The sequence below is a fragment of the Streptococcus tangpeifui genome, assembly GCF_011038795.1.
Lineage (GTDB): Bacteria > Bacillota > Bacilli > Lactobacillales > Streptococcaceae > Streptococcus > Streptococcus tangpeifui.
Map to the genome: position 1 here is coordinate 230,257 of NZ_JAAKDU010000001.1, position 115,343 is coordinate 345,599.

Below are 115,343 nucleotides of genomic sequence, written 5' to 3' on the forward strand. Positions count from 1 at the left end.
GCTAATAAAATTGATCAAATAAATAAGGCTGAGAACTTTTGTCTTAGCCTTATTTATTAAGTTAGTTGAGGTAGTTGAGTTTGCCGCGGAAATCCTCAAGACTGTGGTAGCCTTTTGCTTTCATAATTGCCTTGAGTTCCTTGGTGATTCGTTCAAAGATGGCCGGTCCTTCTTGATGAAGGGCGGTTCCGATTTGGACCATGCTGGCACCGCAGAGAATATGCTCGAAAGCATCACGACCGGATTTAACCCCGCCAGTTCCGACAATTTGGATAGAAGGGTTGAGACGTTGGTAAAAGGCGTGTACATTGGCTAGGGCGGTTGGTTTAATGTAGTCACCACCGATACCACCGAATCCATGCTTAGGTTTAATAACCACGGTTTCGTCATTAATAACTAGGCCGTTACCAATCGAATTGACGCAGTTAACGAAGGCTAATGGATATTTATTGAAAATAGCAGCAGCCTGATCAAAGTGAGCAATATCAAAATAAGGGGGCAGCTTAATTCCCAGCGGCTTGGTAAAGTAGGAGAAGACCTCGCTTAAAATGCTATCAGTCGTCTCGAAATCATAGGCAATCTGAGGTTTGCCAGGAACATTTGGGCAGGAAAGATTGAGTTCAATCAAGCCCTCGTAGTCGCTGTCTTGAACGGTCTTAAGGATAGTGTGGGTTTCCTCTTGGCTCATTCCGACCAGAGATAAGAAATGATTCTTGCTTGTCGGTTCTTTCTGCAATTCTGTGACATAATCGAGGTAGTAGTGGAATCCCTTATTGGGAAGGCCCATAGAATTGATAGAACCAAATTGAGTATCAGCGTAGCGGGGTTCGGGATTGCCAGAGCGTGCTTCTAAGGTTCCAGTCTTGGTGACAAAGGAACCCGCAGCAGAATCCTCGATTTCTGCTAACTCTTCTTTGGTCATGCAGTAAACGCCTGCCGCATTCATCAGACAGTTATCAAAAGCAAATTGGCCTATTTTTGTTGCTGTAGAAACCATTGTGTCCTCCTTGAATAGATGGTTTGGAATTACTTACATTCTACTATTTCGGTTTGTTAAAGACAAGTTAAAACGAAATATTCAGCAACATTCTTATACTAATATTCGCTTTTTACTAGTGACAAGCTGATTAACTTAGTTTGATTCAATTCAACTGGGACTTTTATCCGAGATTAGACTAGCTTTTTTAGTGATTTTCTTGTAAAATATAGGAGTAATAGCGTAATGCTGTAACCTAAATTAACCTTCGGGGCTATATTTTAAAAGGAGAATGACTAATGGTAAAATTGGTTTTCGCTCGCCATGGTGAGTCAGAATGGAACAAAGCTAACCTTTTCACTGGTTGGGCAGATGTTGATCTTTCAGAAAAAGGGACACAACAAGCGATTGATGCTGGTAACTTGATTAAAGAAGCAGGTATTGAATTTGACCTTGCTTTCACATCTGTTTTGAAACGTGCAATCAAGACAACTAACCTTGCTCTTGAAGCTGCTGATCAACTTTGGGTACCCGTTGAAAAATCATGGCGCTTGAACGAACGCCACTATGGTGGTTTGACTGGCCAAAACAAGGCAGAGGCTGCTGAAAAATGGGGTGATGATCAAGTTCATATTTGGCGCCGTTCTTACGATGTGTTGCCGCCAGCTATGGCTAAAGATGACGAATATTCAGCACATACTGACCGTCGTTATGCATCACTTGATGATTCTGTTATTCCAGATGCAGAAAACTTGAAAGTTACTTTGGAACGTGCGCTTCCATTTTGGGAAGATAAAATTGCTCCAGCCCTTAAAGATGGTAAAAATGTTTTCATTGGTGCTCATGGGAACTCAATCCGTGCCCTTGTAAAACACATCAAGCATTTGGGCGACGATGAAATCATGGGTGTTGAAATTCCTAACTTCCCACCACTAGTATTTGAATTTGACGAAAAACTCAACGTTACAAAAGAATATTATCTTGGAAAATAGGGAATGAGATAAAATCGCAACTTTCTAGAAATCGATTTTGTTCTTGCCCCTACAAGACTGATTCAGCTTGTACTATGAGTAAAGAAGCTGAAAATCAGTTTAAAGATAATAGAGGAAAAGCAGGCTGTGAAATCTAAAGTTTCAAGCTTGTTTTCTTTTGTACAAAACTTCTGAGATGAGTTTTTTAAGGAAATTAAGATGAACAATGTGATTTCCTAGAAGGTTATTTTCTGGCTATCGTAAGACGATAGGCTTTTGCTGTAATGCTAAGTAGTCTCAGTTATTGTAAAGATAATAGTGATAATAGTAACTAAAAGAATTGCTGATCCGTTTTTTTAGCTAGAGCATTTGGAATCTTGGTTTTCGAACGGAACAGCCTTTAAATGCTTTTAATCCGATTTTTAACTAGCTTTTTGGTAATCAAATTTTAAAAATTCCTTACTGAGAAGCTAAGTTTTTTTACTTGATTTGTGATAGAATAAAATCATTAGATTTTATCGAAATGAGGAGACTATGGATCTGAAGAATCTGTTTAAAAAAAGAAAAAAGAAAAGCGATAAACCTGAAACCAAAGTGGAAAAAACATTGGCTAGAACTACTCGAAAAAAACTGAGAAAGCGAACGGGTTTTCTTTCTAGCTTAACCAGCCGTCTTTATATTATTTTTGCCTTGGTTTTGACTCTGCTGACGGTGCTCATTAGTCGCTTAGCTTATATGCAGATTAGCCACCATTCTTTTTATTTAGGTAAGCTCAATAAACAGACCACTTATACGGTTAAGCAGTCTTCTGAACGGGGGCAGATTTATGATGCGACAGGACAACCCTTGGTTGATAATGAAAAGAAGACTGTTGTAACCTACACGCGCAGTAATAAGGCAACAGCTGCTGATATTCTTAAAAATGCTAATGATTTAGCTAAAATGGTTAATTTAACTGAAACCAAAGTGACGAATCGTCAGAAGCGGGATTATTACTTGGCCAATCCGAAACATTATCAATCAGTGGTAGATAAACTTCCTGATAAGAAAAAGTTCGATAATTATGGTAATAATTTGACCGAATCGAATATTTATAAGAATGCAGTCGATGCAGTCCCTAAGAGTAAGATTAATTATTCGGAGGAAACGCTCAAAAAGGTTTACATCTTTAATCAGATGAATAACGCTTCCAATTTCAGTACCGTCAATCTGACAACTGGAGATTTGACAGATGATCAGATTGCCTATATTACTGCTAATAAATCTAAATTGCGCGGTATCAGTATTGGGACAGACTGGAATCAAGAAGTAACAACCTCTTCTTCATCTCTGTCAGATATTATCGGAACACTGTCAAGTGAGAAGACTGGTCTGCCAGAAGAAACGGCCAAGGAATACTTGGCTAAGGGCTATTCTCTTAACGACCGTGTAGGAACGTCTTACCTGCAAAAGCAATATGAGGATATTCTTCAAGGGAGTCGAACAACAAGAAAAATTAGTGTCGATAATGATGGAAATGTTGTTAAGACTAAACAAACAACCAAGGGAAGCAAGGGCAATAATCTGAAACTGACAATTGATCTTGGCTTCCAAAATGGTGTTGAAGGTATTCTCAACCAATTCTATGGCTCAGAGGTTTCTTCTGGAACAGCAGCTAATTCGGAAGGGATCTATGCGGTTGCCCTCAATGCTGATACAGGATCCGTCCTGGCCATGGCTGGTCTGGCTCATGACAAAGATACCGGTCAACTATCCTCGAATGCTCTGGGCAATGTCACAAACGTCTTTGTTCCGGGGTCTGTGGTCAAAGGAGCAACCTTAACAGCTGGTTGGGAATCTGGTGTGCTAGAAGGCAATCAAACCTTGACCGACCAAACCATCAGTGTCAATGGTTCTAATCCTATCAAATCGTGGTTTACCGACCAAGGCAGTCGTTCTATCACAGCTACTCAGGCTTTGGAATATTCATCCAATACTTATATGGTTCAAGTGGCTCTTAAGATGATGGGACAAGACTACTATCCTGGAATGAGTCTTAGCGATGATGGTGTTGACAGCACAATGGAGAAACTTCGCAGTGTCTATGCTGAGTATGGTATGGGAACTAAGACAGGTATTGACCTACCTAATGAGTCCGAGGGCTACACGACCAAGGACTATAAGCCTGGTAACGTCTTAACAGAAGCCTTCGGTCAGTTCGACAGCTATACGCCTATGCAGTTGGCTCAGTATGCTGCAACAGTTGCTAATGGTGGCAATCGCGTCGCTCCTCACCTCGTTCAGGGTATTTATAATAACAATGCTGATGGTGGCTTGGGCGATCAAATTCAAGCAGTTGATACTAATGTTCTTAACAAGGTAAATATTTCTGATGACCAAATGAGTTTGATTCAACAAGGTTTCTATTCGGTGGTTAATTCATCTTCTGGTTATGCGACTGGTAAAGATATGGCCAGCAGTTCGATTTCCATCTCTGGTAAGACTGGTACAGCTGAAACTTTTGCTAGTGATGGTAATGGAAATACTGTTCCAACTGTAAATCTCAATGTTGTTGCCTATGCAACAGCTAACGATGGTACTCGTGTGGCCGTAGCGGTTATGTATCCGCATGCTGCTAATTCAGAAACCAAGGCTCACCAAAATATTGCGCGTGAAATTTTAAATCTTTATCAATCCATGTATGGTGGTGGCCATTAAGAAAGATAAACGCTATAATAGAAAGGCTGGAAGAATTTCCAGACCTTTTTAGTTGAAGGAGAGAGAAGTGCTGTATCCAACACCTATTGCAAAATTGATAGATAGTTTTTCTAAGCTGCCTGGTATCGGAACCAAGACTGCAACCAGACTGGCTTTCTATACCATTGGTATGTCAGATGAAGATGTCAATGATTTCGCTAAGAACCTTTTAGCGGCTAAACGGGAGCTGACCTATTGTTCGGTCTGTGGTAATTTAACTGAGGAGGATCCCTGTGTCATCTGTACCGACGAAACTAGAGATAAATCAACTCTCTTAGTCGTCGAGGAGAGCAAGGATGTGACAGCTATGGAAAAAATCCAAGAGTACCACGGTCTCTATCATGTCCTGCACGGCCTTATTTCTCCGATGAATGGTGTAGGACCTGATGATATCAATCTCAAGTCACTGATTCATCGTCTGATGGATAGCGAAATTAGCGAAGTCATCGTGGCGACTAATGCTACAGCTGATGGGGAAGCAACGTCCATGTATATTTCTCGTGTTCTTAAACCGGCGGGTATTAAGGTTACTCGTCTAGCGCGTGGACTGGCTGTCGGCAGTGATATTGAATACGCTGATGAGGTTACCCTCCTTCGTGCTATCGAGAATCGAACAGAATTATAATCGTTAATGTGGTATCCATTAATCTGTTATATCTAAGGTTATTAAAACGAGGCTGAACGTTTGTTTCAGCCTCGTTTTATGTTATAGATTTTTTGCTTTTTGAATAATTTTATTTAAGGCTTTTTGTCGCTCCTGATCAGAAATTTTTTCAACACCCGTAATTTGACTAATGGTAACGGGTGAAATGCCACAGGATTTAAGGATCTGATTTTTCAGAACTTTACCGTAATCTTGTGCTAATGGGGTGATAAAGGACGGGGTGTTGTGTGTGATAATTATCCACGCTTTGCCCTTGAGATGGCCCTTCAGGCCGGTCTTAGTGTTGTGATAGGCAAAACCGGCGACAAAGACCCGATCAATAAAGCCTTTGAGCATTGCCGGCATTCCCGACCACCAAATGGGAAAGATAAAAATGAATTGGTCTGCCCAAGTTACCAAATCACGATATTTGGCGGTTTCAGGATCAGAGGCCAAGTCACGCCTACGATGTCTACTATCAAAACGCAAAATGGGATCAAATCCTTCAGCATAGAGGTCTATTACCCGAAGTTTATGGGATTTATTTAAGTTTTCTTGCACTTGTTTTGCAATATAGGCATTAAAACTTTGTGGGTTAGGGTGAGCGGTAATCATTAAAATATTCATGCGTTTTCTCCTTTGATGTAAATGTCAAGCATATTTTCGATCATGGTTCGAAGAGATGCTTGTGAAAAGTCCGTTCCAATAGGACTTTGTGACAAAATGGCCAGACCAGAAATGAAGCTCCAGAAGTGAAAAAGGGTTTCAGCTTCACTATTGTGGAATCCTTCCTCCTGTCTTAAATTGAGAACAATACGCTTAAAAGCATCAAAACCGGGTAAGTCTTTGTCTGCTAAAATAGTATCTTCAGAAAGCTCCATGTATTTAAAAGGATATTTAATAAAAAGAGCTTCAAAGACATAAGGATTTTTTTGTGCGGCTAAAACAAAGTTAAATCCCATTTGAATCAATTCATCTCTCGCTGGTGAGGATGACTTGATGTTTACGGTCATCTCATTGGCCCAGAAATTAGAGAGACGTGATAGAACGATTCTGAGATAACCATCTTTACTGCCAAAGTGTTTATAGGGAGCACCATGTGTGACACCACATTTTTGTGAGACGGTCCTTAGCGATAGATTATCTATGCCATGCTGGCAAATTTCTTCTATTCCTGTTTGAATCAAATTTTCCTTGAGCTGTGCTGTATTTCGTTTCACATAATCTCCTTTCTCAAAAAAAGTATACATTGACTACTTTATAAATAAAGTATACGCTGTCTACTTTTGTATGTCAAGAAAAAATTTGACAACCTACTGCATCTTTGCTATTTTGTTAAGTAGTTTAACAAAACAAGGAGAAAAACAGTGGCAGATAAGATACTCGATTTGAGCCAAGACTTGCAGATATTTGTAGAAAGATATAAAAAACTGGAGCAGGAGCAGCACCATATACCTAATAAAGATCTGACGATGGCTGAAGTTCATCTGCTAGTCTTAGTTGGACAAGAGAGCGGTATTGGTTTATCACAGATTGCCAAAAAACGGCAAATTTCCCGCAGCGCTGTCACCCAGCTGGTCAATAAGTTAGTCCTAAAAGGCTATCTGCAAAAGAAACTTTCGCCATATAAGAAGAGTGCCTATGGCGTGATTTTAACAGAATTAGGGCAGGAAATTTATCAGATACACCTCTACCAGCATGAGTTTCTAAGGCAAAAGCTGCAAAAGATTTTCGCAGCTTATCCTGAACATTTTTTAGAAGGAGTAAGACAGTTGATGTCGGATGTAGAAGGTGTCTGGGATGCTTTAGCACAGAAAAATCAAGAAGGCTGGAGTAATGAAAATTAGACTTATTAGCGACAGTGTTCTGGCTGATAGCACTTTTGATCTCATCATCAGTGGGTTAAAGCCATTTAGTTCCTATCGGTTAGAAATGACTCTTGAAAATTACTACAATATCAATGCTCCCATGGACTTAAGTTACCTAGTTCCATGGCGAGCTAGCGGCCTTTACTATTCGGATCAGCAAGGCTCTATCAGCCTTAACGAAACTGTTTGCCAGTCTGGTTCCTATCAAGGTCAGTATCCTATGGGGCTGTTTTTTAACAGTAGGCCAGACAAAATAAGGAAGATGAACTTGCCTTCGCGTTTAGAAGACATTCCATTAAATGAACGTTTTGACGTTCTTTTGGAAGTGTTCGAAGGGAAGCAAAAGCTGGGAGAACTGAGGTTTCAGCGTTATTATCAATTGCTTCATATCAGTAGGCAAGATGTTTCCTTTTCCCAAGCTAAAGCCAGACTTTTTTACCCAGAAAAGGCTCGCAATTTACCAGCTATCGTTGTATTGAGCGGCAGCGACGGTCGGATTGAAAAAGCCCAAAATATAGCTCAATTACTGGCCAGTCATGGTTTTGTTACTCTAGCTGTAGCCTATTTTGGTTTGGAGGGCACTCCTGAAGCTTTAGATAGAATTGACTTAGGTTTTATGGAAGAAATCCTACCTTATCTTAGCTCTATGTCTCAAGTTGATAAAGAAAGAATTGGGATTTATGGGCGGTCCAAAGGGGCCGAATTAGCTCTGATGGCGGCTGCTTTTTTCCAAGATTCAAATGTATTGTTGTTAATTCCCCCTCTTGTGCTGTACTTGAAGGTATGAAGGGTTATCGCAACTCGGGCCATTCGTCTTGGGTCTATCGAGGACAGGAGCAGCCTTTTACTAAATTTTTGCTCAGAGATTTTTTGGTAAGTAAATTATCGAGAAAACCGCAAATTCATTATCAGGCAGATAGTTATATTCCAGTTGAGACCATTCAAGGGCATCTCTTATTGATAGGAAGTAAGCAGGATGAAATCTGGCCAGCTAATGAATCTATTGAAAAAATTTCAGAGCGATGGGCGCAAAGAAAAGATCAGATGTATCATTTAGAAAAACTGGTTTTAAACCATAGCGGTCACATGCTGACGGTTGCCTACCAGCCTAATAATCGTTATAAAAAAATAGCTTGGCAAGAAATTTTGTCTGATAGTTTGCGGTCTTGGCAAGCTACGATAGGATTCTTTCCAAAGTATTTGTGAGCTCAAATTTGCTTCCCCCCACTTTTGTTTTATGATATAGCAGTATTTCAACACGAGGTAGAAAAAGGCTCAGTACGGTTATGCTGGGCGTTTTTGACATCGTTTACGCTTACGGAGCGGTTTTATCTACCGATTCCAAACTCCCTGCAATTTATGCTATAATAAAGGGCGAATAATTTGCTAGAAAAGAGAAATCATGTCAAAGAAAACTCTGATTTTATTGTATGGTGGACGTTCGGCAGAGCGTGAGGTTTCGGTCTTATCGGCTGAAAGCGTTATGCGTGCCGTTGACTATAATAAGTTTACTGTCAAGACTTACTTTATCACCCAAGCTGGTGATTTTATCAAGACGCAAGAATTTACCAGTCAGCCTAGCGAAGCAGAAAAGCTCATGACTAATGCGACTGTGATTGCTAGTCAGACTATCAAACCTAGTGATATTTATGAGGAAAATGCGATTGTCTTCCCTGTTCTTCACGGACCTATGGGGGAAGATGGTTCCATTCAAGGCTTCCTTGAGGTGTTGAAGATGCCCTATGTGGGAACGAATGTCCTCTCATCTAGTGTTGCTATGGACAAGATTACCACTAAGCATGTTTTAGAATCAGCCGGTGTTCCTCAGGTAGCTTATGTCACTTATATGGAGGGACAGGATATGGCAGCCACTATTGACCAAGTGGCTAACAAGCTTGTCTATCCCGTCTTTGTCAAACCGGCTAATATGGGATCTTCTGTGGGGATTTCTAAGGCTGAAAATGATGGGGAATTGCGTGCTGCCCTTGAACTAGCCCTCAAATACGACAGCCGCATCTTGATTGAGCAAGGTGTCAATGCGCGTGAAATTGAAGTTGGGATCTTGGGTAATAGCCAGATTAAAACGACTCAGCCTGGTGAAGTCGTCAAAGATGTGGCCTTTTACGATTACGAGGCCAAGTATATCGATAACAAGATTACTATGGACATTCCAGCCAAGGTATCTGAGGAGATTATGGCCAAGATGCGGACCTACGCTGAGACGGCCTTCCGAGCTATCGGTGGCTGCGGTTTGTCTCGCTGTGATTTCTTTCTAACTGAGAGCGGTGAGATTTATCTCAACGAGCTTAACACCATGCCAGGTTTTACCCAATGGTCAATGTATCCCCTACTTTGGGAAAACATGGGTCTTCCATATAAAGAGTTGATTACTGAGCTGGCCCATCTGGCTCAGGAAGTGTTTGACAAACGAGAAAGTCACTTATTATAAAAATGGAAAGCGGAGAATTGTCTTCGTTTTTTCTTTTGGAACAGGATGTAGTTAGCACTTGTTTGAAATGTTTTTGGAAAAGGATATTGAATTTGCTAAAATTTCTGCTAGATTTTTGAAAAGATAATTTAAAAAATATTTTGAAAATTACAACAAATAGGAGTACAATAGGGGTATTCTTATTAATTAAACATGCCTACACTCTGTGAAATTAGGCTTACCTTTCTAGAATTTTTAGTGATTCTTTATCTGGTTTTCTAATTGCTTTGAGTTGTTTAAAGGCTTAATATCTTATAGGAGGTTCTTATGCAAAAAGTTGAACAGTTTAGCAAATGGCTTAGCAAATGGTTCACGGTCATTGTTATCATTTGGGCAGCGTTTAACTATGTCCTGCCGCAAACGAGTACTTGGGTTATTCCCAATACATCTTATCTACTGGGAATTATTCTGTTTGGGATGGGTTTGACCTTGACGACAGAGGATTTTGTTCGTATCTCAAAAAGACCTATTCCTGTCATTTTGGGGACAGTAGCCCACTATATCATTATGCCGGGCTTGGCTTGGCTGCTCTGTCTGCTTTTCCACCTAAAGGGGGCAACAGCAGCTGGGGTTATTTTAGTTGGCTCTTGCCCTAGTGGGACATCATCCAGTGTTATGGCCTTTCTTGCTGGTGGAGATGTTGCCTTAGATGTCTCCATCGAAGTCTTATCGACCTTGCTTGCCCCCTTGATGCTGCCGACTCTCCTGTCCCTTTTGGCAGGTCAATTTATTGCAGTACCGGCGGCTAAGCTCTTTCTATCAACGCTCCAAATTGTTGTTGTTCCAATCGTTTTGGGGGTTATCGTCCATCGGCTTTTAGCTCATAAAATTGATTTAGTTATTAAACTGATGCCTCTGATATCACAAGCAGCTATCCTTTTGATTATTGGTGCAGTCGTATCAGCTAATCATGCTAATATCTTTACTTCAGCAACGGCTTTAGTTATTCCTGTTGTGATGCTGCATAATCTTTGTGGTTATGGCTTAGGCTATGGCTTTTCTAAGTTACTGCGCTTGAAAGAACCTCAGCAAAAAGCCATTACTTTCGAAGTCGGTATGCAGGATTCAAGTTTAGGAGCAACACTGGCCATTAAATACTTTGCTCCCCAAGCAGCCATTCCTTCAACCATTTTCTCTATTTGGCATAATATCTCTGGTTCGATATTATCATCCTGGTGGAAGAATCATTCCAAAGAAACCTTGATGAAAGAGGATTAATAAACTTTAGCTTCATCACGAATGTGGTGAAGTTTTTTAGTCCCCCTGTTTAGTGGCCATTAACCTTATAAAAGTTAAACAACAGCCTAATTGCTATTTATTAGGCTGTTTTGCTGCGATTTTAGCTTGTCTCGCTCCGATAGATATAAAGCAAATAAACTACTCGTTTAACAAGTGAGCATTATTATCCACTTTGAGTACAATATATGTGGTAACTTCTTTAGCTCATTAAAAATAGAAAAAAAGCGTGCACATGTCACATTTCGATAGCTATTAATATTTTAATTTTGATACTGAAACGTCTTGATAAGCTAAATCAAATACACTATTTTCTAGAAATCCTGTTTTAACATCTAATGAATTAGCAGTTCCTGCTGCGGAACCATATTTTAATACATCAACAAAGGATCTGTTCTTATCAATAGCAGACAAGATACCTCCAACGGTTGCATCACCGGATCCCTGCGTATTAATAGCATTAACTTTTGGAAATGTAATTTGATAGAATTCATTTTCATATTTGATAAGTGATCCATTAGCCCCTAATGATACAAAAATGACAGGGATATTAGAAAGCAACTCATCAGACATAATGTTTTTTTGCAGTGTTTCCACATCGGCTGTTATTTTCGTATTGAGTAATTCAGCAATCTCAGTTTCATTAGGTTTAATAATATCTGGTAGAAAACCTGAATCTAGGCAATCCTTTAATGCATTACCGGAAGTATCTAACAAAATTTTTATATTCTGATTTAATCCCCTGATTTTTTGTATTAAATCAGAATAAAAATGACGCGGACAATCTAGTGGCAGGCTGCCATTAATTGAAATTGCTGTGACCTTTTTAGTTTTAACATAAGATTCAATTTTTCCATCCAGTTCATTTAAAACCGATTGAGTAACGCTTGCTCCTAATTCATTTATTTCTGTTTTCATATTTTCTTTATCTAAAATGACATAGCAGTTCCTAGTTTCATCATTTGTACGAATAAAATCTGATGTGAACTTATCATTTTTTGTTTGAGAAAGGATGTAATCTCCATTCATTCCGCCAATAATACTGATAGCAGTGGCTTCTGTGCCAAGTATTGCAGAAACGCGTGCAGCGTTAATTCCTTTTCCTCCTACCATTTTGGTTATTAAATTTACTCTGTTTAATTTCCCTGGAGATAAGCTATCAACTTTATAGAGGTAGTCTACAGAAGGGTTCATGGTAAGTGTGATAATCATATAAGATTCCTTTCCAGACATTATAATATATTGACATATTTTGAGTACTCTTCTTTTTTTATGGGATCCCAGTTATCATCGCTGACTAAGCTATCAAATGCTTCCAGAGGAGCAAATGTTATCATATCAGATATTCCAATTTTTGATGTATCTGCTACAATGATTTTTTTATCCGCACATTCCATAGCGGTTAACTGTATGCTTCCCTGTGTAGAATTGCTTGTTGTAACTCTATTTTTGCTAATACCATTTGTTGAACAGAGAGCAAAGTCAATGTTTAGGTCTTTAAAAGAAGCTTCGGCAATTGGTCCTAAAAACTCGCCGGTTTTTTTATAAAACTCACCGGCAGTTAATACGATCTGATTGTCATATTCCAATAGTGCTTGAAAAGCAGGGTAACTGTTGGTGACAAATCGTATATTTTTAGTGGCTAAGTGCGGTATTGCTAAAAGAAGTGTGGTACCTGCACCGAGATATACAGTGGAGTTGCTGGGAATTAAATTACCTAGCTTTTTTCCTATACTATTTTTCTTTTCGACATTAAGTAGCAGTTTCTCATCTGTTGAAAATTCAATATGTCTTGAACGATCAATGGATAAGGCTCCACCATGCTCGCGTTTTAGTTTTCCGTGTTCTTCTAATTGTTTTAAATCGCGGCGAATGGTGACTTCAGACACCCCAGTTATGGAAGCAATTTCAGAAGTTGTCATCATTCCTCCGTTCATATTGATTAAATCAATGATTTTATTCCATCGAATATTTTTAATCACTATCTCTATACCTCTCGTTAATGTATTTGCTTTTATTATAGTATACAATGAATCAATAATCAATAAATAATCATCTTCAAAAAAAAACATTCAAAAAAGTTTCGAAAATGATTGACTTATGAATTATTTTGATTATAATTAAAGATGTAAGCGATATCATTCAAGGGAGGAGAGATTACCATGATTAGTGAAATGTTCAAAGAAGATTTGATTGACTTGGATGTTATTGTATCCGATGAGGCACAGCTGTTCGACTTAATAGGAATGAGAGTTATAGAAAAAGGTGTTGCAGAATTAGGATACATTGCTGGTTTAGAGAAGCGAGAGTTATCATATCCGACAGGATTACAATTTCCTGAGATATCTGTTGCATTCCCACATGTAGATAGTAAGTATATCAAAGAGCCATTTATCTACATTGCAAGGAACAACGGCGTCTTAGAGATTAGGCAAATGGGCGATGCAGCTGAAATGTCTTCCAGAGATTTCCTGTTTTTAGGAATCAAAGATGGGTCGAAGCAGCCACAATTATTAGCAAATATGATAGCAGCGTTTCAAGATAGTGAATTTGTGAATAAATTTAAAAACGTTACAACCAAAGAAGAAATGTACGATTTGGTTGTCAGCAATTTTGAAGAATAAAAGGAGTACTATTATGAAAACAATTCTGGTGTGTTGTGGTTCGGGTGTCGCTACAAGCCCCCAAGTAACGAATAAAGTGAATGAATATCTGACTTCAGTAGGACTAGATGGATATGCTAAGGCAGCTCCTAAACCTATTGAAACAGCTAAATCAACTATTGAAAGCGATCCAAGTATCATCATATATATCGGCATTGCCCCAGCGAATAAAGAACTTCAAGAAGTACTTGATGAACATGATGTTGTTGGAATGGTCGGCTTGCCATGGCTGACAGGTATGGGACAAGATGGGGCAAACGAACGTATTAAAGAAGTCGTTGAAAAATATAAGTAAGTATAATTAAAATTTATAGAATTCTCAGGGGGAATTTATTATGAACTGGAATGATATTGTTCAAGCAATATTGGGAGTTGGATCTACTGTTCTTATTCCCATCTTTATTGCTATTCTGGGTTTAATCTTCGGAATGAAACCTTCTAAAGCTCTGCTGTCAGGTCTTTATCTAGGGACTGGTTTTATTGGGATGAGCTTAGCTATTAATCAGTTAACTGCAGCAGTTAGTCCAGCAGCGAAAGCCTTGGCGAAAAACACAGGGATTAACTTGCCAGTTGTTGACTTTGGATGGACAGGAGCTTCAGCAATTACTTGGGCTTGGCCACTTGCATTTACATTCTTTGCGGTTGAACTTGGGATTAACTTAGTTATGCTGCTTAGTAAAATGACCAAAACATTGAATGCAGATATGTGGAATGTATGGGGAGTTGCTCTGACTGGTTACATTGTATATCAATTCTCTGGTAATCTTGTTTGGGGCTTTATTGTTGCTGGTATTCAGGTCATTATCGCTCTGAAATTGGGAGATATGTGGGCAGATGAAATTAAAGATATGTTAGGTTACGAGGGTGTAACTGTAACACACATAGAGACATTTACTGCTGTTATTATGAGTCCTGTCAATAAATTGATGGATTATATCCCAGTGTTTAATAAAAAATGGGATGCCGATGCCTTAAAACGTAAAATTGGAATTTTGAGTGAGCCTGTTGTGATGGGGGCAATTATTGGCTTGCTTCTAGGACTGATTGGACAATACGGGATTGCTAATTCATTGAATCTTGCAGTCACAACTGGTGCTGTAATGGCAATCTTTCCAGTAATGGCTAAATTCTTCATGGATGCGTTGACGCCATTTGGTACCACAATGAGCGACTTCATGAAGAGACATGTAAAAGGTCGTGAGTTTGTTATTGGTTTAGACTGGCCAATTGTTGGTCAAAGTACAGAACTTTGGGTAACGATGGTACTTTTGATTCCTGTATCTATTCTGTTTTCTGCGGTGTTGCCAGGCAATGAGATCTTGCCTCTTGCTGGTGTCATTAACTATTGCCTAGGTGTAGGTGGTCTTTTGTTGACAGGTGGCAATCTATTGAGAATGCTTGTCCTAGGTATTATCTATGAACCGCTGTTTTTATATGGATCAACTTATTTTGCAGGCATCTTTACAAAATTAGCCAAGAGTACTGGTGCTATCAATGTTCCTAAGGGATCAGAAGTTTCATGGAGTTCTATCGAAGCACCAGATTTCCGCTTCTTAGCAGGCTGGGCTGGTCGCGGCAATGTTATGGCAATTGTTGGTTTTGTGGCACTGTTAGCTTTGTTCTATATTTTATACAGGGGATTTAAGAAAAATCCAATTCCAACAAATAAATACAAAGACTAGTAAATTTTTAGAAGGGACTGAGTATGACTGTAAGATCTAAAGCATTTTGGACTTTCCTAAGTTTTCTGGCATTTTTACTATTTATAGTAGCTATTTACACAAAATTATATTGGTTAAATATTTTTGTGATTGTATTGGGTCTACTAGTAAATAAAGAGGGAACGTCTATTTTGTTCCCTAACTATTTGGAAAAGAAAAAGATTGTACTGGAAAGAAGTAAAGTAATACATGAATCTAAAGGAAAATAGAAAGGTCGATTAGTTATGAGATATCCAGCAGGTCGTATTCCATTTGAATATGAACGTGAAGATTTAGCAAAAGTTGTTAAAACAGTTATGGATCGTCGTGATACCAATATTGTTGGCGGAAATATTAGTATTCGTGTGACAGATGAAGAAGGGAACGACTATTACGTAATGACTCCAACAATGATGTCGGAAGCTTATTTGGGCCATTTAACGGCTGATCAAATTTTGGTCATTGAACCACATACGCGAAAGGTCCTTTCAGGTAATGGTAAGGTGACGCGCGAAATTAATATGCATGAAGCAATTTATGATGTTAATCCAGATATTAAATGCGTATTCCATTCACATGCTGATCAGTCGATGTTTTGGGCTACTATTGGGCTAAGTATGCCAAACTTGACAGAAGCAACTCAAAAATTAAAAGAAATCCGAACATTGGACTGGCACCCTATGTGTTCTGAAGAACTAGCAGAATATGTTGCTGAAGAAATTAAAAAAATTGGCGATAAAGCTTTACGAAATGGTTTCTTATTGAATTCTCACGGGACCTTATTCACATCTGGTGGAAAGGATATGGATCCAATTACGGCTCTACATAAATCTCTAGCAGATGTTGATATCACAGAGTGGAATTCTAAAGTAGCCTATGAGCAGACCATTTTACAACACGAAGGTATTTTAGATGGTTACTATTCAGAAGGTGTTAAAATCGGAACATGGGAAGATGTTAAGGCTGGTAAAGCTTTATATAATACTGTGACTGTCCAAAATAAAAATGGGGATTAATCATAAGGAACTGCCAGAGTGCTATACTTTTCTTAAAATAGACACTAAAGAATAAAAATTTAAAAGTGAAAAGCACCCTAACCAAAATAATTGCACGGTTAGGGTGCTTTTCTAATGAAACTGTTTACTGGACAGAGAAATTTATTAAAAATCGAGATTTTATAACGGTTATTTTGGATTAATATTAATTAATTGTCGCCAGTCTCTTAACTTTTGCAGCTGGGTCATCACTAGCATAGTTAGAATGACACGGATTGGAATTTCAAAGATTTTTAACCAGCGGCCTGAGATAAATTGGGCGGCAATAGGCACTTTGTAGTAGATTTGGATCAAAAGAGGTGTAAAAATAAAGCTTCCAATGCCCATAATGATTAGCGTTGCTACGCTGACATAGGCCCAGTCTTTTTTAGAGGTCCAGCTTAGTGGTTTTCTATAGAAAAAGAAGCCGTAGAGGGCACCTTGAACAGCTTCCAGCAGGGTCCACCAGATAATGAAGTTGGCTGTTCCAGCTGTCATCATATCAATCAGATCAATCAAGGCTAGGATAATAAATCCATAGGCTGGACCGCCGATAGCACCGATCATAGTTGAGATGATGAAAGTCAAGCTGATGACCAATTGCTGGGGAATGATAGGAATGGACAGTTTTCCCATCACGATAGACAGAGCCATGAGCATAGCCAAGCTAACCAAGTGTTTGGTTGATAATTTTGGAAAAAAGGGTTTAGAAAACATAAAAAGCTCCTATTCTAAATTAAGTGGAGCTGTTTAAAATGGAGACGCTCCAGTCCTAAAAATGAGAAAATCAGGATTGAGCGTCCTTAATTAAAAACAGCGGATGCAGTGATTTACCGCGCTCTTGCTTCGTTATGTGACAACATCCCATTCACATACACTTAACGCAAATCACTTACTCTGTATTTTGAATACAGTTCTAGTCTAGCATGTTTGCAGGAGTTTTCCTAGATTTTCAGAGAATTCCATAATTATTGTTCGTCTTTTCTTAGTCGCTTTCAATGGCATGGCCTATTTTGAGTCAGATTTTTGTGGTATAATTTCAGAGAAAATCACTTTTATACTATAAGAATAAGGAATACTAATGAAATTAAGTTTATATGAAATTGCTGAAGTAGTCGGGGCACGCAATGATGTTTCCCAGTTTGAGGATTTTCCCATCCATGCTATTGAATTTGACAGTCGCAAGATTACTTCTGGCGACCTCTTTTTACCCCTCAAGGGGACTCGTGATGGTCATGAATTCATTCCGACAGCCTTTGAAAATGGGGCAGTGGCAACTTTTTCCCGTATTGAACTGGATGAAGTCCCCTACATCTTGGTTAAGGATCCTTTAGCTGCCTTTCAGGACTTAGCCAAATATTATTTGAAAAAGATGGCAGTTGATGTGATTGCAGTGACAGGTTCAAATGGTAAAACGACGACCAAGGACATGATTCATGATGTCTTGGCGACGACCTATAGGACCTACAAGACTCAAGGCAATTACAATAATGAAATCGGCTTGCCTTATACTGTTTTTCACATGCCAGATGATACTCAGAAAATTGTTCTTGAGATGGGGCAGGATCACTTGGGGGATATTGACTTGCTGTCCAAGATTGCTCAGCCTAAGATTGGCATCGTGACCTTAGTCGGTGAAGCCCATCTGGAATTTTTTGGCAGCCGTGAGAAAATTGCTCAAGGAAAGATGCAGATTGTTAATGGTATGGCGGCAGATGGAACCTTGATTGCTCCGGCAGATAAGATTATCAATGATTACTTACCTGTTGATCAGAAGGTAGTCCGCTTTGGTCCTGATCAAGATATTTTCTTGACAAAGCTAGTAGAACGGAAGGACAGTCTGCAGTTTTCGGTCAGCTTTATGGACGATCTGATTGAACTGCCTGTTACAGGTAAGTATAATGCCACTAATGCTATGTTGGCGGCCTATGTTGGTCAACTTGAAGGAGTAGCAGATGAGGTTATTGCTTCAGCCTTGAAGCATTTGAAGCTGACTAAAAACCGAACGGAGTGGAAGAAGGCCAGAAATGGGGCTGACATTTTAGCTGATGTTTATAATGCTAATCCGACAGCCATGAAATTGATCTTAGAAACCTTCCTAGCCATTCCGGCTAATGAGGGCGGAAAGAAGATTGCTCTCTTAGCTGATATGAAAGAGCTGGGAGAAAACTCGGTTCAGATGCACAGTGATATAATTATGGCCATCAATCCGGAGGATTTGGATTATCTAATTTGCTATGGAGAAGATATTGCCGAGCTGGCTCAATTAGCTAGCCAGATGTTCCCACTTGGCAAGGTATATTATTTCAAGAAAACAGATCAAGAAGACCAATTTGAGGATTTGGTTAAGCAGGTTAAGACTCTCTTGCAGCCGGCCGATCAAATTTTACTTAAAGGATCGAACTCTATGGACTTAGACAAGGTTGTCAAGGCTTTGGAAGAATAGCGTTAATTGAACACGGGCTGTGGACTTAGCTAAAAAGATAGTTTCTCTTATTTTAACTGTGCCCACGGATGCCCTCTGTATCTTAGATAGAGGAGATAGATACTGTGACAGAATTTTGGCAGAATTTTTTTACAACTCAGCAAACAACCGTACCGATCATTTCGGGCTTCTGGTATGGTATGATTGTCTTGGGAATGGTTCTTTTGATTTGGTTGTCTTATCGCTATCATCAAAGTGTTGTTTATATCCGCCTTTTTAAGGGGATCCAATTGGTTCAATTATTAGCACTCTATGGTTGGTATTTAGTTTATCGTATTCCACTGGACTACAGTCTGCCTCTCTACCATTGCCGTCTAGCCATGATTGGGCTAGTTTTTTTGCCAGACAGATGGTCGTTTAAACAGTACATCGGTCTGATGGGCTTTAGCGGGGCAATTTTTGCCTTGGGCTATCCGGTCATGGATCCTTATACTTTTCCGCATATTACAGGGATTTCTTTCTTGGTTGGTCACTTTGCTCTTTTTGCCAATGGCTTAACCTATCTGCTTAATTACTTTAACAGGGATAATCTCAGTCTGACTGGTACTGTGGTCTATACTTTTGTGCTGGATCTCTTCTTGGTTGGAGTGAATCATCTGACTGGAGGAAATTACGGTATTCTGCGAGAACCTCCTTTTATTGATAATAGCAATGTCTGGTTCAATTACCTCGTTGTTTCAAGTATTCTGAGTTTGGCTTTGGTCTTGACAGAACTTGGTTTTAGACGATTTAAAAAAGTTTCCTTAAAAATTTAGATAGTGGATTTATTTGGTAAGTCAACTTATTATGGCTTCATGCTATTCTGAGTCATTACCTCATTTCAAGCCTTCGAGACCTTGATTTTAGCCTCAGTCTGACAGGTGGTACTAATATTATACTAACGGGTCTAGGGCAACCTTATGATTTTGTGACTTATTCAGCCTAGATAATTTGTAAGCCTCACAACTGCTTGGATATCCTGTTCACTATTTCTAGAAAATCACATGCATGATTTTACGGAATTCAAAAAAGTGCCTAGGCTGTTTGTCTGAGAAAAGCCTTGTTTTTGTGTTGGAATATCTAGAGTTTCTCGGTTTTCATAAAAATACCTTTGTTTCAGCTAGGAATTCGAGACATCGTTACTTGACTAATAAAAACACCTCAACGGAGAGATATGGCTATTCCTAAATCATTATATCGTCATATAGTATTAAAACTTATATTTTTCTACTGGCTATTGTATATTTAATCACCTTTGGACATGTGTTAACTAGGAAATGGGAAGACAATTATAATAATGAAATGGAATAAAAATGATAAATGATCAGTATTTATTTGAAATCTTTCGGCTATTAGACAATTCTTTTGATGACTTAGGCTGGTATCCTGGTGATAATGAGACTGAAAAATTACTTGGTATGATTTTAGTTCAAAATACGAACTTTACTAATGTTCGTTATTCAATTAGGAATTTAAAAGATTTTTTTCTGTTGAAGCTCTCCTTGCGTTAAAGCCAGAAGAGCTTCAAGAAAAAATCAAACCAAGTGGTTTTTATGTTCAAAAAAGTAAAACCATACGTGAGGTGTTTGGCTTAATCCAGACTTGTGGTGGCTTTGAAGCTCTAAAAGCCATTGATATTGATTGGTTTAGAAAGCAGCTTTTGTCAGTAAAGGGCATTGGAGATGAAACGGCAGATGTTATCTTATTATATTTGCTAGATTGTAAAAAATTCATCTCAGATGCCTATGCTAGAAGAGTGTTTGGACGTTGTCTTGGATTAAAATTTCGTCGTTATCATGATATGGGACAGGTTAGTGATTATTATCTAGAAAACTTATCAGTCAATCAATTGCAGCAGTTTCATGCGATGATTGATGAGCTGGGAGGTAACTTTTGCAAAAAACGACCGATTTGTTCTTTATGTCCTTTGCGACCACTTTGTGATTTTTATAAAGGGAACTATGACTCTGAGGTATTGAGGTAGATATGACATGGAAGATAGTTTTGAGCATTTGATGTTTAGTGATACTGTGGCTACGGCTAAGGCTTTGCTTGGCATGGAGCTCTACTTAGAAGATAGACTGATTGGAAGAATCGTAGAAACAGAGGCTTATCTAGGCGCTAAAGATAGTGCCTCTCATAGTGCAGGTGGTAAGCGAAGTAAGAAAAATGAATCTATGTATCTTTCTGCTGGTCATTGGTATGTGTATCAAATGTATGGACATCACATGCTTAATTTGGTCACCAGGAAAAGTGGCATTGCCGAGGCTGTACTGATTCGTGCGTTAGAAGTTAAAGAGGAGCAATCAGTTGCCAATGGACCAGGGAAATTAACTCGCTTTGCTCACATTACTAAGAGTTTTGATGGTCAACCTATTGATAATTGTGCTTTATCGCTTAAGGAGGGTGTAAAGCCTGTATGTATTGATAGCCGTGCTAGAATAGGTGTAACCTGTACAGATCATTGGAAGACAGAGCCACTTTGCTTTTATGTCCGAGGCAATAGGCATGTTTCGAGGATAAAAAAGAAAGGCCTATTGATGGATAATGATACTTGGTTGCCCATTGATTAAAGGCTTGTGTGGAAGAGTATCTTTATCTGTTGCCTAATTTGTCATCTCTTGTATATGAAATCAGTAATTTCATAACACTTTCAAAGGGGACATGGCTTACAAGGATTAATTAATGATGTCGAGGGACTGTTGTATCCAATAGGAGGTATTTCATATTTGGCCATCAGAATCTTATTTGTGTTGATACCCAATAAATGTCACGAAAAGGCTAAAATAAGTCGTGAACGGGATTTTATTAGAATAATCTGTGGTTTTTAATTATGTTTTTCTATACTAGAATCCAACTTGACCATCTCCTTCCCCCGACGGTTTGCTTCTATTTATGCTATAATACAAGGGACTGTAATTCGACTTAGCTAGGCCAGTCATAGAAATTGGATCAGTTAAGGACCGTTGGTAAAGAATAAGATGACAGTTTGGTCATCAGCAAGAATAAAATATTTTAAAGGAGTTTATCACCATGAGTGATATTAAAATTATTGCCCTAGGTGGGGTGCGTGAAAATGGTAAAAACCTCTATCTAGCAGAGGTTAATGAGTCCATTTTTGTTTTGGATGCTGGGCTCAAGTATCCTGAAAATGAACAGCTGGGGGTTGATGTGATCATCCCTAACATGGATTATTTGGTTGAAAATAGGAAACGCGTGCAAGGGGTCTTCCTGACTCATGGGCATGCGGATGCCATCGGTGCCCTGCCTTATCTTTTGCAAGATGTGCGGGTTCCTGTCTTTGGTTCTGAGTTGACCATTGAATTAGCTAAATTAGTGGTTAAGAATAATTCTCAGGTCAAGAAGTTCAACAACTTTCATGTGGTTGATGCTGGGACGGAAATTGAATTCAAGGATGCGCTTGTTTCTTTCTTTAGCACTACTCACTCTATTCCTGAAAGTTTGGGAATTGTCTTGGGGACTGACCAAGGAAACATTGTCTACACTGGGGACTTCAAATTTGATCAAGCAGCTAGTCCAGGTTATCAGACTGACTACGGCCGTTTGGCTGAAATTGGTCGCGAAGGTGTTCTGGCTCTCTTGGCGGACTCAGCCAATGCCGACAGCAAGGTGCAGGTAGCCAGTGAAGCAGAAGTTGGCGAAGAAATGGATGATGTCATTTCGGATGTTCAAGGACGCATTATTGTTGCTGCTGTTGCCAGCAACTTATCTCGGATTCAGCAGGTCTTTGATGCAGCTGCCGAGTACGGCCGCCGCGTTGTCCTGACAGGATTCGATGTGGAAAATATTGTCCGTACAGCTATTCGTTTGAAAAAACTCAGTGTTGCTGATGAAAAGCTGATTGTGAAGCCTAAGGACATGCATAAGTATGAAGACCATGAGCTGATTATCTTGGAAGCTGGTCGGATGGGGGAACCAATCGAGGGGCTCCGCAAGATGGCTATTGGTCGCCACCGGTATGTGGAAATCAAAGATGGTGATTTGGTTTATATTGTTACCACCCCTAGTGTTGCTAAGGAAGCCGTTGTGGCACGTGTGGAAAATATGATCTATAAGGCCGGCGGTTCTGTTAAGTTAATTACACAGAATCTGCGCGTGTCCGGTCATGCTAACGGCCGTGATTTACAGCTTTTGATGAATATTTTACGTCCGAAGTACCTCTTCCCTATTCAAGGGGAATATCGGGAATTACAAGCCCATGCAGATTTGGCTGAAGAAATCGGTATGCTGCCTGAAGACATCTACATCATGAAGCGGGGAGATATTATGGTTTTAGGTGATCAAGGCTTCATGCATGAAGGCGGTGTGCCTGCCAGCGATGTTATGATTGATGGGAATGCCATCGGTGATGTTGGTAATATTGTTCTGCGGGATCGTAAGATTCTTTCTGAGGACGGTATTTTCATTGTAGTTATTACGGTCAATAAGAAGAAAAAGACCATTGTTTCCAGAGCAAAAGTCCACACCCGTGGTTTTGTCTATGTGCGTAAGAGCCGTGATATTTTGCGGGAAAGTGCTGATTTGGTCAATAAGACGGTAGAAGATTATTTGGCAACCGATGGTTTTGATTGGAGTGAGCTTAAGGGTTCTGTCCGTGATGAGCTGGGCAAATTCCTCTTTGATCAAACCAAACGTCGTCCAGCTATTTTACCAGTGATTATGGAAGTGCGATAAGTCTCTGCTTAGTTTTGACGGCTTTTTGGAAAACTTAACTATTGAACGCAATTATAAAAAACAAAAAGAGGTTAGGCTTGGTCTCACCTCTTTCTTATAGGAGTCAATTATGGCATTTTTTCAAATCGAATATCATTCAAAGGTTCTTGGTTTTGAGCGTCAAGTCAATGTGATTTATCCAGATAGTTTTGAACTGACTCAAGAAGAAGCAGACAGTAAAGATGTTCCCGTTCTCTACCTCTTGCATGGCATGGGGGGAAATCAGAATTCTTGGCAGAAGCGGACTCATATTGAACGCCTTCTGCGTCACACGAATCTGATTGTCGTTATGCCCTCAACGGATCTGGCTTGGTACACTAATACAGCTTACGGTCTCAAGTATTTTGATGCAATTGCCAAGGAGCTTCCTCAGGTTATGCATCGCTTTTTTCCCAATATGACGACCAAGCGAGAGAAAACCTATATTGCTGGTCTTTCCATGGGTGGTTACGGAGCTTATAAGATGGCTCTTTTAACCAATCAATTTGGTTATGCCGGCTCTTTTTCAGGTGCCCTCAGTCTTGATATGGATAGTCTGCAGAATGATGTTGATGAGAATCTAGATTACTGGCAAGGAATTTTTGGTCATCTGTCTGCTGTGGATATTGACCGACATTATTTGACTAATATGGTGGCCTCTCATGATATGAAAACTAAGTTCTATGCTTGGTGCGGCCAGGAAGATTTTCTTTATCAGGCTAATGAGAAGGCTGTTGCCGATTTTAAAAAATTGGGTTTGGATATCACTTACAGCACAGCGCCTGGTAGGCATGAATGGTACTATTGGGAAAAGCAGCTAGAAGCCTTTTTACGCTGGTTACCGCTAGATTACCATGAAGAAGAGCGTTTGTCTTAAACTTATCACTTCTCTAACAAAACAGTGACAGCTGGGCTGTGACTTGAGTTTTGAAACTGAGCTTGTTATACTTGTGGACACTTGAAAGATTAATGAAGAGGGAGAGAATAGTTATGAAAAGTTTTTTCAAAATTCTATGGGCCATTCCTAGGGCCGCTCTCAGCTTTATTTGGCATTTTTTCTGGGGCTTCATCAGAACTTTGGCCATCTTTGCCATCATTGTTTTTGGTTTGGCTTGGTATGCGAATCACAGTCAGTCTCAATTTGCGCAAACCTTACAGACTGGCTTGACTAACGTTACTAGCCATTTTTCACCTAAGGCTGATTTTAAGCAAAATCTCCAAAATCTGGCAACTGATGCAGCATCTGACCACCAAAACCAAGGGGCTCGTTGGGAGACCAACTCGGCGACAGTTTATCTTGATTCAACAGATTCAACTTTTGTCTCAGCCTATAAAGAAGCTGTCGCAGCTTGGAACGACACCGGTGCTTTTACTCTCAATTTTGTGTCGGATAAGGACTCGGCTGATATCATTTTGACCGATCAGTCTGATAGTTCCAGTCAGGCTGCCGGTGAAGCTAAGACAACTACAGAATCTCTGTCCAACCGTATGACTCATGCTGATGTCTATCTCAATTCTTATTATCTGCTCAATGATGCTTATGGTTACAGTCAGGAGAGGATTGTCAATACAGCAGAGCACGAATTGGGCCATGCTATGGGACTGGATCATAATGACGGTCAGGCCTCAGTGATGCAGTCTGCAGGTTCTTATTACTCTATTCAGACGGTTGACATTGATGCCCTGCAAAAACTTTATGCGAACTAGGAGTGCTTATGTTTTCTGTGTTAAAAAATTGGGCTGGCCGTTATCCTGAACAAGCCTTTCTGTTACTTTTTAACAGTGGGGTCTTTGTTTGGTTGCGGCTGGCTGGAGCAGCGGTTTCAAATAAGTTGGCTTTAGGCTGGGACCATCTGGCTCATTTGCCCAATTGGCTGGTTAGTTTGAGTCAACATAGTCAAGCTGGCCTGCAAGGCTTCTTTGGTCATACGGCTATCACTTGGCTGATTGTGTCTATGGTCTTGACTCTCGTCCTGCATTTTATCAAGGGTTTAGTTAAATTTCTGCTCTTCTTCTTGATTGTAGGTGTAGGGGTCTATCTAGTTTACCGCCATCAAAGTATTCTGGGGCAGCTACCTGGTTAAAATGAGATTAATAACTCAATGACTGCAACTCCTATCCTACTGGAGTTGCATTTTTTCTAGTTTAACAGATGCAGGGTTACTAACAGTGTAAGAAAAGTAGTCCTTTCTTTTTCTGATTCTCACCGTCAGCAAAAGTGCCTAGAAGACTGATTTTTGCTATAATGATTCTATGATTATTTTACAAGGAAATAAGATTGAACGCTCCTTTTCAGGAGATGTCCTTTTTGAAAATATTAACATTCAAGTTGATGAGAGGGATCGGATTGCTCTGGTTGGCCGAAACGGGGCTGGAAAATCAACTCTGTTGAAGATTTTAGTGAAGGAAGAAGCTCCAACATCGGGTGAAATTAATACGAAGAAAGACCTCAGCTTATCTTATCTGGCACAGGATAGCCGTTTTGAGTCTGAAGATACTATTTATGATGGCATGCTGCGGGTTTTTGAGGATCTGCGTCAGCAGGAAAAAACTCTGCGGACTATGGAGATGAAAATGGGAGAGCTATCTGGTGCAGAGCTGGATAAGCTCATGCAGGACTATGATCGTTTATCTGAGAACTTTCGAGCTCAAGGCGGTTTTACCTACGAAGCTGATATTAAAGCAATTTTAAATGGCTTTCAATTTGATGAGACGACTTGGCAGACCCCTATTTCGGAACTATCTGGTGGTCAAAACACTCGTTTGGCTTTAGCTAAGATGCTTTTGGAAAAGCCCGAGCTTTTGGTTTTGGATGAGCCGACCAATCATCTGGATATTGAGACTATCGCTTGGCTGGAGAATTATTTGGCCAATTATCAGGGGGCCTTGATTATCGTCAGCCATGATCGCTATTTCTTGGATAAGGTAGCAACGGTAACCTACGATTTGACGCCTCATTCGCTGGATCGTTATATGGGGAATTATTCCGCATTTATGGATGCTAAGGCTGAAAAATTGGCCAGTCAGGAGAAGGCTTATGAAAAACAGGCTAAGGAAATTGCTAAGCTAGAAGATTTTGTTCAAAGGAATATTGTCCGAGCCTCTACGACTAAACGGGCCCAAGCCCGCCGTAAGCAGTTGGAGAAGATTCAACGACTGGATAAGCCTCAAGCCCAGCAGAAGTCAGCCAATATGACCTTCCATGCGGATAAACCGTCTGGTAATGTTGTTCTGACAGTTTCGGAGGCTGCTATCGGTTATGACAATCAGATCTTGTCCCAACCCATTAATTTGGATGTTCGTAAATTTGACGCTATTGCTATCGTTGGCCCCAACGGTATTGGTAAGTCTACTCTAGTTAAGTCTATTGTTGGTCAAATCCCTTTTATTAAGGGGCAAGGCCACTACGGAGCTAATGTCGAAATGGGTTATTATGATCAGACCCAGTCTAATCTGACTCAAACCAATACCGTTCTTGATGAGCTATGGAATAATTTTTCGACCACAGCGGAAGTGGAAATCCGCAACCGTTTGGGCGCTTTTCTTTTCTCAGGTGATGATGTCAAGAAGTCTGTGGCTATGCTCTCTGGTGGGGAGCGGGCTCGATTGCTTCTGGCTAAGCTCTCCATGGAAAATAACAATTTTTTGATTTTGGATGAGCCAACCAACCACTTGGATATTGACAGCAAGGAGGTTTTAGAAAATGCCTTGATTGATTTTGATGGCACTCTGCTCTTTGTCAGTCATGACCGTTATTTTATCAACCGAGTGGCCACCAAGGTGTTAGAAATTTCGGAAGCTGGTTCTAAACTTTATCTGGGGGATTATGACTACTATCTGGAGAAAAAGGCCGAGGAAGAAGCCTTGGTTCAGTTAACTCAAGCAGAAGCTGACAAAGATATTTCTATTTTAGCTGAGTCTGGTGGTAACTCAAGTCAAGATTACCAGATTCAAAAAGCTAATCAAAAAGAGGCTCGCAAACTGACCCGTCGTATAGAACAGGTAGAAAATGACTTAGAAGATATTGATAATAGGGTTGCAGCCATTTCAGGGGAAATGGAGCAAACAAATGACACTCAAGACTTAGTGGATTTGCAGGCAGAGCTTGATAAACTCACCCAGCAGCAAGACAATCTTATGTCAGAGTGGGAAGAATTGAATGAACAGTTAGAAAAAATTTAGTAAAAAGTTTGGATTCCTCGTCCTTAGATTTACGGTTGGACGGGGAATTTTTTAGTTTGTGAAAAAATATTCAATTTTGTTTTGAAATCCCTTTCTTTATTGTGATATCAATGAGCGTCTTTTTTGCAGTTTGTGAAATTTTTGGATAGAATAGGCTTATAAAGGATTATGGGAGGTCGTTATGACACAACTTTCTAAAGAACAGTTATTAGACTTGTACTTGAAAATGGAACGCATTCGTGAGTTCGATACGCGTATTAATAAATTAGTTCGTCGTGGCTTTGTTCAAGGGATGACCCACTTCTCAGTGGGTGAAGAAGCAGCCAGTGTGGGTGCTATTGCTCATCTGACTTACGACGATATTATTTTCTCAAACCACCGTGGTCATGGTCAGTCTATCGCTAAGGATATGGACCTCAATGGTATGATGGCTGAGTTGGCCGGTAAGGCTACAGGTGTTTCAAAGGGTCGCGGAGGTTCTATGCACTTGGCTGACTTTGAAAAGGGTAACTATGGAACCAATGGTATTGTTGGCGGTGGTTATGCGCTCGCAGTCGGTGCAGCCCTTACCCAACAGTACAATGACACTAACAATATCGTCGTAGCTTTTTCTGGTGATGGAGCGACCAATGAAGGGTCTTTCCATGAGTCTGTCAATATGGCAGCAACCTGGAAGCTCCCGGTTATCTTCTTCATCATCAATAATCGCTATGGCATCTCAATGGATATCAACAAGGCGACAAACACCCCTCACCTCTATACCCGTGCAGAAGCTTATGGTATCCCAGGTTACTATGTCGAAGACGGTAATGATGTCATGGCTGTCTATGACAAGATGAAAGAAGTTGTCGACTATGTCCGTGGGGGCAATGGCCCAGCTATTATAGAGGTTGAGTCTTACCGCTGGTTCGGCCATTCAACAGCCGATGCTGGTAAGTATCGCAGCAAGGAAGAAGTAGATAGCTGGAAGGCGAAAGACCCGCTTTTGAAATTCCGTGACTTTGCGGCTAAAGAAACAGATATCACAGCAGAAGAGCTGGATACTATCCATGAGCAAGCGGTTAAAGAAATTGCCGATGCTTATGAATTTGCTCAAAATAGTCCGGATCCAGAGCTTTCAGTAGCTTTTGAAGACGTCTGGGTAGATTAAGTTGTAATCATTTTTCGAATGTAGTTGATAGATTAATGGAGAACACAATGACAGAAACAAAAACTATGGCCTTGCGCGAAGCTGTAAACCTCGCAATGACAGAGGAAATGCGTAAAGATGAAAAAATTTTTTTAATGGGTGAAGATGTCGGTATCTACGGCGGTGACTTTGGTACCTCAGTTGGTATGTACGACGAGTTTGGCCCCAAACGCATCAAAGATACGCCAATCTCAGAAGCTGCTATTGCTGGATCAGCTATTGGGGCCGCTATCACAGGACTGCGTCCTATCGTGGATATCACTTTTATGGATTTCTTGACGATCGCCCTTGATGCGATTGTCAATAATGGTGCTAAGAATAACTATATGTTTGGTGGTGGTCTCAAGACCCCTGTCACTTTCCGCGTGGCATCGGGTTCTGGTATCGGTTCAGCAGCCCAGCACTCGCAATCTCTGGAGGCTTGGTTGACCCACATTCCAGGCATCAAGGTGGTTGCCCCTGGCAACGCCAATGAAGCCAAGGGCCTCCTCAAGTCAGCCATTCAAGACAATAACATTGTTGTCTTCATGGAACCAAAGGCCCTCTACGGTAAAAAAGAAGAGGTTAATCTCGACCCTGATTTTTACATTCCGCTGGGAAAGGGAGAGATCAAGCGCCAAGGAACTGACCTGACTGTTGTGACCTACGGTCGCATGCTTGAGCGTGTCCTGCAGGCCGCTGACGAAGTAGCAGCACAAGGTATCAATGTTGAAGTTGTTGACCCTCGCACTCTCGTGCCACTTGATAAAGAACTGATTATTAATTCGGTTAAGAAAACGGGTAAGGTTATGCTGGTCAATGATGCCTACAAGACAGGCGGCTTTATCGGTGAAATCGCAGCTATGATTACTGAGAGTGAAGCCTTCGATTACCTTGATCATCCAATCGTACGTTTGGCCAGCGAAGATGTGCCAGTTCCTTATGCGCGTGTTTTGGAACAAGCCATCTTGCCAGATGTCGAGAAAATTAAGGCTGCAATGATCAAAATGGCAAATAACGGAAATTAAGAACATCACTCTAACAGCATTAGAAAGGATGGTAGCAAGCCAGCTCAGAAAGCGTCGTGCTTGCAAAAAATAGATTATGGCAGTAGAAATTATTATGCCCAAGCTCGGTGTTGATATGTCTGAAGGCGAAATCATCGAGTGGAAAAAACAAGAGGGTGATACTGTTGCTGAAGGCGATATCCTTCTTGAAATTATGTCGGATAAGACCAATATGGAAATTGAAGCCGAAGACTCTGGTGTCTTAGTCAAAATTGTCCACCCTGCTGGTGATACTGTACCCGTTACCCAAGTTATCGGGTATATCGGTGAGGCTGGGGAAGTGATAGAGGCTAGTTCAGCTAGTCAATCAGTCTCAGCTGCTGTTCAAAAAACAGCATCGATGACAGTTCCTCAAGAAGTGCCGCAAGCGACTGAAACTCAAGCAAAAGTGCCGGTTCAAGAGTCGGCTCCGCAAGTGCAAGCTGGTTCTACTCCTACCGCCAAACCGCAGGGTTCTGGTAAAGTTCGTGCAACCCCGGCAGCCCGTAAATTGGCAGCCGAGCAAGGAATTGATCTTGGACAAGTACCTGGAACTGGTCCTCATGGCCGTGTCCATAAGGACGATGTTGAGAACTTCAAGGGTACTCAGCCTAAGGTAACACCTTTAGCTCGTAAGATGGCAGCTGATCTAGGTGTAGACTTGACAAGCATTTCGGGTACAGGAATCTTTGGTAAGGTGACTAAGAAAGATATTTTAGCTGCTAGCCAAGTGACAGCGCCGGCTCAAGCAGCTACGCCGACTTCCGAGGTACTTAAAGCTAAAGCAAGTCTTCCAGAAGGTGTTGACATTAAGCCAATGTCTGCGATGCGAAAGGCTATCGCTAAGGGTATGACAAATTCTTATCTGACAGCACCAACCTTTACACTTAATTACGATATTGACATGACCAACCTTATGGCGCTTCGTAAGCAAGTCATCGACCCAATCATGGAAAAAACTGGGCAAAAAGTAACTTTTACCGACCTGATTGGTTTAGCTGTTGTTCGTACTCTAATGAAACCAGAGCACAAATACCTCAATGCTTCTCTGATTAATGATGTCAAGGATATCGAGCTGCACCGTTTTGTCAACTTAGGCATCGCAGTTGGTTTAGATGATGGTCTTGTAGTACCAGTCGTTCATGGTGCTGACAGGATGAGTCTGTCTGAATTTGTCGTCGCTTCAAAAGATGTTATCAAGAAGGCTCAGGATGGTAAGCTTAAGGCGGCCGAGATGTCTGGTTCAACCTTCTCTATTACTAATTTGGGAATGTTTGGAACCAAGTCTTTTAACCCAATCATCAACCAGCCAAACTCAGCTATTTTGGGTGTGGCAGCAACAGTGCAGACACCTGTTGTCGTTGATGGTGAGATTGTTATCCGTCCAATCATGCAGCTCTGCTTGACCATTGACCACCGGATTGTCGATGGTATGAATGGCGCTAAATTCATGGTTGACCTCAAGCACATCCTTGAAAACCCAATGGAATTGTTGATTTGACGGCGAAATAACGAGATAGGCTATCAGTAGAAGAATTTTTAAACAAAATCACAATAAAGAAAGGATGTAGAGCGAGAGAAAGAGGAAACTGAACTCGAGCGGGAAGCTCGGACAAAAGACCAGTCGTTTGGAAAATCAGGATTTTCTACGATTTCCTAGATTCAGTTGCTTTCTTTTCGCTCTTGGTATCTTAAATATGGCAGTAGAAATTATTATGCCCAAGCTCGGTGTTGATATGTCTGAAGGCGAAATCATCGAGTGGAAAAAACAAGAAGGAGACACCGTCCAAGAAGGGGATATCCTCCTTGAAATCATGTCCGATAAAACCAATATGGAAATCGAAGCGGAAGACTCTGGTATCTTGGTTAAAATTGTCCATCAAGCTGGTGAAACAGTACCAGTGACCGAAGTTATTGGTTATATTGGTGCGGAAGGTGAAGTTGTGGATACTGGTACTGCGTCAGCCCCTGCTTCTCCAGAGCCAGTTGTCGAAGAAGCGACTGCTAATTTAGAAGCCGCAGGTCTGCAAGTTCCTAAGGCTCCGGTTCCTGATGCTGTACCAACCCCTGCAGCCCTAGCTGATGATGAGTATGATATTGTTGTGGTCGGCGGCGGTCCTGCTGGTTACTATGCCGCTATTCGTGGTGCTCAGCTAGGCGGAAAGATCGCTATCGTTGAAAAAGCAGAGTATGGCGGTGTCTGCCTCAACAAAGGCTGTATCCCGACCAAGACCTATCTGAAAAATGCAGAAATTTTGGATGGTCTAAAGATTGCTGCAGGCCGCGGCATTAATCTCGCATCAACTAACTACAGCATTGATATGGACAAGACTGTTGACTTTAAGAACTCAGTGGTTAAAACATTGACTAGTGGTGTTCGCGGTCTCCTCAAGGCTAATAAGGTTACCATGTTCAATGGTTTTGCCACAGTAAATCCCGATAAGACCGTGACAATTGGCTCTGAGACAATTAAGGGTCGCAGTATCATCTTGGCAACGGGTTCAACAGTCTCTCGTATTAATATTCCGGGTATTAATTCTTCATTAGTATTGACTTCTGATGACATTTTAGACCTGCGTGAAATGCCTAAGTCGCTAGCTGTGATGGGTGGTGGCGTTGTTGGTATTGAGCTAGGTTTAGTATGGGCCTCTTATGGTGTTGAAGTTACTGTTATTGAGATGGCTGATCGTATCATTCCTGCTATGGATAAAGAAGTATCGAAGGAACTAGAAAAAATCCTGACGAAGAAAGGGATGACAATTAAGACACAGGTCGGTGTCTCTGAAATTGTTGAGGCCAACAATCAACTGACGCTTAAACTTAATAATGGCGAAGCAGTAGTTGCTGAAAAGGCTCTTCTATCTATCGGCCGAGTACCACAGTTAAAAGGTTTGGAAAAACTTAATTTGGAAATGGAGCATGGTCGTATCAAGGTTAATGATTACCAAGAAACTTCTATTTCTGGAATTTACGCACCGGGCGATGTTAATGGTATCAAGATGTTGGCCCATGCTGCCTACCGCATGGGTGAGATTGCTGCTGAAAATGCTATTTGGGGTAATGTCCGTAAGGCTCATCTTGATTATACACCGGCTGCCGTTTATACTCATCCGGAAGTGGCCATGTGTGGTATCACAGAAGAAGATGCCCGTCAACAGTATGGCAACATTTTGGTCGGCAAGGCTAGCTTTACTGGCAATGGTCGTGCTATTGCGTCAAATGAAGCTCAAGGTTTTGTAAAAGTCATTGCCGATACCAAGTATCATGAAATTCTTGGTGTTCATATTATCGGTCCGTCTGCTGCTGAAATGATTAATGAAGCTTCGACTATTATGGAGAATGAACTGACCGTTGATGAATTGCTCCAGTCTATTCATGGACATCCAACCTTCTCTGAGGTACTTTACGAAGCCTTTGCTGATGTGCTTGGAGAAGCCATCCATAATCCACCGAAACGCAAATAATATGCTGATTCTGCTCATTTATGTATAATAAAGGAAGAAAGAGTTCTGGTTGATCTGAACTCTTTTGTTTTGAAAATCTTGTTAAATCGTAATATTAACAAAATTTGAATGAGATATGAGGAGTTACTACATGAAATATATCGTCAATAAGTCTAACAATCCTGCCTACAATGTTGCCTTGGAAGCGTATGCCTTTCGAGAATTAGTCGATGAAGATGAAATCTTTATTCTCTGGATTAATGAGCCAGCTATTATCATCGGTAGGCACCAAAACGCTATTCAGGAGATCAATAAAGAATATACGGATGCGCATGGTATCCATGTTGTTCGTCGTTTATCTGGTGGTGGTGCTGTCTACCATGATCTTAACAATCTCAATTACACCATTATTTCTAATAAGTCTGATGAAGGGGCTTTTGATTTTAAAACCTTTTCGGAGCCTGTGATTGCAACATTAGCTGATCTGGGGGTTACAGCAGAGTTTTCTGGCCGTAATGATTTAGAAATTGATGGTAAGAAAATTTGCGGGAATGCCCAAGCTTACTATAAGGGGCGGATGATGCACCATGGCTGTCTACTATTTGATGTGGATATGACCGTCTTAGGTAATGCTTTGAAAGTTAGTAAAGATAAGATTGAATCTAAGGGAGTCAAATCTGTGCGTTCACGCGTGACTAATATTCTAAGTGAACTGCCAGAGAAGATTACAGTTCAAGAGTTTTCTGATAAAATTTTGGATAAAATGAAAGGAATGTATCCTGATATGACTGAGTATGTTCTCAGTGCTGATGAACTGGCTAAAATTCAAAAATCTTACGAAGAGCAATTTAATACATGGGATTGGACTTATGGTCAGGCACCAGAATATACCATTGAACGCAATGTTCGTTATCCTGCCGGTAAGATTAACACTTTTGCCAATGTTGAAAATTCAATCATTAAAGGAATTAAGATTTATGGTGATTTCTTTGGTGTCTTGGATGTTGCCGCTGTAGAGAATATCTTATTGGGGTGCCGATACGAATATATGGATATTTTGGAGCGCTTGAAAACGGTGGATATCAGTCGCTATTTCTCTGGTATGAGTGTTGAAGAAGTCGCTAAAGCAATTGTAGTTTGATAGAAAAATTACACCAAAATAACAAATATTACTTTGGAAATACGAAAATATTGAGTTTTTTTATAAAATATCCTTAAACGCCTCCTGAGATTGATTTTTAATAACTAATTTGTTACACTGTTTGACATAGCAAATCTTTTACAAATAAAATAATTTTGTAACAATTGCTAAATTTCTATAATCAAGAAGGGTTATTAAAATGGGAAAGAAGAAATTGACTCAGTATTCACTTCTTAGCGGTTTAGTTTTAACTTCAATCGCTGCTGGCCAACAGGTATTGGCTGATGAAGCAACTGATACAACTGCTAATACAGCAGCTGATAATCAAGCGTCACAAGTTGCGACTACTGGACCTCAAGTTAAAGTTGTTGATCAACAAACTGAAGGTAACAAAACAACGACGACATCAGAAGTTACTTCACCTGAGTTGACTCAAGCTGTCAATGATGTTAATAACTTCAATGAAGCTAACAAACCATCAACTGGCAATACTGATAAAGGTGATGTCAACAAAGATGGGGCTCAAGATGCTAATACTACACAATCAAATGTAGTTGTTCCGCCTGTAACTATTTCGCAAGGTGAAACTAAGACTTATGATACTGTTGAAGAAGCAGATGCTGCTAATAAGGCGCAAGCTGAAGAAGTTAAAAATACTTTGACTCAGTATCAAAAAGATGTTGCTGATTATAAAGAAAAATTAGCTAATTACAACAAAGAAAATGAAAAGTACATTGCTGATAAGGCTGCTTATGATGAAAAAGTTAAGGCTTACAATGACTACCAAGCTAAAGTAAAAGACCTATCAAATCCTGAAAACGCAACAGTTGCTAAGGGACTTATTTATAACAATGAACCAAACGCAGTGGTTTCTATTGACGGTGTTAGCCAATATGTGACTAAAGAAGCACAAGCTAACCACGTTCAAGATGAAATTCTTCAACAATTTAATACGGATAAGTATCCAGGATCTGACTTCACATCAGAAAATCCATACGCTAATAATGAAGATGCATGGTTCAAGATGAATGTTGGTGATACCGTTACGGCTACTTACACTGGCCTTGAAAATGCAACTTACCTTGGTACTAAGATTGGTAAGGTTGTCGCAACTTATAAGTTGAACAGTACGACTAGCAATGATAACACTGCTATTGTAAAACTTTATCATGACCCAACCAAGACAATCTTTATTGGTGCTCAAACATCAGATGATCCTTCTAAGGAAATCACTGCTGATTTGCAAGTGAAGTTCTACGATGAAAATGGTCATTTGATTAATATCAATGGTGACAACTCAGTTATCAGCTTGTCTTCACTCAACCACTGGACAACTGAATACGGTGATCACGTTGAGAAAGTTCTTAACATTGGTGAGAATAAATTTGTTGGCTTTAAAGATTCATCTGTTAAGATTAATCCTGATGGTGCTATTTATTCACCATCTGATAATGAATTTGTTGCTAATGGTGCCGCTCTCAATAGTGACGGTGAAGACGGTTGGGATAAGATCAATCCAGATGGAGAAAAACGGACCAAAACATCTGCTTATGGTGCCGCAGCAATGACTTATAATGGTGAGCCATTCACCATTTCAGCTTCTGGTAACAATGTTGGAGTTCCAACAGCTATCTGGTTTGCTGTGAACTCCTTGGCTGTTAAAGCTCCGGGTGAAGCTCCAAAAGAACCAGAGAGACCTAAGCTATCTGCTGTGAGCGTTAAGTATAACAAGGCTATTGTTAAGGCGGTTGCTGAAATGCCAACTCCAGGACAACCAACGCCGCCAACACCAACAACACCAGGTGAACCAACGCCTCCTACTAGTCCGGAACCTCCTAAGTCACCAGCACCTTCGCCAGCTCCTAAAGTGCCAGAAAAGCCTGTTACAGCTGCTCAAGGTGCCCAAGCTACTCCAACGATGCAGAAAGCTCAAGCTCTGCCGCAAACTGGTGATGCTAACAGCTATGGTGTTGCTGCCTTCGGTGCTGGAATTGTAGCCTTCTCTACTTTAACACTTCTTGGAAGTATGAAACGTAAAGAAGACTAAGCTCAGTTTCTATATTGATAAAATACTTAAAAGATCTGCTCATCATTTGGATGGTGGGTCTTTTTTATGGCTCTCTGTCAACGGTGACTTATAGCTAGACACGAGAAGAGCTTTTTTTATTAGGGCTTCCAGCTTTTCTAAGAAAACCACCGGCTAAACTGGTGGCTGATAAGGCTTCTAACTTCCATTTATTGATTTATAATGGTCAATTGCTAATTTTTTTGCTAGACTAAACTTATGATGTTTGAATCGAGAAATAATCCTGCGCTTACTAATCATCAAGAGGAACGGTGCCATCAGTTTCAGACTGAGAAGGTCAAAGAGGCCAGTATCCTGTTTATGGGAGATTCCATTGTTGAATTTTTCCCTTTGAAAAAATATTTGGGGCATAATTTTAATTTTGTTAACCATGGTATTGCTGGTATTTCGGCCCATTGGCTGGCTGATCATATTCCAGAAGTTTTGGGACATCAGGAGCCCGATAGAATTTTTTTGCTGATTGGCACCAATGATATTGGTATGGGATATGATGTGCCAGCTATTGCTGAAAAAATTGAAGAATTGATCCATCATATGCAAATTGAAGCTGTTGGCTGTCCTATCTCGCTCCTATCTGTTCTGCCAATAAATGAAGCGGAAAGCTATCAAGCTAAAGTTAAAATTCGGCGCAATCAGACTATTCAAGCTTTGAACCGAGAGCTGCTGAACATACCAGCAATTGAGTTTGTTGATGTCTATGATGCTCTGCTTGATGAGCAAGGACAACTAGCAGAACCTTATACCCAAGAAGGGCTACATTTAACGCAAGAAGGGTACAAAGCTTTATCCAAAGCCCTGAAATCCTACCTTTAAAGGATAAGTCTAGGATAGCAATAGCTTGAATTAGGTAAGCATTAAAGATTACTAGGTGGGATAAACGCACTTTTTAAAATCCTTTTTTGAAATGAAATTCTTTGTTTATCTGTTAAGATCGTTTTCTTTTGATGGAGCTGCTAATCCAGTTGACTTGAGTGATACTAATCATGAATTTCTTGAGTTTGCTGCTAGTACTTTTACTTTGGTGTTTCTATTTTAACAGGTCTTAAATACAAAGAGAATACCCCTTCTGCATAACTCTTAAGCGTCTAAAGCTTTCAGTTCCTGGCTGGAGGTTTTTTAGATTTCTTTTTTGTGAGAAAAGTGGTAGACTAGGTCAGAACGAAGCGTAAATTTTTGAAATGGGAGGAAATCAAATATGACAGCGGATGAAAAAATTTTAGCTTTGGTAAAACCAGAATATATGGAAAGAATTCCTAAAATGTTTCGGGGACATGCTACCAAGGCAACGGTAAAAAAGATTGCTCAGGAACATCCAGACCTTTATGCTAAGGTAGAGGAAGCTGGGGAATTACCAGATGACTTGGCTCAAGAATTGTCCAGTATTATCAATGGTATCTTTGAAGCTAAGATGAAAAAGCACAATTTCTAAATTTTTGTTTTGAAAGCCGGTTCAGTTTGGGACTGGTTTTTTATTTTACTGCAACTTTGATGGAGTGACAGATACAGACAATAGCAATGGGAAGAAGATAAAGCTCAGTAGGGCGGAATAAACTCAAAAATTATTTGAATATTAAAGAAATTTTTACTATAAAATATTTTCAGTAAACAAATTAGTTTACAAAACAATTACTGAATGTTACGATAGGAAAGATGAGATAACGATTCAATGTGTGAGAGTGTTGAATGAGTTATGGGAGCTCATCGAATAAATAAACTTTTTTAATTTTAATTATCATTGGGAGGATAATGAAATGTCAACAAAAAAATTCAAGAGCTACACGCTCTTTAGTAGTTTACTTTTGGCTACTGTTTTTGCAACGAATACAGCTTTTGCTGATGAAGCCGCGAACGGCAGCGATCAAACGAATCAGCCAGCGGTGTCACAGGAGCAGGCAGCACAGTCTGGGCAAGCTCAAGGCGGTCAAAGCCAAGATGCTCAAACTGATAGCAACAATCAAGCAGTGCCTGTCACTGATCCAACCGTTACAGAAATTGACAGGCAAGATAATGGTGATGGAACGTCAACCACGACATCAGAAGTGATTTCACAAGATTTGGAAACAGCGAAGGCGGATGTTTCTCAGTTTAACGAAGATAATGTGGCTACTGTTAGTCCAGCTGTAAATTTTTCAGAAACTGACGTGAAAGAACAGCCTTCTGTAGAAGCAGCACATGCTGATAATCAAGCGCAGGCTAAGGCGATTGAAGACGCTTTAACAGCTCAAAAAGGGAAACTTGACCAATATAAAACTGATATGGAAAACTATCAACGTGAGCTTGATCGTAAACCAGAGTTGGAAAAGAAATATCAAGAAGCTTTAGCTAAGTATGAAGAAGATCTTAAGGAATATGAGGCTCAAAAAGCTGCCTACGAAGAATACCAAAAGCTACTTGCTGAAGGTATTGATGCTGGTCGTATTGAGAAGGCACAAGGTTTGATTTACCAAAATGAACCAAATGCTACTATCGCTTTAGAAGGTGTTAGCCACTTCTTGACGAATGAAGCTGTTGCTAAGCACCATGCAGATGGTATCTTAGACCAATTTAATACCGATAGGTACCAAACTAACGGCAAATATAATGCTGATGAATTTACTGACAAAAATCCAACAACTGGTAAAGAAGATGTTTGGTTCCGCATTCCAGTTGGAAAAACCATAACAGCAACCTACACTGGACTGGAAAATTCTTACTACGATGGCAAAAAATTGAGCAAGGTTGTCATTAACTATACACTTAATAGTACAACTAATAACGATAATGATGCCTTGGCTAAACTTTTCCACGATCCAACTAAGACGATTTTTATTGGGGCACAGACATCGAAGGAAGGCCGTGGTGATAAGATTAGTATCACTATCCATCCAACCTTCTTCGATACTGATGGGAAACAAGTTGATTTGAGTACCAACAAGGCTATCATGGGCTTATCTTCTCTTAACCACTGGATTACTGAATACGGTAATCACTTGGAAGCAGTAGAAGTGGGTGATAACGAATATATCCAAATTCCAGGGTCATCTATTCAAAATCACAATGGTTCAGCCTATTCAGAAAATGATAACCAATACAAGACCAATGGTTCGGCCTTCAATGGTGACGGTGAAAACGGTTGGGATGCTATCAATGATGATGGTACCCCACGGTCTAAAACAGCATTCTACGGTGCTGGTGCCATGACTTATAAGGGGCAACCATTCACAGTTACTGCTGGAGGTAACGATCAATACCTGCCAACAACCATTTGGTTTTCTGCTAACTCAGTTGTTTCAGTGCCGAAAGATCCAGGTCAAGCTCCTGAAAAACCAGAACCAGTCGAAGATCCTAAGAAGCCTGAAGCTCCAAAAACTTTAGAATTAACTTGGCATAAAAATATTGTCAAGAAAACCGCAGTGAATCCGATACCGGTTATTCCAATTGTTCCGACAACAATTACAACTGTTAAAACACCAGATCCGCAGCCTCAGCCACAAACACCAACCACTCCAATCCCGGTGAAGATGGCTGAACCAAAATCTGTTGCTGGTTCAGTTCAAAAACAAGCAGCTCTTCCACAAACGGGTGATTCAAATGGTTATGGTCTTGCAGCATTTGGTGTTGGTATTGTTCTCTATGCAGCTCTTACTTTACTTGGTAGCCGTAAAATGGATGAACATGAAGACTAAGTAGGCCTAATAAGAAGTAGTAGAGGACGTCTTACGTTAAGATTATAAAACTTCCATCTCATAAAAGGTGGAAGTTTTTGCATGTTTTCAGAACAATTTTAATAGGCACTTAATGGCACAACAAAAGCCCAGCAAGTTCTTGGGCTTTCTTAACATCTAAATTCAAAAATAGTGGCAGTGGTCTGGTCTTATTTTTCGAACTCAGCCTTGCTCTTAACGTCTGCGTATTCTTCGGGGACTTCTTGGGATAAGATGTCATCGTAGCTGGCCAGCTTGATGTCTTGACCGTATTTGTTTCGTAGCGCTGTTGTAACTAAGCGATAGGCTAGGTTAGCATTGCGAGAAAGGATTGGGCCATGGAAGTAAGAACCAAAGACATTTTTGTAGTGGACCCCCTCGGTGCCGTCTTCTTTGTTGTTACCATTACCGTAGAGGCAGACGCCTAAAGGCTTTTCATTATCGGCAAGGAAGGTACGACCTTGATGATTCTCAAAGCCATAATAGGTTTCATCAAATTCCTCATTGTGAATCTTGATGTCACCGATATAGCGATTGTTTTCTTGATTGAGGGTATAGTGGCCCATGACACCGATGCCGTCGATTTTTTCGCCATTAGCTTGAACATAGTATTGACCTAGTAATTGGAAGCCACCACAGATGGCTAGGAGAACCCCGTCATTTTCGATATAATGTCCAATAGAGTTCTTAATGCGAGGGAGATTTTTGGCGACAATAGATTGTTCATAGTCCTGACCGCCACCAAAGAAGACTAGATCGTAGTAGCTGTCATCAAAGTCGTCATCCAAGGAGACGATATCAACAGAGATCTGGGCTCCCAACTTTTCAGCCACGTATTTGAGCATAAGGATATTGCCGTTATCGCCGTAAGTATTCATGAGGTTGCCATAGAGGTGGGCAATATGAAGCTCAAAATCATAATCTCGATGACTAGGAGACTGTAAGGAAGTATAAACCATTAATGCATCTCCTTTCCAACAGCATGTTGGCTGGCCAAAATGTCTCTGAATTCCAGCATGGCTGTGTAGGTGGCTAGAATGTAGGCATGCTCTTCATCCTGCTGTTTAATCAAGGTCATGATGTCCTTGAGACTCTCAGCTTGGGTAATTTTGTCTTCGGGATAACCGGTGACCCGTAAACGTCTGGCAATTTCAGAGTGACGGACACCACCGGCATTGATTTCTGGAATATTCATGTCTAGGATAGACTCGAAATTAGCATCCCAAATCCAGCTGGTATCAATACCATCAGCATAATTGGCATTGAGCAGAACAGAGAGACTGAAAGGATAAGGGGCTAACTTAATCATATCTAGGGCCTGACTGGCACCAACAGGGTTCTTAATCAGGACCAAAGTACAGGACTTATCACCGATTTTAAAAGTTTCTTGACGCCCAAAGACTGCACGGCTTTTATCGAAGCCAGCCTTGATTTGACTTGGTTCCACACCAAAGAATTCGGCTACAGCCACAGCAGCTAGAGCATTGTAGATATTGTAGAGGCCGCCAACATTGATTTTATAAGCTTGACCATCAATGATGAACTTAGAGGTCGTATTGGTGATTTCAGTTAACTTCGTAAGCGCATAGTCTAATTTTGGCCGTTCAAAGCCACAGTTAGGGCAGATATAGTCTCCTAAATTGGCATAGGTATTGAGACGGTATTCCAAAATATGCTGACACTTGGGGCAGAGAATGCCTTCAGTGTTATAGTGAGCCTGTTTAGTCTCCTCTTTGTCTGTAGCAAAACCGTAGAATTGCACAGGGTTGACAACCTTTTTGGAATGAAAGAGAGGGCTGTCCCCATTGGCCAAAATAGTGGCCTGAGGAGCTTTGGCAGCCCCATCTAAAATCATCTGGTAGGTTGTGTAAATCTCTCCGTAGCGATCCATTTGGTCGCGAAAGATATTTGTAAAAACAAAGAGACTAGGAGTGAGGTAATCTGTGATTTTTGGCAGACTGGCTTCGTCAATTTCCAGTACTGCAATTTTCTTGCCAGACTTGGCTTTCTTGGCTGTCAAAAAGGTTGATGTGATGCCAGTAATCATGTTAGCACCACTCGGATTGGTTACAACTTCCCCAAAGGCCTCTTTAAGAATACCGACAGTTAAGGCGGTTGTTAAAGTTTTGCCATTAGTTCCTGTTATGACCACGATTTCGTAGTCCTTAGCAATACTATCTAAAATATCCTTATCAAATTTTAGGGCTAGTTTACCAGGCAGGGTTGACCCTCGTCCCATCTTACTGAGCATGAAATGTGCTGACTTTCCCGCCGTAATCCCTAGTAATGTTTGTAATTTCATAAGAATATTTTATCATAAAAAAATAGTCCAGTGGACTATTTTTTCCCGAGCATGGAAATAAGAAAGCGAGGCAAGTCCAGTGGACTATTTTTTCCCGAGCATGGAAATAAGAAAGCGAGGCAAGTCCAGTGGACTATTTTTTCCCGAGCATAGAAATAAGAAAGCGAGGTAAGGAAGTGTTAGATAATTTTCTGCTTCCTCTGCTGTTAAATCCTTGAGAGTAGGACAAAAATTGGTCAATCACTATTTCATGGCAGTTTTGATTTTTCTCCCAATTTTAAATCGGTAGGCTTGGGTGGCAGTCTATCTCTGGACTGCCAAACACCACCACTGAGATATCGCTCCTATCTTCGTACAGTTTTATCAAGATACAAAGCCGTTAAGCAGTGCAAAGGGATTTGGGAAGATCACCGCAGGTGATAAAACACCTAAGAGATTTTCTGCTTTCAGTTGCCATATTTGTAAGAACAACAGCTAGGGATCTAATTTCACAGCACTGCAGGCGCGTTCAACTATTAATTATCACTTGCATGGTAGGTAAGTCTGGGACCAAAGTCCAGACTCGTTAGCGTGGTTTTAGATTTACTAGATTGATGCAGTGGTTGATGAGGACAGGTAAAAACTTGTCCAGTATTTCCGTTTTGGAATAAGCTCTTGACGCGCAGTGATTAGCTGGTTTTCCTTTTGTCATAAAGCCAAAGCCGAAAGTCAGTCAACTGTGCGGTTGTGGAAATATGAACCAGAAATTTCAGTTTTTGGAGTAATCCCCTTCTCAATGACTGCGGAATAGTTAACACACAGAGGAACTTTTGGTTCAGCCTCGCTATCATTCACAAAAACATAAAATAGGGAAGCTAGTTATCACTGTTTTGTTAGAGTAGAGCGCACTCTGGCTATTCTTTTATACAACTTTAAAATGGAGCTGATTATGTGTTAGACCACTTTTGTTTATTTAATCCAAGAAAAAGGAAACAACGGCAATGACGATAACTGCCCCAGCAATGGAGGGAATCAGAGCCATACCAGCCAGCGATGGTCCCCAGTAGCCAAAGAGAGACTGCCCGACAAAGGATCCAATCAAGCCAGCAATGATATTGGCTAAACAGCCCATAGAATCGCTCTTTTTTGTAATAGCTCCGGCCAGCATTCCGATAATTGCTCCAACGATAATTGAACCTAGCATAATTTCTCCTTTTTAGTGAATTAATTTGTTGCTATTGTAACTAATTTTCTGATGTTTGACAAAGCCTAGCCTCAGATTAGGATAAATTGGAGCTCTCCATATTCTTAGTAATATAGAGGAAATTCTGACCTACAGAATTAAATTTCCTAAAAGGTAGAATTTTGGAGAGCATTGATTATTAAAACTCGGCTCTTCTCTTTATCAGAATGATAAGGAAAAACCTATTAAAAAATGCTATAATAAAAGGTGCTGATTTTTACAGTAGAAAAATAAGAAGAGAGGAATTCATGAACGATTTAATCAATTTAGATCCTGACTTTTGGCGGTCCATCTTTGATTCCCCTTGGGCTGTTGTTGTCAATATCCTAGATATTTTAATCGTTGCCTATCTCATCTATAAGTTTATCAATGCTCTGGCCGGAACGAAAATTATGTCACTCGTTCAAGGCGTTGTCCTCTTTGTTCTTTTGCGTTTTTTAGCGCAGATTATCGGTCTGACGATGGTTACTTACCTGATGAATCAGATTATCACTTATGGAGTTATTGCAGCGGTTGTTATCTTTGCACCGGAAATTCGGACGGGGTTGGAGAAGTTTGGACGAACACCTCAGGCTTTTATTCAAACGAATAATATGACGGAAGATGAGCGCTTAGTTGATGCTCTGATGAAGGCTGTAGCCTATATGAGTCCGCGAAAAATTGGGGCTTTAATTGCGATCGAAGGGACACAGACCTTGCAGGAATATATTGCAACTGGTATTGTTCTGGATGCTAATGTGACCAGTCAACTGCTGATTAATATTTTCATCCCTAATACACCGCTGCACGATGGTGCTGTTATTATTCAAGGAAATAAGATTGCGACAGCTTGTTCTTACTTGCCTCTCTCTGAATCTGGTAATATTTCTAAAGAATTTGGAACCCGCCACCGGGCTGCCATTGGTTTGTCGGAAAACTCCGATTCGTTAACTCTGGTTGTTTCTGAAGAAACAGGTGGTCTATCGGTGACCTATAAGGGAGAATTCCTTCACGATTTAAGTCGGGATGATTTAGAAGATTTTTTGCGGGATAAACTGATCAAGGCTGAGCCTAAAAAAACAAATCTCCTAGACCAGTTAAGAGGAGGTCGTCGCCATGAAAAATAAGAGATTGCGCTGGCATCAAAGGCGCCGATTAATCCGACAGGTTGGTACTGGAATATTCTCTCTATTTTTAGCTATTCTAATCTTTATGACTGTAGTCAGTGGCGATGGTATCAACAAGGGAAATTCGAGCGGAGTTAATTCGTCTAATTTTAGTGATACTGTTGAAAATGTTCCTATCAACTTTAAGTATGACAGCAATGAGTACTACATTTCTGGCTATGCTTCAACAGTCACGGTGACGTTGAGTTCATCTAATCGAGTTAATCTGACAACAGAAACTAATAAGTCAACTCGCAATTTTCAGGTAACTGCAGATTTGACTAATCTAAAAGAAGGGACGTCCAAGGTACAACTGGATGTTCATAACTTGCCGGCTGGTATGACGGCTAAGATTTCGCCGAATACTGCGACAGTTACCATTGGTAAAAAGGAAAGTAAGACTTTTGCGGTCAAAACAGAAATTTCTGATGATCAGGTAGCCAAGGGCTATGCAGTAAGATCAACAAATTTAGACATTGATGAGGCTAAGGTGACTAGTAATGAAGCAACAATTGCTCAGATTGACCATATCAGAGCAACTCTGCCTGATGATGAGCCAGCTTTGACTGAGGATTATGACGGTAAGGTCAACCTACAAGCGGTTGATAGTAATGGCAATGTTTTAGGGGCTACAATTTCGCCAGAGACAGCTGACCTCTCTGTGGAGGTTGTTCTTCTGACAAAGAAGGTTCCCAATGTTCATTAAAGTCAAATTTTCAGGAATATGAGTAATGCCTTATCTAATATCAGTTATTCCCTTGATCGCTCGATGGTTCTGGTGCATGGCAATCCAGTCAGTCTTAATAATATTAGTGAACTAACGGCTGTTTGGGGGATTTCTAATGTGACCGAAACTACAAAAAAGATCAAATTATCGGCGAATGGTGCAACAGTTGATCCACCTGAGATTGATGTCAAGTTGATCACCACAAAGAACTAAGAAAAATTGCAAGATTAGGAATGGAGGAAAGTGCTTAGCACTAACATCTTATGGGAAAATATTTTGGAACGGACGGAGTCCGTGGAGAAGCAAATATTGACTTGACACCAGAATTGGCTTTTAAACTGGGTCGTTTTGGCGGTTATGTCCTCAGTCAGCATGAAACCGATCGTCCGAGTGTTTTTGTAGCTCGTGATACCCGAATTTCAGGAGAAATGCTAGAATCTGCCTTGATTGCTGGTCTGCTATCAGTTGGAATCGAAGTCTATAAGTTAGGTGTCCTAGCAACTCCAGGTGTTTCTTATTTGGTAAGGACGGAAAAAGCCAGTGCTGGTGTCATGATTTCAGCCAGCCATAATCCTGCTCAGGATAATGGTATCAAGTTTTTTGGCGGTGATGGTTTTAAGCTGGACGATGACCGAGAAGCTGAAATTGAAGAACTGCTAGACGCTCCAGAAGATAAGCTTCCTCGTCCCTCGGCCCAGGGGCTGGGGACTCTGGTTGATTATCCAGAAGGTCTGCGTAAGTATGAAAAATTCTTGGTTGATTCAGGCACAGATTTAGAAGGTATGAAGATTGTCCTTGATACAGCAAATGGTGCGGCTTCAGTTTCTGCCCGTGATGTCTTCCTAGATTTAAATGCTGATATTACGGTTATAGGAGAAAATCCAGATGGTCTCAATATTAATGATGGTGTCGGTTCAACCCATCCCGAGCAGCTGCAGAAAGCTGTTAAAGAAGCAGGGGCAGAAATCGGTCTGGCCTTTGATGGCGATAGCGATCGTTTGATTGCTGTTGATGAAAACGGTCAGATTGTCGATGGTGACCGGATTATGTTTATCATTGGGAAGCACCTGTCGGAACAAGGTAAATTGGCTCAGAATACTATCGTGACTACCGTTATGTCCAATCTTGGTTTCCACAAGGCTCTTGATACGCAAGGAATTAACAAAGTTGTCACAGCTGTTGGTGACCGCTATGTGGTTGAAGAAATGCGGAAGAATGGCTATAATCTCGGCGGTGAGCAGTCTGGTCATGTTATTATCATGGATTATAATACGACTGGAGATGGTCAGCTGACGGCTATCCAGCTGACCAAGGTGCTCAAAGAAACTGGTAAGACCTTATCGGAGTTAGCAGCCCAAGTGACCATTTATCCGCAAAAATTAGTCAATATCCGTGTAGAAAATGGTATGAAAGATAGAGCTATGGATGTGCCGGTCATTGCTAACGTTATCGAAAAAATGGAAGCCGAGATGGCAGGCAACGGTCGTATCTTAGTTCGTCCCAGTGGTACTGAACCGCTTTTGCGGGTTATGGCAGAAGCACCGACCACCGAGGAAGTCGATTATTATGTTGATACCATTGTTAAGGTTGTTCAAGATGAGATTGGCTTAGACTGAAGTGAAGGAAATTAAAAGCTAATTAAGACAGTAGGCTTGGCCGTTAAGGTCAGGTCTTTTATATTAAATATACTAGGGTGAATTTTAAGCAAGCTGGAGTTGGAAAATCGTACGCTTGGATAAATTTTTGGCAGTCTGTAGTATTGGCAGTCGCAGTCAGGTCAAGAATTTTTTAAAGAAGCTGGTTCAGATTAACAGAAGATTGAAAGGTTTCACCCAAACGACAGATTGATGAATAGGGATATTAGGTCATTTTGCAGAAGAAGTCCTCAAACATGAGACCATTGTTTGCTACCTACTCAATAAAGGTGAGGATTAAACCATTATGCCTGTCCACTCTCTTATTCAGAAATTGAGGAGAAGTCAATACTGAATCATTCTCGAATTACTGAGTGAGACAGCTAGGCAAAAACAAGTTTTTCTTGTTGAGCACTTGGAATATAGATACGACTGGTCTTTTGCTCTTGAACAATAATGGCCCACTAGCCCATGCTTTGCTATCACCTCAACACCCTGTTGGTTTTATCAAATCTGAGGGACTGATGATGACCGAAGATGTAGAAGTTTTTTCCAAAGAATTGAGTTGAAAGGCTTGGTCTGTCAGTCAGCAACATTGCAGATCTTAGAAATCGACCAGACTGGTCAAACTAGCTTGGTGCCAATTCGGATTGCAGAAGGGAAGTTTCACCAGATTAAACGCATGGTAGCCAGTCGAGGTAAAAAAGTAGTGGAAATCAAACGATTGAGCACAGATTCCTTGTGTCTACCAAGGGATTTAGCTTAAGGTCATTATCACCGCTTATAATAGACTAGAACTTGGCTGATTTATCTGGCTTTCAAGTTGATTTGTAGGCCTAATCATGGTAAGATAGGTTAGAAAAATGCAATAAAGAGGTAGAAAATATGGCTTTTGGAGATAATGGCCCACGTAAGAAAACAGGATTTGAACACCTAACGCGCTTTGTTATGCTGATTATGATCATTGTAACGGTAGCTGCTATTGTTTTGGGAGCGCTGGCTGCTATTTTCTAATGTAAAGGCTGGGACAGAGGTGTTCTGGCCTTAAATTTTGTATGGGGTCAATAGGGGTAGAGATATAGGATAGTGATGAGATTCTCTATGCTTTGCTGAAAAGTCGAACATAGCGTTAGTTTAATGAGCCAGTAAAGTTAATCCGATAGATTAAGGTTGAACATGGAAAGAGTAAAAGGGCGGATTCAGCTCTTTTTCGCTGAGTGATACTCAAATAGCCTGCTCGGATGACGTACTGCTAGAGATTATGGAGAGCAGAGTCGGCTATCTGTCTTACTCCTTTTTTAGAATTTACAAGATAGGAACTAGTTTGAATGAGTATGTTTTTGGATACAGCTAAGGTCAGTGTCAAAGCTGGTCGTGGCGGTGATGGTATGGTGGCCTTTCGCCGTGAGAAATATGTCCCTAATGGTGGACCATGGGGCGGTGATGGCGGCAAGGGTGGCTCAGTCATCTTCAAGGTCGATGAGGGCTTGCGCACTCTGATGGATTTTCGTTATAACCGTAAGTTTAAGGCTAAAAATGGCGAAAAGGGAATGACTAAGGGCATGCACGGACGTGGTGCCGAAGACTTGATTGTCGCTATTCCACCCGGTACAACGGTACGAGATGCTGAAACTGGCAAGATTCTAACTGATTTAGTTGAGAATGGTCAAGAATTCGTGGTCGCTAAAGGTGGTCGCGGTGGCCGTGGAAATATTCGCTTTGCAACACCACGCAATCCGGCACCGGAAATCTCTGAAAATGGGGAACCAGGCGAAGAACGTGAGTTGCAGTTAGAGCTGAAGATTTTAGCAGATGTAGGACTGGTTGGCTTCCCGTCAGTCGGGAAATCGACCTTGCTTAGTGTCGTAACCGCAGCTAAGCCCAAAATAGGAGCCTACCATTTTACAACGATTGTGCCTAATCTTGGGATGGTACGTACCAAATCGGGTGAGAGCTTTGCTATGGCGGATTTACCTGGTCTTATTGAGGGGGCCAGTCAAGGTGTTGGACTTGGAACTCAGTTTCTCCGCCACATTGAGCGTACCCGCGTGATCCTGCATGTGATTGATATGTCTGCTTCTGAAGGACGTGACCCTTATGAAGATTACCTTTCTATCAACAATGAATTGGAAACCTATAATCTCCGTCTCATGGAGCGTCCGCAGATTATTGTAGCGAACAAGATGGATATGCCTGAGGCGCAGGACAATCTCAAGATTTTTAAGGAAAAACTCGCCGCTAACTATGATGAATTTGAAGACCTACCGATGATCTTCCCAATCTCAAGCTTGGCGCATCAAGGCTTGGAAAATTTATTAGAAGCGACGGCAGAGCTACTCGATCAAACGGATGAGTTCTTACTCTACAGCGAAGAAGATATGGAACAAGAGGAAGCTTACTATGGCTTTGAATCTGACGAACAGCCATTTGAAATTTCGCGTGACGATGATGCGACTTGGGTCTTGTCTGGGGCTAAACTGGAAAAGCTCTTTGTCATGACCAATTTAGAGCGTGACGAATCTCTTATGAAATTCGCTCGCCAGCTGCGCGGTATGGGGGTTGACCAAGCTCTGCGTGAGCGCGGTGCTAAAGATGGTGACCTCGTTCGTATTGGAAATTTTGAATTTGAATTTGTGGATTAACTTCTTTAGCGATCTTACTAGCTTGAAAAGCGAATTGTTTTTCTTACGCTGTAGCCTTTTAGATAGAGGGTGCTGTGAAGGCCGTGTATTAAGCAGGCCGCTTCAGTCTGGTTATTTACTAATTTAAATTCTAACACGTGAGGTATTTTTATGGGAGATAAACCAATATCATTTAAAGACAAGGATGGCGATTTTGTTTCCGCAGCTGATGTCTGGAATGCTGAAAAGTTAGAAGAATTATTTAACAAGCTTAACCCTAACCGTAAGCTGCGCTTAGAGCGAGAGAAAAAGGAAGCGGATCGGGCTGCTAAAAATAAAGGAGATGGAGAGTAGGGCAAAAACTCGTCCAGTATTCCTCTTTTGAAATAAACTCTTGGAGCAGTGTTGGAAGTAAGGCTTGTTGCTAGGCCAAGAAGTCTTACCCCTGCAATTTATTAGGTACTTTAGCACCAATGAGCCACTGCTGGCTGGTTTTCCTTTTGGAGCTTTTTGAAAGAGTTGGGAAGCAAAGGTTTTCATTTTAGCAATTCTTTATGACCAACTCTCATTCTACAAGCTATAGAATGTAAAACGAACAATGATGAATTTCACATGATTAAAATTCTAACATTGTTCGTTTTTTGATTAGTGGCTGAACTTTTGTCGCAGTTCTTCATTATTTTTGCCGGCTAAGTTTATCGTTGGTTAGTTGATAAGTCGTCTGGGTTACTTGCTCAATAAAAGTGCGGTCATGCGAGATGCTGATGATAGCACTGGGATAGTCTGCAAGAAGTCGTCTGATTTCTGGTTGGGAAGTAGGAGAGAAGTGTCGGGTCGGTTCATCAAGGAGCAGGACGTTATTGCGTTCAAAGACCATTTTTGCCAAGAAAAGCTTGGCTTTTTGTCCGCCTGATAACTCACTGATAGGATGGAGAATTTCCTTGCGATTGAATTTGAGACTGGCTAGTAGTGTGCGTGCTTCCTCTTCACGGCCGGTTTGACTGAGGAAGTTTAGGGCTGTCTGGTTTTGGTCAATTGTTTCTGTGTATTCTTGGGGGAGATAGCCAACAGAAATGCCGGTCTTAGCTGCCAAATCCTGATAGATTTTTCGGATGAGCATGGTCTTGCCAATTCCATTGCGACCGATGAGGGCAATTTTCTCTTGGCCTTTGATGGTTAGGTCAATGACTTGGCCTGTGATTAGCTTTTCTGCGTGATAGGATAGAAGTACTTTCTGAGTTGGCAAAGGTTCAATATCTGCAAAGAAGAGAGCAATTGTATCGGGGTTGTCAGGTAATTCAGTGAAGTTTTCTGCTTCTCGGTTAAAACGTTTTTCCCGTGATAGCAGGTTTTTCATTTTTTTAGAAAGCAGGCGTCCTTGAACGTCATTCTTTGTGACTGTTAGGTCGTGTCGTACTGCAGATTTGGCACGATTGAGTTTTTCTAAGCGTTCTTGTTGCTTCTCGCGCTCTTTCCGTGCTGTTTTTTCCTGCCTTATCCGTGCTTTCTGACGGTTGTTTTTGTAAGTCTTGTAATCAATAGCAGAGCTGGTCGATTGAGCTTGACTTCCCTTTTTGATTTGCTCCAAGTGAATGATATGGGTCGCAACCTTGCTGAGCAATTGTTCATCATGGGAGATAAAAAGAATCGTCAAGGGGCTTTGGGCGATAAAATGTTCCAACCAAGTAAAGGTTTCTATATCTAAATCGCTAGACGGTTCATCGAGCAAAAGCAGGTCGGGTTGATGGGCTAGAATTTTTAAGAGCTGGAGTTTGATTTTTTCACCACCTGAAAGTTGTCCGACCGTCTGTTTGTCGTCCTCAAAACGCTGACGGTCAAAGTGCAGGGTTGCCGCGAATTGATAAAGCAGGTGGAAGTCGAATAAGTCATAGTTTATGTCTTTGTAGAGGTAGTCCCTAATAGATAATTGATTGTCTTCCTGAGGTAAGGTTTGAGGCAAGTAGCCCATGGCACAGAAGTGATTGACGATCTGTCCTGATACGTTGGCATAATTTGCAATGAGCTCAGGCGAATAGATGTATTGGAGCAGAGTTGATTTGCCAGTGCCTTCTTCCCCGATAATTGCCACCTTGTCACCGGCATTGATGGTCATCGTTAATTTTTCAATCAGAGTATGCCAATCTTTCTCTTGGATAATGGTTAAATTTTGTATTTGTAGCATAAAAACCTCCGTACAGGGATTAAAAAAACAAGTCCTACCTTATCCAGTAGAACTTGTTTGGTTGCACAAAAAGGCCAGAAACTAGTCAAGTATCGGAATCAGTGCACACAAAAAATTTTCTTCTGGTTTAAGGATACTATCACTTTGGTGATTTCAATTCTAAACGAAAGGTCATCAAGCAATGACCGTAAAGAATTGAAATCAAATGAGAAGAAAATTAATTGTTCAATGCACCTTTACCTCCATTTATTCGTTTTTATTATAACATAAAGTTTTGGTAGGACAAGGAGTAGAAAAAGATTATTAATTGTGGAAATACGAAAAACACCTTGACATCGTCAGGGTGTTTTTCGGCTCTATAATATCTGTAATTCCTTTGTTTCTAGGCATTCAACACCTTGTCTAAAAATTCTTTAAGACGGGGATGCTGAGGATTATCAAAGATTTGCTCTGGGGAACCGTCTTCGAGGAACTGACCGCCATCGGTAAAGATAACTCGGTTGGCTACCTTGCGGGCAAAGCCCATTTCGTGGGTAACAATCAGCATGGTCATACCTTGTTCGGCTAGGTCTCGCATAACGTTGAGAACATCGCCGACCATTTCTGGATCCAAGGCTGAGGTTGGTTCGTCAAAAAGCATGATATCAGGGTTCATAGCGAGGCTACGTGCGATCGCCACCCGTTGTTTTTGTCCTCCTGAGAGGCTTTCGGGGCTGACATCACGCTTGTCGGAGAGACCTACCTTTGCCAACAGATCCATTCCAACTTTTTCAGCCTCTTCTTTGGAATACTTGCCTAATTCAATTGGAGCGAAGGTGATATTGTCTAAAACTGACATGTGGGGGAAGAGGTTAAAGTGTTGGAAAACCATTCCGATATTTTCCCGAACCTTATCGACATTGGTCTTCGGATCGGACAGTTCATAACCATCAACAAAAACTCGACCGCTGGTAATGCTTTCCAAGAGGTTGAGTGTCCTCAGGAAGGTTGATTTTCCCGAACCAGAAGGACCGATGATACAAACGACATCGCCCTCATTAAATTGGGCATTGATGCCCTTCAAGACTTCATTGTCCCCATAAGATTTATGAAGGTCTTGCACATCAATTTTCAAGTCTGCCATTATTTCAGCTTCCTTTCTAATCGTTTTGCCAAGCGGGTCAAGAGAGTAATGATGACCAGATAGATGATCGCGAGAATCGCGTACATTCGGAAGGACTGGTAGTTGCGGGCAATGATAATCTTACCAGTTTGGAAGAGTTCAACCAGACCGATTGCTGAGACGATAGTTGTATCTTTCAGCGAGATAACGAATTGGTTAATGAAATTTGGTAACATCACACGGACAGCTTGTGGTAGGATAACCTTACGCATGGTTGTGCGGTAAGAAATACCTAAGCTTCGGCTGGCTTCCATTTGTCCTTTCGGCACGGCCTCGATACCGCCGCGAACGATTTCTGCGATATAGGCCGCAGCATTGAGGGAAAGGGCGATGGTAGCGGCCACGAAATCGTTGATAGGTGATTGATGGCCAGTGATGGATTCAATCAGGTTTGGAATCCCCCAGTAGATGAAAGCTGCTACAATCATCAGCGGGATACCGCGCACCACATCGACGAAGATGCGAGAGATAGTCTGCAGGGTCTTGTTAGGAGCGACAGCCATCATACCGAAGATAATGCCGATAACCATGGCAATAGCGAAGGAGAGGAGGGTCAGGGTAACTGTGATTCCAAGACCTTGCAAGAGTTGCTTGTAATTGTTTTGGATGAGGCCGATAATGGTAGTTTCATCAGCGGTTTTCTTCTTACTTTCTTTGTCGCTGGCCAGATATTTATTGACAATCTTATCGTATTTGCCTGATTTAACGAGAGAAGCTAGGCCGTTGTTGAACATTTGAATGAGTTCAGGATTAGCCCCCTTCTTAACCGCGAAGCCAATGTCACCAGACTTTTCGCCCTTGATTGGGGTCTTGAATTTGCGGCCTTGCTTGATAGCATATTTGAGGACAGCTTCATCGTCCATCATAGCATCAACGGATCCATTTTGCAGGCTATCATAAAGAGTTGAGCCATCATCGTAGGCACGCACACTATAACCATACTGATTTGCATGCTGGGTCAACCAGTCGTAAGAAGCTGTTCCCTTCTTGGCACCGACAGTCTTTCCTTTGAGGTCAGCATATTTTTTTACGTTTGAATTGGCTGGAACCGCGATGATCGTATTAGCGGAGTAGTAAGCATCTGAGAAATCAAAGGTGTTCTTACGTTCATCTGTAATGGTCATGCCGGCGATAACGGCATCAGCCTGACTGGATTGAACGGCATTAAGGGCAGCGTCAAAACCAGGGAACTGCAATTTGACTTTAAAACCTTGTTGCTTAGCAATGGCTTTGATTAATTCAACATCAATACCGGTATAGCCACCAGAACCATTTTGGTATTCGAATGGAGCAAATGAAGAGTCCAAAACAATAGTATAGCTCTCCTTGACTGGTGTTGCTTTCTTGCTGGCGTCACCCGTTAAATGCAGACTAGCTGACGGTGTTTTAGAGTTTTCATTGACGGAATCTCCCAGCCATTTTTTCATGATCTTATCATAGGTTCCGTCTTTCTTCATAGCTGCCAGAGCTTTGTTGAAGTCCTTGATGAGGTACTCTTTTTTACTGCCTTTTTTGACGCCAAAGGCAAAGCTACCAACAGATTCACCATCCATATTCATATCGTACGGCTTACCTTGCTGGATAGCGTATTGAACCACAGGCTTATCATCCATAGCCGCATCAACAGCCCCTTGATCCAAGCTGTTATTCATCAGGTCGCTAGTATCGAAAGTTTTAACCGTATAGCCATATTGATCAGCATGTCGGTCCAACCAGTCTTGGGCAGCGGTACCATTTTTAACCCCAACAGTTTTGCCTTTTAATTGGTCGTAGCTGGTAATGCTAGTTGTTCCTGACTTGGTGTAAACAACGATTGAAGTATCATAGTAGGTGTCAGAAAATTTGAAGACCTTTTTGCGGGCCTCGGTCACGGTTGTCCCAGCCATAAGGCCGTCAGCCTGACCAGATTGAACGGCATTGACAGCAGCATCAAAGCCGGGATAGGTTTGTTTATAGTCCCAACCTGAACGTTTGGCGACTTCCTTAATGATGTCAACATCAATCCCTTTATAGGTTTGATCACTATCCTTAAATTCAAAGGGAGCGTAAGCTGTATCGGAAACGATGGAAATCTTTTCAGCAGCCTGAGCCCTTCCTGTAAAAATAAGAAGAGCGGACAAGACACTTAACATAAGCGCCAGAAGTTTTTTCTTCATGTTTGTCTCCTTATGGTAAATTTCCTCTCTATTTTACCAGAAAATAAGGCCTCAGGCAAATTTTTATTGATTTTATGTCAGAAAACCTAACACGTGATTTGGGTAAATTTTTTTAAGAGGTCCATAAACTGTGTTAAAATAGTAGTTAAAACAGGAGTAGAAAAGAAGACCATTATGATAGATAGAACAGATCAAAATACCTTTAAACTAGTATCAAAATACCAACCATCTGGCGACCAACCGCAAGCCATTGAGCAGCTGGTAGATAATATCGAGGGAGGCGAGAAGGCGCAGATTTTGCTGGGGGCGACAGGGACAGGTAAGACTTATACCATGAGCCAAGTCATCAGCAAGATCAATAAGCCGACCTTGGTCATCGCCCATAACAAGACCTTAGCAGGTCAGCTCTATGGAGAATTTAAGGAGTTTTTCCCTGATAATGCTGTCGAGTACTTTGTCTCTTACTATGATTATTATCAGCCAGAAGCCTATGTCCCCTCGTCCGATACCTATATCGAGAAGGATAGCTCGGTCAATGACGAAATTGATAAGCTCCGCCACTCAGCGACTTCAGCTCTATTAGAGCGCAACGATGTTATCGTTGTAGCCTCTGTCAGCTGTATCTACGGTTTGGGTTCGCCTAAGGAATATGCTGACAGTGTAGTCAGTCTACGGCCAGGTCAAGAAATCTCCCGCGATCAGCTTCTGAACGATTTGGTTGATATTCAATTTGAACGCAATGACATTGATTTCCAACGGGGGCGCTTCCGAGTTCGGGGCGATGTGGTTGAGGTCTTCCCAGCCAGCCGTGACCAGCATGCCTTTCGGATTGAATTTTTTGGAGATGAGATCGACCGCATCCGTGAGATTGATGCTTTAACAGGTCATAACCTTGGTGAAGTAGACCATCTGGCAATCTTCCCAGCTACTCACTTTATGACCAATGAAGAACACATGGAGACTGCTATCCGGAAAATCCAAGCCGAACTGGAGCAGCAGTTGCAGCTCTTTGAATCCGAAGGCAAGCTTCTGGAAGCTCAGCGTCTCAAACAGCGTACGGACTATGATATTGAGATGCTCCGTGAGATGGGTTACACCAATGGTGTCGAAAACTATTCCCGTCACATGGATGGGCGCAGTGAAGGGGAGCCGCCTTATACCTTGCTGGATTTCTTCCCAGAGGATTTCCTCATTATGATTGATGAAAGCCACATGACAATGGGACAGATCAAGGGTATGTACAATGGAGACCGCTCCCGCAAGGAGATGCTAGTTAATTATGGTTTCCGCCTGCCTAGTGCATTGGACAATCGTCCCCTACGTCGTGAGGAGTTTGAAAGCCATGTCCACCAGATTGTCTACGTGTCTGCCACGCCAGGTGACTATGAGATGGAACAGACTGACACAGTGATTGAGCAGATTATTCGCCCGACTGGTTTGCTTGATCCAGAAGTTGAAGTGCGGCCTACCATGGGGCAGATGGATGATTTGTTAGGTGAAATCAATGACCGTGTAGAAAAGGGTGAGCGTACTTTTATTACAACCCTGACTAAGAAAATGGCAGAGGACCTGACCGACTATCTCAAAGAGATGGGGGTTAAGGTTAAGTATATGCACAGCGACATTAAGACTCTGGAGCGAACGGAGATTATCCGCGACCTGCGTCTGGGCGTTTTTGATGTTCTCATTGGGATCAATCTCCTGCGTGAAGGGATCGATGTGCCTGAGGTCAGTTTGATTGCCATTTTGGACGCTGACAAAGAAGGATTCTTGCGCAATGAACGCGGCCTCATCCAGACCATTGGTCGTGCTGCTCGTAATAGCGAGGGTCACGTTATCATGTATGCCGATACGGTGACAGAGTCTATGCAGAAGGCTATGGATGAAACCGCTCGTCGTCGGCAAATTCAAATGGCTTATAATGAAGAGCACGGTATCGTTCCGCAAACGATCAAAAAAGAAATTCGGGATCTTATTGCTATTACTAAGACCAATGAGGAAACACAAGTGGCAGAGGAGATGGATGTATCGACCATGTCCAAGAAAGAACGTCAAGAAACCATCAAGAAGCTCCAAAAAGAGATGCAAGAAGCTGCCGAGCTGCTTGACTTTGAACTGGCCGCTCAGATCCGTGATATGGTGCTGGAACTAAAGGCGATGGATTAGTTGTTCAAGAAATAAAGTAGAAAGAGGACTGCTATGCAAGAGCCTGTTACAAAGCATAAATACTTATTTCAAGGGATTTTTGCCATTGCTGTTTGGTTTATTTTATTTGGCTTAACGGTTAATCTTGGTGTGTCTCATGATCTTCTCAGTCGTTATACGGATGAAAAGGGAGTGATTATCGGTGGTGTGCTGCTTAATTGTGTAGGGCTGGCAGTTCTTGCTTTTAGTCACCGCCAATGGACTGAATCTCTCATAGCGGTCAGGCAAAAGAAAACATACCTGCTTTATCTCATCTTACTGCTGGCTGCTGGGAGTGTGCTGCTGCATTATCACTGGACGGGACTGCCGGCGGTCTACTATTTACTTTTTACGACAGTATCTGTAGTTTGGCAGGATTACCTTACTTTTGGTCTTTTGCAAAATTATTTGCGACAGCGCTTCTCTTTTAAACAAGTTTTAATCCTATTGCCAGCACTGTTTATTTTGGCGCATCTATTCTATGTTTCTCACTTTTGGCGTAACCTCTTTTTATTAGCTTTAACGGCATTGATGGCTCTGCTTTTTACTTATTTGAGAGAAAAAACGCAGACCTTGCACTGGCTGATTTTTCTTCATTTAATGTTTTATTTTGTGACAGCTTAGAATGTACTTCATGGTCAATACAAAAATGCTGTAAAATAGGGCAATTTCCAAAAATGCTACGGAAAGTAGCAGCAGTGTTAGTGAATGTTATCAAGGATTGCTCGTTTGTGGTGCTTCTTTTGATTAAACTTGGATTGTTCATCAGTAACCAATAATTTTTAGGGGAAGATGCATATAATATTTGAAACACGCTTGCGTGATTATCGTAAACAGTTAGTTAGGGTTATCGCAGGAAAAATTAGCAGAAGAACGCCATATCTTTATGCTGACCCCCTCCCAGATCTGATGGCGGTTTTAGAAAATAGCGATGATGCTATTGACATGTATCTACATTACCTACCTGAGAAGATTTAAGATTGGCGGGAGAAAATTAAGCGTAGTGACTTAGCTGTTGAAGGGACTAAAATTACCAGATCTCCACTTAAATGAAATACAAGAAGCCGCCGAGCTGCTTGACTTGGAATTGGCCGCCCAGATCCGTGATATGGTGCTGGAACTAAAGGCGATGGCTTAGAAATGAGAAGGGGTTACTCTGTTGGTTGCCCTCTCTAAAAAGGTAAAAAACAGAGCTACTGCCTGAAGCTAGCTCTGTTTTTTCTGACAAATAAAACCGATATAGGATGGGGTATCTTTAATGGTAATTTTGGTAAAACCTTGTTGGTTTAGTAGAGCAACAAAGTCGTTTGGATCACTGTAGGCCGGTAAATGATAATTGATTTTGTCCTTTTCGCTGCTGATAAGGAGTTTCCCCTCCTTTCTTAAAACGCGTGCGCATTCTGCCAGACCTTTAGCGAGTTCATCCCAATAGATGTGGGTCTGTGTCGCCACAATGAGGTCAAAACATTGGTCTGGAAAAGGGAGTCTAGTGACATCGGCTAGACTGAGGTGAACTTGTCCTTTTTGGATGAGTTGCCGATTCACTTTGCTCGCTTGTTTATAGGCTTCTCTAGAAATGTCAATGCCATGAATTGTTGATTTTTCAGTCATTGAAGCTAGGTTTTGGATGTTAATGCCGCCGCCAAAGCCGATATCAAGAATTCTAGCGCTTTGTGGTATAGTCGTTAAATTCAGCGTCCAAAGGCTCAGTTTTTGAAAATAAGTTGACCAGATTTTAGTGAGGATACGCCCACCAAGGCCAGAAGGACTTTTGCTTTGTGCTATTAAATAATTGATAATAGTAGACATGATGGTTTCATTATACCCATTCTCCTAGCCGTGTCAATCGTAAACAGTTGGTAATCGTTGCAAGCAAGAATGGCTCTTGTTTTTGGGTAGGGAATGCAGGTATATTCATAAAACGTAAGAAGGGGAGAATTATAATAGATGAGAGCTCTTGAATAGTAAGCAAGTGCTAACGGTTAACTTAATGGCTGAAAACGATTTGAAAAATTAGAAAGTGACATCATAAGGTAGGTGTAAACAACTCTAGCCAGAGATAAGGCTTCCCTCAGCCGCCTTTCATTTTGCTTTTAGTCGTGATAGAATAATAGCTAATTTAAAGTAATACTCAATGAAAATTCAAAATAGACAAGGCAACGAACTGCAGACAGTAATGGCGTAAGGCAAACTGAGTTGACGAGGGCTATTTTGATTGTTGAAGAGTATGAAAAGGAAGTGTTCTCATGCCTCTTGGCGTTATTGTAAACAGTCTGTCCATTATCTTAGGCGGTCTTTTAGGCGGTTTATTTGGTCATCATTTGGATGATACCTTCAAAGAGAAGATGAATATGATTTTTGGGGTATGTTCCATGGGGATGGGGATTACCTCCATCACCAAAATGTCCTATATGCCTGCCGTTGTTTTTGCGGTTGTTTTGGGGACCATCGTTGGTCTCCTCCTTGATTTTGATCGTCTGCTTTTTAAGGGTGGATTTATCATGCAACGCTACATGTCTAAAGTTTTTCCCAAACAACCCGATATGCCTAGGAAGCAATTTCTCAATTCCCTCGTAACCGTCATCGTTCTCTTTTGTGCCAGCGGAACTGGTATCTATGGGAGTTTGGTCAACGGAATGACAGGAGATGCCTCCATCCTGATTTCTAAATCTATTCTGGATTTTTTCACAGCAGCAATCTTTGCTTGTAACTTAGGATATGTAGTGGCTGCTATCGCTCTGCCTCAGTTTGTTATTTTCACGGCTCTCTTTTATTTAGCCGGTATCATTGTTCCCCTAACAACACCAGCGATCATCGGTGATTTCACAGCATGCGGTGGTTTTCTGATGGTAGCAACAGGATTTCGGATTATTCAGGTCAAGATGTTCCCGACCGCTGACATGATCCCAGCCATGGTTTTAGTGATGCCTATCAGTTGGCTTTGGATAACCCTTGTTTTGCCTCTTTTGTAGAAAGGAAAGAATTTTTATGTCTCGTGCGTCTCAAGTTATTCTAACCAATATGTGCCTAATTGAAGATGGTAAGGGCAATATTGTTATGCAAATTCGTGACCCCAAACGCTATTCTTGGTCAGGAGCCGCCCTGCCTGGCGGTCATGTAGAAGGTAGGGAATCTTTCCACGATTCGGTAGTACGAGAAATTCGGGAAGAAACAGGTTTGACCGTGGAAAATCCTCGTCTGGTTGGTCTGAAGAATTGGCACACTGAGGAAGGCATTCGCTATATTGTTTTTCTCTATAAGGCTGAATCCTATTTCGGACATCTGCGTTCTTCTGATGAGGGAGAAGTTCGTTGGGTGAATCGTCAGGAACTGCCAGAGATGGATTTGGCTTATGATATGTTGGCCTTACTCAGAGTCTTTGATGAAACAGAACTGTCGGAATATTTTTATCACGATAAAATCGATGGCGAGTGGCAGAAGACGTTTTACTAGACCTGCGATTTTATGCAGAATTCCACTGTCTAATCCGTAGATTCATCTTGACAGATGTATTTTTATAAGCTAGAATAGTATAAAAATTAAGGACGATAGAACTTAAGCCCGCCCTTTTCAACAATGGAGAATTCTATGTCAATTAAAAAAATAGTTACAGTTGCCCTGCTGGCCTTAATGTCAGTCAGTCTGGTAGCTTGTTCGCATTCATCGAAATCGGCTCAGGAGGACACTTCTCTGTCGGATGTCCAGAAGCGAGGCACGCTAGTTGTCGCCACCAGTCCTGATTTTGCACCTTTTGAGTTTAAACGATTGGTCAACGGTAAGGATACAGTTGCTGGCGTTGATGTTGAGCTTTCTAGGGAAATTGCTAAGGAATTGGATGTCGATGTTCATTTTTTAACAGTGTCTTTCACGAATGTTTTGGGAAGTGTATCTATTGGTAAGGCTGATTACGGGATCTCGGGGATTTCTGTCACTGAGGAACGTAAAAAAGCTTTTGAATTTACCGAACCGTATTTTGAGTCTAAAAATGTTGTAATTATTCGCAAGGCTGATTTGGCTAAATATACTTCGGTTGACAGCTTTGCTGGAAAATCTGTTTCTGCGCAAAAGGGTACTATCCAAGAGGGAGTGCTAGCTGATCAAATTCCAAAGGCTTCGGCTGTCTCTCTTACTCAAAATAGCGAGGGTGTTAATGAGTTGAAGAGCGGTCAAATCGAGGGTATCGTCATGGAGAGCGCCATTGCTCAAGGGTATGTTTCCAGCAATGATGATCTTACTGTGGCAAATATTACTCTCAAAAAAGTTGATGGGTCTTCCTATGCCATTGCCCTGCCAAAGGGATCAATAGCTCTGCGAAACCGCATCAACGGTATCATCAAGAAACTGAAAAAGGAAGGTAAGATTGATGATTATGTTAAGAAGGCTAACCAAGAATCGGAAGCTGGAAAATAAAATCATTAGAAGCTGAGAATTTTCCAGCTTTTTTTCTATGTCAGACGAACGTCTGCTTTTCCAGAAAGCTAATTTACTTTGACAAGGTAACAAAGAGTTAACATTTTTTCATAAATGACTTGTAAGTATTGACATTCCTGCTAAAATTCGTTATTCTAATGGGGAACGTAAAAAGCGTTACATTATTCTTGAGGAGGTGAAATCCATGGCAAAAACAGTGGTACGTAAAAACGAATCACTTGACGACGCTCTTCGTCGTTTCAAGCGTTCAGTCACAAAAGCGGGAACTCTTCAAGAGGCTCGTAAACGTGAACACTATGAAAAACCTTCTGTAAAGCGGAAACGTAAGTCAGAAGCAGCTCGCAAACGTAAAAAATTCTAAGTGAGCTGAACAAACAGAAAAATCCTTAGTCGGCGTGGCTGAGGATTTTTGTTGTCTGAAAAAGTGCCGGCAGGCAGCCTGCGTTAGAGCCTGGTTAGTAGCCTCCAGTAAAGATATAAAAAAGCCTAGCTCATAGGAGCCAGACTTGGATTGTTTAGCTTATTTTTCTTTAGCCAAAAGATCGCGGATTTCAGTAAGCAATTCTTCTTGTGAAGGACCGGCAGCTTCTGCAGCTTCGTCTTCTTGCTTTTTGTTGAGAGCGATGGCTTTGTTGCCAGCTTTAACTATGAAGAAGAGGGTCGTTCCGACGATAAGGAAATTGAGAACAGCACTTAAGAAGCTTCCATACGTGATACCATTCCAAGTCAGTTTGGAGAGATTTTCAACACCAGCAGCCTTGACAACTGGATTTAAGATAAGTGGTGTGATGATATCACCAACTAATGAAGTTATGATGGCGTTGAAAGCAGCCCCCATAACAACGGCTACAGCAAGATCAAGGACATTGCCCTTGAATAAGAAGTCTTTTAATTCTTTAATCATTTTAAAAAATTGATTTCCTTTCAAAATTTGATACTTGTCCAGTATAGCGAAAAGAGATCGGGCAAGTCAAGGGAATTGCCTAGAAAAAGTAATTGTTATAAGTATTTAATTTCCGTGTTATATTGAGTATCGTGCAATGGAACTTTTGATATTTTACAAGACTTAGGGAAACGTGTTATAATAAGGGGTAAAACTAAAATTATCTTTTAGTAGGGAGGTAATGACATGGCCCTTGATAAATCAGTTATTTCTGAGATTAAGCATAACGTCAATATTGTTGATGTGATTGGTGAAGTGGTCAGTCTGACAAAGTCAGGTCGAAATTACTTGGGCCTTTGTCCCTTCCACCAAGAGAAAACCCCTTCTTTTAATGTTATTGAGGACAAGCAGTTCTTTCATTGTTTTGGCTGTGGCAAGTCAGGGGATGTCTTCAAATTTCTAGAAGAGTATCGCCAAATTACTTTCATGGAAAGTGTCAAGATTCTCTCTGAAAGAATTGGCATGGATTTAGCCATTGAACCATCGCATCAACAGACTAAGATCCGTCAGAACCCTCATCAGAAGCTCTTTGATATCAATCAGGATGCTAGCAAGTTTTATCAGGCCGTTTTGAAGACGACTAAGATCGGAGAAGCAGCTAAGCAATACCTTTATGATCGGGGGCTAGATGACCGGCTGATTGATTACTTCAATATCGGTCTGGCTCCTGATGAATCGAATTATCTCTATCAAAGTTTGTCCCCTCGTTACGATGAAGATACTATCCTCAATTCTGGCCTTTTCAATTTATCAGAAGCTGGTTCGATCTTTGATAGTTTTCGCAATCGGATTATCTTTCCACTGACGGATGAGAATGGGCATGTGATAGGCTTTTCGGGTCGGATTTGGACTCAGGCTGATCAAGATCGCAAAGAAGCTAAATATAAGAATACTAGAGCAACGACCCTCTTTAATAAATCCTATGAATTGTACCATCTGGATAAGGCTAAGCCGGTGATGACTAAGAGTCATGAAGTTTACCTGATGGAAGGATTCATGGATGTTATTGCTGCTTACCGAGCTGGTATTGAAAATGCGGTAGCCTCTATGGGTACAGCTCTGACACCTGAGCATGTCAGTCACCTGAAAAAATTCACCAAAAAGGTCATCTTGACCTATGATGGTGATAACGCTGGTCAAAATGCTATTGCCAAGTCGCTGGCCATTTTGCAGGATTTGACAGTTGAAATCGTTCGAATGCCCAATCAGATGGATCCTGATGAATTTATCAAGGCCAACTCGGCTCAAGAGCTAGCCAAACTCCTGAGTCAGTCGAGAATTTCCAGTACAGAGTTTTGGATTCAATACCTCAGACCGGAAAATGTTGATAATCTACAAGCGGAGATTGCCTATGTTGAGAGAATTGCTAAAATTATCGCTGGGGTAACTTCCATTACTGCTCAGAATACCTATATCAATATGGTGGCTGAGAGTTTGCCAGACTTTGATTATTTTCAGGTGGAGCAGTCGGTTAATAATGAACGGTTGAAATTGCGGGCTGGTGCAGGAGGCAATCAGCTTAATGAGCCTAGAACAAGTTCGGGTCCGCTTCTAACTGAGTTGCCAGTCAGTAAGACCTTGACAGCTATTCAGCGGGCTGAAAACCAACTCTTCTATCGTCTGCTTCAATACGATTATCTTCTCAATGAGTTTCGCAATCGAGACGATTTTGCATTTGAAAGCCCACAACTTGCAAGTCTTTATCAAATCTTATGTCAGAAGGGGGAAATTTCTGATTTAGATTTGGCTCAGATGGCGGATGATTTACGTCAGGCCTACTACAGTGTTCAAGAAGAAGATTTGCCTGAGGAGTTAGCTGATGGTGAGATAACTGGTTTAGAGCAGCGCATAGAAAAATACCGTCAGGAACAGGATTTGCGCAAACGCAGTAAATTTATCCGTGATAGCAGTAATCATGGGGATGATGAAAGAGCCTTGTTAGAGTTTCAGGCTCTCGTTGCTCAGAAGAAAAATATGGAATAGAGGAAACTATGGCAAGTAAAAAAACAAATACAACCTTTAACGTACAAGTTGCTGACTTTATTCGCAATCATAAGAAGGAAGGAACAGCCATTGACGACGAAGTCACTGAAAAATTGGTTATTCCTTTTGTTCTTGATGCTGACCAAATCGATGATCTGTTGGAGCGCTTGACTGATGGTGGTATTTCTATTACTGATAAAGATGGTAATCCATCTAGTAAGTACGTAATTGAAGCCCCTGAACCAGAAGAGCTGACAGATGAAGAACTTATTGGCAGTAATTCTGCCAAAGTCAATGATCCTGTCCGCATGTATCTTAAGGAAATCGGGGTTGTGCCTCTTTTGACTAATGATGAGGAAAAAGAATTAGCCATTGCTGCTGCTGAAGGTGATTTGATGGCTAAACAGCGGCTGGCTGAAGCTAACTTGCGTTTGGTGGTTTCTATTGCTAAGCGTTATGTTGGACGTGGAATGCAGTTCCTTGATTTAATTCAGGAAGGTAATATGGGACTGATGAAGGCTGTGGATAAATTTGACTATTCCAAAGGTTTCAAATTCTCAACCTATGCTACTTGGTGGATCCGTCAGGCCATCACTCGGGCTATCGCTGACCAAGCCAGAACTATTCGGATACCTGTTCACATGGTTGAAACCATCAATAAATTGGTCCGTGAACAGCGCAATCTCCTGCAAGAATTGGGACAAGACCCAACTCCGGAACAAATTGCAGAACGTATGGATATGACCCCTGATAAGGTTCGGGAAATCCTCAAGATTGCTCAAGAACCAGTTTCTCTGGAAACTCCTATTGGAGAAGAAGATGATAGCCATCTGGGAGATTTTATCGAAGATGAAGTTATTGAAAATCCCGTTGACTACACGACTCGGATTGTCCTGCGGGAGCAACTCAATGATGTTTTGGATACTTTGACCGACCGTGAAGAGAATGTGCTACGTTTGCGTTTTGGTCTTGATGATGGTAAGATGCGGACCCTAGAAGATGTTGGTAAAGTCTTTAACGTAACCCGTGAGCGAATTCGGCAAATTGAAGCTAAGGCTCTCCGAAAGCTTCGCCACCCAAGCCGCAGCAAGCAACTTAAAGACTTTATGGAGGATTAAAAACCTCTAGTGGGGGTTTTTAACTGCCGCCTAAAAATGGGGAGGCGACGCCTGTCCAGTGGGTGCTTTTGATGTCACCTAAAAATTAGAAAGTGACCATACCTAGTGGAAGATTTTAACTGTGGCACGCAGTTTGACTAGTTAATAGTGCTAATCAAACGGAGGCAGTATGGGAGAACGGAAAGCCACTCTGGCGATTATTGTAACTCACTTTTGAGACTAGCAGTTAGAGACTGAGACAGGTCCAGTGAAAAATTGATTGCTTCTTCAGGCTTGCAAGTGCTCTCTATTCGTTTAATAGCCTACCTATTGCTTAGATAAGGTGTCAGACTCTTATCCCTTGACAGAAAGGATAGTTTTGATGTCAGAGAAAAAATATACAGAACAAGAAGTTGAAAAAATCAAAGACCATATTCTTGAGGTTCTGGAAATGGTGATTGACCCAGAATTAGGTATTGATATTGTTAATCTTGGTCTGGTTTATGAGATTCGTTTTGAGGATAGTGGTTATACCGAAATCGATATGACCTTGACAACCATGGGATGTCCTTTGGCTGATCTTTTGACTGACCAGATTTATGATGTCATTCAAGAGGTCAAGGAAGTAACCAAGGTTGAAGTCAAGTTGGTTTGGACACCGGCTTGGACTATCGATCGTATGAGTCGCTATGCTCGCATCGCATTGGGAATTCGCTAGATAGGACTAGAAGTATGAAAAAGTTGAGTATCGTTGTGCCTTGTTATAATGAAGAAGCAACCATCTATCCGTTTTTAGCTGAGACACAAAAAGTAGAACAGGCTATGGCTGGAGAGTTGGTCTTTGATTATCTCTTTGTCAATGATGGTTCAAAGGACCAAACTCTGCAGGTCTTACGTGAGGTGAGTCAAAAGTTTGCGAATGTTCATTATTTGTCTTTTTCTCGTAATTTTGGCAAGGAAGCTGCGCTATTGGCTGGTTTAGAGGCTGCTGATGGCGATTTGATAACTGTCATGGATGCGGATTTACAGGATCCCCCCGAACTCTTACAAGATATGTATCAAAAAGTTCAAGAAGGGTTTGATGTGGTCGGAACTCGTCGGGCAGACCGCAAGGGAGAACCTGTTATTCGATCATTCTTTGCGCGTGCCTTTTACTGGTTGGTTAACAAGATTTCTGATACTGAGATGGTTGACGGTGCACGGGATTTTCGTCTTATGACACGTCAGGTTGTTGATAGTATCTTGGAATTAGGAGAAGTCAATCGCTTCTCCAAGGGCCTTTTCTCTTGGGTTGGCTATGATGTCACTTATCTGCCCTATGAAAATCGTGAGCGGGTCGCAGGTGATACGTCTTGGAATTTTTGGTCCTTGCTGCGGTATTCGATTGATGGCTTTGTTAATTTTTCAGAAGCTCCGCTTAATCTGGCAACTTGGGCAGGTTTGACTAGCTTTGTTTTATCAATAGTTGCTATCTTGTTCGTAGTTATTCGACGACTAATTTTTGGCGATCCGGTCAGTGGTTGGGCATCAACTATCTCGATTATCATGTTTTTAGGCGGTCTTCAGCTCTTGGCTCTAGGTATTATTGGCAAGTACGTCGCTAAAATTTTCCTAGAAACCAAAAAGCGACCTGTCTATATTATTAAAGAAAAGGGGTGAAATTACCCCTTTTTTTTGTTAGAATAAGGAAGCAATAAAGTTTAGCAGGGCTGATGTTTGGCTTCTAACCTACTTGTAAGCCCTGTTTGTGCAAAGGAGAATTCAATGATTTTAATTACTGGAAGCAATGGACAATTGGGAACAGAATTGCGCTATTTGCTGGATGAAAGAAATGAAGAATATGTAGCTGTAGATGTGGCAGAAATGGATATTACGAATGCTGCCAAGGTTGATGAGGTCTTTGCACAGGTTAAGCCAAGTCTAGTGTATCACTGCGCAGCCTATACTGCGGTGGATGCGGCAGAAGATGAGGGAAAAGAGTTAGATTATGCCATCAACGTTATTGGGACCGAAAATATTGCTAAGGCTGCTGCTAAGTATGGAGCTACTTTGGCCTATATTTCAACCGACTATGTTTTTGATGGGCAAAAGCCTGTTGGAGAAGAGTGGTTGGAAACTGACCAACCTGACCCACAAACTGAATATGGTCGTACGAAACGTTTAGGTGAAGAAGCGGTTGAAAAATACTTGGATCACTACTATATTATTCGGACAGCTTGGGTTTTCGGTAACTACGGGAAAAATTTTGTCTTTACTATGCAAAATTTGGCTAAAACTCATTCTCGTTTGACAGTTGTCAATGATCAACACGGTCGTCCGACTTGGACCCGTACCTTGGCTGAATTTATGACCTATGTCACCGAAAATCAGAAGGACTATGGATATTATCATCTGTCCAACGATGCGACCGAAGACACTACGTGGTATGATTTTGCTAAGGAGATCCTCAAGGATACCGATGTCGAAGTGGCACCAGTTGATTCCAGTCAATTTCCTGCTAAAGCCAAACGTCCTTTGAACTCAACCATGAGTTTGACCAAGGCCAAAGCAACCGGATTTGTTATTCCAACGTGGCAAGAAGCTCTGCAGGAATTTTATAAACAAGAAAAGAAGTAATCACATGAGAACCTGAGTTTGTTAACGCAGGTTTTTTTAGGTGCCAGTGGAGGTGCGGTCACTGTTCACTAGGCTAGTAGGATAAGGTGCATAGGGAATTAGAGCGTTTCAAGTGGTCCTATCTTAAAATTTCGGGAGCTTTTGAAAGTTTAACGTCCTGATAATTTAGCTCAATCCCTGAAATGATAACCTATTTTATGGTATAATAGAGTGATTGTATTGCTAGAATGGAGAACTTGTGTATGCAACACGTTTTTATCATTGGAAGTCGGGGCTTGCCTGCTAAGTACGGAGGGTTTGAGACCTTCGTCCAAGAGTTGGTCAAGAATCGTCAATCTGATGACTTAATTTATCATGTTGCCTGCCTTTCTGATAAGGAAACTGGTCATCATTCTACATACATGGGAGCTGACTGTTATACGGTCAATCCGCCCCAGTTGGGTCCCGCCCGAGTGATTGTTTACGATATGCAGGCCATCAATTACGCATTGAAATTGATTAAGCAACGAGCTATCAAAAAGCCTATCTTTTATATCTTGGGCAATACAATTGGAGCTTTCATTGCTCCCTTTGCTCGTAAGATTCACAAGCTGGGTGGCCAGCTCTTTGTCAATCCAGATGGACTGGAATGGAAACGATCTAAGTGGTCGAAGCCAGTGCGGACTTATCTCAAATATGCTGAGAAAGTTATGACTAAGAAGGCTGATTTGATTATCTCGGATAACCAAGGTATTGAAGATTATATTCAAACTAGCTATCCTTGGTCTAAGACAACCTTTATTGCTTATGGAACTGACCTGACACCTTCTAGTTTGACAGCTGGATCGAGCGAGGTTAGAAACTTTTTTACCAAGTGGCAGACCGAAGAAAAGGGTTACTATCTGATTGTTGGTCGCTTTGTTCCTGAAAATAATTATGAAACGGCTATCCGGGAGTTTATGGCATCTGGTACCAAGAGGGACTTGGTTATCATTTGTAATCAGGAAGGCAATCCTTATTTTGAGGAGTTGCGACAAAAGACTAGTTTCGATCAAGATCCTCGCATCAAGTTTGTTGGAACAGTTTATGATCGTGACCTTTTGACTTATTTGCGTCAGGCCGCTTTTGCTTATATTCATGGCCATGAAGTTGGTGGGACTAACCCAGGTCTCCTAGAAGCTCTAGCACATACAGATTTAAATCTGGTTCTGGGGGTTGATTTTAACCAGAAGGTGGCTGGTCGGACGGCTTGTTACTGGACTAAGGAAGCTGGTGACTTAGCTGACTTGATTAATCAGGTGGATAGTCAAACGGATTTTAGTCAGCTCGGACAGGCAGCCAATCATCAAATGGCTGACAACTATACTTGGTCAAAAATTGTTAGGGAGTATGAGGAGTTGTTTTTAAATGAAAGTTAATATACTCATGTCTACCTACAATGGTCAGCGCTTCTTGGCTCAGCAATTGGACAGTGTCTTAAAACAGACCTACAAAGATTGGACCCTCTTGATTAGGGATGACGGTTCTAGTGATCGGACGCCTGAGATTATCGCAGATTATGCTAGTCGGGATTCTCGAATTCACTTTATCAATCCAGATAAGCGGGAAAATCTTGGAGTTGTCAAAAACTTTTATACCCTCCTTAAGTATCAAGAGGCTGACTTTTATTTTTTCTGCGATCAAGACGATGTCTGGTTGCCAGAGAAGTTGGAGGTTTGTCTCAAGGAAGGCCAGAAGTATTCTCAGACTGCTCCACTCTTGGTGTATACCGATCTTAAGATTGTTAATCAGGGTTTAGCAGTGCTACATGAAAGTATGATTAGGACTCAGTCCGACCATGCTAATACTAGCCTTTTGCAGGAATTAACGGAAAATACTGTTACTGGCGGTGTTGCTATGATTAATCAAGCAACTGCCGAAAATTGGAGAGGGAAAGACTTGGATAAAGTTATCATGCATGACTGGTACTTGGCTCTGGTGGCGGCAGCTAAAGGCACTCTGATCTATTTGGATCAGGCTACTGAGCTTTATCGTCAACATGATAACAATGTTTTAGGGGCACGAACATGGTCAAAGCGCATAAAAAATTGGCTGCAGCCACATAAGCTAATCGCTAAATATTGGTGGTTGATTGATGCCAGTCAAAAGCAGGCCAAACTTTTGTTGAATTTAGAATTGGCCTTGACTGAACGTCAGCTAATTGAAGCCTATGTTTATTTGCTCGATCAGTCTTGGCGTCAAAGACGACGTATCCTTAAACAGTACGGTTTCGCTAAAAATAGGCCTTTTCATACATTGGTCTTTAGAACTTTAGTCACAACGAAAATTGGTTATCGTCATTATCAGAAATATGGCTATCAAGCATAGGAGAATATCATGGATTTACTTAGTAAGAAGAATCGTATCCTACTAAAAGAACTCATAAAAACAGACTTTAAGCTGCGTTATCAAGGCAGTGTCATCGGCTACCTCTGGTCAATTTTAAAGCCGTTGTTGCTCTTTATGATCATGTATTTGGTCTTCATCCGCTTTCTGCGTTTAGGCGGAGATGTGCCTCATTTCCCTGTAGCACTTTTGCTAGCTAATGTAGTCTGGTCCTTCTTTATGGAAGCGACTAGCATGGGGATGGTTTCTATTGTTACTCGTGGCGATTTGTTGCGTAAGCTGAATTTTTCAAAATCAATTATTGTCTTATCAGCAGTCTGCGGAGCCCTAATTAATTTTGGAATTAATCTAATTGTTGTGCTGATTTTTGCCTTGGTCAATGGTGTTCATATTGGTTGGGATGCTGTCTTTTCCATTCCACTCTTCTTTGAGCTCTTTATCATGGCTTGGGGTGTGGCTCTCTTATTGGCAACTCTCTATGTCAAATTCCGTGATATTGGCCAAATTTGGGAGGTTGTTCTTCAAGCAGGGTTATATGCGACTCCGATTATCTATCCTCTGACCTTTATTACTAATCAAGGAGCTAAAGGAGTATTAGCGGGTAAGGTTATCATGCTTAATCCTTTGGCACAGATGATTCAGGACCTGCGTTATCTCTTGATTGATAAAGCCAATTTGACTATCTGGAATTTAATCAATCACTGGTGGTATTATGCTATTCCTTATGTCTTACCATTTATCATTTTTGCTATTGGTTTGACAATCTTTAATCGTAGTTCTAAGAGATTTGCGGAGATACTATAATGACAACAGAAAATAATATTGCAGTAAAGGTTGACCATGTCAGCAAATATTTTAAATTGCCTGTTGAAGCCTCTAACAGTCTGCGGACAACAATGGTCAATCGTTTTAAAGGTGTGAAAGGTTACAAGGAGCAGCATGTGCTGCGTGACATCAATTTTGAAGTGGAGAAAGGTGATTTCTTTGGAATTGTCGGTCGAAATGGCTCGGGCAAATCTACGCTTCTAAAAATTATTTCGCAGATTTATGTACCGGAAAAGGGTTCTGTGACCATTGATGGAAAATTAGTTTCTTTTATCGAATTAGGTGTTGGCTTTAACCCTGAATTGACAGGTCGTGAGAATGTTTATATGAATGGGGCCATGCTAGGCTTCTCAACTGAAGAAGTTGATGCCATGTATGATGATATTGTTGAGTTCGCTGAGCTTAAAGAGTTCATGAATCAAAAACTCAAGAATTACTCAAGCGGGATGCAGGTTCGCCTAGCCTTCTCTGTTGCTATTAAAGCGCAAGGTGATATTCTCATTCTTGATGAAGTTTTAGCTGTCGGTGATGAATCTTTTCAACGTAAATGTAATGATTATTTCATGGAGCGTAAAGAGAGCGGTAAGACTACAATCCTTGTTACCCATGATATGGCGGCTGTTAATAAGTATTGTAATAAGGCAGTCCTGATTGATGATGGCTTGATTAAAGCTTATGGTGAACCTTTCGCTGTTGCCAATCAATATAGCTTGGACAATTTTAGTGTAGAAATCCCAGAAACTGATGAGGTTGATGATGAGGAAGTTAAAGAAGCTAAAGTTATTGACAATTTTAGTGCTAAGCTTCTAACCAAGGAAGTCGTATCACCTGATGAAGATATCGAAATTGAGTTTTCTTATGATATTCTAAAAGAAGATTTTGATACTTACATTGCCCTGTCATTTGTGGATATTTCTGATGGAATTGGCCTTTATAATGATAATTCATGGAATTATAAATTAACAGGTGTAGGTCACCATAGGATAATTTATAAGTGTAGGTTACCCTATTTTAATACTGTAAAATTACGAGTTCAAGCGAATGTTCGTGATGAAAATAATCGTGATATAACAGTCTTATCAATGTCGAAACCCCCAGTATTTACGGTACGAAGAGAGATTGATGAAAATAATTTTTCTTTGAAAGATTCTTCAACTGGCTTGTTGGAGAGACAAGGTGACTGGGTCAAATAATAACAGCGGGGTTAGGATAATGCGAGTACTATTTATTTCACCTGTCGGTGCTTTCTTTAGTGGAGCAGAGGTGGCTGCTGGGAACTTGATGCGTTATTTGCAAATGCAGGGTCATCAAGTTTATAATGTCATTCCTGATAATGGTGAACACGCTGATAATGACTATCTAAAATTTATGGAAGACCATCACATTGAGCTTTTTCAACTTAAAACGAATAAGTGGTGGTGGCCAGAAGCTTATCAGCTTGAACAGACTGATCTTGCCAGTGTTTTTGCTTACCAGCATAAAAATATTTTTCAGATTCGCCAGCTAATAAATAATAAGCAGATTGACCTAGTTATTTCAAACACTGTTAATGTTTTTCAAGGTGCCATGGCTGCGGCATTGGAATCTGTAGCTCACTACCAAATTATTCATGAATTTCCAATCGGTCAGTTTAGTTATTACAAAGAAAAAGTTGAGCTAATTAATCATTTATCGGATAAAATATTTGCTGTCACAGGAGAACTTTATCGAGAATTAGGTCAATATTTTCCGCAAAAAAAGCTTTATCCCTTTATCCCTTATTCACAACTTGATATATTTCCACTGAAAAATGTAAAAAACTATAGAATCGTTTCGATTGGCGGTATTAATCAATGGAAAAATCAGTTAGAACTCATTCAAGCCTATGAAAAATTAACTATTTCTGATATTGAGCTTGTTTTCATAGGGAACTGGGAACCAGATTATAAAAAGGAACTGGATAATTATATCTCCGAAAAAGGACTTGATAATATCACTTTTCTTGGATACCAAAAGTCACCTTTTTCAATATTGACAGACAAAGACATATTAGTCCTACCTTCTAAGATAGAAACGTTTGGCTTAGTCTATGTTGAATCCATTCTGTCGGGTGTTCCAACAATTGTTTCAGATAATCTGGGACATAAAACAGTTAGTGAGTATTTTGGTACGAAAAATCAGTATCCTTTAGGAGATACTATGGTCTTAGCTAACAAAATTAGCTGGCTACTTGAAAATTTTGAAAGTGAGAAACAACTTGCTTTGGAGTTGAGTCAAAAGGCTAGAGAACTTTATACTCTTGAAAAGACTTCTCAAATTTTCCTTGACGAAATGGTGGATATCCATAGAACGGAGTCCAGAAAGGATTTCAAAGCATTAAATCATTTTTTCGGTTGGGATTTACCTTTCCCTTTGTTAGAGAGCGTTTCTAATCAAAAAGTAACTATATATCATAGTAATGAGCAGCCATATTATAAGAAAGAGACTTATGAAATTATGGCAAAGGATGATCTAACCATTGAAGTTGGCCTAGCTGACTTTATCAGAATTGATTTAACAGAGGAAGCTGGTCTTTATGATGAAGCAATAATGGTTGATCAGGTGACTGGTAAAGTATTGGAACCTGTTCATTCTAATGCTTTTAGACTAAGGGATAGGTTTTTGTTTCTAGATAAAGATCCTCAACTGGTTTATGATACATCAATGTTGCACCATCACAAGCTAACTTTTTCGTATGTAAAAGGTGAATTTAGCGAGTTAACTGAGAATGTTCAAGAATACATAGATGATAAATTGGAGCTTACTCGCTTGGTAGATATTGAAGCTAGATATCAGAACTTAGAACGTGAATACAGTTCGGTCGTCCACTCTCGCCGTTGGACCCTTACAACTAAAATCATCAATTTCTTTAGGAGAAAATAAAACATGAAGCGTTTGCTTTTGTATGTTCATTTTAATAAATTTAATCGCCTGAGTTCGCATGTCCATTATCAATTGGAGAAAATGCGGCCGCTCTTTAGCAAGGTAGTCTTCATTTCTAATAGTTCCTTTAAAACAGCGGACCAAGCTATGCTCAAAGAGCAAGGTTTAATTGATGATTTCATCCAGCGTGAGAATAGTGGTTTTGACTTTGCAGCATGGCGTGATGGTATGGTTCAAGTCGGGTGGGAGAACTTAGCAGGTTATGACTCTGTTACAACTATGAACGATACCTGTTTTGGCCCTCTATGGGATTTGGGATCGATCTATCAAAAGTTTGAGACTGACCCTAATGTTGATTTCTGGGGACTGACCAATCATCGAAAGACCAAGAGCTTTCCTGAACATATCCAGAGCTACTTTATCAGTTTCAGTCAAAAGGTAGTTACTTCATCAGCTTTTCTTGATTTCTGGCAAGGAATTGAAGATTTTACAGATGTCCAAGAAGTTATTGGGCAGTATGAAACCCGAGTAACAACAGCTTTGACCGATGTAGGCTTCAAGTATGATGCAGTTTTTAACACGCTTAAGACTTCCACAGAAGGAATGCTACATCCTGATTTTAGTTATTACAATCCGACAGCTATCCTTGATGCTCGGGTGCCTTTTATCAAGGTGAAGACCATCGATGCTAACCAGTCTATTACCCCTTATATCCTTAATCAAATTGAGGGAAGTTCGGACTACCCTGTGGATCTAATTGTCAGTCATATGACTAATATCAGTCAGCCTGATTTACCTTATCTTCTAGCTCGTAAATATCTGGGGAAGACATCTGAAGTAAATCTACCGGCAACTTGTAAGGTTGCTGTTCACCTTCATGTTTTCTATGTGGATCTTTTGCAAGAATTTTTGGACGCCTTCAAGTCTTTCCACTTTATCTATGACCTCTTTATTACAACAGATAGGGAAGAGAAACAGTCCGAGATCAAGACAATATTAGAGCAGAATCGAGTTCTAGCCCAAATCTTTGTGACTGGCAATATTGGCCGTGATGTTCTGCCTATGTTAAAATTGAAGGAACAGCTTAAAAAGTATGACTATATTGGTCATTTCCACACCAAGAAATCCAAGGAAGCAGACTATTGGGCTGGCCAATCATGGCGGCAAGAATTGATTGCTATGCTAATTAAGCCAGCGGATAAAATTCTGACTCAGATGGTTAGTAATGACAGACTTGGAATTGTCATTGCTGATATGCCAACCTTCTTTCGTTTCAATAAAATTGTCGTGGCCTGGAATGAAAATCTCATTGCTCCTGAAATGGAAAAGCTCTGGGAAAAGATGGCTTTGAAAAAGTCTATTAATTTCGAGTCCATGGATACCTTTGTTATGAGCTACGGTACTTATGCTTGGTTTAGATACGATGCTCTTAAGCCCCTCTTTGATTTGAATTTAACAGATGAAGATGTTCCGGCAGAGCCTTTGCCGCAAAATTCTATTCTCCATGCTATTGAGCGCCTATTGATTTACATCGCTTGGGCTGGCCACTATGATTACCGTATTTCACAAAATCCGATTACTATGACACCTTTTATTGAGAACAAGATGCTCAATACACGTGCCAATAGTAGCCCAAATACTTATGTCGATTTTACCTATATGGGAGGAATTAAGGGAGCTTTGAAGTATATTATTATCGGACCGGCTCGGGCGGTGAAGTATATTCTGAAGAGGCTTTTTAAAAGTAAACTATGAGAAAAATTATTAAGGATATAGATTGGTACAAGATTTTGCACATTGTGCTTATTTGTCTTTTTGTCTTTTGCATCAGTTTCTTCTTAGTCAATCAGCAGCTGTTGCAGGGTCATCGTGCTCACAAGCTGTTGAAGGCCTTTAGGGCATCCAGTGCTCTCAATGATGCTCTGTACGGAATCTCTATACTTGGATTAGCCGTCTATGTCAGTCGGGGATTGAAATGGTGGCTTTGGCTGCAGTATGGGCTTGGCTACCTAGGTTACCTCTTTGTCTCTTATTTTTTATTAGTAACGAGAAATCTTAATAATGGTAAATTTAAGTGGGAACGATTCAGTCATAATGATTTCTTTCAGTCTAAAACACTGTTAACTGTTTTAGGTATCTTAGTCCTAGCGGGAGTCATTCAGTTTTTGTCGGATAAACTGCGTGAAAACTATAAGAAGAATCAATCTAAACATTCAAAATTAGAAGATAGTCTGCTTAGTCTAGACAAGCCCTTGAAACATTATAAGAGTTATCAGTTGCCCGTATTCGCTTTTCTTGGGATGGCTATTGTCAATGATCATTTAACTATCGCTGCTATGAAACCGTCTCTTTTAAGTCTCATTAAGAAAGCAGAGCTTCCTGATTATGCTTGGGCGATGGGGGTAAATTTGATTATCTGTCTGGTATTGTATTCGGCCTTGTGCTTTGTGGTTGCTAAGGGGATCGCCGATGCTATGAAAAAACGGGCGTCTATCTCATTAGCAGTAGCAACAAGTTTTTTACTAGCGATTATCTTTAACTATATTTTTCAAGCGACTATTAAGGCGGATGGACCTATACTAGGCCGGTATATTTTTCCAGGGGCTAGTGTCTACCAAATTTTAGTTTTAGCCCTGGTCAATATTGTCTTCTATATGGTGGTTAACCGTTACCTGATTGCGACCACAACCTTGATTGCTATAGGTTCCCTGCTATCTGTTGCTAATAGTATTAAGTTCAGTATGCGTAATGAGCCAGTTTTATTTAGTGATTTAAGCTGGATCAAAGATATTGGGCTCTTGCTTTCTTATGTCAATGCGACTGCCATTTTTCTTGCTATTCTTGCTATTCTTGGTTTGGCAGGATTGACTTATTTACTTTGGAAACTCTTATCATTTAAAGATATCATCCATTTGGATTGGCGATGGAGAGTAGCTGTATCGCTTCCTATTTTAGTGCTTTTTACTACAGTAGTCACGATTTTTGGCCAACAGGATAATGGGAAGATTGCAAATAATATTCCGATTTTATCTAGTCTCAACAATACAGAAAATATTGAGTGGATGGGACAGTCTGTGGTGGCAAGGGAGCGTTCTTTAATGTTCGTTTGGACTAAGCAGCTGACTTCCTCTAAGATGGAAAGACCCTCAGGTTACAGCAAAAATACTATAGAGAAACTTGCTCAAGAATATACTCAAAAGGCTGATGTTATCAACAAAGGCCGAAAAGGTAGTATTTCAGATCAGACAGTTATCTTTGTTTTGAGTGAAAGCTTTGCAGATCCTAGTCGTTTATCAGATGTCAGCCTTAATCGTGACCCTATTCCGTATATTAAGTCAGTTAAAAAGAATTATACAAGCGGTCTAATGAAGGCAGATTCTTACGGTGGTGGTACAGCCAATATGGAATTTCAATCATTGACTGGATTGCCGATGTATAATTTATCATCATCTATTTCGACGCTTTATACTGAAGTTGCTCCTGAAATGAAGCGAATGCCTTCAATTAGTGATTCCTTTGAGTCAAAAAATAAGATTGCCATTCATTTGGGTGATGCTAACATGTATTCACGCAAATCAATTTATCGACATCTTGGATTTGATGAATTTATTGCAGCTGATGGTGGGACAAAAAAAGCTAAACATTTGGGAACTCTAGGAGTTTATCCAAGTGATGCTAATACCTATCAGACCGTTACAGATAATATCAATCCTTCGCAGAATCAATTTTTCTCGGTTATTACCTATCAAAACCATGCACCTTGGAATTATACAGATAAAACACCATACGGTGGTTCTGGTAAAGGATTTGATCCAGCTGAGAATAGTTATACCAATAATTATGCAAAAGAATTAAAACAAACTGATGATGCAACGAAAGAGTTTTTGAGTGAGTTATCCAAATTAGACAAAAAGGTAACAGTTGTCTTTTATGGGGATCACTTGCCAGGTTTCTATCCGGATAGTACGTTTAAAGATAAACCAGAAACTCAGTATCAGACAGATTACTTTATCTGGAGTAATTATCCTACTCCTAAACAAAACCACCCTTATATTAATTCCAGTGATTTTTCAGCAGAGTTGTTGTTGACAACGTCAACAAAGGTATCTCCTTATCAGGCTTTGTTAACAGAAGTGATGGATAATGCCAGCATTGATAAAAAGCATACAACTAAGAAACAGAAAAAAGTAGCACATGATCTAAAGTTGATCGAATACGACTTGATTTCTGGTAAGGGGTATATAGCTTCAAATGACGATTTCTTTAAAGTAAAGGGAGAAAAGTAGCGTGAAAAAATTTTATTTGCCAGTATATTATTGCTTTATGAGTTTACTCTTTACATTGCAGTCCATTGTCTATATCAATGATGTGGGAGATCAGATTAGTTTTGCTCGTTTGTCTAGACGTTATGGTTTCTTTGAGTTTGCTATCCACCGCTACGAAGTGTGGTCAAGTCGTCTCCTCATTGAGTCAGTTACCATGTTTATGTCAGCTCATTATCTAATTTTTGATATCACGATGCTGATTGCTGTAGCTGCATTCTTTTATTGTTTTAATGGTATTTTCCTAAAGGATGATAAATATTGGGGACTTCGTTTTATTATTCCAGCTCTATTCTTATTGGTTTTCCCAAGTATCTTTTTCACCAGTGCAGGCTTAATTGCAACAGTAACTAACTATCTTTTTCCGATGATTGCTTTTGTGATAGCTTGGTATTGTCTGGAGCAAAAAAAGATTAAGTGGTTGCTTACATCTTTTCCTTTTATGATTTTCGCCTGTATGCAAGAGCAGTTTACAATTTTTGCTCTGATTATTTTTGCTTTTCTGTTGCTTAAAACTTGGCTTATTCATAAGCAGATAAATGCCTATTATTTATCAGCTGTGGTAATAGCGTTTGTGGGGACTATTTCTGCTTTAGTAGCACCAGGTTCTGCTCATCGTACGATGATTGAGTCTAAAACTTGGTATCCTGGTTTTGACAAGTTATCTTTAGTCGTTAAAGTAGCTAAAGGCTATATGGAAACTAATCGTGTTTTATTTGTTACCTCAGAGCTAACGATTATTTACTTACTGCTCATAGCTGCTCTCGTTTTGGCTTTGCTTAAGCGGCGGTATGTTTCATCAGTTATGTCAGGCGCCGTTCTTTATACAATTTTAACGAATCGTCTGGGAAGTACAAGTCTATTAACGGCTGTGCAAAGGGTTAATGATTTTCAAAGCCAGCAGCCAATTACCAAATTTAGCTTTAAGGCAAATCTTTATCCATTGTCTCTGTATACTATTTTGTTAGCAGTGATTGCTATTTCTGTTTTCTTGATATTTGAAAATCGATGGCAGGCGGGAACGGCTATAGTTGTTTTAGCAGTTGGCTATGTTGCTCGGATGACAGTATCTCTATCACCGACAATCTATGCTTCAGGGCTGCGAACCTACACACCGCTTATTTTTTCTGGACTTATTATTATGATGATGATATGTTGCGAATTTATTGATACGATCAGTTTGCAAAGGAAATGAAAGGGCCGTAGTCTTCCCCAATAGTTGATGTAGTAGAGGTAAAACATCATATAAAAGGGTGTTTTCGAGAGTTATTTTCGATCGCCTTTTTGTTTTTTAGGAGAGTCATATGAAATTTCTATCTATATTAGGACAGAGAGCAATTCTCTTGTGGTCTTTGCTTGTTTCTATTTTATTTAGTCTGTCGAGTTTATTGATTAGGACAATAATGCCAATGGATGGCTCTGAAATGTCCCAGATTTGGCATACCAATATAGTCTTTTTTATAATGTTGGTTATTTTTGTGGGCTTATTTCTGTTTCTTATATACCTATCTCAATATTTGAAGGCGTCACATTTATTTTTGCTGGGAAGTGCTTTGTACCTCTTGTTGGGAGCCTATTTGATATTCCATCAAAATGATATGATTAGGCACGATTCTCTTCAGGTTTTGGAAAGTGCTAAAGCTATGAATAGAGGAGATTTTTCGCAATTAACTGATTTAACAGGTTACCTGCATAGGTTTCCTCATCAATTAGGTTTAGTGTCATTTGAGCGTTTAATACTTATATTTTTTGGAAATAATAATGTCAAAATCTTTTTTGTTATTAATTTGCTCATGGCTATTGCTGATAATTTTTTATTATGGCAAATGACGGAGAATGCCTTTCATAATTCTAAGGTGACAAAAATTACTATTATTTTATCTTTTATCTTCTTGCCCCACCTGTTCTTTATTTTATTTGTTTATGGCTTAACGTATGGTCTCTTTTTTGCCATGCTAGGATTATATAATTTTCAGCTTTATCTTCAAAAGAGAACTTGGTTAAGCTTAGGATTGACAGTGATATTTTTAAGCTTATCTAATCTGATTCGCAGTAATAATAGCATCTTAATTTTAACAGTTTTGGTTGTGGCTATCTTGGATATTTTGAGTAACCATTTGAAAAAGAGTGTGATATTAGTTCTCGCTTTGATTTTATTCGTGATAGTAGCGAATAAAGTTATTGGGTGGCATTATAACACATCAAAAATTGAAGGAGAGCCTAAAATTGCTTGGGTAGCGATGGGATTAGATGATAAGTCTAATATTTACCACCGTATTCCAGGATGGTATAATGCTTACCTTGAAGATGTTTACGTCAAATACAAAGGCGACCCTGATGAAATTAAAAAGGATAGTCATAGGTTAATTGCAAGACGTTTAAAAATTATGCAGGATAATCCTGATTATGGATTTACATTTTTCAAAAATAAGTTTTTATCAACATGGACGGATAGCCTATTTGAATCTATTTGGTCTGGGCCAGTGACCAAGATGCCAGTAGAAAATCAGAAGATTTCGGGACGTCTGATGGTTAGTATTTACGAAGGAGGTCTTGCTTTTCGTTTAATTTATTATTTCTCTGCTTTACTACTATTTATCGTCTATTCAGCAGTTTTACCATTTTTATTTAATCAGTGGCGAATAATCAAAGAGGAAGAGAATAGATTATTCTTATTGGTTCCTCTTGTTTATCTATCAGGCGGTCTGATTTTTCATTTATTATGGGAAACCAAGAGTCAATACGTTTATCCTTATGTTTATTTGTTGCTTCCTCTGTCAGCATTTGGACTTTATTCCTTGTATAATAAGGTAAAAGACATTTTTAAAAGACATTTTTTTCCAGGCAGATAGGGCTATTTTTGCTAATAAGATTATTGGTATGTTATACTAAACAGGAGTTAGTTTAATTAGTGTAACAGGTATAAGAAAATGCAAAAGTCACCTGGTTGTTGTGCGCTGTTACAACGAAGAAGAATTGATTTTACTTTTTAATTGATAGATCTAAGTATACATTGTAGGTTCTAGGAGAAGTGGTCAGTTATCCCAATGCTTAGTTAGTCTCATTTTGCATAATTCTGGAAAGGAAGTTGGACTTTTAGCGAGTCTTGAAAAAGTGTGTGGTGACTGATCCTCCTTGTTTGGAATTTTTATCTGAGAGGTGTACAAGAAGATTAAAAAAGGCGTATTATTGGGCGAGGTGGACAAGATTGGAAAGTGGCCCCTATCGTTGTTCTTTGCTAATTTTTGTCGAGATTAAACATCAGTTCTTTTACACTATTAAAGAGTGAGCAGCATTTCAAATGGCTATTTTGTTGCTTGGCAGTGAAGGTTAGAGAGAGGAATTGAAATGACTATAAAACCTAGGTTATGTATTGTTATCCCTTGCTATAATGAGGAAAAAGTCCTTCCTATTACAGAGCCAATCTTTGTAAAAAAATTGCTTGAGTTAATTGATAAGGGAAAAATTTCAGAAGATAGTAGAATTTTATTTGTAAATGATGGTAGTAAAGATAAGACTTGGGCGTTAATTGAGAATTATGCTAATGAGTCTGCGTATATCACTGGAATTTCTCAAAGCAGAAATCGTGGACATCAAAATGCTGTTTATGCAGGACTTATGGAGTCCAAAGATAAGTTTGATATTACTATTTCTATTGATTGTGATGGTCAAGATGACATTAATGCAATGGACCAGATGGTAAATGAGTATTTAGATGGCTCTGAGATAGTTTACGGTGTTCGAGATAACCGTGATACTGATACTTTTTTCAAAAAAGCAACTGCTCAAGGCTTTTACAAAGTCTTAAATTTAATGGGTGTTGAATCAGTCTATAATCATGCTGATTATCGCTTAGTTTCCAGTAAGGTTTTGAGAGAATTTGCAAACTTTAAAGAAGTAAATCTCTTCTTAAGAGGGATGTTTCCGCTAGTCGGTTTTAAGAGTACGAGTGTTTTTTATAAACGCCATGAGCGTCTTGCTGGCGAGTCTAAATATCCTTTAAGTAAAATGATAAATCTTGCTATTGATGGTATTACAAGCTTGAGTGTGAAGCCTATCCGTTTAATTGCTGGTCTTGGTTTGATTGTAGCGGGCTTTAGTTTTTTAGCGATCGTTTGGATCTTAGTTCAATACTTTTTGGGGCATACTGTTAGTGGATGGGCAAGTAATTTGGCTTTAGTAATGATGGTTTCTGGTATACAATTGGTTAGCTTGGGAGTCATTGGTGAGTACATTGGAAAAATTTACTTGGAAGTCAAAGAACGGCCTAAGTATATCATTTCTGATAGAGTAGGCGATAAAGCTAGTAAAAAAGGTTAGTAGTTGCTAATTAAGTTGTTAAAATCTAATATTACAATTAGAGTTTCTTTAGCTGAAACTCTTTTTTTGCCTACTTGTCAACTGTAGTAGGAATATGATAATTATTTGTAGGAAATTTTTAGTTTTTTTTACAACTCAAGATAATTTTCTGACATTCTTAGAATTTTTAAGTCTTTTTAAAGGGGGGGGGAGAGTATACTATACTCGTACTGCGCAGTGCTAATACGGTATTTCTAAGCTATATCATGATTAATTAACTTTGTTGGTTTACCTTTTATCAGGCTGATTTATACTTTTTTCCATTTTTTATCATTGGTTTACGAATAACTTAAGTGGAGGAGCCTTTGTTAGTAAGTTAGTGATAAGTGGCCTTTGACTCAAAGGCTTGGTTCTTGTCCAGTTATGCTAGAAGGTGCAGTCCAAACTATTATAAAAGTGGGAAGTGATTTATGGTTCGTTAATTTGATGATAAAAAATATTGAAGCCCTATTTCACTATTTAAAAAGGAGTTATTATGACACAAGACAGAAGGAAAATGCGCAAGCACGAACTCAAAAGACAGGCTTATCTAGCTGGGCTTACGACAATGGCGGTGGGAGCTGTAGCTCTGACATCAGGATTTGTTCATGCTGATGAACAGACAGTGGCTACTAATCCATCATCAGATGGCGTCAACTTAATTACTCAGCAAGGTACTAATCAAGGACAGGTTCAAGGGCAAACAGATCAGGTAATTACAGGTAGTCAGGTTGATTCTGAGAATCAGCAGCAAGTTCAGGGCACAACAAATCAACTTATTCAAGATTCAGCAAATGAAAGTCAAATCGGAGTTGAACCAGAAAAAGTTTCTGCAATTCCTGAAGAAAATATTCAAGCCAATTCTGAAGTTAGCGCTGCACAAGATGTTTCCGCAAAACCAGAAATGGCTCAGGAGGTAATGGAAAAGAGTCAAGAAGAGAATTCGGCTGTTAAAAAAGCATCGGTTGTTACTGTTGTGGAAAGAAAATCTATTAATACGGTATCTGCCGCAAGAGGCGATGATTACCCAGCTTATCTAAAAAACGCTGCACCAGATAGTGTGATTGACCCTTGGCGACTTTATAATCGAGAATGTACATCATTTACAGCATGGCGCTTAAGCTCTGTTAATGGTTTTACCATTCCTGGCGCCTACGGTAACGGTGGCCAATGGGGCTATCGGGCGCGACGTGAAGGGTACCGTGTTGATAATAATCCTGCCATTGGTTCTGTTGGTTGGTTAGATGATGGTTCTTACGGACATGTTGCCTGGATTTCAAATGTAATAGGTGATAATGTTGAAATTGAGGAATATAATTATGGCTGGAATTACAACTATCATAAACGTATAGCCCATAAAAGCGCTTTTACAGGATATATACATTTCAAGGATTTGGTAGTTACTTCAAAACCAACCGATGGTCGATATGATATTGCTACTTTAGTGCCAAGTGATAGAACCATATCAGATGGGGATTATCATATTGTTCTTGCATCTAACCCTGAGTTTGGAATAGATGTTTCTGGAGCAGGTTCTGCAAATGGGACTAATATTCAACTTTATAGAAATACTACATTTGATAATCAGATATTTACTGTTTCTTTCTTAGGAGATGGCTTTTATAAACTTATTCATAAGGCTACAGGGAAAGCTTTAGATGTAAATGCTGGATCAACTGAAAATGGAACTAATGTGCAACTATGGGAATCAAATGGGACAGAAGCACAGCAGTGGGTTATCAAGCAAAGTAGTGGCAATAATACGTATGAGATAGTATCACGTAGAAATGGTCTGGTTCTAGATGTTGCTAATGGCACGGTAGCTAATAATAGTAACCTACAAGTGTATATTCCCAACCAGTCGGCAGCTCAGAAGTTTAAGTTTGTAGCTGTTGATAAGGATGCAAAACGCACAGTTGCGGATGGCGATTACCATATTGTCTCTGCTTTAGATGAAAATATGGCTTTAGATGTTGAAAATGAATCAAAGGAAGATGGTGCTAATATTCAAATTTACCCTAATCTGACTAATTCTAAGGAAGTCTTTCATGTGCAATATCTGAATAATGGCTATTACACGATTACTCATACCTACTCAGGTAAAATGATTGATGATTCAGGCAATGGAACTTTTAATGGAAATAATATTTCGATAATCACACCTAATGGCTCTGAAAGTCAGCAATGGATGATTAAGGCAAGTACTATTAATGGCTTTTTTGAAATAGTTTCCAAGCATAAGGATAAAGTTTTAGATATTTCTGGAGGTGTTGCTAATCCAAGGACAAATGTGCAGCTTTATTCTCGCAACAATACTAAGGCACAAGCTTGGAAATTCATTCCGGTGAAGAAGGATTAAATCAGATCAACTGAAAAAGTCACGAGCTAATTGTTATTAGTTTGTGGCTTTTTAGAAAGATATCCTGTGTTTATACTCAGTTAAAATCAAAACTTTCATTTTCGCTTCTTTCTTAAAAAGTGCGGACGCAAGAAGAAATTATCCAGTGGATGATTTCTTGGAATCCAAGGAGTTTCATTGCTATATTTTGAGCCTAATCTAAGATACAAAGGGCGTTAAAAACGACTAGGATTTTAGGAAGGTGACGCCGTGTGTTTGCACACAAGGAAACTTATCTAAATCCTAAGTTTTTAGCTTGTGTTCAATTAGTCTCAAAATGTTCGTTGGGCTTGGGACAAAAGTCCTAAACTTGATTCTGTCGTGCAGTACTAAACTATTGACGCAGTGATTGGAGTTCTTATCTTGGGGCACCTCCCCATTTTCAGGCGCCCCTCTTAAACAGTCCACTGGACTGTTTAAAAAAATCAAGATCAACTGTGCGGAGGTGGGATGGAAATGCTCCAGTGGAGTTTGGCAGTCTGTGGATAGACTGCCAAAGCCTGCCGCTTTAAAACAGAGAAGCGGCAGGGAGGTCCGAGCCTTAAAATAAGAAGGCGAAGAAAATCGAAATTGCTATTTTATGACGATTTACCGATTTTTGTCCCACTCTCGAATACCACTAAAACGAAAGAAGCGTTTTAGTTTCACTGTATTTTTAGTCTTTTAATGATATTAAATTTTTTAAAGTGAAAGTTTTGAATTTAAATCAGTATTAATTATCCCAGACTTTCAGAGTCGGGTGGAGGGTGCTTAAGCTTTAGACTAGCTGGTGTGAAGAGTAATGTTTGTAGGCTAGCAGTGGTGTCGTCTGTGATCATCTTGAATTTTACAGAGTAAGCTAAAGAAAGGACAATAATGTTCGAAGTGGAATGGTCAAGAGATAATATGTTTTTAAAACAATGTCCTCAATTCCAATATTCACCAAAAAGAATGTCATCGTTAAAATGGGCAAAATCAGGAGCGGAGTCTCCCAGTTGGTCAGCTTAGCGGCTTGTTTTAATAGTCATATTCGCCTCTTAATCCCTAAGAGCTTGATAGTTGCTGTCAGGAACTTCTTCCAATCGAACATGTTTAAGCCCTTGCCAGCCCCCTTAAGGGAAGGTGGCTAAACCAAGAGTTAGACTTGTTTAGGTTTGTATAGGAATGATGACGAATCCTGCTTTTAGTTCAACGGCTCCTTGTTCTCTTTCTAATATCAATTTTTCTAGTTGGTGATGAGGACTTGATTGCTACTCTAACTGGCCTTGTGAATGGCGGTATTCATATTCGAGTTGAGAGTGACACTATAGAAGTGTGGTACCTAAAATTTTGAGGTAGGGCTGATTATTAAAGAGTCGGGTGTAGTTACCATTGCTGCCCCCAGTCCAAAAGCATTGACCTAATCAGCTTCTTCCTTTTTGTGGTTATAAAGACCGTAAAAGGTAGGTTTAGATAAGGAAACTCCCCTTTCACAAGTTGAAAAGGGAGTCTTTTTAGTTCAAGAGGATTTTTTCCAAGTCTTTAAAATTTCTAGCAATAGCAGTAGCGCCAGCTTCCTCCAGTTCTTCTTTGCTACCAAAACCCAATAGGAGTCCGATAGCAGATAAACCGTTGGTTCTAGCTCCTTCGACATCGTACTTGCGGTCGCCAACCATGATGGCCCGATTGGTGTTTTGTATGCCAGCTTTCTTGAGAACATAGGCAATGACTTCAGACTTTTGACTACGGCTGTCATTTAGAGTAGCACCAGCAATGACGGTGAAGTAGGAGCTGATATCGAAATAGTCGAGGATCTGTTTGACGAAAACTTCCGGTTTAGAAGAGGCGACTAAGAGAGTCTTACCAGCATCCTTGAGGTCGTGGAGAAGTTCTTTAGTCCCTGGTAGAAGTCGGTTTTCCTTCCAGCCATTGTCCGAAAAATACTGGCGATAGTAGCTAATCGCTTCTTGGGTTTCTGACTCAGAAAGACCACAGAAGTCTTGAAAGGATTGACTCAAAGGTGGCCCGATAAATGTCATTAGGTCACTTTTAGGGGGGGAGGGCAAGGCCTAACTTTTTAAAGGCATAAGCCAGACTGTTGATAATGCCTGTCTGGGAATCCGTTAGGGTCCCGTCTAGGTCAAAAATAATGGTTTGATAGTTTGTCATAGGTTTACGTCTATAGTGGAGTTGGGGATGTAGATGCGATGGGCTTGTGATGGTGTTAGTTGCTAAATTGTCCAGTTTCGATTCTCTTTAATTGAGAGGCGTCGAATAAAAATTTATCTAATTTTCATAGCTTGGATTTTTTCTTCATTTGGTGTGACCCGTAAGGTCTTTTGGCCAGTATAGGTGACAAAGCCGGGTTTGGCTCCACTTGGTTTATGGAGCTTCTTGTTGTCAATCATATCGACCTGAACGAGATTGGAGAGGCGAGCCTTAGAGTAGTAGGCAGCTAGTTCGGCAGCGTCAGTCTTGACTTCATCAGAAGGCTCCAGATTGTCCCTGATGATGACATGGCTGCCGGGAATATCTCTGGCGTGGAACCACAGTTCACCTTTTTTGGCCATTTTGAAGGTTAGCTCTTCATTTTGCAGGTTGTTACGGCCGACCATGATAATGGTCTTGCCATCGCTGGCTAAGTATTGTTCAGGTTTTTTACGTTTCTGCTGTTTATCGTGTTTGCGGCGGCGAATAAAGCCAGTTTCTACCAGTTCTTCACGGATTTCTGCAATTTCGTCCAATGAGGCTTGGGACAGAGCTAGTTCAACGGATTCCAAGTAGGAGATGGTCTGTTTGGTCTCTTCAATTAGACCCTTGAGGTGTTTAACAGCTTCCTTGAGTTTCTGATATTTTTTGAAATACTTCTGAGCGTTCTGGCTGGGGCTGAGGCTGAGGTCTAGGGCAATGGTGATCTTCTCACCTGTGTAGTAGTTGTCCAGCTCAACCTTATCCTTATTATTGGGGACCAGATTGAGATAGGTGGTTAAGAGTTCACCTTTTTGACGGAAACTTTCAGCTTTTTCTGTGGCTGCTAGCTCCTTCTTTTGCTTAATTAGTTTCTTTTTATTTTTTTCCAAATCATTTTGCACCCGATGAATGAGGTCGCTGGCCTGTTGGGCCACACGGTCTCGCTCAGCTTTGTCCTGATAGTAGTAGTCCATCAGTTCGGATAAACTGGGAAAGTCCATTAGATTATCACTAAAAGCTACAGGAGCAAAGCTCTTTTCAGTCAGAGTAGGTTGGCAGGATTGATTAAAGAAGGTCCGAAAGTTTTTAAGTTTATCTGACTCCAATTGCTTGGCCAATTCCTGAGCGGTATCGCCTCCCAAACCCTGAAAGCGTCTTTGTAGACTCTTGGGACTCAAATCCTCAGTCTGTAAAATTTCAAAGAGCCGATCTTCCTTGACCGTGAAGGGATTGAGAGCATCGGTCTTGGGTGGGGTGATATAGGTTGATCCTGGCAGAATGGTCCGATAGCTATTCTGCGAAAAGCCAATGTGTTTGATAGCTTCAATAATCTTGCCCTCGGCCTTGTCTAAGAGAATGATATTGCTGTGCTTGCCCATGATTTCAACCATCAAGGTTACCCTGACTTGGTCACCGATTTCATTTTTGTTAGAAATGGTCAGCTCCAAAACTCGGTCATTCTCTAGTTGCTGCAGGTCTTCAATGACCGCTCCCTGCAGGTATTTTCGCATAATCATAGTATAGGTATTGGGATTTTTCGGATTCTGAAAATCAGTCTTGGTCACCTGAACCCGACCAAAGACAGGATGGGCTGATAGCAGTAATTTGTAATTTTGCCGATTGTTGCGAATGGTTAGGACTAACTCTCTTTCAAAGGGCTGGTTGACCTTTTGGATGCGACCGTAAAGAATTTGATCGCGAAGCTCCTGAGTTAGATAATGTAAGAAAAAGCCATCGAATGACATAGTGTTGATTTCCTCATCTTTTCTTGAAATGTACTTCTCTTATTATAGCACAGAAAATTAACCTTAAGCTGTCAGTAAAGATTAGATATAAAATGGTTGTTAGTTTAAAAACTTTCATCTTTCTGATATAATGAATTTAAGTAAAAAATGGAGTACAGGTATGAAACTACTACACACTGCTGATTGGCATATTGGCCGTCAGCTCAATAATAACGGCCTCAGCCTTTTGGACGATCAGGCTTATGTCTTACAGCAAATTCTGGATTTGGCTAAGAAAGAAGCGGTTGATGGGGTTATCATTGCAGGAGACCTCTATGATAGGGGACTGCCTCCGGTTGAGGCGGTCAATCTCTTTAACCAAATTCTCAATCGTTTCCTTTTTGAAGCTAAGATTCCTGTCTATGCTATTACGGGCAATCATGATTCGGCCAAACGCTTGGAGTTTGGTCAGGAATTTTTTAAACGCCAAGGATTTTATCTGGTTTCCAATTTGGCCGATAGTTTTCAGCCGATTGAGCTGGAAGGGGTTCAGATTTTTCTTTTGCCCTTTATCGACCCTATTGATGCTAAAATCTACTACCAAGATTCTGGGATTTCGACTATGGATCAAGCTATCAGACGGATTGTGGCTGATATGAAAAAGCTTTTTGATCCAGTTAAAAAACAGATTTTAGTAACGCATTTTGCAGTCAGTCAAGGGGCAGATGATAGTGTTTTGCGGGAGCAGATGCTTTCAGAAACGACCAGAACTGTTGGTGGGTTGACAACCTTGACTAGTGATCTTTTTGATGATTTTGCCTATGTGGCTTTGGGACATATTCATACTCGTTTGGCCTCGCCAACTGAGACAGTTGCCTATAGCGGTAGCCCTTTAATTTTCAACAAGGATGAAGCTAAGCGCAAGGATATTAAGGGGGTCTATCTGGTTGAGATTTCTGATGATGGTATCAATAAGGTCTTCCATCCGCTCAAACCCTACAAGGACTTTTTCGTTTTGGAATCTCCTTATCAGGACTTGTTGCATCAGGATTTTTATGAATCTTATCCGAGGAAAGCGGCTCGCTTTGCCTTTGACATCTTGGTGGAGGACAGAAAAGAATTGGAAGGGATTAACATCCGAGCCCAGCTGGAAGACATTTATGGAAAAGACATCATAGATTTGCGAATCAAGGAGACTAAGGCCAGAGTCAGATCTAGTCGGGCTAATTTTAATCCCACCAAGTCAACCTTGTCTGAGGATCAGTTAATTGCAACCTTCTTTTCGGAGATGACCGGAGGCGATCAGCTCTCAGCCTATCAACAAGCCTTGGTTCAGGAGTTATTAGGAAGGGGTGAAGAGAAATGAAGCCGATTCGCATTGAAATGACTAATTTTGGTCCCTACCGCCGAGAAGTTCTTGATTTCTCTTCTCTTGACGAAAATAGTCTCTTTCTTATCAGTGGTCGGACAGGGGCTGGTAAGTCCAGTATTTTTGATGCTATGACCTATGCTCTCTATGACAAGACATCGAGCGATCGTCCTGTTAATGAACTGCGTTCAAGCTTTGCAGAGCTCAAGGATCCTAGAACCAAGGTTGTTTTCTATTTTGAGCATCATAACCAGCTCTATCGTTTAGAGCGGGAGCTGGATTTAAAACCTCGAAAGGGGCTTGATCGAGGCAAGGGAATCGGCACTAGTAAAGCTAGTCTGTCGGTTGTTGACGGTGTCGGTGGTCTGGAGCTGGATAAATTGGCTGGCAAACCTAAGGATACTAATCAAGCTGTTGTTGATTTGCTGAGACTGACTAGTGAACAGTTTAAACAGATTATTCTCCTGCCCCAATACCAATTCAGCCAGTTTCTCAAGTCGCCAACCAGCGAGAAAATTCCTATTTTGCGGCAAATTTTTGGGACTCAGGTCTTTGCCCAATTTGAGGAAAATTTAGCTCACAAATGGTCTCAGGCTAAACAGAAGCAGAGTCAGTTTCAAACGAATTTAGATGCTCATTTTGCCAGTCAGATTTGGACACCAGAAGAACGGACAACATTTGCTGAGTTGACTAGTGAACAACGACTCTCACAAGCTCATGAACACTTACAACACTATCAAAAAGAGCTGACAGCAGCTAAGCAGAAAAAGGCAGTGGCTGAAAAAAGCGCTAGGGAGGCGGACTTAGCTTATCAAGCGGCCCAGGGGTTGGCTGCCCAATTTCAGGACCGTCGGAGCAAGCAAGTCCAGTACCAAGAACAGATTGTAGATCAAGCTGAGGATTATCAGAAAAAACAAGCTAAACTAAACCAGTTAAATTTTGCGGCAGGTTTGTCCGATTTAGTCAAGGAAGAAAATAGTAAGCAAAAAAGAGCCCAAGAGCTGGATCGTTCGCAGACCAATTTGCAGGAAGAAGTTGCTAAAAGGCAGGAGAAGCTAGCACCGTTAGACAAACAGCTAGTTAAGTTGCAGGGACAGAAAATCCAAGCAGAAAAAAGTCAGGCAGAAATTGAAAATCTGAGTTTGGCTTTGAGTAGTGCCCAGACGCTGACCAAACAAACAGCTGAGTTGACAGCAGCAGAGTTAGGCTTGAAAAAATTAGCGGATGACCAGAAAAAATTGCTTAATCAAGAGCAAGAACTTAGCCAGAACAAGGCTGACCTTGAAGCGAGTTTGATCTCTGAGCAAGAGCTGCAGGATTTGAAGGAGATTCGGCAGGAGGCTCAGCATTTGATAGATGGCGACTTGTCAGATAGCTTACAAAAATTAGCTCAGCTGCAAGAAGAGCAGAAGTCCCTCTCTGACCGGCAGGTGGCCATTGGTCAAGCTCAAGATAAGCTGGAAAGTGATTTGATTGATGTACGTTCTCGGCTTAAGACAATGAAGCAAGACCAACTCAAATTGATGGTGGCCAAGCTTCAGACAGAATTAGAGGAAGGCAGTCCTTGCCCAGTCTGTGGTTCGTTTGATCATCCGGGGGTTCAAGTTGGGTCGGTTGATGAAGAGACTCTAGTCGATCTCTCCCAAAAAGTGGAGGATTTAGAAGCACAATTAGTTAATAAGCAGGAAGCCCTGCAAGCTAAACAGTTTGAAGCTGACCAGCTAAAGAGTCAACTGGCCGATAATAGAAGAATAAGGAAAGATCTGCAAGAAAACTTAGCATCTAGCTACCAAATCTTGCGGGAGAAAACATCCAGTTACTTGAGTGACTTTATATGGGAAACAGCTTATTCTGATTATTTTGGCCAAGTGATTAAGCACCAGCTTGATCAACAATACCAAGATATTGTTGCCAAGAAAACTAAGCAAATTCAGCAGCTGGAGCAATTGACTCAGAATTTAGCAAGCTTGGATCAAATCAAGCAAAAAGTCCAGCAAGATATGGCTGGTCTGTCGGGTCAGATTAAAACGTTGAAGCAAAGTCAAAGCCAACTCAATGAAGTTTATCCGGATCTTAAAACACCGGACTATTATCAACAAGAGATTGCCAATCGCCGAGAAGCTTACCAACAATTTCGCAGAGAATTTGAGTCTTGTCAGCAACAAGTGGCTAGTCAGAAAGAAGCTTTATCCAGTCTCCAAGGCCGATTGGCTAGTCTGACTGAGAGTCTGCAGGCTAACCGAGCAGATCTTAAAGCCCTGACTAAGCAGCTAGAGAGCAAGTTAGCAGATTCGAGAGCTCTGACTCATGAACGTTCTGAGCTCCAAGAATGGTTGACAGAGTTAGCAGCAGGCCAGCAATTGACCCTGCAAGCTTGGCTGACTGAGTATCAGCAGCATCGCCGAAGTTTGGAGGCCAGTTTAGCTGATCTCAACCAAGTTCTGGCGGATCAGAGTGAGCCTGATTTGTTAGTTCTGGCTCAGCAAAAAGAAGAGGCAGAATCTGCTCTTAATCAGGCTGCTAGTCAATTAGCTCTCAGTGAGCACCATCGGGACCAAGTTGTCCAGTTAGTGGCTGAAATTGAGAATATAGTAGCCCAAGCTGGCCATCATTTGGAAAAATTTAGCCAGCTGACCCAGCTTAAAAATATCATCAGTGGAACTGAAACAGGTAGTCAGCGGCTCAAACTGGAAACCTATGTCATCCAAGCCTACTTGGAGGAAATTCTAACCTACGCAAATGACCACTACATCGGCTTGCTGAGTAATCAGCAGTTTGAATTTTTGATTGGTAGGGAGGGGTCTGGTAACAGTCAGTCGGGACTGGAAATCAATATCTACGATCGAACTAATAACAAGGAATTACCAGCTGCTTCCTTGTCTGGCGGTGAAACCTTTATTGCTTCGCTGGCTATTGCCCTGTCTATGTCAGAGGTCGTGCAAAATACCAGTAATGGCGCTTTGGTTGAAACTCTCTTTATTGATGAAGGTTTTGGATCACTAGATGAGGATACCTTAGATAAAGCCATTGCTGTTTTGGAACAAATTGGACAAAACCGGATGGTCGGTGTTATCAGTCATGTTAAGGAAATGAAAGATACCATTCAGCAACAGGTCCTTATTGAAAAGGGACTTGATGGTTCCAGCCGGATTAAGGTGAAAGCAACTAGTTTTTGAGACTGATAGAGTTTGACAAGAGTTGGAATCAACTATCTAATTGGCTTGCTAAATTTTCTGAAAATTCCACTTGACAGCTTTTTCAAATTGAGTATAATAGAACTTAACAGAAAAGTAAGTTGTCATGATTTTCAGGGAGCTTGTGGTTATTGTGAACAAGTAGTTGTGGCTTCTGAAATTGGGCTGTTGTGAGTGGTTCATCGGTTTGACCGGTGAATCAGAGATATGAGGATAACACATAGTCCTCGGGTTTAGCACACTGTATCCTGCTAATCGTTGTTAGACGATCTAGAGATGAAAAGACCTTTGTTTACTAGTCTTTTCAATTGAGGTGGCACCGCGTGGACTACGCCCTCACATTCCTTAGGGATGTGAGGGCGTTTTAGTTTTCTCCATAACTAAGTCCTGCTTTTCTGGAGGGGTTGGCACTCTTTTAGGTGTTGCGGCCAACAATTATAATAGTACTCCGAGTGCTGGATATGTGATCGATTCCTAAAATGTGGTTTTTAGGATGTCACCTAGGTTATCTGAGACTTGGTGGTTTGAGGAGGATTTCTATGAAAAACAAGCGTTTGTGGGCAGTTTTGTCCCTCTTAATCATCTTTACCCTAGCTCTGGTTATTCGGGATGAGTGGCACTTGGGGCAGGCAGGTAAAAGCAATCGTGTGGTCAAAGTTGGCGTTCTTCAATACGTTACCCACGAAGCTCTGGACGATATCTATGATGGAATCAAGGATGAATTGGCCAAGGAAGGCTATTCTGGTGACCGAGTTAAGATTCAATTTCTTAATGCTGAAGGGGATCAATCAAAAATTGCTACGATGAGCAAGCAATTGGCCGATGGTCACAATGATGTCTTGATTGGGATTGCAACGCCAGCAGCTCAAGGGCTGGCCAATGCTAGTAAAGATACTCCCGTCGTGATGGGAGCTATCAGTGATCCGATCGGTGCTAAGCTGGTGACCGATATGAAGCATCCGACTGGCAATGTCACAGGGACATCTAATCAGGTGCCGATCGCTGATACGGTTAAACTGATTCAAACGGTGACCCCGCAAGCCAAGACTGTTGGAATCCTCTATGCCAGCAGTGAAGATAATTCGGTTTCGCAGGTAAATAGTTTTAGCAAGGAAGCTCAGAAGAAAGGGCTTAAGGTTAAGACCTATGCTGTCCCATCGACCAACGAAATTACCACGACCATGAATGTTATTAGTAAGGAAGTGGATGCTCTCTGGATTCCTCAGGACAATACGATTGCCTCAGCTTTCACAACAGTTGTTTCTATTGCTAATAGTAATAAGTTACCGGTCTATCCAAGTGTCGATACCATGCTCAAGCAAGGCGGTTTGGCTTCGGTTTATCAGAGTCAGCATCAATTGGGTGTGGAAACTGGTAAGATTGCCGTGCAAATTCTTAAGGGCAAGAAGGTAGCTGATATTCCAGTCAAGGTTGTGGATACTGGCAGTCCAGCTGTTAATCTCAAGGTTGCCCAGCAGTTGGGTGTTGATATTCCAGATTCAGTTCTTAGGGATGCTAAAAAATCTGGTCTAGTGCTTAAATAGGAGAAGATATATGGTTTCAACAATTTCACAAGGTCTTTTGTGGGCTGTCCTAGGGATCGGGATTTACCTGACTTTTAGGATTCTCGATTTCCCAGATATGACAACAGAAGGGAGTTTTCCTCTGGGTGGAGCAGTGGCGGTTACCCTTATTACACAGGGGGTCAACCCGCTCTTAGCGACTCTAGCAGCGGTCGGTGCTGGCTGTTTGGCTGGTTTTGCGACAGGACTGCTCTATACTCGGGGTAAGATTCCGACAATTTTGGCTGGGATTCTGGTCATGACTTCTTGTAACTCGATTATGCTGATGGTCATGGGTCGCTCCAATCTAGGTTTGCTTAATCAAAAACTTTTACAAGACTTCTTGCCTTTCAGCAAAGAACTCAATCTCTTGATTTTGGGAACTATTGTCGTTATTCTAGTCATTTTCTTCATTATCTTTTTCCTCAACACCCGTTTGGGGCAGGCCTATATTGCTACAGGGGACAATCGTGAGATGGCCCGTAGTTTCGGCATCAATACGGATAATATGGAGCTGATGGGATTGGTCGTTTCTAATGGTATTATTGCCCTGTCTGGTGCTCTGGTCAGCCAACAGGACGGTTACGCCGATGTTTCTAAAGGAATTGGCGTTATCGTTATTGGCCTAGCCAGCATCATTATCGGGGAAGTCATGTTTGCCAATCTGACCATGTTGGAGCGTTTCATTGCTATTATGATTGGGTCTGTCCTCTATCAAATTTTGATTTGGGCAGTAGTAGCACTTGGTTTCAATACTAATTATCTCAAGCTCTTTAGTGCACTAATTTTAGCTATCTTCTTGATTGTGCCAAGATTCAAGGAAAAATTCTTCAAGGGGGTTAAATTATCGCGATGACAAAGATTGTAGAATTAAAAGATGCCACTGTCACTGTCAGTAATGGTTATGATGATGTAAAAACGATTTTGGATCAGGTTAGCCTAGACATTTATGAGCATGATTTTATCACTATTTTAGGTGGGAATGGGGCTGGTAAATCCACCCTCTTCAATGTAATCGCTGGTACCCTCATGCTTACTTCTGGCTCCATCCATATTATGGGTGAGGATGTAACCCATCTTCCGGCTCAAAAGCGGGCCAAGTATTTATCTAGGGTCTTTCAAGACCCTAAAATGGGAACAGCTCCGCGGATGACAGTAGCTGAAAATCTTCTGGTGGCCAAGTATCGCGGTGAGAGCAGAGGATTGGTCCCACGAAAAATCCATACTTTTCGTGATGATTTTCAAATGTTGATTGCCCAGATTGGCAATGGCTTAGATAAGCACTTGGATACACCGACAGGCTTTTTGTCGGGTGGACAGCGTCAGGCTCTCAGTCTGCTTATGGCAACGGTTAAGCGACCTGATTTACTGCTTTTGGATGAACATACAGCGGCCTTGGATCCCAAGACTAGCCAATCTCTGATGGCGTTGACTGACAATATTATGAAACGGGATCAATTGACCGGCCTTATGATTACCCACCACATGGAAGATGCCCTCAAGTATGGCAACCGTCTGATTGTTATGAAAGATGGTAAAGTTATTCAGGACCTTGACCAAGATGCCAAGAACCAGATGGCCCTCAGTGACTATTATGCCTTTTTTGAATAGATTAGCAGCCAGTTCAGACAATGAGCTGGTTTTTCTGTTGCAGTTGGTAAAGTAACTCTGAAAAGTTAGAATAAACTTGATTTGCAGCAGTACCTGCCATGGCAACCTACTTATGATACCCTCCTCACTAGTGGACAGTAAAAAAACAAAAATTCACCAGACACTGTGAGAAGAGTTTTTATATGTCCAAATGCAGTTAGTGAGATCAGTCATCAGCTATGGTAGGCAGTTCTCATTTGGGGCGACAGGCAAAGTGAACGTTAGACATGTTTTTAAGCAAGGAAGGTCCAAAAAAGAAGCAGATGGCTGTCTGCTTCTTATCAAGAGATTAATCTTCTTTTTTACGGCGTTGGCTGCCTAGTAAACCAAGACCAGCCAGAATCGCACTCACGCCTAAAAGTGGCAAATAAGCACTGTCTTTGCTGCCAGTCTGTGGCAAAAGGCTGGCCTTTGCTGGCTGCGCTGTCGCGTCCTCAAAGTGATAGGTCACGGTTAGCGGCATCCGGTCATGATTAGGCGCTGGCGGCGTAGAATCGGCTGGATCCTCCGGCGTCGTTGTCTTAACCGTATTGGAACTGTAAGTTACACCGTTAATCGTATTGATATAGGTGTTCTCAAAGGTGCCGACAGCTATCCGTTTCATCTGAATATAGCTTTCCGCTTGGAAACTAGAGTCCAGCGAAACCGAACGCAAGAAGGCTTCCTGGAATCTGATGACAATGAGACCATCGGCTTCATTGACGTCTGCCGTCGTATAACCAGTCACATCCGTTCCCGCTGCGATTACAGTCCCATCATTACGGGTGATGTCAGACTTGGCGTAAACCTTATACTGTCCGGTATACTGATCCCCTGTTTGGTCATAGTCATCATAGAAGTTATACTCAAACAGCTCATCGGAGCGATTGCCCGGAATAATGCCACCGATCAGACGGTAATTAAAGACTTGGTTGAGCGCTACGGTCTGACCGTCGATGTTGCTGGTATCGGCTGGATCTAGGGTCAAGGTAACATCCTTCTTAGGATCCACCTTAGGCACGTTATTAACCACAATATTGGATTCATAGCCATTGCCAAAATCAATTTGGTAGGCCTTGTTCTCATAAGAACCGCCGGTCTTACCCATCTCGGCTTTAACGGTCATTGGAGTGACAATAGTCAGATCAATTCCTTTAACCACATAGGCTTCATAGAAGGCTTGCGGATCATCCGCTGTGAAGAGCTGGAAGGCCCCTTTTGGTGTGATGTTAGCCTTTTGGAGCATGGTCCGAACGTCCTCTGGGGCAGCGTCAAGACTGGTATAATCAGTGACACTGATCCCTTCAACAGCCTTTCCGCTAGCATCGACGATTCTAACGAGAGTTGGATTCAAGTTCAGCGCTTCTTCTGGGTAATCATCCAAGTAGAAGAAGCCTTTTTGGATGGTATCTGGGGAAGACTTATCGCCCTTGTATTGATCCAGATCCCATGTCAATTCGTAGTAATTGACCGTGCCGGCTAGGACGGTTTTGTCATCAATGACAACCCCCTTGTCATTTTTATTGACCTTGTGCGGTTTGATATAACTGTTGCCTGGATCTTCAGGGTCTTCTGGTTTACCTGGGGTGGTTACCCGAACGATATTGGATTTAACCCCATAAGCGTCGTTCACTGTTAGGGTGAAGTTATTCTTGTAGACAGCCCCGTCATTCATGACCTGACCGACAATGGTTGGGACTGGAGCGGTGACGCCCTTGGTGAAGTCCTGATTGAGCAGGGCCAGCGTTTCAGCGGTGGCTGTGAAGGTCACCGTATGCGTGGCTTGATCATAGGTGACGTCAAAGTCTGGGCTGGCCACCTTGGTCGCTTCCAGATTGAACTGATAGCCACTTGGAAGAGGGTCGACCAAGACGAAGGAGGTGGTTTCCTCACGGTTGGCCGGCAGTTCAGCCGTTCTCAGTTGGAACTTGACCACTGACTGTTTAGCCACTCGAGTCTTGTCAATATCGACTCCTATGTTATTGGTGATTGCCTTGTTAACCTGAGGCTGGATGGCGTATCTTGCATAGTGGTAGCGGATCGTTGGGACTGCTGGTTCTAGCAGTGCAGTTGGCGGAACTGGTGCAACTGGCTCAGTTGGAGGTGTCGGTGCTACAGGCTCTACTGGTTCAGTGGGTTCTATTGGAGGAGTTGGTGCGACCGGTTCTGTTGGGAGCGTCGGTGCAATCGGCTCTATTGGGCTAGCTGGTTCTGTTGGGGGTGTTGGTGCAACTGGTGCTGTTGGCTCAGTTGGAGGAGTTGGCGCAACTGGTTCTATTGGCTTAATCGGAACACCGACTGCTTTAATATCAGAGTTAAAAGCAAACCAAACTAAGTAACGACCTCTTGAAGCGATGTCGAAATTAACATCGCTACCATTAGCCTTACCGACGATCGCACCATACCACTTAAGTGAACTGAGTTCTGTATCCCACTCAGCATAGTCAAAGCGTGAGCCTTCTGCTATAGAATCTGTAGAGTGATCAGCATGAACATCACCGTTTGGATGGGGGACAATAGCAGAGCCTGAAATTGGGATCATGTCACCATTAAAGCCAGAGACCCACTCCACTGATTTGGAATCTGCATTCAAGGAAGAAAAACTGAACAAACCGCCTGTTAAATCAATTAATTGGCCATCGGCATCATAAAATTTTGCAGCCATGTTAATCTTAACGCTTCCTCCCATAGCAGGGTACCAGAGGGTTTTAGTTGGATCCTTATATAGGACTATAGGCAGTTCTTGGTCAGTAATACTAGCATCTTTTAGAGTGTAGGTATAAGTTATTTTTGAGATCTTTTTACCATCAAAAGTTGAATTTTCCAGATTGGTATAGGTAACAGTAAGCGGGACACCTTTTTTTAGAACAACCCTGGTACCGTCTGCTAAATCCTCCATATTATTGATAATATCAATGATTTCTTTAGAAGGAGTGTCGATGGGTAAGGCTGCAATATAATCTGTTAGTTCGTCCTTAGTGTACTGTTTTACAGAAGGTTCTAAGCTAGTGATGGCATTATCTTCCTGCCTAAAAATTAAGGGCTGTGCCATTGCTTGGGATAGATAACCCTCCTCGTTTTTCTTTTCTTCAGCTTTTTTAAGCGCTTCCTGATATTTAATAATATCTTGGTCATATAATTCTTTATCAAGGTCATAAGTATGCTTATCTTGATCATACTTGGCCTTGGCCGTGTCGTAGGCTGTCTTGTCTTGATCATATTTGGCCTTGGCAGTATCGTAGGCTGCCTTATCTTGATCATATTTGGCTTTAGCCGTATCATAGACCGCCTTATCTTGATCATACTTGGCCTTGGCAGTATCGTAGGCTGCCTTATCTTGATCATATTTGGCTTTAGCCGTATCATAAGCTGCCTTGGCACGATCGTATTCAGTTTTAGCGATACCGTAGGCTATCTTATCCTGATCATATTTGGTTTTGGCGGTATCATAGGCCGCCTTATCTTGATTATATGTGAGTTTGGCGGTATCGTAGGCTGCCTTGTCTTGATCATACTTGACTTTGGCCGTATCATAAGCTGCTTTATCTTGATCATATTGTGACTTAGCTATATCATAAGCTGCTTTATCTTGATCGTACTGAAATTTAGCATTATCATACACCTCTTTTTTGGCATCATAAATGGCTTTAGAAGAGGAATAATCGGCTATTATTTCCTTAGATTGTTGAACTTGCTGGGCATAGTCTGCTTCAATCTCTGCTTGCTTGGCAGCGGCTTCATCAGGAGTCTGTGCTGTCCCTTGATCAACCACATCATCGCGCTGAACTTTCACGCCTGCTTGGTAGGCATCTTTTATGGTCTGTTCCAACTCCGGCGATGGGACATCGACTATTAGCTCACCTTCACTTTGCCCTGCCTGTTTATGGCTCTGATTAGCTGCGTCGCTGGCTGGCCCTTGGGCTTCCGGTAGATTAGTGGCTGGGTTGTCTGTCCTGACAACTTGAGTATCAACACCGCTTGTTGTGGTGGATCCCATAACTTCTTCGGCAGCGGCTCTATGGCTTGTCAATGCCATCAATGCTGTAGCTCCCAGTACAGCACCGCATAGAGACTTCACAGCCTTATTTTTTCGAAAACCGTAAATTTGTTTGACTTTCATTTGTTTTCTCCCAATATTTTTTAGCAAATGATGATTTGCCAATTTTATTGTAACATAAAAGCGCTTTATATGAAATATAATTGTCATTATTTTAATCTTAAGGAAATCTAAAATATATTTTTTTGATTATTATAATCTTTTTGCTATTAGTATCCACAATAATACTTACTAGAAAAGCTTATGGATTTTCGACAATCATGCTATTTTGACATTGAGTCCATTTTTTATTATGGCTTCCAGCCAGTTTTTCTCAGAGAGAAAAACAAGAAAATCACCAGCTAAGCTGGTGGCTGATAAGGCTTCTAGCTTCCATTTATTACTTTCTGCCGCTGGCAATATTAATCTTCTCTGAAAGTAAGCACGACATCACTGTCATTGAATACGCCTATACTACTGTAGAAGTAGGTAGCTGTCGTTAGATTCTTAATAAATAGTTACACTATTTCTGCGCCTCCACGGCATTTGCTCTGTAGGTTTTATTTCAATATTCTGCTTAATGTAAAAATAGGGGTAGAGTCACTGCCTAATTTTATTATTTCACTGTCCACTTGACAGGGAGCTGTTCACCATTTTCAGGTCTCTGTTTGTTAGATTTTCTATGCTATAATAGAAGCTAAGTTCAGCAGTTTTGGAGGATGGTCATGAGATTACTTTATACGGCTATTCGTGATAATTTAACGGATCAGCTGGCCCAGCTGGCGCAGGAGCAAGCATTAGCTGGTCGTCGGGTCTTTTATATTGCTCCCAATTCTCTCTCTTTTGAAAAGGAGCGGAGAGTTTTGCAAACGTTGAAAGAGAAGGCTTCTTTCAATATTACTATTACGCGTTTTGCTCAGATGGCCCGCTATTTTGTCCTCAATGATGTATCAGATAAAAAGCCTGTGACCGATACGGGGCTGGCTATGATTTTCTTTCGCATTCTTTCTCAATTTGAGGAAGGTGATTTAAAAATTTATGGCAGTTTGAGAAAGGACAGCAATTTTATTCAGCAGCTGGTTGACCTTTATCAAGAATTGCAGCGCTCTAATCTGACAATCTTTGACTTGGAAGGATTAGCGTCGGACCTTAAATATCAAGATTTAACTACTATTTTTTCTGCCTTTTATCAAGTTTTGGAAGAGGAAAATTTTGAAGTTCAGACTAAGATTGCTCAGTTTTTAAAGCATGTCAACAGTGGCGAATTGGATCAAGTGTTAGAAAATCTCGTCGTTATTATTGATGGTTTCAGCCGTTTTTCAGCAGAGGAAGAAGCATTGGTGAGTGCTTTGCACGAAAAAGGCGTAGAAATTATCATAGGGACCTATGCCAGTCAGAAAGCCTATAAGGCAACTTTTCTAGGTGGCAATCTCTATCAGGCTAATGTCGAATTTCTCCTGGATTTAGGACAAAAATTTGGCCTTCAGGCTGAATATATCGGTCACTCTTCAGGAGATAGTCTAGCCCATCTCTCTGATTATTTGGAAGCTCGCCATGATTTTTCAGTTGATTTGCCTAGATTGACAGAACAGGATAAGCAGGCTTTGACGATCTGGGATGTGGTTAGTCAGAAAGAAGAAGTGGAACAGGTGGCCAGAGAAATTCGTCACCTGCTCAATGACGGTGTTCGCTATAAGGATATTCTTGTTTTATTAGGGGACCCCGAGTCCTACCAGCTACAGATTGGTAAGATTTTTAAGAAGTATGACATTCCTTTCTATTTTGGCAAGGCTGAGCCTATGAGTCATCACCCTCTGGTTAATTTTATTGAAAGTTTGGAGCGCATCAAACGTTATAATTTTCGGGCAGAAGATGTCCTTAATCTTTTAAAATCAGGCCTTTTCAAAGATTTTAAGGATACTGACATTGATAAGTTTGATCAGTATCTCAAATATGCTGATATCAAGGGTCAGGCACAATTTAAAAAGGACTTCACTGCTAATATCCAGCAAGGAGTCGATGACAATGGGCAAATCCTTTATAAATACGATTTGACTGCTCTCAATCAAACTCGTCGCTCTTTTCTTGATCCCTTGTTAGAGCTCTTTTCCAGCCGAGCCTTGCTGGGAGAAAATCTCCTAAACAAGAAATTCCTGCCTTTTTTGCAGGCTATAGATCTACCAGCCAATATGGCTAAATTAGCTCATGGGAAATCAGAACAAGAGTTAGAAAAGGAAGAAGAAGTTTGGAAGACCTTGACTGATTTATTGACTGAGATGGCTGCTATTTTTGGCCAAGAGAAGCTAAAGATAGATGATTTTCTGGCTCTCCTTCAAGCTGGTATGCAGGCAAGCAGCTATCGGACTGTTCCTGCTACCTTGGATGTGGTGACCGTTAAGGATTATGAACTGATTGAGCCTCATACTAGTCCCTATGTCTTTGCTTTGGGCTTGACAGCAGGTAATTTCCCAAGAATTCACAAGAATAGCAGTTTGATTACGGATGATGAAAGGCAAACATTTAATGAGCAATTAGCTGCAAGTGAGCGTCAGGGCCATTTTGACCTCCCTAGTCAAGAAAATGTTAAGAAGAATCATTCAGCTATGATTTCCTTGATTAATTCAGCGACTCAGAAACTGGTTCTGTCTGCTCCACAAATTTTTAATGAAAATGAAGACAAGTTCTCACCCTATCTGCAAGACTTGCTGGATATAGGAGTGCCCCTTATCAGTAAGCCAGCAGTTTCTTTTGAAGAAAATGCTGACTTAGGGACCTACAAGGCTCTCCTGTCCAGAGTGATTGAGGCTAATCAGTTCAGTCAGACAGAAGATTTAAGTAGAGATCAGGCAACTTTTTGGTCCGTTATGGTTCGGCGATTGCGGCAAAAATTAACTCAGCAGGATATGGCCATTCCGACTATTACGGATGATTTGACAGTAGAGCCGATTTCTCAAGAAGTTCTGGACATTCTCTATCCTAGCGATCAGCCTTTGCGTCTGTCGGCTTCCGGTCTCACAACCTTTTACAATAACCAGTATGCTTATTTCTTAAATCATGTTTTGCACCTGGAGGAAGAGGAATCCATCCATCCAGATTTTCGCCACCATGGGGTCTATCTGCATAAAATTTTTGAGCGGGTCATGGCTCAGGCTGAAGGCTCAGAAGATTTTGATGCCCTTTTGAATCAGGTTATTAATCAGGTTAGTCAGGAAGAAACTTACCGCATTCTCTATGAGACCGATCAAGAAGGCCGGCTGACCCAAGACATTCTCTTGGATATTGCTCATAGCACGGCTCCTATTTTGCGGGATAATTCAGCCGTTCAAGTGCTCGGCCGATCTGAAGCCCAACATTATCTAGGCGATAAAGATTGGCAAAAAACTCCTCAAGACTTTAAAGCTTTGGAAGTCAATTTTAGTTACCGATTACCGATTGGTGCTCATCAGCGTCAGTTAGAAATTCGTGGTCAGATTGATCGACTGGATCAGCTACGTTCATCCGATGGTTTAGGGATTGTTGACTATAAATCGGGTGATAAAAAATTTAATTTGGCTGACTTTTATAATGGTTTGACCCCCCAGCTCTTAACCTACATTTTAGCGCTTAAGGAGCAGATGCCGAGCAATTATCAGGCTCCTATTTTTGGCGCTACCTATCTCCACATGCAGGATCCTGAGCTCAAGTTCAGGGATTTAAAAAATTTGGATGATGCAGCCAGTGCTCTAGCTAAAACCTTTAAGTATCAAGGACTCTATGATGCTCAACAGGCTAATCATTTAGCTCGGTATTACAATACTAGCAAGGCCAATAAATTCAGTCAGGAAGAATTGGACTTGCTTTTGACTTATACTAAAGTGCTCTATCGCAAGGCGGCTCTAACTATTCTTTCAGGACGCTTTGCTATTAATCCATATACTAAAGATAGTCGCTCAGTTCAGGGAGATCAGCTTAAAAGTATTACAGGTTTTGAAGCAGACCGCCACATGAAATATGCCCGCCGTCTCATCAAGGCCAAGCGGGAAGACTATCTAGCCAGCATGCAGAAATTTAATGAGGAAGGAGGTGCCAACTGATGGTTCGAGATAAATTTTTAAGTCCCCAAGAAATTGAAGAACTTAAGGCCCAAGAGCTGACACTGAGTCAAGCAGAAGAGCGTCTGCCTCGCACGCCTGAACAGATTGAGGCTATCTACAGCAATGGTACTAACATTTTAGTCTCGGCTTCGGCTGGTTCTGGGAAAACCTTCGTTATGGTTGAGCGGATTATCGACATGCTCAAACGGGGCGTCAACATCAGCCAGCTATTCATCTCAACGTTTACTGTCAAGGCAGCTGGTGAGCTTAAAGAGCGTATTGAAGACAAACTGATTAAGGAAATCGCTAAAACTCAGGATCAAACTCTCAAACAGCATCTATCTGCCCAGTTGGGAGATGTCCAAAATGCTGATATTGGGACTATGGATGCCTTTACCCAGAAGCTGGTCAATACCTATGGCTACAGTCTGGGCATATCTCCTAATTTTCGGATTATGCAGGATAAAAGTGAGCAAGACATTCTTAAAAATGAAGTCTATAGTGACCTTTTTACCAGCTATATGACTGGTCCTGATAGTCAAATTTTTAAACAAACCGTCCGTAATTTTACAGGTCAGGGGAAGGATTCAACAGGCTTTCGTCAGGTGGTTTATGCGGTCCATTCTTTCAGTCAATCGACAGCAGATCCTAAGGCTTGGTTGGAGAAGACCTTCCTCAAGTCTTATCAAGTTGATTTTGATCAGCAGGTGGATGCTTATCTGGCACCTTTTCTGCAGGAGCAGGATTTTGGAAAGATTCTTGACCAAGCTCAAGCCTTTTTCCGCGATCATCTGAGTGCTGTTCGTGATCAATTTAAAAAGTCTTATAAATATTTGGACAATGTTGAAAATCTTTTGGAAGCCTTGGCTAATATTAACCTTCAAGCTCCCCTAGACCAACTGCGAGAACAATTGCAGGCGGTTAAAGCCATTACGTCCATCAATCGGGGACTGACCATGAGTATCGGCTCCAGCAAAGATGAGGCTCTCAAGGCTTTCGCGACTGCCTACAATCAGGAGAGGCCCAGCTATTTGGCTCCCATCTTGGACTTGGAGCGGGCTTTGTCAACGGTTGAAGCTCTGCGGATTTATCAGCCTCAGGCCCTGCCCCTGCTAAAAATCCTGCAAGCTTTTGTGCTGGACTTCTCTGCCCAATATCTGGAGCGAAAAAAACAGGAAAATGCCTTTGAATTCAGCGACATTGCTCATTTAGCCATTGAGATTTTGGAGACTGATGAGCCGATTCGTCAGCTCTATCAGGACAAGTACCATGAGGTTATGGTCGATGAGTATCAGGATAACAACCACATGCAGGAGCGTCTGCTGGACTTGCTCTCCAACGGTCACAACCGCTTTATGGTAGGTGATATTAAGCAGTCTATCTATCGCTTTCGTCAGGCCGACCCTATGATTTTTCAGGCTAAGTTTCAGGCCTATGATAGGTCTGAGGACTTTCAGATCGGTAAAAGTCAGGGGCTCTTGATTATCCTCAAGGAAAATTTCCGCAGCCATTTGGAAGTCTTGGCAGCGACCAATGCTGTTTTTGCTCGCCTGATGGATCAAGCAGTCGGCGAGATTACCTATGATCAGAGTCACTTTTTAGTAGCGGGCCATGCTCAAAAAGCCCAGCCTCTTCCAGTCAATCGTACCCAAGTGCTTATCTATGACCAAGGCCAAAAAGAAGAGCAGGAAAGTCCTCTTGATGGTGAGTCAACCCTTCCTGAATTATCGGTTGGCGAGGTTAAGCTGGTGGTCAAGGAAATTATCCGCCTCCACCAAGAAGAAGGGGTGCCTTTTGATGACATTACCCTCTTGGTGCCGACTCGAACCAGAAATGATCAAATTCTTGCGACCTTTGAGCAATACGGTGTACCTTTAGTAGCTGAATCAGGCACAGGGCACTATCTCAAATCCCTAGAAATTCTGGTTATGCTGGACACTTTGCGGACCATCAATAATCCTTTGCAGGATCAATCTTTGCTGGCCCTACTTAAATCGCCCATGTTTCATTTTGGCGAGGACCTGCTGGCTAGGATTTCCCTTCAGGCTAAGAGGGGCAATTTTTACGATAAAATTCTTTTGTCCTTGAATCGTACAGGTGACCACCCTGATTTGCTAACGCCCAAACTTTATGAGCAAGTAGAAGCCTTCAATCAGGTCTTGAAGTCTTGGAGGGCCTTTGCTCGGACCAATAGTCTGCATGATCTTATCTGGAAGATTTACAATGATAAATTCTATTACGATTATGTGGGGGCTCTGACCAATGGCCAACAGCGGCAGGCCAATCTCTACGCTTTAACTCTGCGAGCTCATCAGTTTGAAAAGACTGGTTTTAAGGGTCTGCCCCGCTTTATCAATATGATTGACCAGATTATCGCAACCGATAATGATTTGGCTGATGTTGAGGTGGCTCTGCCTAAGAATGCTGTTCAGCTGATGACAGCCCATAAGAGCAAGGGATTGGAATTTCCTTATGTCTTCCTGCTCAATTTGGACAAGACTTTTAATCAGCAAGATCAAAGAAGTAAGGTAATTCTCAGTCGGAAAAATGGTATTGGCATCCAGTATGTGGCTGATTTGGCTAAGCGGTTTCCAGAAGCTAAGTTTGATCATGTCAAGGTGGCTATGGAGACCCTGCCCTATCAGATTAATCAGCGGCAGCTTCATCGTGCCATGCTATCGGAACAGATGCGACTTCTCTATGTAGCTATGACTCGAGCTGAAACTAAGCTCTATCTGGTTGGTAAAGGCAGTCAAGAAAAGTTAGCCGACAGGTACCAAGGAAATCGAGATCAAGAGCGTTTGAGTATTGCTGGGCGTGAGACGTGGACTAGTTTTCAGGATTGGTTCTTAGCTCTCAAACAAAATTTCCCAGACGATGACTTGGGTTTTGACCTCTCTTTTATTTCTGATCAAGACTTAGAGGAGATGGGCAGCTTAGAACCTAGTCTGCCCATGGATGTGGATGACCAGACTCATAACCGCCAATCGGAGACGATCAGTCAAGCACTGGAAGCTCTGGAAAATGTTGACAGGCTCAATCAGCGGTATGCAGCTGCCATCGATCTTCCGACCGTCCGTACTCCGAGTCAAATTAAGCAGTTTTACCATCCCGTGATGGATGAAGAGGGGATGGATATCATGGAAAAACGGACTAGCACACCTAAATTTGACCTGCCTAGCTTTGGTAAGCAGAACCAGGTTACAGGAGCTGCTATCGGTTCGGCAACCCATGAACTCATGCAGCGAATCCCTCTGAAAGCGACCTTGTCCTTAACGGATTTACAGGCAGTCCTAGCTCAAGTTCAGGCTGAGCCAGCTGTAAAAAAAAGAATTGACCTGAAAAAAATTGTGCATTTCTTCCAGAACGAGGCTCTGGGTCAGGAAATTCTCGCTGGAGGTGATAAGGTTGTACGGGAAGCTCCCTTTGCTATGCTCTACGAAGACCGAGATTCTCAAGAAGAGATGGTTATTCGGGGGATTGTCGATGGTTTTATTCGCTATGAGGATCACATTGTCCTCTTTGATTACAAAACTGATTACTACCAAAACCCTGCAGATCTAGTTCATCGGTATCAAAGTCAAATGGACCTCTATGCCAAGGCTCTCAGAGATTCTTTCGGAATTCAGCAGGTTGATAAATATTTAGTCTGCTTAGGTGGCAAAGAGGTAGTAGTTCAAGCCCTTTAGTTCGTCCAGCTTTATCCTGTTATGGCTTCTAGCTAGTTTTTCTCAGAGAGAAAAATAAGAAAACCACCAGCTAGGCTGGTGGCTGATAAGGTTTCTAGCTGCCATTATTTTTCGGTTAGGTTTTGTCTAAAAGAGAGGCGAAATGACCAGAATTATGGTATGATGAAGGGTGCAGAAAAAAGCGCTTAGTGCTAATTTCAATTGGTCATTAAGAGAGTGGGACTCAATCAGTAAATCGTGATAAAATCACGATTTTGATTATCTTCACTCTCCCATTTTAAAACTCAGTTCTTTGTCACTTTTCTGTTTTTAGGTGGCAGGATTTGGCAGCCTATCCCCAGACTGCCAAAGATCACTGGAGCATTTCAATCCACCTCCGCACAGTTGATATTGGTTTTCTCAAACAGTCTCCCAGACTGTTTGACCTATCTCTTGTGTGGTAGTTAAACAGTTTCAGTGGACTGTTTAAGAGGGCGCCTGAAAATGTGACTGCGCCCAAGATAGGGACAGCTAATCAGCAGTGGTTCATTGGTGCTAAAGTACCTCATGAACTGTGCAAGAGTAAGACTTCTTGGCCTAGCCAAGAAGTCTTACTCCCGACCACTGCGTCAATTTGGTAAATTTAGAATAATGCTAACGAGTTTGGACTTTTGTCTCAGACTCAGCCATTTTTCCAACTAGTCAGTCTAGTTAGATAATTATTGATTTAGAAAGGTCACTATGACAGTTTATAATATCAATCTAGGAATTGGTTGGGCTTCCAGCGGTGTTGAATACGCCCAAGCCTACCGTTCTAAAGTTTTTAAAAAACTTGGGATAGCTGCCAAGTTTGTTTTTACCGACTTTTTCAGTCAGGATAATATTGTTGATATGGCCCGCAATGTCGGTTTTAGTGATGACCAGATTATCTGGATGTATACCTATTTTACTGACCAGACGCCCGCTCCAACGACCTTGACTGAAGCCGATCTCAAGGCCCAATTTACAAGGGATATTACCAAGACTGACCGAGAAGACAAGTTGGTGCGTTTCTATTTTGGCGACCGCGATTTTGCAACTGCCTATTATTGCCGCCACAGCAGGGAAATTATTCATCGGATTGAATTTGTTTCTAATGGGAATCTGGTTCGTAAGGACTTCTATAACAATGGTAAGCATCTTTCCTTTACCGAGTACTATGCCCCTAAAGACAATGCAGCCAAGCTCTATAAGCGATCCTACTACAATTTAGATGGCAGCATTGCCTACGATGAAATTACCGATGGGGATCAACCTTTCTTCCGTTTTCCAAATCGGATTCTCTACTCCAAAGAGGAATTGGTTGCTTACTTTATGGAAAGGCTAGAGTTGACTTCAGAAGATTTGGTCCTTTTGGATCGTTCAACAGGTATTGGTCAGGCTGTCTTTCGCCATGTTAAACCTGCTAGATTAGGTGTGGTTGTCCATGCTGAGCACTACAGTGAAAATGGGACTAATGCTAATTCAGTCCTCTGGAATAATTACTACGATTTCCAGTTTACCAATGCAGACAGTGTTGATGTCTTTATTGTGGCAACTGACCGCCAAAGAGAAATCCTTAGCCAGCAGTTCTCGGTTTATAAGCATCAGGAACCCAAGATTGTGACTATTCCGGTCGGTTCCTTAGATGAGATTAAAGAGCCTAAGAGTCCACGGATTCCTTTCTCTGTCATGACGGCCTCGCGCTTGGCAACTGAAAAGCATGTGGACTGGTTGATTGAGGCCGTTGTCGAAGCTCGTGAGTTGGTGCCAGATATTAATTTTGATATCTACGGTTCTGGCAGCGAAGAAGACAAACTGCGTCAAATTATTGATGAAAAAGGCGCTAAGGATTATATCCAACTCCGAGGCCATCAGGATTTGAGTCATACCTATATGCACCATGAGGTTTACCTCTCAGCTTCCAAGAGTGAGGGCTTTGGTCTGACCCTCATGGAGGCCATTGGCTCAGGAATGCCTCTGATTGGATTTGATGTCCGTTATGGTAATCAGAATTTTATCAAGGACGAGGAAAACGGTTATCTGATTCCCATTTCTGAATTGGATACCGATCAAGAAATCGTTGAAAGCTTGAGTACGAAGATTGTCCAGATCTTTACTCTGGCCAACTTAGACAGCATGCATCGGGTCTCTTATGATATGGCTAAGGACTATCTAACTGATAAGGTTGAAGCAAAATGGAATCAACTGATTAAGGAGCTTGAGCAATGATTAATCTTTTTGAAAATTATAATCAAGACAGCTGGGACCTGCATTATTCTCTCATTCTGTCAGGCTACCAAAATACGACTATTGCCATCAATGACAATGGTTTTCTGCCAGATGATGTGACCTCTCCCTTCCTCTTTTTCACTGGTTTTGTCAATGCGACAGGAAAGCCTCTGCATTTCAACGAAATCCCGGTACCCAAGTTCTGGGAAATCAAGGCGACTAATTCTAGTGGTGAAATTTTTGACCTCAATAAAAAACGGGCCAATATCCATTTTTCAAAACCTAGTCACAACCGCTTTGTTCAATCAGTTGACTGGTTAGATGAAGCTGGCAAGGTTCGCTCAACCGACCATTACAATAAATACGGTTACCGCTTTGCTCAAACCATCTACAACCGCGAGAGTCAAGCTGTTCAGAAGTCTTATTATGACAAGTCTGGCAAGGAAGTCTTGGTGGAAAATTATGTAACGAGCGATTTGATTTTGGAACATGAAGGTAAGATTTACATCTTCAAGTCCAAGGCTGATTTTGTTACTTACTATATTCAGGCCTCTGGCTATGATTTGGATCGCATTATCTTTAATTCTCTGGGAATGCCTTTCTTGGTAAAATATCAGCTGCACCAAAAAGGAGAAGATGTTCTCTTCTGGCAGGAGCCAATTGGCGATAGTCTGCCTTATAACATGCAGTTACTGTTGGATCCAGCAGCAGAGCGAAAGACTAAGATTATTGTTCAGGATTTTAAAACCTATGAGCAAATCCTGCGGATGGTAACTCCAGAGCAGAGAGAGGCCTTTACCTATGTCGGTCTCCTCTATCCATTCCAGCGTGATAATCAGGCGCGCAAGGAAGCGCTGATTTTGACCAATTCTGACCAGTTGGATTATGTGGAAAATATTATCGAAGATTTCCCTGACATGACCTTGCATATTGCTGCTCTAACGGAAATGTCCAGTAAGCTTCTCAGTCTGGGCCGTTTCAGCAATGTCCATCTCTATCCCAATGTGACTAATCTGACTGTCCGTCAGCTTTTTGGCCGCTGTGATATCTATTTGGATATTAATCAGGGCAATGAAATTCTTTCGGCCATTCGGACCGCTTTTGAAAGTCGTCAGTTGATTCTCGGTTTCAAGGAGCGGATGCACAATCCTCGGTACTCAGCTCCTGAGTTCTTCTTCGGCTTGGGTAACTATGCCAGCTTCCGCGATAAGCTCCGTAATGTTTTGGGCAATCGAGCAGCCATCACTCTGGATCTCCAATCCCAATATAAGGCGGCGAACCTAGCTATGCCAGAGGATTATCGCCGTGAATTGGGGCAGCCGAAACCAGCGCTGCCAGAAGTTGAGGACAGTCCTCTAACAGCTCAGTCAGACCGCACAGTGCCTGCAGATAATATGGAAGCAGAAGCTAATGCTGCTGAAACTGTTTACGAAGAGGTTGCAGAAGCTACTCGGGACTTAGAAACGACGGACGTACCAGTAGATGACTCAGCTGGAGATACACCCGCAGATGAACCACTTCAAGAAGCAGGAGCTGCCCTCACGGACCCAGCACAAGTTTTTGAAGCAGCTTCAAACCAGGATTATCAGCCTGCTCAAATCCAAGCGGAAGCCCTGCTCGATGCAGAAGGTCCCAGCTTTACAGTCGATTTGACCGTGCCAGTTTCGACAGACGATACCGAAGCCAATGATGTTTCAGCGGATGCTTTGAAAGCTCCAGATCTACTCCAGACTGAGCAAGCAGAGGCTCATACGAAACCTTCGGTCCATCTTGAACCAAATGTACTCGCAGAAGAAAATCAAGATTAGAAAATAAGAAGACAACCGATAAAGTTAGCCAGCGAATGAAGCCGCTGGCTTTTACTTTGTTCAAGTCTTAGTATTTTGACTCGTCACTAGCCATTTAAAGAGGATTATTATTTCCTTTTAGAGCTTCATACTAATACTAGACTTGTTTGTAATCTGATATGGAATTACTATTTACCCATTACCTACTTCAGAAACCCTAGAGCCTTTTCTTGTCTCACTTATCATAAGTAGGTTTTTTTAATCCCCTCCCTTAATTTCTTCTTTCTAAAATGCTATAATAAAGCCATGTTTATTAAACCCACTTCAGCTTATGTGCATATTCCTTTTTGCACGCAAATTTGCTATTATTGCGATTTTTCCAAGGTCTTTATCAAGAACCAGCCGGTTGATGATTATTTGGAAAAGCTGTTGGAGGAGTTTCGTTTCTACGATATTAGAACATTGCGAACGCTCTATATTGGCGGCGGAACTCCGACGGCTCTTTCAGCTTCGCAGTTGGATTACCTGCTGTCGGGTTTGCAGGAGCAATTGGATTTATCGCTTCTGGAAGAATTCACCATCGAGGCCAATCCTGGTGATTTGACGTCGGATAAGATTGCTGTGCTTGAAAAATCAGCGGTCAATCGGGTCTCACTTGGCGTGCAAACCTTTGATGATCAGGAGCTCAAACGAATCGGCCGCAGTCACAATGAAGCACAGATCTATGAGTCGGTTTCAGCCCTCAAAGCAGCAGGTTTTGATAATATTTCTATTGACCTCATCTATGCTCTACCCGATCAGACTATGGATCAGGTTAAACTCAATGTTAAAAAGGCTTTATCTCTGAATATTCCCCATCTCAGTCTCTACAGTCTGATTTTGGAGAATCATACGGTCTTTATGAACAAAATGCGACGGGGTCGACTTCATTTGCCTAATGAGGATGTTGAGAGCGATATGTTTACTTATATTATTGATGAGCTGGAAAAGCATGGGTTTGAGCATTACGAGATTTCCAATTTCACCAAGCCGGGCTATGAGAGCCGGCACAATCTTGTTTACTGGGATAATGCTGAGTATTACGGAGTCGGAGCGGGAGCTTCGGGTTATTTGGACGGCGTTCGCTACCGCAACCGTGGCCCAATCCAGCACTACCTAAAAGCTATTTCAGAGGAAGGTCAGGCCCGTTTGCATGAAGAAGAATTGACTAAGACCGAGCAGATGGAAGAAGAAATCTTCCTTGGACTGCGAAAGAAAGCGGGTATCTCTATCAGCCGCTTTGAGGAAAAATTTCAGGAGGACTTCCAGCAGCGGTATGGTCGGATTGTGGCCGATTTGCTGGCGGACGGTTTGCTTCAAGTCACAGGTGATCAGTTGCGTATGACTAAGCGGGGCCTTTTCTTGGGTGACACCGTGGCTGAGAAATTTATACTTGATTAGGGAGTGCGTCCAAGATCAGTATGGCAAAGCTATCGATTCTGGAGGCTCAACTTCGCATAGTTGCTACTGGTCTTCTCAAATAGTCTGGGAGACTGTTTGACCTATGGCTTGCTTGTCAGGATAGGGCATCCAACCAGCAGTGGTTCATTGGTGATGAAACGCCTCATGACCTATGCAGGGATAAGACGAAGTTGGTATAGTCAACAAGTCTTACTCCCAACCAACTGCGTCAAAGTAGTGATTGAAAAGTAGTGAGGGCAGGACGTGTCCCGATTTTAAAGGAGAAATCATGGGAAAAAAATTTCAGGTGGCTTATCAGGTTCCATTTTACGAGAGTGATATCAATCATCAGATTAAAGTGCCTCATCTGCTGTCCTTTGCCCTTCAGGTATCGGGCTTGCAGTCAGAAAGTTTGGGCAATACTGATGACTGGCTTTTGGACAATTTTAATTTGGTTTGGGTCATTACTGACTATGAGCTGGATATCCAGCGCCTGCCTCGCTATGCGGAAAATATTGTAGTAGAGACCGAGGCAATTGCCTACAACAAACTTTTTTGTTATCGGAAGTTCTATATTTACGGCGAAGATGGTCAGCAGATTATTGAGATTTTCTCCACCTTCGTCCTTATGGATTACGATACCCGAAAGGTTGTGACAGTCAAGGATGA

The 115,343-nt window shown here is 41.2% G+C and carries 82 protein-coding genes, 8 pseudogenes and 1 riboswitch (1 of these 91 running past the window's edge); of the genes and pseudogenes, 72 read left to right on the forward strand and 18 right to left on the reverse strand.

Annotation, left to right across the window (positions count from 1 at the left end):
- Nucleotides 1-61 precede the first annotated feature (61 nt).
- On the reverse strand, nt 62-997 hold the full coding sequence (locus G7Y32_RS01065; RefSeq protein WP_165209428.1) for a dihydroorotate oxidase: 936 nt from the start codon (nt 995-997) through the stop codon (nt 62-64).
- A 278-nt stretch (nt 998-1,275) separates the two neighbouring features.
- Here G7Y32_RS01065 and G7Y32_RS01070 point away from each other — a divergent pair, with 278 nt between their 5' ends.
- From G7Y32_RS01070 to recR, 3 genes are all read left to right on the forward strand, one after another.
- Nucleotides 1,276-1,968 carry a phosphoglycerate mutase gene (locus G7Y32_RS01070; RefSeq protein WP_165209431.1) on the forward strand — a complete coding sequence of 231 codons (693 nt, stop codon included), beginning with the start codon at nt 1,276-1,278 and terminating at the stop codon, nt 1,966-1,968.
- A gap of 513 nt (nt 1,969-2,481) precedes the next feature.
- The gene (gene pbp2b / locus G7Y32_RS01075; protein ID WP_165209434.1) at nt 2,482-4,644 is read left to right on the forward strand and encodes a penicillin-binding protein PBP2B; all 2,163 of its coding nucleotides are present in this window, start codon (nt 2,482-2,484) and stop codon (nt 4,642-4,644) included.
- 67 nt (nt 4,645-4,711) lie between these two features.
- A complete protein-coding gene (gene recR, locus G7Y32_RS01080) occupies nt 4,712-5,308 on the forward strand; it encodes a recombination mediator RecR (protein WP_165209437.1) in 597 nt (198 codons plus the stop codon).
- A gap of 81 nt (nt 5,309-5,389) precedes the next feature.
- Here recR and G7Y32_RS01085 read toward each other — a convergent pair whose 3' ends face one another.
- Nucleotides 5,390-5,953, reverse strand: coding sequence for an NAD(P)H-dependent oxidoreductase (locus G7Y32_RS01085; RefSeq protein WP_165209440.1), 564 nt, complete (start codon nt 5,951-5,953; stop codon nt 5,390-5,392).
- Nucleotides 5,950-6,546 carry a TetR/AcrR family transcriptional regulator gene (locus tag G7Y32_RS01090; protein WP_165209443.1) on the reverse strand — a complete coding sequence of 199 codons (597 nt, stop codon included), beginning with the start codon at nt 6,544-6,546 and terminating at the stop codon, nt 5,950-5,952. Before G7Y32_RS01090 ends, G7Y32_RS01085 begins: the two co-directional genes overlap by 4 nt.
- Before the next feature lie 147 nt (nt 6,547-6,693).
- Between G7Y32_RS01090 and G7Y32_RS01095 the strand changes: the two genes are divergently transcribed.
- The 4 genes and pseudogenes from G7Y32_RS01095 to G7Y32_RS01110 all read left to right on the forward strand — a co-directional run bounded on the left by G7Y32_RS01095 (nt 6,694) and on the right by G7Y32_RS01110 (nt 10,900).
- Complete coding sequence (locus G7Y32_RS01095) at nt 6,694-7,173, forward strand: MarR family transcriptional regulator (protein WP_165209446.1); 480 nt, start codon at nt 6,694-6,696, stop codon at nt 7,171-7,173.
- Nucleotides 7,163-8,400: pseudogene (locus tag G7Y32_RS01100) on the forward strand (acyl-CoA thioester hydrolase/BAAT C-terminal domain-containing protein). The gene G7Y32_RS01095 and the pseudogene G7Y32_RS01100 overlap by 11 nt, the downstream one beginning before the upstream one ends.
- Before the next feature lie 196 nt (nt 8,401-8,596).
- On the forward strand, nt 8,597-9,643 hold the full coding sequence (locus G7Y32_RS01105) for a D-alanine--D-alanine ligase (RefSeq protein ID WP_165209449.1): 1,047 nt from the start codon (nt 8,597-8,599) through the stop codon (nt 9,641-9,643).
- 306 nt (nt 9,644-9,949) lie between these two features.
- Complete coding sequence (locus G7Y32_RS01110) at nt 9,950-10,900, forward strand: bile acid:sodium symporter family protein (protein WP_165209452.1); 951 nt, start codon at nt 9,950-9,952, stop codon at nt 10,898-10,900.
- Nucleotides 10,901-11,173: 273 nt separating this feature from the next.
- On the opposite strand, the gene G7Y32_RS01115 is transcribed toward G7Y32_RS01110, so the two are convergent.
- Both G7Y32_RS01115 and G7Y32_RS01120 read right to left on the reverse strand, forming a co-directional pair.
- Complete coding sequence (locus tag G7Y32_RS01115) at nt 11,174-12,130, reverse strand: 1-phosphofructokinase family hexose kinase (protein ID WP_165209455.1); 957 nt, start codon at nt 12,128-12,130, stop codon at nt 11,174-11,176.
- A 20-nt stretch (nt 12,131-12,150) separates the two neighbouring features.
- Nucleotides 12,151-12,990 (reverse strand): DeoR/GlpR family DNA-binding transcription regulator, encoded by an 840-nt coding sequence (locus tag G7Y32_RS01120; protein ID WP_241154181.1) that lies wholly within the window; start codon nt 12,988-12,990, stop codon nt 12,151-12,153.
- Nucleotides 12,991-13,080: 90 nt separating this feature from the next.
- Between G7Y32_RS01120 and G7Y32_RS01125 the strand changes: the two genes are divergently transcribed.
- From G7Y32_RS01125 to G7Y32_RS01145, 5 genes are read left to right on the forward strand one after another with little or no spacing between them, the layout of a single operon-like run.
- Complete coding sequence (locus G7Y32_RS01125) at nt 13,081-13,542, forward strand: PTS sugar transporter subunit IIA (RefSeq protein ID WP_165209458.1); 462 nt, start codon at nt 13,081-13,083, stop codon at nt 13,540-13,542.
- A 13-nt stretch (nt 13,543-13,555) separates the two neighbouring features.
- Nucleotides 13,556-13,876, forward strand: a complete 321-nt coding sequence (locus G7Y32_RS01130) for a PTS sugar transporter subunit IIB (protein WP_165209461.1) — start codon at nt 13,556-13,558, stop codon at nt 13,874-13,876.
- A gap of 40 nt (nt 13,877-13,916) precedes the next feature.
- The gene (locus G7Y32_RS01135) at nt 13,917-15,263 is read left to right on the forward strand and encodes a PTS galactitol transporter subunit IIC (protein ID WP_165209464.1); all 1,347 of its coding nucleotides are present in this window, start codon (nt 13,917-13,919) and stop codon (nt 15,261-15,263) included.
- A gap of 23 nt (nt 15,264-15,286) precedes the next feature.
- A complete protein-coding gene (locus G7Y32_RS01140; protein WP_165209467.1) occupies nt 15,287-15,511 on the forward strand; it encodes a hypothetical protein in 225 nt (74 codons plus the stop codon).
- 15 nt (nt 15,512-15,526) lie between these two features.
- Nucleotides 15,527-16,297 carry a class II aldolase/adducin family protein gene (locus G7Y32_RS01145; protein WP_165209470.1) on the forward strand — a complete coding sequence of 257 codons (771 nt, stop codon included), beginning with the start codon at nt 15,527-15,529 and terminating at the stop codon, nt 16,295-16,297.
- A gap of 168 nt (nt 16,298-16,465) precedes the next feature.
- Here the strand turns inward: G7Y32_RS01145 and G7Y32_RS01150 are convergent, their stop codons facing one another.
- On the reverse strand, nt 16,466-17,032 hold the full coding sequence (locus tag G7Y32_RS01150; RefSeq protein ID WP_165209473.1) for a folate family ECF transporter S component: 567 nt from the start codon (nt 17,030-17,032) through the stop codon (nt 16,466-16,468).
- Between the two features lie 95 nt (nt 17,033-17,127).
- Nucleotides 17,128-17,217: riboswitch (THF riboswitch) on the reverse strand.
- A 179-nt stretch (nt 17,218-17,396) separates the two neighbouring features.
- On the opposite strand from G7Y32_RS01150, the gene G7Y32_RS01155 reads away from it, so the two are divergent.
- The 18 genes and pseudogenes from G7Y32_RS01155 (at nt 17,397) to G7Y32_RS01240 (ending at nt 40,223) form a co-directional block, all read left to right on the forward strand.
- A complete protein-coding gene (locus tag G7Y32_RS01155; RefSeq protein ID WP_165209476.1) occupies nt 17,397-18,761 on the forward strand; it encodes a UDP-N-acetylmuramoyl-tripeptide--D-alanyl-D-alanine ligase in 1,365 nt (454 codons plus the stop codon).
- Between the two features lie 104 nt (nt 18,762-18,865).
- Nucleotides 18,866-19,555, forward strand: a complete 690-nt coding sequence (locus tag G7Y32_RS01160; protein WP_165209479.1) for a YwaF family protein — start codon at nt 18,866-18,868, stop codon at nt 19,553-19,555.
- Between the two features lie 710 nt (nt 19,556-20,265).
- A pseudogene (locus tag G7Y32_RS01165) lies at nt 20,266-20,763 on the forward strand (endonuclease III domain-containing protein); the annotation flags it as partial.
- A gap of 7 nt (nt 20,764-20,770) precedes the next feature.
- On the forward strand, nt 20,771-21,352 hold the full coding sequence (locus tag G7Y32_RS01170) for a DNA-3-methyladenine glycosylase (RefSeq protein ID WP_165209482.1): 582 nt from the start codon (nt 20,771-20,773) through the stop codon (nt 21,350-21,352).
- 460 nt (nt 21,353-21,812) lie between these two features.
- The gene (locus G7Y32_RS01175) at nt 21,813-23,474 is read left to right on the forward strand and encodes a ribonuclease J (RefSeq protein ID WP_165209485.1); all 1,662 of its coding nucleotides are present in this window, start codon (nt 21,813-21,815) and stop codon (nt 23,472-23,474) included.
- A 109-nt stretch (nt 23,475-23,583) separates the two neighbouring features.
- A complete protein-coding gene (locus tag G7Y32_RS01180; RefSeq protein WP_165209488.1) occupies nt 23,584-24,369 on the forward strand; it encodes an alpha/beta hydrolase in 786 nt (261 codons plus the stop codon).
- 113 nt (nt 24,370-24,482) lie between these two features.
- Nucleotides 24,483-25,199: a matrixin family metalloprotease gene (locus G7Y32_RS01185; RefSeq protein ID WP_165209491.1), complete on the forward strand. Its 717-nt coding sequence runs from the start codon at nt 24,483-24,485 to the stop codon at nt 25,197-25,199.
- A gap of 8 nt (nt 25,200-25,207) precedes the next feature.
- Nucleotides 25,208-25,576, forward strand: coding sequence for a hypothetical protein (locus tag G7Y32_RS01190; protein WP_165209494.1), 369 nt, complete (start codon nt 25,208-25,210; stop codon nt 25,574-25,576).
- A 169-nt stretch (nt 25,577-25,745) separates the two neighbouring features.
- On the forward strand, nt 25,746-27,674 hold the full coding sequence (locus tag G7Y32_RS01195; RefSeq protein ID WP_165209497.1) for an ABC-F family ATP-binding cassette domain-containing protein: 1,929 nt from the start codon (nt 25,746-25,748) through the stop codon (nt 27,672-27,674).
- Between the two features lie 181 nt (nt 27,675-27,855).
- Nucleotides 27,856-28,824: a thiamine pyrophosphate-dependent dehydrogenase E1 component subunit alpha gene (locus tag G7Y32_RS01200; RefSeq protein ID WP_165209500.1), complete on the forward strand. Its 969-nt coding sequence runs from the start codon at nt 27,856-27,858 to the stop codon at nt 28,822-28,824.
- 47 nt (nt 28,825-28,871) lie between these two features.
- Nucleotides 28,872-29,870 (forward strand): alpha-ketoacid dehydrogenase subunit beta, encoded by a 999-nt coding sequence (locus G7Y32_RS01205; RefSeq protein WP_165209503.1) that lies wholly within the window; start codon nt 28,872-28,874, stop codon nt 29,868-29,870.
- A gap of 76 nt (nt 29,871-29,946) precedes the next feature.
- Nucleotides 29,947-31,389: a dihydrolipoamide acetyltransferase gene (locus G7Y32_RS01210; protein ID WP_165209506.1), complete on the forward strand. Its 1,443-nt coding sequence runs from the start codon at nt 29,947-29,949 to the stop codon at nt 31,387-31,389.
- A gap of 196 nt (nt 31,390-31,585) precedes the next feature.
- A complete protein-coding gene (gene lpdA, locus G7Y32_RS01215) occupies nt 31,586-33,352 on the forward strand; it encodes a dihydrolipoyl dehydrogenase (RefSeq protein WP_165209509.1) in 1,767 nt (588 codons plus the stop codon).
- A gap of 130 nt (nt 33,353-33,482) precedes the next feature.
- Nucleotides 33,483-34,472: a lipoate--protein ligase gene (lplA, locus tag G7Y32_RS01220; protein WP_165209512.1), complete on the forward strand. Its 990-nt coding sequence runs from the start codon at nt 33,483-33,485 to the stop codon at nt 34,470-34,472.
- Between the two features lie 199 nt (nt 34,473-34,671).
- Nucleotides 34,672-36,519 (forward strand): GbpC/Spa domain-containing protein, encoded by a 1,848-nt coding sequence (locus G7Y32_RS01225; protein WP_165209515.1) that lies wholly within the window; start codon nt 34,672-34,674, stop codon nt 36,517-36,519.
- A 237-nt stretch (nt 36,520-36,756) separates the two neighbouring features.
- Nucleotides 36,757-37,371 carry an SGNH/GDSL hydrolase family protein gene (locus G7Y32_RS01230; RefSeq protein WP_241154183.1) on the forward strand — a complete coding sequence of 205 codons (615 nt, stop codon included), beginning with the start codon at nt 36,757-36,759 and terminating at the stop codon, nt 37,369-37,371.
- A 382-nt stretch (nt 37,372-37,753) separates the two neighbouring features.
- Nucleotides 37,754-37,987 (forward strand): hypothetical protein, encoded by a 234-nt coding sequence (locus G7Y32_RS01235; protein ID WP_165209518.1) that lies wholly within the window; start codon nt 37,754-37,756, stop codon nt 37,985-37,987.
- A 322-nt stretch (nt 37,988-38,309) separates the two neighbouring features.
- On the forward strand, nt 38,310-40,223 hold the full coding sequence (locus G7Y32_RS01240) for a GbpC/Spa domain-containing protein (protein WP_165209521.1): 1,914 nt from the start codon (nt 38,310-38,312) through the stop codon (nt 40,221-40,223).
- Nucleotides 40,224-40,411: 188 nt separating this feature from the next.
- Here G7Y32_RS01240 and gatD read toward each other — a convergent pair whose 3' ends face one another.
- The 3 genes from gatD to G7Y32_RS01255 all read right to left on the reverse strand — a co-directional run bounded on the left by gatD (nt 40,412) and on the right by G7Y32_RS01255 (nt 43,726).
- Nucleotides 40,412-41,200: a lipid II isoglutaminyl synthase subunit GatD gene (gene gatD / locus G7Y32_RS01245; protein ID WP_165209524.1), complete on the reverse strand. Its 789-nt coding sequence runs from the start codon at nt 41,198-41,200 to the stop codon at nt 40,412-40,414.
- A complete protein-coding gene (gene murT, locus G7Y32_RS01250) occupies nt 41,200-42,543 on the reverse strand; it encodes a lipid II isoglutaminyl synthase subunit MurT (protein WP_165209527.1) in 1,344 nt (447 codons plus the stop codon). Before murT ends, gatD begins: the two co-directional genes overlap by 1 nt.
- Nucleotides 42,544-43,495: 952 nt before the next feature.
- On the reverse strand, nt 43,496-43,726 hold the full coding sequence (locus tag G7Y32_RS01255; protein WP_004225329.1) for a GlsB/YeaQ/YmgE family stress response membrane protein: 231 nt from the start codon (nt 43,724-43,726) through the stop codon (nt 43,496-43,498).
- 287 nt (nt 43,727-44,013) lie between these two features.
- Here G7Y32_RS01255 and cdaA point away from each other — a divergent pair, with 287 nt between their 5' ends.
- The 7 genes and pseudogenes from cdaA to G7Y32_RS01290 all read left to right on the forward strand — a co-directional run bounded on the left by cdaA (nt 44,014) and on the right by G7Y32_RS01290 (nt 50,246).
- Nucleotides 44,014-44,871, forward strand: coding sequence for a diadenylate cyclase CdaA (cdaA, locus tag G7Y32_RS01260; protein WP_165209530.1), 858 nt, complete (start codon nt 44,014-44,016; stop codon nt 44,869-44,871).
- Nucleotides 44,861-45,850: pseudogene (locus G7Y32_RS01265) on the forward strand (CdaR family protein). The gene cdaA and the pseudogene G7Y32_RS01265 overlap by 11 nt, the downstream one beginning before the upstream one ends.
- Before the next feature lie 50 nt (nt 45,851-45,900).
- A complete protein-coding gene (gene glmM / locus G7Y32_RS01270) occupies nt 45,901-47,253 on the forward strand; it encodes a phosphoglucosamine mutase (protein ID WP_165209533.1) in 1,353 nt (450 codons plus the stop codon).
- Between the two features lie 106 nt (nt 47,254-47,359).
- Nucleotides 47,360-48,105 (forward strand): annotated as a pseudogene (locus G7Y32_RS10485) (pseudouridine synthase).
- A 51-nt stretch (nt 48,106-48,156) separates the two neighbouring features.
- Entirely contained in the window at nt 48,157-48,285 is a 129-nt protein-coding gene (locus G7Y32_RS01280) for a DUF4044 domain-containing protein (protein WP_165209536.1), read from the forward strand.
- A 314-nt stretch (nt 48,286-48,599) separates the two neighbouring features.
- Nucleotides 48,600-49,913: a GTPase ObgE gene (gene obgE, locus G7Y32_RS01285; RefSeq protein ID WP_165209539.1), complete on the forward strand. Its 1,314-nt coding sequence runs from the start codon at nt 48,600-48,602 to the stop codon at nt 49,911-49,913.
- A 150-nt stretch (nt 49,914-50,063) separates the two neighbouring features.
- The gene (locus G7Y32_RS01290) at nt 50,064-50,246 is read left to right on the forward strand and encodes a hypothetical protein (protein WP_165209542.1); all 183 of its coding nucleotides are present in this window, start codon (nt 50,064-50,066) and stop codon (nt 50,244-50,246) included.
- A 322-nt stretch (nt 50,247-50,568) separates the two neighbouring features.
- On the opposite strand, the gene G7Y32_RS01295 is transcribed toward G7Y32_RS01290, so the two are convergent.
- The 3 genes from G7Y32_RS01295 to G7Y32_RS01305 form a co-directional block, all read right to left on the reverse strand.
- Entirely contained in the window at nt 50,569-52,074 is a 1,506-nt protein-coding gene (locus G7Y32_RS01295; RefSeq protein WP_165209545.1) for an ATP-binding cassette domain-containing protein, read from the reverse strand.
- Nucleotides 52,075-52,456: 382 nt separating this feature from the next.
- The gene (locus G7Y32_RS01300; protein ID WP_165209548.1) at nt 52,457-53,197 is read right to left on the reverse strand and encodes an amino acid ABC transporter ATP-binding protein; all 741 of its coding nucleotides are present in this window, start codon (nt 53,195-53,197) and stop codon (nt 52,457-52,459) included.
- On the reverse strand, nt 53,197-55,392 hold the full coding sequence (locus tag G7Y32_RS01305) for an ABC transporter substrate-binding protein/permease (protein ID WP_165209551.1): 2,196 nt from the start codon (nt 55,390-55,392) through the stop codon (nt 53,197-53,199). The genes G7Y32_RS01300 and G7Y32_RS01305 overlap by 1 nt, the downstream gene beginning before the upstream one ends.
- 174 nt (nt 55,393-55,566) lie before the next feature.
- Between G7Y32_RS01305 and uvrB the strand changes: the two genes are divergently transcribed.
- The 4 genes and pseudogenes from uvrB to G7Y32_RS10515 form a co-directional block, all read left to right on the forward strand.
- On the forward strand, nt 55,567-57,558 hold the full coding sequence (uvrB, locus tag G7Y32_RS01310) for an excinuclease ABC subunit UvrB (RefSeq protein ID WP_165209554.1): 1,992 nt from the start codon (nt 55,567-55,569) through the stop codon (nt 57,556-57,558).
- Between the two features lie 33 nt (nt 57,559-57,591).
- Nucleotides 57,592-58,200 carry a CPBP family glutamic-type intramembrane protease gene (locus G7Y32_RS10305; protein ID WP_206221340.1) on the forward strand — a complete coding sequence of 203 codons (609 nt, stop codon included), beginning with the start codon at nt 57,592-57,594 and terminating at the stop codon, nt 58,198-58,200.
- Nucleotides 58,201-58,368: 168 nt separating this feature from the next.
- On the forward strand, nt 58,369-58,554 hold the full coding sequence (locus G7Y32_RS10310) for a hypothetical protein (RefSeq protein WP_206221341.1): 186 nt from the start codon (nt 58,369-58,371) through the stop codon (nt 58,552-58,554).
- Between the two features lie 73 nt (nt 58,555-58,627).
- A pseudogene (locus G7Y32_RS10515) lies at nt 58,628-58,714 on the forward strand (UvrB/UvrC motif-containing protein); the annotation flags it as partial.
- Nucleotides 58,715-58,782: 68 nt separating this feature from the next.
- Here the strand turns inward: G7Y32_RS10515 and G7Y32_RS01325 are convergent.
- Nucleotides 58,783-59,385, reverse strand: a complete 603-nt coding sequence (locus G7Y32_RS01325; RefSeq protein WP_165209557.1) for a class I SAM-dependent methyltransferase — start codon at nt 59,383-59,385, stop codon at nt 58,783-58,785.
- A gap of 437 nt (nt 59,386-59,822) precedes the next feature.
- On the opposite strand from G7Y32_RS01325, the gene G7Y32_RS01330 reads away from it, so the two are divergent.
- From G7Y32_RS01330 to rpsU, 4 genes are all read left to right on the forward strand, one after another.
- Entirely contained in the window at nt 59,823-60,548 is a 726-nt protein-coding gene (locus G7Y32_RS01330; protein ID WP_165209560.1) for a DUF554 domain-containing protein, read from the forward strand.
- A gap of 16 nt (nt 60,549-60,564) precedes the next feature.
- Nucleotides 60,565-61,029 (forward strand): 8-oxo-dGTP diphosphatase, encoded by a 465-nt coding sequence (locus G7Y32_RS01335; RefSeq protein ID WP_165209563.1) that lies wholly within the window; start codon nt 60,565-60,567, stop codon nt 61,027-61,029.
- A gap of 135 nt (nt 61,030-61,164) precedes the next feature.
- The gene (locus tag G7Y32_RS01340) at nt 61,165-61,986 is read left to right on the forward strand and encodes a transporter substrate-binding domain-containing protein (RefSeq protein ID WP_165209566.1); all 822 of its coding nucleotides are present in this window, start codon (nt 61,165-61,167) and stop codon (nt 61,984-61,986) included.
- 205 nt (nt 61,987-62,191) lie between these two features.
- Nucleotides 62,192-62,368 (forward strand): 30S ribosomal protein S21, encoded by a 177-nt coding sequence (gene rpsU / locus G7Y32_RS01345; protein WP_002963309.1) that lies wholly within the window; start codon nt 62,192-62,194, stop codon nt 62,366-62,368.
- 159 nt (nt 62,369-62,527) lie between these two features.
- Here the strand turns inward: rpsU and mscL are convergent, their stop codons facing one another.
- The gene (mscL, locus tag G7Y32_RS01350; protein ID WP_040804486.1) at nt 62,528-62,911 is read right to left on the reverse strand and encodes a large conductance mechanosensitive channel protein MscL; all 384 of its coding nucleotides are present in this window, start codon (nt 62,909-62,911) and stop codon (nt 62,528-62,530) included.
- 225 nt (nt 62,912-63,136) lie between these two features.
- On the opposite strand from mscL, the gene dnaG reads away from it, so the two are divergent.
- From dnaG to G7Y32_RS01430, 16 genes are all read left to right on the forward strand, one after another.
- Nucleotides 63,137-64,933, forward strand: a complete 1,797-nt coding sequence (dnaG, locus tag G7Y32_RS01355) for a DNA primase (RefSeq protein ID WP_165209569.1) — start codon at nt 63,137-63,139, stop codon at nt 64,931-64,933.
- Between the two features lie 8 nt (nt 64,934-64,941).
- Entirely contained in the window at nt 64,942-66,051 is a 1,110-nt protein-coding gene (rpoD, locus tag G7Y32_RS01360) for an RNA polymerase sigma factor RpoD (protein ID WP_165209572.1), read from the forward strand.
- A 361-nt stretch (nt 66,052-66,412) separates the two neighbouring features.
- Nucleotides 66,413-66,748, forward strand: a complete 336-nt coding sequence (locus tag G7Y32_RS01365; RefSeq protein WP_165209575.1) for a metal-sulfur cluster assembly factor — start codon at nt 66,413-66,415, stop codon at nt 66,746-66,748.
- Between the two features lie 14 nt (nt 66,749-66,762).
- Nucleotides 66,763-67,689 (forward strand): glycosyltransferase family 2 protein, encoded by a 927-nt coding sequence (locus G7Y32_RS01370; RefSeq protein ID WP_165209578.1) that lies wholly within the window; start codon nt 66,763-66,765, stop codon nt 67,687-67,689.
- Nucleotides 67,690-67,794: 105 nt separating this feature from the next.
- Nucleotides 67,795-68,646 (forward strand): dTDP-4-dehydrorhamnose reductase, encoded by an 852-nt coding sequence (gene rfbD / locus G7Y32_RS01375; protein ID WP_165209581.1) that lies wholly within the window; start codon nt 67,795-67,797, stop codon nt 68,644-68,646.
- Nucleotides 68,647-68,888: 242 nt separating this feature from the next.
- Complete coding sequence (cps2T, locus tag G7Y32_RS01380; protein WP_165209584.1) at nt 68,889-70,043, forward strand: beta 1-4 rhamnosyltransferase Cps2T; 1,155 nt, start codon at nt 68,889-68,891, stop codon at nt 70,041-70,043.
- Nucleotides 70,033-70,992, forward strand: coding sequence for a glycosyltransferase family 2 protein (locus G7Y32_RS01385; protein ID WP_165209587.1), 960 nt, complete (start codon nt 70,033-70,035; stop codon nt 70,990-70,992). Before cps2T ends, G7Y32_RS01385 begins: the two co-directional genes overlap by 11 nt.
- A gap of 9 nt (nt 70,993-71,001) precedes the next feature.
- On the forward strand, nt 71,002-71,814 hold the full coding sequence (locus G7Y32_RS01390) for an ABC transporter permease (protein ID WP_165209590.1): 813 nt from the start codon (nt 71,002-71,004) through the stop codon (nt 71,812-71,814).
- Nucleotides 71,814-73,028: an ABC transporter ATP-binding protein gene (locus G7Y32_RS01395; RefSeq protein WP_165209593.1), complete on the forward strand. Its 1,215-nt coding sequence runs from the start codon at nt 71,814-71,816 to the stop codon at nt 73,026-73,028. Before G7Y32_RS01390 ends, G7Y32_RS01395 begins: the two co-directional genes overlap by 1 nt.
- Nucleotides 73,012-74,736, forward strand: a complete 1,725-nt coding sequence (locus tag G7Y32_RS01400; RefSeq protein WP_241154186.1) for a glycosyltransferase family 4 protein — start codon at nt 73,012-73,014, stop codon at nt 74,734-74,736. Before G7Y32_RS01395 ends, G7Y32_RS01400 begins: the two co-directional genes overlap by 17 nt.
- Nucleotides 74,737-74,739: 3 nt before the next feature.
- Nucleotides 74,740-76,491: a rhamnan synthesis F family protein gene (locus tag G7Y32_RS01405; protein ID WP_165209596.1), complete on the forward strand. Its 1,752-nt coding sequence runs from the start codon at nt 74,740-74,742 to the stop codon at nt 76,489-76,491.
- Entirely contained in the window at nt 76,488-79,022 is a 2,535-nt protein-coding gene (locus G7Y32_RS01410; RefSeq protein WP_165209599.1) for an LTA synthase family protein, read from the forward strand. Before G7Y32_RS01405 ends, G7Y32_RS01410 begins: the two co-directional genes overlap by 4 nt.
- 1 nt (nt 79,023) lies before the next feature.
- Complete coding sequence (locus G7Y32_RS01415) at nt 79,024-80,253, forward strand: hypothetical protein (RefSeq protein ID WP_165209602.1); 1,230 nt, start codon at nt 79,024-79,026, stop codon at nt 80,251-80,253.
- Nucleotides 80,254-80,362: 109 nt separating this feature from the next.
- On the forward strand, nt 80,363-81,910 hold the full coding sequence (locus tag G7Y32_RS01420; protein ID WP_165209605.1) for a hypothetical protein: 1,548 nt from the start codon (nt 80,363-80,365) through the stop codon (nt 81,908-81,910).
- A gap of 496 nt (nt 81,911-82,406) precedes the next feature.
- The gene (locus G7Y32_RS01425) at nt 82,407-83,378 is read left to right on the forward strand and encodes a glycosyltransferase family 2 protein (protein WP_165209608.1); all 972 of its coding nucleotides are present in this window, start codon (nt 82,407-82,409) and stop codon (nt 83,376-83,378) included.
- A gap of 514 nt (nt 83,379-83,892) precedes the next feature.
- Nucleotides 83,893-85,755 carry an RICIN domain-containing protein gene (locus tag G7Y32_RS01430; RefSeq protein ID WP_165209611.1) on the forward strand — a complete coding sequence of 621 codons (1,863 nt, stop codon included), beginning with the start codon at nt 83,893-83,895 and terminating at the stop codon, nt 85,753-85,755.
- A gap of 907 nt (nt 85,756-86,662) precedes the next feature.
- Here the strand turns inward: G7Y32_RS01430 and G7Y32_RS10520 are convergent.
- From G7Y32_RS10520 to G7Y32_RS01445, 3 genes and pseudogenes are all read right to left on the reverse strand, one after another.
- Nucleotides 86,663-86,768: pseudogene (locus G7Y32_RS10520) on the reverse strand (carboxymuconolactone decarboxylase family protein); the annotation flags it as partial.
- Between the two features lie 498 nt (nt 86,769-87,266).
- Nucleotides 87,267-87,921, reverse strand: a pseudogene (locus G7Y32_RS01440) (HAD family hydrolase).
- Between the two features lie 113 nt (nt 87,922-88,034).
- The gene (locus tag G7Y32_RS01445) at nt 88,035-89,687 is read right to left on the reverse strand and encodes an Rqc2 family fibronectin-binding protein (protein WP_165209614.1); all 1,653 of its coding nucleotides are present in this window, start codon (nt 89,685-89,687) and stop codon (nt 88,035-88,037) included.
- 160 nt (nt 89,688-89,847) lie between these two features.
- Here G7Y32_RS01445 and G7Y32_RS01450 point away from each other — a divergent pair, with 160 nt between their 5' ends.
- The 5 genes from G7Y32_RS01450 (at nt 89,848) to G7Y32_RS01470 (ending at nt 97,402) form a co-directional block, all read left to right on the forward strand.
- Nucleotides 89,848-91,032 (forward strand): metallophosphoesterase family protein, encoded by a 1,185-nt coding sequence (locus G7Y32_RS01450; RefSeq protein ID WP_165209617.1) that lies wholly within the window; start codon nt 89,848-89,850, stop codon nt 91,030-91,032.
- Nucleotides 91,029-94,211: an SbcC/MukB-like Walker B domain-containing protein gene (locus G7Y32_RS01455; protein ID WP_165209620.1), complete on the forward strand. Its 3,183-nt coding sequence runs from the start codon at nt 91,029-91,031 to the stop codon at nt 94,209-94,211. Before G7Y32_RS01450 ends, G7Y32_RS01455 begins: the two co-directional genes overlap by 4 nt.
- Before the next feature lie 557 nt (nt 94,212-94,768).
- Nucleotides 94,769-95,773 (forward strand): tryptophan ABC transporter substrate-binding protein, encoded by a 1,005-nt coding sequence (trpX, locus tag G7Y32_RS01460; protein ID WP_165209623.1) that lies wholly within the window; start codon nt 94,769-94,771, stop codon nt 95,771-95,773.
- Between the two features lie 10 nt (nt 95,774-95,783).
- Complete coding sequence (locus G7Y32_RS01465) at nt 95,784-96,647, forward strand: ABC transporter permease (protein ID WP_165209626.1); 864 nt, start codon at nt 95,784-95,786, stop codon at nt 96,645-96,647.
- Nucleotides 96,644-97,402: an ABC transporter ATP-binding protein gene (locus G7Y32_RS01470; protein ID WP_165209629.1), complete on the forward strand. Its 759-nt coding sequence runs from the start codon at nt 96,644-96,646 to the stop codon at nt 97,400-97,402. Before G7Y32_RS01465 ends, G7Y32_RS01470 begins: the two co-directional genes overlap by 4 nt.
- A 328-nt stretch (nt 97,403-97,730) precedes the next feature.
- On the opposite strand, the pseudogene G7Y32_RS01475 reads toward G7Y32_RS01470, so the two are convergent.
- A pseudogene (locus tag G7Y32_RS01475) lies at nt 97,731-101,510 on the reverse strand (GbpC/Spa domain-containing protein); the annotation flags it as partial.
- Nucleotides 101,511-102,181: 671 nt separating this feature from the next.
- Between G7Y32_RS01475 and rexB the strand changes: the two are divergent.
- The 6 genes from rexB to G7Y32_RS01505 form a co-directional block, all read left to right on the forward strand.
- A complete protein-coding gene (gene rexB, locus G7Y32_RS01480; protein ID WP_165209635.1) occupies nt 102,182-105,529 on the forward strand; it encodes an ATP-dependent nuclease subunit B in 3,348 nt (1,115 codons plus the stop codon).
- A complete protein-coding gene (addA, locus tag G7Y32_RS01485) occupies nt 105,529-109,218 on the forward strand; it encodes a helicase-exonuclease AddAB subunit AddA (protein WP_165209638.1) in 3,690 nt (1,229 codons plus the stop codon). Before rexB ends, addA begins: the two co-directional genes overlap by 1 nt.
- 720 nt (nt 109,219-109,938) lie before the next feature.
- Nucleotides 109,939-111,447, forward strand: coding sequence for an accessory Sec system glycosyltransferase GtfA (gene gtfA, locus G7Y32_RS01490; protein WP_165209641.1), 1,509 nt, complete (start codon nt 109,939-109,941; stop codon nt 111,445-111,447).
- A complete protein-coding gene (gene gtfB, locus G7Y32_RS01495) occupies nt 111,444-113,255 on the forward strand; it encodes an accessory Sec system glycosylation chaperone GtfB (protein WP_165209644.1) in 1,812 nt (603 codons plus the stop codon). Before gtfA ends, gtfB begins: the two co-directional genes overlap by 4 nt.
- A 285-nt stretch (nt 113,256-113,540) precedes the next feature.
- Nucleotides 113,541-114,674: a radical SAM family heme chaperone HemW gene (gene hemW, locus G7Y32_RS01500; RefSeq protein ID WP_165209649.1), complete on the forward strand. Its 1,134-nt coding sequence runs from the start codon at nt 113,541-113,543 to the stop codon at nt 114,672-114,674.
- A 289-nt stretch (nt 114,675-114,963) separates the two neighbouring features.
- Nucleotides 114,964-115,343: the 5' portion of an acyl-ACP thioesterase domain-containing protein gene (locus G7Y32_RS01505; RefSeq protein WP_004227045.1), read on the forward strand. The gene runs 358 nt beyond the window's last position; the window shows 380 of its 738 coding nt (coding positions 1-380); its start codon is at nt 114,964-114,966; its stop codon lies beyond the right edge, outside the window.

Coding starts and splice junctions, on each gene's coding strand:
- G7Y32_RS01065 (WP_165209428.1), bottom strand. CDS start 997: ATGGTTTCTACAGCAACAAAAATAGGCCAATTTGCTTTTGATAACTGT.
- G7Y32_RS01070 (WP_165209431.1), top strand. CDS start 1,276: ATGGTAAAATTGGTTTTCGCTCGCCATGGTGAGTCAGAATGGAACAAA.
- pbp2b (WP_165209434.1), top strand. CDS start 2,482: ATGGATCTGAAGAATCTGTTTAAAAAAAGAAAAAAGAAAAGCGATAAA.
- G7Y32_RS01085 (WP_165209440.1), bottom strand. CDS start 5,953: ATGAATATTTTAATGATTACCGCTCACCCTAACCCACAAAGTTTTAAT.
- G7Y32_RS01105 (WP_165209449.1), top strand. CDS start 8,597: ATGTCAAAGAAAACTCTGATTTTATTGTATGGTGGACGTTCGGCAGAG.
- G7Y32_RS01110 (WP_165209452.1), top strand. CDS start 9,950: ATGCAAAAAGTTGAACAGTTTAGCAAATGGCTTAGCAAATGGTTCACG.
- G7Y32_RS01115 (WP_165209455.1), bottom strand. CDS start 12,130: ATGATTATCACACTTACCATGAACCCTTCTGTAGACTACCTCTATAAA.
- G7Y32_RS01120 (WP_241154181.1), bottom strand. CDS start 12,990: ATGTTTTTTTTTGAAGATGATTATTTATTGATTATTGATTCATTGTAT.
- G7Y32_RS01125 (WP_165209458.1), top strand. CDS start 13,081: ATGATTAGTGAAATGTTCAAAGAAGATTTGATTGACTTGGATGTTATT.
- G7Y32_RS01130 (WP_165209461.1), top strand. CDS start 13,556: ATGAAAACAATTCTGGTGTGTTGTGGTTCGGGTGTCGCTACAAGCCCC.
- G7Y32_RS01135 (WP_165209464.1), top strand. CDS start 13,917: ATGAACTGGAATGATATTGTTCAAGCAATATTGGGAGTTGGATCTACT.
- G7Y32_RS01140 (WP_165209467.1), top strand. CDS start 15,287: ATGACTGTAAGATCTAAAGCATTTTGGACTTTCCTAAGTTTTCTGGCA.
- G7Y32_RS01145 (WP_165209470.1), top strand. CDS start 15,527: ATGAGATATCCAGCAGGTCGTATTCCATTTGAATATGAACGTGAAGAT.
- G7Y32_RS01150 (WP_165209473.1), bottom strand. CDS start 17,032: ATGTTTTCTAAACCCTTTTTTCCAAAATTATCAACCAAACACTTGGTT.
- G7Y32_RS01155 (WP_165209476.1), top strand. CDS start 17,397: ATGAAATTAAGTTTATATGAAATTGCTGAAGTAGTCGGGGCACGCAAT.
- G7Y32_RS01170 (WP_165209482.1), top strand. CDS start 20,771: ATGGAAGATAGTTTTGAGCATTTGATGTTTAGTGATACTGTGGCTACG.
- G7Y32_RS01175 (WP_165209485.1), top strand. CDS start 21,813: ATGAGTGATATTAAAATTATTGCCCTAGGTGGGGTGCGTGAAAATGGT.
- G7Y32_RS01180 (WP_165209488.1), top strand. CDS start 23,584: ATGGCATTTTTTCAAATCGAATATCATTCAAAGGTTCTTGGTTTTGAG.
- G7Y32_RS01185 (WP_165209491.1), top strand. CDS start 24,483: ATGAAAAGTTTTTTCAAAATTCTATGGGCCATTCCTAGGGCCGCTCTC.
- G7Y32_RS01190 (WP_165209494.1), top strand. CDS start 25,208: ATGTTTTCTGTGTTAAAAAATTGGGCTGGCCGTTATCCTGAACAAGCC.
- G7Y32_RS01195 (WP_165209497.1), top strand. CDS start 25,746: ATGATTATTTTACAAGGAAATAAGATTGAACGCTCCTTTTCAGGAGAT.
- G7Y32_RS01200 (WP_165209500.1), top strand. CDS start 27,856: ATGACACAACTTTCTAAAGAACAGTTATTAGACTTGTACTTGAAAATG.
- G7Y32_RS01205 (WP_165209503.1), top strand. CDS start 28,872: ATGACAGAAACAAAAACTATGGCCTTGCGCGAAGCTGTAAACCTCGCA.
- G7Y32_RS01210 (WP_165209506.1), top strand. CDS start 29,947: ATGGCAGTAGAAATTATTATGCCCAAGCTCGGTGTTGATATGTCTGAA.
- lpdA (WP_165209509.1), top strand. CDS start 31,586: ATGGCAGTAGAAATTATTATGCCCAAGCTCGGTGTTGATATGTCTGAA.
- lplA (WP_165209512.1), top strand. CDS start 33,483: ATGAAATATATCGTCAATAAGTCTAACAATCCTGCCTACAATGTTGCC.
- G7Y32_RS01225 (WP_165209515.1), top strand. CDS start 34,672: ATGGGAAAGAAGAAATTGACTCAGTATTCACTTCTTAGCGGTTTAGTT.
- G7Y32_RS01230 (WP_241154183.1), top strand. CDS start 36,757: ATGATGTTTGAATCGAGAAATAATCCTGCGCTTACTAATCATCAAGAG.
- G7Y32_RS01235 (WP_165209518.1), top strand. CDS start 37,754: ATGACAGCGGATGAAAAAATTTTAGCTTTGGTAAAACCAGAATATATG.
- G7Y32_RS01240 (WP_165209521.1), top strand. CDS start 38,310: ATGTCAACAAAAAAATTCAAGAGCTACACGCTCTTTAGTAGTTTACTT.
- gatD (WP_165209524.1), bottom strand. CDS start 41,200: ATGGTTTATACTTCCTTACAGTCTCCTAGTCATCGAGATTATGATTTT.
- murT (WP_165209527.1), bottom strand. CDS start 42,543: ATGAAATTACAAACATTACTAGGGATTACGGCGGGAAAGTCAGCACAT.
- G7Y32_RS01255 (WP_004225329.1), bottom strand. CDS start 43,726: ATGCTAGGTTCAATTATCGTTGGAGCAATTATCGGAATGCTGGCCGGA.
- cdaA (WP_165209530.1), top strand. CDS start 44,014: ATGAACGATTTAATCAATTTAGATCCTGACTTTTGGCGGTCCATCTTT.
- glmM (WP_165209533.1), top strand. CDS start 45,901: ATGGGAAAATATTTTGGAACGGACGGAGTCCGTGGAGAAGCAAATATT.
- G7Y32_RS01280 (WP_165209536.1), top strand. CDS start 48,157: ATGGCTTTTGGAGATAATGGCCCACGTAAGAAAACAGGATTTGAACAC.
- obgE (WP_165209539.1), top strand. CDS start 48,600: ATGAGTATGTTTTTGGATACAGCTAAGGTCAGTGTCAAAGCTGGTCGT.
- G7Y32_RS01290 (WP_165209542.1), top strand. CDS start 50,064: ATGGGAGATAAACCAATATCATTTAAAGACAAGGATGGCGATTTTGTT.
- G7Y32_RS01295 (WP_165209545.1), bottom strand. CDS start 52,074: ATGCTACAAATACAAAATTTAACCATTATCCAAGAGAAAGATTGGCAT.
- G7Y32_RS01300 (WP_165209548.1), bottom strand. CDS start 53,197: ATGGCAGACTTGAAAATTGATGTGCAAGACCTTCATAAATCTTATGGG.
- G7Y32_RS01305 (WP_165209551.1), bottom strand. CDS start 55,392: ATGAAGAAAAAACTTCTGGCGCTTATGTTAAGTGTCTTGTCCGCTCTT.
- uvrB (WP_165209554.1), top strand. CDS start 55,567: ATGATAGATAGAACAGATCAAAATACCTTTAAACTAGTATCAAAATAC.
- G7Y32_RS10305 (WP_206221340.1), top strand. CDS start 57,592: ATGCAAGAGCCTGTTACAAAGCATAAATACTTATTTCAAGGGATTTTT.
- G7Y32_RS10310 (WP_206221341.1), top strand. CDS start 58,369: ATGCATATAATATTTGAAACACGCTTGCGTGATTATCGTAAACAGTTA.
- G7Y32_RS01325 (WP_165209557.1), bottom strand. CDS start 59,385: ATGTCTACTATTATCAATTATTTAATAGCACAAAGCAAAAGTCCTTCT.
- G7Y32_RS01330 (WP_165209560.1), top strand. CDS start 59,823: ATGCCTCTTGGCGTTATTGTAAACAGTCTGTCCATTATCTTAGGCGGT.
- G7Y32_RS01335 (WP_165209563.1), top strand. CDS start 60,565: ATGTCTCGTGCGTCTCAAGTTATTCTAACCAATATGTGCCTAATTGAA.
- G7Y32_RS01340 (WP_165209566.1), top strand. CDS start 61,165: ATGTCAATTAAAAAAATAGTTACAGTTGCCCTGCTGGCCTTAATGTCA.
- rpsU (WP_002963309.1), top strand. CDS start 62,192: ATGGCAAAAACAGTGGTACGTAAAAACGAATCACTTGACGACGCTCTT.
- mscL (WP_040804486.1), bottom strand. CDS start 62,911: ATGATTAAAGAATTAAAAGACTTCTTATTCAAGGGCAATGTCCTTGAT.
- dnaG (WP_165209569.1), top strand. CDS start 63,137: ATGGCCCTTGATAAATCAGTTATTTCTGAGATTAAGCATAACGTCAAT.
- rpoD (WP_165209572.1), top strand. CDS start 64,942: ATGGCAAGTAAAAAAACAAATACAACCTTTAACGTACAAGTTGCTGAC.
- G7Y32_RS01365 (WP_165209575.1), top strand. CDS start 66,413: ATGTCAGAGAAAAAATATACAGAACAAGAAGTTGAAAAAATCAAAGAC.
- G7Y32_RS01370 (WP_165209578.1), top strand. CDS start 66,763: ATGAAAAAGTTGAGTATCGTTGTGCCTTGTTATAATGAAGAAGCAACC.
- rfbD (WP_165209581.1), top strand. CDS start 67,795: ATGATTTTAATTACTGGAAGCAATGGACAATTGGGAACAGAATTGCGC.
- cps2T (WP_165209584.1), top strand. CDS start 68,889: ATGCAACACGTTTTTATCATTGGAAGTCGGGGCTTGCCTGCTAAGTAC.
- G7Y32_RS01385 (WP_165209587.1), top strand. CDS start 70,033: ATGAAAGTTAATATACTCATGTCTACCTACAATGGTCAGCGCTTCTTG.
- G7Y32_RS01390 (WP_165209590.1), top strand. CDS start 71,002: ATGGATTTACTTAGTAAGAAGAATCGTATCCTACTAAAAGAACTCATA.
- G7Y32_RS01395 (WP_165209593.1), top strand. CDS start 71,814: ATGACAACAGAAAATAATATTGCAGTAAAGGTTGACCATGTCAGCAAA.
- G7Y32_RS01405 (WP_165209596.1), top strand. CDS start 74,740: ATGAAGCGTTTGCTTTTGTATGTTCATTTTAATAAATTTAATCGCCTG.
- G7Y32_RS01410 (WP_165209599.1), top strand. CDS start 76,488: ATGAGAAAAATTATTAAGGATATAGATTGGTACAAGATTTTGCACATT.
- G7Y32_RS01420 (WP_165209605.1), top strand. CDS start 80,363: ATGAAATTTCTATCTATATTAGGACAGAGAGCAATTCTCTTGTGGTCT.
- G7Y32_RS01425 (WP_165209608.1), top strand. CDS start 82,407: ATGACTATAAAACCTAGGTTATGTATTGTTATCCCTTGCTATAATGAG.
- G7Y32_RS01430 (WP_165209611.1), top strand. CDS start 83,893: ATGACACAAGACAGAAGGAAAATGCGCAAGCACGAACTCAAAAGACAG.
- G7Y32_RS01445 (WP_165209614.1), bottom strand. CDS start 89,687: ATGTCATTCGATGGCTTTTTCTTACATTATCTAACTCAGGAGCTTCGC.
- G7Y32_RS01450 (WP_165209617.1), top strand. CDS start 89,848: ATGAAACTACTACACACTGCTGATTGGCATATTGGCCGTCAGCTCAAT.
- G7Y32_RS01455 (WP_165209620.1), top strand. CDS start 91,029: ATGAAGCCGATTCGCATTGAAATGACTAATTTTGGTCCCTACCGCCGA.
- trpX (WP_165209623.1), top strand. CDS start 94,769: ATGAAAAACAAGCGTTTGTGGGCAGTTTTGTCCCTCTTAATCATCTTT.
- G7Y32_RS01465 (WP_165209626.1), top strand. CDS start 95,784: ATGGTTTCAACAATTTCACAAGGTCTTTTGTGGGCTGTCCTAGGGATC.
- G7Y32_RS01470 (WP_165209629.1), top strand. CDS start 96,644: ATGACAAAGATTGTAGAATTAAAAGATGCCACTGTCACTGTCAGTAAT.
- rexB (WP_165209635.1), top strand. CDS start 102,182: ATGAGATTACTTTATACGGCTATTCGTGATAATTTAACGGATCAGCTG.
- addA (WP_165209638.1), top strand. CDS start 105,529: ATGGTTCGAGATAAATTTTTAAGTCCCCAAGAAATTGAAGAACTTAAG.
- gtfA (WP_165209641.1), top strand. CDS start 109,939: ATGACAGTTTATAATATCAATCTAGGAATTGGTTGGGCTTCCAGCGGT.
- gtfB (WP_165209644.1), top strand. CDS start 111,444: ATGATTAATCTTTTTGAAAATTATAATCAAGACAGCTGGGACCTGCAT.
- hemW (WP_165209649.1), top strand. CDS start 113,541: ATGTTTATTAAACCCACTTCAGCTTATGTGCATATTCCTTTTTGCACG.